Origin of the sequence: Vibrio sp. MA40-2, from assembly GCF_047302445.1 — a bacterium.
Taxonomy (GTDB): Bacteria; Pseudomonadota; Gammaproteobacteria; order Enterobacterales; family Vibrionaceae; genus Vibrio.
Window position 1 is genome coordinate 2,767,707 of the sequence record NZ_CP178628.1, and the last position, 101,897, is coordinate 2,869,603.

Genomic DNA, 101,897 nt, shown 5'->3' on the forward strand with positions numbered 1-101,897 from the left:
GCCATCGATTGGCTCGTAGTGGCAACGTCACGAATTGATGCGAAAATTAAGTCAGTTTGATTACTGGCTTCTTCCGCTTTGGCAGTTATATCAAGTAAGGCTTCAACCGCCTCATTGCTTCGTTCACGTCCAATATCCATAGATTGTTCAGATTTAGCAATGTACTGAATCACTTCTGAACTTTCTGTCTTGAGTGTATCAATAGTAGTAGAAATTTCTGCAACCGCTTGAACCGTTCTCACCGCCAAGCTTCTTACTTCATCTGCAACAACTGCAAAACCTCGCCCTTGTTCACCAGCACGTGCAGCTTCAATTGCTGCGTTTAACGCCAATAAATTAGTTTGTTCAGCAATACTATTAATGATGTCCATCACCGAGTCAATTTTATTTGATGCTTCTTCAAGTTGCTGAATATGTGACGCTGCATGAGTTAATACTGTGCCAATTTCTTCTATAGATTCAATAGCAGATGTGATTACTTTCCCTCCATCCTCTGCTGATTGAACAGATGATTTACTCACTTCAGACACTCGCTCTAAACTATTAGATACTTGTAGGGTAGTAACACTCACCTCTTCCGTGGCAGACGCTAATATCTGTGTCTGCTCCATCGCTTCCTCTTGGCTCAAAACCACCTTATCAATGCCTTGATTGAGTTTTTCCGCATGACTTGAAAGTCCTTCGCTACTGCTCTGCACTTCTTTTACTAATTCAGCCAAGTTTTCGCATGTTTGGTTGATAGCATGCGCCAACTGATTAAATTCATCTTTGCTATTGGATGTTTCATTCATCCTAATCGCCAAATTACCTTTAGACATCGAATTTAACGCCTCGTTAGTCGCCGTTAACGAACGTGTGATTGAAAGAATCAAAGTAACAAAAATGGCTATAGTGATGATAATCAAAGCTAGAAAAGCGCTTAATATTGCCCATAACGAAGAGTCGGCTTTTTCCACCGCGGTTTGCTGATAACGATCACTAATGGAGCTCAGCTCTTTCGTGATCTGTTCCACTGTAGAAAGGACCGCTTGCTGATTCGAATATAAATTATTTTCTAGAGAGGTCAATTGACCCGATAACAATGAGATGCGTTCGAAAATAGCTGTGAATTGTTGCAACTCACTCTCGTATAATTCCAACATTGCATACGTATTAGAAACATTGACAAAACCAGCCTTAGCTCGATTAAATAATTTCAGATTTTGTTCATTAGGGCTAAGAAGATAATTTTGTTGGGCTTTGATCATAACTTGAAAATCAGAGGTCAACGTAACCATGCCAGTTTCTGCTATTTTACTTTCAATTATGTTGGCTAATTCTTTTATTTTTAATAACTTACCATCATCAGCATTAAATCCAAGTTCACTCCTTAACTCCATCCATGGTTGCATGGCTTGTTTATATCGCTCGATCAAAGCCAAAAAGTTATCAGCTTGAACGCCTAGACCAACACTATCAAGATACCTTTTATTGTCCGCACCTTCTCGCTCTATATCTAATAACGCACGTTTTACATCGTCGACCTTATCCGAACTCATGGAAGATAAACCGTTGACCAGTTTCAGTAAATTGATTTCCGTCTGTTCAATGGCAGCGGAACCTTTGGTCACTTCATTACTTAATTGATATTGGGTTTCCATGTCCTTTAAATTGAACATGGTAAAACCAGCAACAGAAATGAAACCAGTAACCAGAACTCCCAAAACTAACCAAATTTTGGCTTTTTGTGATAACAAAAAAACATCCATATATTTTATTTCTCCCTAGCAGTGACGATTTTATAGTAGCTGAGATTTGGATCACAAATCCAGCAGTAGATGCAATTATTTGAAACCAGCAGCCAGCACTGAGCAGTAATGAAAATCAATCGTATTTTCGTAGAAAATTTTAACCGTTAATGTTGGCAGTGATGGTAACTTAGACTAGGTTATAAGGCATAAGTGTAATAAAATAACAGGTATAGAAACTCGTCGAGAAGAACTTATGTCAACAACAGGTCGTATCCACTCTTTCGAATCATGCGGTACCGTAGATGGTCCCGGCATCCGGTTTATTGTATTCCTACAAGGTTGTTTAATGCGCTGTATGTATTGTCACAACCGTGATACATGGGATACACATGGCGGGAAAGAAGTATCAGTTGAAGAAATAATGAATGAAGCAAAATCTTATCGTCATTTTATGAAAGCGTCCGGTGGAGGAATAACTTGTTCTGGCGGCGAAGCAATGCTGCAACCCGAGTTTGTGCGTGATTTTTTCCGTGCAGCGCAAGCGGAAGGTATGCATACCTGCTTAGATACCAATGGCTACATTCGTAAGCATACCGACGTTATTGATGAAGTATTAGCGGCATCTGATTTGGTAATGTTAGACATCAAACATATGAAAGATGAAATCCATCATGATTTTATCGGCGTATCCAATAAACGGACCTTAGATTTCGCTCGCTATCTACAAAAAATAGGACAAAAAACATGGATCCGTTACGTCATCGTTCCAGGTTACACAGATGATGATGAGTCCGCTCATATGTTAGGCGAATTTATTAAAGATATGGACAATATCGAAAAAGTTGAATTATTACCGTATCACAAATTAGGCGCGCACAAATGGGAAGCGTTGGGTTATGACTACCCATTGGAAGGTGTTAATCCACCAAGTAGAGAAACCATGGACAAAATGGTCTCTATACTTGAGCAGTATGTAGATAACGTAAAGTACTAATAAATAATACCGACTTTCGTCGGTATTTTCTTCTTTAAGAGACAGCAAAATTTACAGCAATAACATCGATAAGTTGTTGCCGATCAGCCAAATACTGGTAATCTTAATACAATAATAGTTTTCAATTTAGCCCAGAGGTTTTTACAATGGAAATGACCAACGCTCAACGTCTAATTCTTTCAAATCAATATTACCTTATGTCAAAACTTAGACCGGAAAATGAAGCAAAATATAACCGATTACAAACAATTGTAGAAAGAGGTTATGGGTTACAAATGCGTGAACTCGATAAACATTTCGGTAAAATTACCGAAGAAGAGTGCCGAGAAGTTATTAATATCATGGAGATGTATCACGCAATGCAAGAGTCCAGCAAAATGCTGAGCGAAACGGATAGAAGTAATGTTGACCAGCGTCGATTACAATTCTTAGGTTTTGACATTGCAAGTGAACATCAACTCGTCAATTATGTCCGATTCTTAGTCGACTCAGAAGGACTTTATCCGCAATTTGAAAAGAGCGAACATCATTTTAATGCTCAAATGCCTATGCTGGATAAGTATCGCCGAATGTTAACAACTTGGCGCAATTGTCCTCGTCAGTATCACCTGTCAGCCACAGAATTCACTCAAATATTCAATGCTTAAATTCCGCTTTAAGCTACGCTAAATACCATTTATTTGGCAACAAGACAGGCAATAAAAAAGGAGACGTAAAGTCTCCTTTTTTATTGGTAGCAAGGTGTAACTAAAAGCGATAAGCGATACCAATATTCGCACTGGTTGAAACGGTAGAATCTAATAGAGGACTTTCTTCGATATCGTCTTCTAAGTTGGTGTATCTTATACCACCTCGCACAAACAAATTTCGAGTTAATGAAACATAACCAGAAAGCCCAACAAAAAATTGCCCACTACCATTAATATCAAACTCGCTGATATTATTACTAGTTCTATCTGATTCCGACTGGGAAACACCATACAAGTGCTGATTAAGTTTATTATCGTTGTATGAATAACCAATAGCAGGCGTGATTCCACCAAGTTTAAACCTAATCGGCAGTTTCCAACTCAGTTCGCCATAAAAACCATTATGAACCCCTAAAATATCAACCCCGCCTCCTGCTTCGATCACACCAACTGGAGTAGTATACTGATAACTTGCCCCTGCCAATACGGTATCGCGGCGTTCGTCCAACAACTTCATATTAGCGTCATTAGAATCGTTCGGTATAAATGTCCTAGGGTCATAAATCGCTCGAATGGTAAAATTATGAACAGAACTCCTTGGCTTAAAGCGATAACCAGTACTGAACCCTCGAAAGAAAAAGTGCTCACCTTCATATCCTATAATAGGAATAACGGTTCGATTACTCGATGTACTTTTATACACTTTTGGCGAATAGGCGGCACCAACGCCAACAGACCAAGGTGAGGGAGCAGATAGCGCATTCAGACTAATAAAAACAGGCGCACTACACAGACTCACAACAGCGCATCGCCGAATTATTTTGTGGATATCATTCACAGTACACCTACTTAATTTTTGTTAGAACATTATTGTTTTTATCAACATAATATTGTATTTACCCACACAATATTATGTTCAACATTGGTGCCACAACCGATATTAACACCAAAATACGCAGTTAAAATTTAGCCACAATAGCTCTAACCTGTTCTAAATCCTCTGGTGTATCAACACCAGCAACCGGAGTCTCTTTTGCTACGGCCACATGAATTTTTTCGCCATACCAAAGAACACGGAGTTGCTCTAAGCATTCAATTTTTTCTAATGCACTCGGTTGCCAATTAATGTAAGTGTCGATAAAACCAGCTCGATAAGCGTAAATACCGACATGTCTTAATAATGGTTGAAGGATGCATTTGTTCTCTGCGGCAAAATTATCTCTGTCCCAAGGGATCGAAGCACGACTAAAATACAGAGCAAAACCATTAGCATCTATCACAACCTTAACAGCATTAGGATTAAACACTTCCGCTTCATGTTCTATTTCTACCGCCAACGTGGCCATTGGAGCAGCAACATTACTGGCTAAATTGTCCGCGACTTGCTTAATAATAGCCGGCGGAATAAGTGGTTCATCACCTTGAACATTAACGATAATATGGTCTTTATCAATATTCATTTTCTCAATGACTTCGGCCAAACGCTCTGTGCCAGACTCGTGGCTAGGGGACGTCATACATACCTGAGCACCAAATTCTCGAGCCTTAGTTTCAACACGTTCATCATCTGTTGCAATAATAACTCGCTCGGCACCAGACTTTAAAGCTTGCTCATAAACCCATTGAATCATTGGTTTTCCGCCTATATCAGCCAGTGGTTTACCAGGTAAACGACTAGATTGATAGCGAGCAGGAATGATAACAGTAAATGACATTATCTCGCCTCTTCCACTTCCATGATACGAGCCTCAGATTCCAATAAAACAGGTATCCCCTCTTTAATTGGATAGGCTAAGCGATCAAATTTGCAAATTAATTCTTGTTTTTCAGCATCAAATATAAGCTTACCTTTACAAATCGGACAAGCAACAATCTCAAGCAGACGGTGATCCATACTCTTCCCTAACTTTTAATATTTTATCAATTATATTCTTTTCTTCGTGATGGCTAAAGCTAGCAGTAACTGGAAGGTACCACCAATTATTTTTTGCATACGAAGAACATTTTACCGCATCTTTTTCCGTCATAATTAAATGACTTCCTAAATGTTCCAATTGATCCAACTCCGATTGTTTAAAATCTTGATGATCAATAAAACCTTGTTGTTTTATTACTTGCGCTCCCAATGACTCGAGCGTTCTGAAAAAACGACTTGGATTGCCGATAGCAGCAATGGCAACAAGCTTCTCCAACGAGCTAACTGAGCATTGCTCTCCCGTAACCAAGTTTATGGCTAAACCGGGCGATAAGGCCATAGATAATTCGTCTTTTTGAGCTAACCCACCGTTATTAATAATGAAATCGACATTTTTAAGTCTATCTAGACCTTCTCTTAAAGGGCCAAGTGGTATATAGCATTGATTGCCAAAACGGCGGAAACCGTCCACAACCACTATTTCAATATCTCTATCCAATGCGTAATGCTGTAAGCCATCATCCGTAATAATAAGGTCGATATTGTAATTGAGTGCTTCTTTTACCGCATTAGCACGGCTAGGGTCTACCACAACTGGTACACCGGTTCTTTGATAAATCAAATTAGCTTCGTCACCGCTTTGTTTAGTCGACACTTTTTCATTCACGAGTAATGGATATTGCTGCGCCTTGCCACCATATCCTCTTGATACAACAGCTGGTCGTAAACCTGCTTGCAATAACGTCTCGACTAACCATATAACAACAGGTGTTTTACCGTTACCACCTGCGGTGATGTTACCAACAACAACAACAGGAACTGGTGCGCGATAGCTGTTGGTTCGCTTTTGAAGATAATTATTACGTCTAGTATTGGCGACCCATCTAAATAAACAACTTAGAGGCCACAAAATTGGCCATAAGAGCACACCTAAAAAATGATTTTCAAACCAAATTTTTTCTACCATCCTCAACCACCAAACTGGATACGGTGCAATTGCGCGTACGCCCCATCATTTTCAATGAGTTCCGCGTGTGAACCTCGTTCAATTATTCTACCTTCATCGACCACCAGTATTTGATCGGCTTGTTCTATTGTCGATAAACGGTGGGCAATAACCAATACTGTTTTATCTTTCTGTAATTCTTCGAGCGCGGCTTGAATCGCTTTTTCTGACTCCGTATCTAACGCAGACGTCGCTTCATCTAAAATCAAGATAGGTGCATCGCGCAATAGAGCGCGTGCAATAGCGATACGTTGTCGTTGTCCACCGGATAAACTCGCACCGTTTTCACCAATAACCGTATCTAAACCATCCGGCATTCTATTAATAAATTCCATCGCATGTGCCAACTCCGCAGCCTTTTCTATTTGCTCTCGGCTGTAATCACTCTCGGCTGCATAAGCGATATTGTTGGCAATCGTATCATTGAATAGATGCACATTTTGCGATACGAGGGCAAATTGAGAGCGTAAATTACCAAGTGTATACTCTTGAATATTATGGTCATCGAGTAATATTACGCCGTCATCTACATCATAAAAACGAGTAAACAAATTAGCGATTGTACTTTTTCCCGAACCGGAGCGCCCAACAAGAGCAATCGTTTTTCCTTTCGGCATATCAAAGGTTACGTCATCTAATGCCGGCTTTTCTTTGCCTTGGTAAGTAAATGTCACATTTTTGATTGAAACATTACCTTCTGCACGTGTGATTTCACGAGTTCCTACATTCACTTCTGGCTCTAGGTCCATAAGAGCAAACAAAGTTTGACTCGCCGCCATACCGCGTTGAAATTGAGAGGTAACATTAGTTAAAGCTTTAAGTGGTCTCATCATGCCAAACATTGCTGAAAACACCACACCAAAAGTGCCTGGAGTGAGTTCGCTTCGAATGGAATCGATACTAGCAAGATAAAGCACAACAACAATCGCTATCGAAGCAATAAGCTGAATAATCGGATTCGCCATCGCCTGTGCTGCTACTAGCTTCATACTCTGTTGACGCATAGAATTACTGACTTTATCAAAGCGATTTTTTTCGATCTCTTGTCCACCATAACTTAATACTACTTTATGACCTTTAAGCATCTGTTCAGAGGAAGTAGAAACTACCCCCATCGCTGACTGCATGTTTTTTGATATTTTACGAAAACGCTTAGAGACGATACCAATAGCGAAAGCAACCAACGGTGCAACTGCTAACAATACGATGGACAATTGCCAACTGTTCCAAAACATCAAAAACAGCAACCCAATAATGCTTACGCCTTCTCGAACAATACTCACCAACGCTTTACTGGTTGCAGCAGAAACTTGTTCCGAGTCGTAGGTAATACGTGACAGCAAAGCGCCTGTCGATTCACGATCAAAAAAGGCGACTGGCATGTGCATAAAGTGATTAAACAATTTACGACGAATTGTCATAACAACGTTGCCAGACACCCAACTTAAGCAATAATCAGAAACAAAACCACTTAACCCTCTGATCACCATGGTGCCCAGAATTATTAAAGGCAGTATTTTAAGAAAATCAGACTCTGCCTTACCAAACCCTTCATCCAATAGTGGTTTTAGTAACGAGATCATATAAGTATCAGCTATCGCGTTTATAGCTAATGCAAAAATAGCAACGATAAGACCAGCTTTATAGTTTCGAATATACACCCACAAACGCTTAAATGTTTGTAAGGTTGTCTCATCATGATTTTCAGACATAGGAACACATTATTTTATTAAGGTAATTAGCCTATCATTCTACTCTTTTACGGAGTTTCTGCCTATACCAATGCAAGTATTGTGCTTGTCTTTCCCTTGTGGTTTCCCAGCCCGAAGCAGTAAAGTTAAGCGATATTTGACCTTCTCGCCCAGTATCTAACCACATAATATCTCTAATTTCGTACCTTTCTAGCACTTCGCGATTAGGTAAATTCCATTGATTTCCCAGAGCAATAGAAGCCATACCCTCTGTAGGTTTAATTGCATCTAAAAATAAATCAGTTGACGATGTTTTACTACCATGGTGAGGAACAAGCATAATATCCGACCGGATTTTGGCGGGATTTTGTGCCAATAGTAACTCTCCGATGGTTTCTATATCGCCAGTAAGTAAAACACTCGACACACCATCTGAAATTTTAATCACACAAGAATGCGGATTATACGCTCGCGTAACGATGCGAGGAGGCCATAACGCAGAGATAATCAACCCTTGCCAATTCCAAGTTTGTCCATCGACACAAGGCAGGTAACCATCAATGGCTTGACTACTTAATTTTAAAACAGGATTAAACACTTGCTCAATGTGTTCTTTTCCTCCTGCATGGTCAGAATCAGTATGGCTAATAATTAGCATATCTAACCGATTTATACCTCGATACCTTAATATTGGTTCGATAACCGATTCAGCAATGCTGCCATTTTCCCATTTATTTCCAGTATCATAGAGTAAATAAGACTGATTCTTTTCAATTAAAATAGCTAAGCCATGCCCTACATCAAGCATAGATAATTGCCATTCTGACTTGGATTTAAAACCTATACTTAAACTAATAAATAGTAAGCTAAATCCAAATAAAATTGATGACTTAACCGTCAACAATGGCTTAATTAAACCAAAACCAATCGCAGCTACAATCAACAATGCATTGTGATAACCAATATTTATCCAACTCATATTGGCAAATGAAATACTCCAACTCACAGGAATTAATAATAAATCAACAATCTGCCAAATATAGCCAGCACAAAATGGTACTAACAGAGAAAACCCAAGTGCAACAAAAATCAAAGGAACCACGATAAAGCTAAACCAAGGGATAAAGATCAAATTATACAAACAAGAACTCAGGCTAAATCCAGTAAAAATCAATGCACTGACTGGTAACATAATCAGAGTAAGCGAGAATTGCATTATCATCATTTTTTTGACCAAACTTACCTGATGCAATGAACGTAACGTTGATAAAACATAGATAGAAGCAACAGATAAAAACGAAAGCCAGAAACTAACTGATAGTACAGAAAAAGGATCTATCAGTAATAAAACTGCCATCGTCCACAAGAGAATACTTAGTACATTGAATTTCAGCCCAAAATAAGAAAAAAAACCAAACAAAGCACACATATATAAAGCACGCAATGTCGATAAACTAAAGCCAGCCAACCATGCATAACTGCTTGCCGTCACTAATGCAAAAACTAAAGGCGCACTAAACCAGTTGGTTAATAACAGACGTACCATACAGCCAACTTTCCAACCAAAAAGGTAAGCGATACCGATATGTAAACCAGATATCGCTACTAAGTGGATCAATCCACTATTCTTCAGTTGTTGCCAATTTTGCTTAGTCAATAAACTACGCTCACCAAAACTTAGCGCCAGCAAAATAGCTTGATTAGTCGTGCCTTTAATGTGTTGACGAACATTTTGATACAGTTTAAATCGCCACGAAGAAGATACTTGCAAGCGTATAGCCGAGCGTTCATCTATAACTTTACCTTTGGCATACAAGCCTTGACTAATAAAGTAACGTTCTTGATCAAAGCCACTTTCATTAAGACGACCGTATACTGGTTTAATTTTAACTTGAAGGCGCCACTGCTCTCCGAGCAACAGTTTTAATGATTCTGACGTTACTACCTTTACCGATGGTTGAAAAACAAATGGGATCTTATCTCCATTAATTGATTCAAATCTAAGTATGTATTCATTGCCATGGGTTATTTTTTTAAAAAAGCTGTCAACTCGGGCAACTATGGTAGTATCATTACCTTCACGGAATGTAGTATCTATCTTCATTTGAAAATAATAACTATGTACAGAGACAGAAATAAGCGCTAGCAACAGACCTCGGAGCCAATAAAGCTGCGATATTTGATAACTTGCTATAGTCAATACGAGTAGTACGACGACACTTTGGATAACTGGAGGAAACGGCCAGTATGGAAAAGTCAGTGTGGTCACAATAAAAACAACAATATTCCAGTGGTAGCCAAAGAGAGTCATTGTCGTAATGCCAAGAAAGTTCATACAGCGCTTCATGCCAAATCCCGAAGTGATCAAACGCCAAAAGGCGTTAAAAATATTCGGCAATGTGCTTTATAATCCCAACTTGTGGTGTCTAAATAGACGCTCTGCATCGGGGGCGTTTGCTCTAGGGCTATTTATTGCTTTCGTTCCTTTGCCAAGCCAAATGATTATGTCAGCAGGTATGGCAATAGTATTCGGTGTTAATCTTCCCCTTGCAGTCGCTTTAGTATGGATAAGCAACCCTATTACTATGCCTATTATGTTTTACGGCTGTTATAAAGTAGGCGCTCGTCTTATGCATGTCCCTAGGCAAGGTTTTCACTTTGAACTTTCTTGGGACTTTTTAGTCAACCAGATGAGCACCATCGGTCCCCCCTTTCTATTGGGTTGCTTAATCTGTGGCTTAATAGCCGCTACTATTGGTTATTTTGGTATCCGTGGTTTATGGCGTTATTCCGTTGTGAGAAGCTGGCAACAAAGACAAACACGATAACCTATTTTGATTTTCGATATGGCTCAATCATCCATTGCTGCGAGCGACTTTGCAGATGCATGGTGAGAACTATTTGCATGTAGACAAAAAAAGAGAAGCTGACCCAAAAGGTCAGCTTCTCTTTTTATTCCGGTCACTAATTAGTGACTATTTAGAACTCAATACGCGAGCTGGATTCATTTGACTCGCTTTTGTTGCTGGGTACCACGTGGCCAATAAACTCAAAACAATAGCCGTACCCGACACTATTAACACATCTGAACTATTAACTTGAGAAGGAAGAAAATCGACAAAATAGATATCACCCGATAAGAATTTATGTCCTATAAGCCGCTCTAATCCGGTAATTAATCCAGTTAAATTTAAGGCGACCACCACTCCAACAAGACTGCCAACAAGGCTGCCTAGCACCCCAGATAGAACACCCAACCAAATAAATATTCGCCGAATCAAACCGTCTGTTGCGCCCATGGTACGTAATATCGCGATTTCGGACGCTCTATCTTTCACCGCCATCATCAGTGTCGACACGATATTAAAACAGGCAACACCAATAACAAGCACCATAACTAAATACATAATAGTACGCACTAATTGAATATCTCGATAAAGAAAACCGTATTTTTGCTTCCAACTTTTTAGGTAAACATAGCTCTCTAGTTGATTACCGATCTGCCTAACGTATAAAGGTGCATTAAAAACATCACTTGTTTTTATTGCAACACCGGTAACAGACGAACCTAACTTAGCGTACTCTTGCGCATCTTTTAAAGGAACTAATGCTAAAGCGTGGTCAATTTGCCCGCCTAATGTCAGTAACCCTGCAACTTTAACTCGTACTCTTTTCGGCGCTTGTACTTTATTAACTGCAACATTTAAAGCAGGAATCAGCAGTGTTATCGAATCCCCTTCCGTAAGGCCTAAATTATCAGCAACTCCTTTGCCCAATATAACTTGCCTCTGGCCTGCTTGAAAATTCTGCCATATTTTTTGAGGAATAAACTCCACTAAGCTAGAAACGGTTGATTCTAACTCTGGGTCAACTCCTCTTACTTCTATCGCTTTTATGTTTTGCCCACGCTCAGCAAGAGCCGTAAAACGTACATAAGGTGCAGAACCGGTCACTTTATCATGCAACAGTGCTTGGTCCATGATTTGTTGCCATTCTGTTATCTCACCACTGACACCTTCAAACTCGCCATGAGACACAACAGACAAGACGCGATTGTTCAGTTCTTTCTCAAACCCATTCATTGCAGAAAGACCGATAATAATAACAGCAACACCAATAGCAATACCAAGCGTAGAAGAGATAGAAATAAACGACACCATTTTGTTGCGCTGTTTACCACCACTAAAACGGCGACCAATCAAGAAAGATAGGGAAGAAAACAAATCAAATCTCCGCTGCATTCATGGTCTGAGCAGTGTTGGTTAGCAAACCATCTTTCATATTAAATTGTTTATCCATTTTTCCAGCTAACTCACCATCATGAGTAACCACTAAAAAAGCAGTCCCTGATTCACGGTTTAACTGGCGCATTAAGTCATAAATTGCAAGCGCGGTGACATGATCTAAATTGCCAGTTGGTTCGTCCGCTAACACTAAATCTGGCTTATTCACTAACGCTCGAGCAATGGCTACTCGTTGCCTTTCTCCGCCAGAAAGCTCAGACGGCCTATGTTCTATTCGATGAGACAAGCCTACTTTAGCCAGTAACTCTGCAGCTTGTTCTTTAGCAAAACTTGCTGGTTGACCTGCTATTAGCAACGGCATAGCTACGTTTTCCAGAGCTGAAAAGTCAGATAGAAGATGATGAAATTGATACACAAAACCAATATGTTGATTTCTGACTTTTGCTTGTTTATTCGCACTGAAGCTAGCCAAATCTTGTCCTAAGAATTCAACCGTACCTTGAGTTGCGTCGTCAAGCGCACCTAAAATATGTAATAAAGTACTTTTTCCAGAACCGGATGTACCAATAATAGAAACAAGCTCACCCTGCTGCATTGAAAAACTGACGCCTTTTAAAACTTCAGTCTCCATCGCACCTTCTCGGTATATCTTGCTAATTGATTCGCATTTTAATAGGTAATTCACATCTAGAGCAGCCATATATGACCAAGTTAAAACAAAGTGTTATAAATAATGATAGCACGGATAGACTGACCAATTATAGATATTCTGCGAGGCGTTTTTATATATATAGACACTCGAATACACAAAACTTGCACCTATGTAAATGCTGGTATATAGACTAAAGTGTTATAAGTTAAATGGTTGAATCCAGTCTATTCTCTGCTCTCAATCATTCGTTATTGATACAAAAGGAAATGTAACATGATGGCAATTAATAAAAAGCTTCTAACGCTTGTCGCTTCAGGAATACTCTCGTTCTCTGCTTTTGCTGAAAATTATACCATTGGTACTGGCAGCCAAAGCGGCACTTACTATCCATTAGGAGGGACATTAGCAAAAGTTTGGGGCGAAACTCTTCCAGATTTCAATATGAGAGCGGAAGTTACCGCAGGTTCCGTAGAAAACAGTATAAAAGTTGCCACATCTAAACAGTTAGCAGGCATTGCGATGGGTAGCGTAGTGGAAAAAGCTCACCAAGGTATTAAACCTTTCCCTCGCAAAATGGATGTTGCTGTTATCTCTGCATTATATCCAAACGTCGTGCACTTCATGGTTCCGGCTGATTCAGACATTACCAATATTAACGATCTAAAAGGCAAAAAAGTATCACTTGGTGCGCCGGGCTCAGGTACTCGAACCAGTGCTATCGGTATTTTATCTGTATTAGGTATCGATGAAAGTGACTTAAGATCTCAAAGTTTAAACTACACCGCCACCACTTCTGCATTAGCCAATGGACAAATTGATGCGGGAGTTATTGTTGGTAGTTTAGGTGTGGGTGCGGTGACAGAATTGGCACTCACTCGTGATATTAAAATGATCTCTTTTACACCAGAACAACTTGCAGCAATAGCTAAAGAGATTCCATCTTTTCAACCGTTAGAAATCCCTGCTAATAGCTACAATAATGTCCCTAAATTTAATACTCCAGCAGTATGGAACGTATTAGTTGTAAACAAAAACACTGATGAAGATCTGATCTATAAAATGACCAAATCTATGTTCGAAAATATAGACCAAGTCCGCCAAGCTATCAAAGTAACGCAATATACAACGCTAGAAAACATGCATAAGCTCAGCGGTGTACCAATTCATGCTGGTGCGCAAAAATATTTCGACGAACAATCGAAATAAACCGATACTCGACCTATATGACTATCCACTTATTAGCATGAAATATGACTGAGTAGATACACTATAGATCTAACATCTGGTTTAAAAATAAGTATAAAAAGAGTGGAGTATTTTATGCGACAAGCTTTATCCATTCAGCAGTTTCTGGTCGAATCATCCATAAAAATAGCCGCTATCGCGGCTATCGCCTTGTCTGTATTTCAGATTTGGCAGGGAATAACTGCTGATATATCTGCACCAGTATTTCGTCCCATACACCTTAGCTGGGTGATTATTCTGGTGTTTCTTTCTCATCCAATCGTATCCAAACGACATAGCGCTTTACTATATTTAATGGGTCGAGTTATCGACCTAATCTGTTGCGTTCTCGTATTTTGGGCCACATGGCGTATTGTATCCTTTGACTACGACGACATTACCTTTTTACTAGACGGGATCGTCGGTTATGACAAATTAGCCGGATGCATCATTATCGTATTACTGTTAGAAGCCACTCGGCGTACCGTTGGGCTTGTCATGGTAGCGATTGCATTAATCTTTCTCGCCTACGCTATGTTTGGGAATTATTTGCCGGATCAAATTGCGAGCAACGGGTTTCCGTTAGAAGATATTATTCGTTTCCATATTTATTCGACCAATGGAGTCTATGGTGCACCGCTAGCTATTGCCGCCGGGGTGGTCTTTATCTTTGTGTTATTCGGCGCCTTTTTGCAAGTAACAGGCGCGGGTAAGTTCTTTATTGATAGTGCTTTTTCTATCGCCGGAAAATATAGAGGCGGCCCAGCTAAAGCAAGTGTCATTTCATCGGCAGCATTAGGCTCAATATCTGGCTCGGCTATTGCTAATACAGTCACAACTGGCTCACTCACCATTCCAATGATGAAAAAGCTAGGCTACAAACCAGAGCAAGCCGCAGGTATAGAAGCAGCAGCATCGACTGGAGGGCAAATAATGCCGCCTGTAATGGGCGCTGGTGCATTTGTTATGGCGCAGTTCACTGGGATTCCATACAGCGAAATACTGTTAGTTTCCATCATGCCAGCCATTCTTTACTTCGCTTGTACTCTGCTCTATGTGCACATTATGGCTTGTAAACTCGGCTTAAAAGGCATGGACAGTGTAGAACAGATTAAGGTCGTTCTTGAGCGTGGGTGGCACTTTCTTGTTCCATTAGTATTAATCACCGCATTATTATTAATGAGCTATTCACCAGTGCTGGTTGGTATTTCAGGCTGTGCTGCTATTTTATTAGCATCACTGTGCAGAAAACATAGCCGCATAAATTTGGCATTATTCTTTGAAGGAATGAAAGAAGGTGCTTTATTAGCATTGCCAATATCACTAGCGTGTGGAACGGCGGGTATCGTTGTGGGTGTGGTCGGGCAAACTGGTATCGGACTACAATTTACCCAATTCCTTATCGCTCTTTCTGGTGGCCATTTATTTGCTGCTTTGGCGTTAATAGCCTTAGCTGCCGTAATATTAGGCATGGGGTTACCCGTTACTGCGGCTTACATTGTATTGTCAATAATGGCAGTCCCTACTCTACTTGATTTTGGTGTTGGCTTATTGGCAGCGCATATGATTGTATTTTGGTTATCCCAAACATCTAACGTCACCCCTCCTATCGCATTAGCCGCATTCGCAGGAGCTGGGATAGCTAAGGCTTCACCAATGAAATCAGCCGTTCAAGCATTCAAACTGGCACAAGGCTTCTTCTTGATTCCATTGATGATGGCGTTTTCTGGCTTGATTTTCGATAGTAGCCAAATACCAGACTTCGCACTCGCAACCATTTACACCATAGCATTAGTCGTTGCATTTGCTGGTAGTATCGAAGGTTACTTTGCCGATTATCTGTCAAAACTAGAACGACTCATATGGCTCGCTTTGGCGGTAGGAATCACCTTTGGTACCACTATTATTTCATTTGCTTGTATTGGAGCATTATGTCTCGCCATTATGATCAACGTGCGTAAATCTAAATTGGCCGTTGCACATTAACTGTCGGCTACAGGGAAAAAAAAGCAAACAGCGTTATGAATAGGTAATGCATAACGCTGTTTTTAATTTGTTTTATTCGCTACTACTCATACCGTAACGCTTCTGCAGGCTTAACTGACGACGCCTTATAAGAAGGGTAAAGCGTTGCCAATAAACTCAATAAAATTGCCGATATAAGAACAATGGCTATTTGAATTGGTTCTATACTAATAGGTAATTGGGCACCGGTCGAAAATAACGTGACACCCGCAGTACTAAGAATAGAGTTCAAATTACTTGCCAGTAACATACCTAATCCACCACCAACTAATGCCCCTATTACACCACTACTCGCACCTTGCACCATAAACACAGTCAAAATTTGCTTGTTTGTCATACCTTGTGTTTTCAAAATGGCCACTTCAGATTGTTTTTCCATCACCACCATAATCAGAGCCGATATAATATTAAACGCAGCCACACCAATAATTAATCCAAGCATCAAGCCCATCATGTTTTTTTCCATTCTTACTGCTTGAAAAAGCTCACCTCTTTGCTCTCTCCAATCACTCCAAAACCAGCCGTCTGGAAGTGAAGTGGTCGCTAATTCTGACACAATAAACGGGTCATCAAAAAATAGTCGCCATCCAGAGATCGTCTCCGAGGTATATTTCATCAAGCGACCGATATCTTCGATATGGCCAATCATTAACTGGCTATCAACATCCGAACCCGTATTAAACATCCCTGCTACGGTAAAATTACGTTGGCTAGGAATGCGTCCTAATGGCGTGAACTGGCTAGCACTGGTCACCATCAAACGTACTTTGTCACCGATGGATACTTTCATGTTCCGTGCTAACGTATGTCCCAAAAAGATTTTGTATTCACCGGCTTGCAAATTCTCAAGCTTACCACCCATTAAATAATGTGCGATTGGATCGTTCTCTAACGGCATTATTCCAAGTAATATGCCGGCTGAAAGTTGTGCAGGGCTTTGAATAACCGCCTCACTCCGAACTAAAGGTGCCACATGTTTTACTTGTGAAATAGCCGACAAAAATTCCGGTGGAGAAGAACTATACTGGGTTTTTTCCTGATCTTGATGAATAACCGCTTGCGGAAGGACACCTAAAATACGATTTTTAAGCTGTGATTCAAATCCATTCATTACCGAAAGAACAGTAACCAGAGACATAACACCAATCGTAATACCGACAGTAGACATAATCGAGACAAAGCGACTAAAACGATCCCCCGACCGACCCCTAAGGTAACGCAAACCGATAAATACTGAGACAGGATGAAACATGGATAACACACCAAGTATTGAGAATGAGATTAATGTAACGATTATTTGTCTCAGTTTATAGCGGAAAGTGCTAGAAATAGAGTACAAAGTGATAGAAATAAACAAAAAGTAAAAAATTCTGTAAGGAATAGGACGCATTCCTTGCTATGTTGCCAGACATGACGATAATCAAAAGGTTACCCAAAAGGAATCAAGGCATGGATCAACAAGAATTTTTTACAGTCCACCATAAACTGACAGCGAATGTCGAACCACTAGATAACGGTTTTATTTTGCCTAACCAAAATGAGTTTATTTCGGAAGTTCCTGCACCGTTTATTGTCGCCAGTGAATTTAGTCAACTCGACAGCTTAACTGAAAGCGCCATGAACGAACTAAAAAATAGCGACTTCAAACATGTTGTTCAATTGCTTGATCATCAAAATGGCAAGCTAAATTTACTGCTTACGTTTATGCTTGCACAGCAAGATAAAGAGGAATTTCGCTGCTTCACTACCAGTTTTGGTGCCAGCCAGTTTAGCTATAAAAGTAATACAACCTTAGCGACAGCTTCATTGGTAAGAGTAAAACTTTTCTTAGATCATCCACCTGCTGCAATATATTGCTATGCAAAAGTTGTCGAGTGTAAAGAATTAGAACAAGGTTATGAAATCACCCTAACCTACCAACGACTTCGAGATATCGACCAAGATCTACTAATTAAAGCCGCCCTGTATCAACAACAAAAACTATTACGTCAACGTTCAATAGACCGCCAAAATAAATAATCATGTCGAATAATAAATCACTGTTTTCCATTGTCTCCCCAAGTAAACCAGGCGACAAAAAGTATCTAGGCAACCTAATAGGTGGCTCTCTACCTTTAGCTATATCAGAAATGGCTCAGCAGCATAATGGCCACACATTGCTTATTGTCCCTGATCCACAACTAGCATTAAAGTTACTGGCTGAATTAGAGCAATTTTACCCTTCACAAGTAAATCTTTTTCCAGATTGGGAAACGTTGCCTTACGATAATTTTTCGCCTCACCAAGAGATTATATCCGAACGCATAGCAAAACTTTTCCAACTGCCGACGCAGTCGAATGGCATCACAATAGTGCCTGTCAGTACATTACTTCAAAGGCAATCTCCACGAGATTTCCTAATGCAACACACATTAATGGTCAAAACTGGTGATCTTTATTCGTTAGACAAACTCCGTATTCAACTTGAAAAATCAGGTTATCGAAATGTCGACCAAGTATTCGGTCCCGGTGAATATGCTAACCGAGGCTCAATCATCGATCTTTTCCCAATGGGCAGTAACGATCCGTTTAGAATCGACTTCTTTGATGACGAAATTGATACCATTCGTACATTTGATCCTGAAAATCAGCGAACGATTGAAACCATAGATAATATTCGCTTATTACCAGCCCACGAATTTCCGACATCTAAACAAGCGATTGAAGAGTTTAGAGGGCGCTGGAGACAGAAGTTTGAAGCCAGACGCGAGCCTGAATCCATTTACATGCAAGTGACCAAAGGAACATGGCCTGCCGGAATTGAATATTGGCAACCTCTGTTTTTTGATCATACAGAAACGTTATTTGACTATATTTCTGAGCAAACATTACTTATTAATGTTGGCGATATTGAAGGGGCTATCGATACGTTTTTGGCTGACGTAGACTACCGATATGAACAAAGAAAAATAGATCCATTACGTCCGCTACTCGAACCACGAGACTTATGGTTAAAAAAAGACGAGCTTTATTCTCACTTCAAACAAAAACCAGTCGCACAACTTTCGATAGAAAAAATTCAAACTCGAGCAGGAAGAACTAACTCTGACATTGAATCATTACCAGAGCTGCACGCTAAACAACAAAATAAAGAACCTTTAGCTGCTCTGCGACAATTTAGTGAAAGCTATGATGGCCAAATCATTTTTTCTGTTGAGTCAGAAGGACGCAGAGAAGCACTTTTAGAACTATTGCAAAGAATTAAGCTAAGACCAGTTGAAATGGGGTCGCTAACTGAAGCCCTTAACAGTGATCAAAAGTACACAATGGTCATTGGTCTAACCGAACATGGTTTTGTGCATAACGCTCCCAACTTTGCTTTTATTTGCGAAAGTGACCTATTAGGTGACAGAGTCATTCAACGACGCCGTAAAGATCGCAAAGCCGTCAACAGTGATACTGTTGTACGCCACTTAGCCGAACTAAAAGAAGGGCAGCCAGTTGTGCATATCGATCATGGTATTGGTCGCTATATTGGCTTACAAACGCTAGAGGCAGGTGGATTAAAAACGGAATACGTCACGTTAGAATATCTCAATGACGCCAAATTATATGTACCTGTCGCGTCTTTAAATCTCATTAGTCGCTATTCTGGTGGCGCAGAAGATAGCGCACCAATTAGCAAACTCGGCAGTGAAACGTGGGCCAAGGCTCGTCGACGAGCGGCAGAAAAAGTTCGTGATGTAGCAGCTGAACTATTGGACGTTTATGCAAAAAGAGAACTCAAACCCGGTTATAAGTTTAAGTTAGACCGAGGGCAATATGCGACGTTCACCTCAACATTCCCATTTGAAGAGACAGAAGACCAAGCAACTGCTATTAACGCCGTAATGTCAGATATGTGCCAACCAAAAGCAATGGATAGATTAGTCTGCGGCGATGTTGGTTTTGGTAAAACAGAAGTCGCGATGCGCGCTGCTTTTGTTTGCACAGATAATGAAAAACAAGTTGCCGTGCTTGTCCCGACTACATTGTTAGCACAGCAACATTTTGAAAACTTCCGTGATAGATTTGCGAATTTGCCTATTCGAGTCGAAGTCCTTTCTCGCTTTAAGTCCGCTAAAGAACAAAAACAAATTCTTAGTGATGCTGCAGATGGAAAAGTTGATATTCTCATCGGAACACATAAACTTCTGCAAGATAGCATCACTTTTAAAGATTTAGGCTTGCTTATTGTCGATGAAGAGCATCGCTTTGGAGTTCGTCAAAAAGAAAAAGTGAAAGCAATGCGTGCCGATGTTGATATTTTAACCTTAACGGCGACTCCTATTCCTCGTACCTTAAATATGGCGATGAGCGGTATGCGAGATCTGTCGATTATTGCAACGCCACCCGCACGCCGCTTAGCGATTAAAACCTTTGTGCGACAAAGCGAAGATAGTGTTACACGCGAAGCGGTATTACGTGAAATTATGCGCGGAGGACAAGTTTACTTCTTACATAATCAAGTAGAAACAATTGATAAAGTGGCAGAAGATCTGGCTAAATTAATACCAGAGGCCAGAGTCGTCACCGCTCACGGACAAATGCGTGAACGCGAACTTGAACGCATAATGAACGACTTCTATCATCAACGCTTTAATTTGCTGGTCTGTACAACCATTATTGAAACCGGTATTGATGTACCAACGGCAAATACCATCATAATGGATAGAGCCGATAAACTTGGTCTAGCACAACTGCATCAATTACGTGGACGTGTTGGTCGGTCACACCATCAAGCTTACGCTTACTTACTCACTCCTCACCCAAAAGCCATGTCCAAAGATGCGATAAAGCGCCTTGATGCTATTGCCTCATTGGAAGATCTCGGAGCAGGCTTCACCCTTGCGACTCATGACCTTGAAATACGCGGCGCAGGCGAACTTCTAGGTGATGAACAAAGTGGCCAAATACACTCTGTTGGCTTCACTCTGTATATGGAAATGCTAGAGCAAGCGGTCGCAGCACTAAAAGAAGGAAAAGAGCCTTCATTAGATGATTTATTGAAAGAACAAACAGAAGTTGAACTACGGCTACCAGCGTTACTACCTGATGATTATATTATGGATGTAAACACTCGTTTGTCCATGTACAAACGAATTGCTAGCGTTAAGGATCATAGTCAACTGATGGAGATGAAAGTTGAGCTTATTGACCGGTTTGGTTCTTTACCAGATGCCGCTAAAAACTTACTCTCTATTAACGAAGTAAAACTTAACGCTGCCGCTATTGATGTGAAAAAAATTGAAGCACATGATAAAGGTGGCTATATAGAGTTCTATCCTAATGCGGACATTAACCCAATGTTTTTAGTTAAACTGTTACAAGGACACGCGCAAAAATATAGTATGGAAGGACCAACAAAACTTAAATTTGCGGTACCCTTAACAGATAGACGTGAAAGAATTCGCTTTATATCTGATTTGCTTGAACAATTTCAACAAAATAGAATGCCCAAAAGCGCTTGATAGTTATTGATAGCTAAAATATCAACACACGAAAAATGTGCTCAACGCAACCAAACCAATTTTGTGGAGTCAAAATGAAAAAACTGGTCACTATACTGCTCTTAATTATCTCCTTACCTGCGGCAGCACGGCAGTTTGATATAGAGCTGATTATTTTCAAACGATTAGTCGACCCAGAACAACAAAGTGAATCATGGCCAAACCATTTACCGCCTATTGATTTTTCTACTGTTGGCTCTTTTGAAGATACTGCATACAAACAAAGCAAAGGTGTCTCTATTCGCAACAGTTACCAACTGTCAAATCAAGTTAATAGGCTAAACAAACACGCAGGCTACCAAGTGCTAATGCACAAAGTATGGCGTCAAGGTGACCAAGGTAAAGCCTATGCACCCAAATTTCATATCCGAGCAGGCAAAGATTACTCTACTGCCTTCAATGCCGATGGCAGTGAAAAGGTTAACGTAGCAAATAACAACCCCAGTGAATTTAATGAACTAACTATCGATAGCCCACTGTATGAGTTAGATGGTGAACTTCAAGTTTATGTTCAACATTATCTGTTTCTAGAAACCACTTTGGACTTAAAAGCGCCTGGAACTAGGGAGATTGAAAGCCCAGGACAAAATATTAATATCGGCTCGGAAGAATCAGACGACACGGTACAGTTTGGTGAAATGAAACAGATCACGCCCATTGTTCAACAAGAAAGGTTTCTTAAAAGCTATCGAATGGTACAGAAACGCCGGATGAGAAGCAGCGAAACCCATTACTTAGATCACCCATTATTGGGTATTATTGTTCAAGTACGAAAAGTACAATAGACCTATTTATGAAAGCGCTAAAAGGCGCTTTCATATTTTCAAAGATAATTCAATAATGACGCCAGATACTGAAATATTAACGCAACGATTACATTTAAAAATACTACGGCAGCAAGATAGCTATATCTTATCCAAATGCATTTCTCACTCAACCTCTTTACATCAATGGATGGACTGGTGTCATAACCAATTTGACCAATGTGATGCTCAGGAATTTATTCGAGCCAATCGTCTAAATTGGAACAAAGGTTTGTCCTATGGCTTTGGCATATTTACTCGAAAAAACCACTTATTTATCGGTATGGTAGCAATCACAGAGATTCATCTGATATCCAATTCTGCTACCTTAGGGTATTGGATTGCTGATGACTACCAACGCAATGGCTTTGCCAAAGAGGCACTCGATGCATTAATTACTTTCAGCTTTGAAAGGCTACAACTAACCCGATTAGAGATAGTGTGTGATCCGCATAATATCGCCAGTCATAGCGTCGCGTTAAGTTGCGGAGCTTATATGGAAGGTCTGTCGAGAAACCGTTTTATTCACCATAATATGGCCAAAGATGGCTTGGTGTTTTCTGTGGTGCCTGATTAAAAACCATTCTATGTGCATAAACAAATAAGTTTACCTGATTATTCTACCTTTCTTATCAAAAAAATCTCTTTAGAAGTGTAAAAAAGCCACGCTCAAAGCGTGGCTTAATAATCATTATATCATTATTAATGGAGTTTAAGATTAGGTCTAAGTACCCTATTAATTCGTCCGACCAACATCATCAATGCTGTTTTAACCATGCCATGAAGGGCCATTTGATGCATACGATATAAAGAAATATAAACCACACGAGCAATACGTCCTTCTATCATCATCGAGCCTTTAGTTAAATTACCCATTAAGCTACCAACAGTAGAAAAACGACTTAGTGACACCAAAGAACCATGATCCTTATAAACATAAGGCTTAAGCGTTTTACCATTCAATTTAGCCATAATATTCACATACACTTGGCTAGCCATTTGATGAGCAGCCTGAGCTCTTGGCGGAACAAAAGAACCATCTGCTTGAGTACACTGTGCAAGATCCCCGATAGCAAAAATGTTGTCATCGCGCGTTGTTTGCAAAGTATCCGTTACTACAAGTTGGTTAATGCGGTTGGTTTCTAAACCTGCTATATCTTTAATAAAATCTGGTGCTTTGATTCCTGCAGCCCAAACCATAATATGGGCGTGAATTTTTTCACCATCTTTAGTGGTTAAACCATCAGCTTCTGCTTTAGTCACCATTGTTGCGGTTCTTACTGTGACACCAAGCTTAGTCAACTCTTGATGAGCAGAAGATGAAATTCTTGGTGGCAACGCTGGTAAAATGCGCTCACCGGCTTCAACTAAATTAACGTTCAACCGACTTGAATCTAAATCGCCAAACCCATACGTTCTCAGCTCTTTAATGGCATTATGTAACTCCGCAGATAACTCAACGCCTGTTGCACCTGCTCCGACTATAGCAATATCAACCGTACCTTCACCCTTTGCATGTAACCTCAAGAACTCGTTGTTCATTTGAGTGCGGAAACGGTGAGCTTGCTCAGGGCTATCTAAGAATATGCAATTCTCTCTCACTCCTGGCGTATTAAAATCATTAGAAGTGGAGCCAATAGCCATCACCAATATATCGTACTCAAGCTCTCGCTGAGGAATAAGAATTTCACCATTTTCATCTTTTAGATCCGCTAACGTAATCACTTTACGTTCACGGTCAATATTTTCCAAGCTGCCTAGACGAAAATCAAAATAATGATTTTTTGCATGAGCGCGATAACTAATCGCATCGACACCTTCATCAAGCGATCCTGTAGCTACTTCGTGCAACAATGGTTTCCACAAATGGCTACCTTTTCTATCTACTAGCATTATTTCAGCTTTATTCTTACGCCCAAGTTTGTTTCCAAGTTTGGTCGCTAACTCCAATCCGCCAGCACCACCGCCAACAACAATAATTCGAGTCATATAAGCACTCCTGTAAATTAAAAATATAAATAACCTGAATATATTCAAGTTATGGGATTCTGTATGCCTTCCACGTTGGGCTGGTTTTATTTGTATGATGAATAATCGGTAAGCTTCTATATTTTATGCTCACTCTTTTATTTAATTTATTTTTATTGATATACATCAAAAAAAATAATTACCGCATTATATATCGGTCATAGTTGACCGCAAGATTTTTTTGCATTAGATCACACTTTCACTTGTTTTAGTTAACTTAAAATACTCAATTGTAACAACAAAATTCGAGTTCTATTTAAAAGACAACCACGTTAAAAAATTAAAGAACTTACATGTTAACAGGACAGGCACCGATTCATTAACGGGACAGGCACCAAAAAGTAATGACTTTGACGTAACAACTAAAGGGACAGGCTCTCAACTAAAGGGACAGGCTCTAATAAATTGAAAATGGTAATATGCAGGAATTTAACTAATGGTTATTGAATCGAATTCATATTAAATTGTAGCTAAAATATTTAATATTATTGTACTACTTAAAAAATATGATTGTACATATAAAGATAGCCTCATATTTGAGGCTATCTTTATAATATTATTTATATAATAACGAGTATTACCTAAGATTGTTTAAAGGCTTTAATTGCTTGTAAATGTTGAGAGATTTTTTTAAATTTATGTTCTTGAGTTTCGTCCCAAATAATATCGTAATAATCTTTTAAGGCTTCAGCCGTAGCGTCACTATTGAGTAATTCATCTGATTTAGAAAGAATAACCAAACAGCGATTTTTATTTTTTATACGGTATTTTTCGACACATTTGGTCGCGATATCATCATACTCTTCAGGGCGATCGATTTTACCCATCATATTAGTGGCAGGATAAAGGTTTGGATTGAAAATAACTTGTTTGATACCACATAAAAAACCGATTCGTTCAGACCAAAATCCACCGAGCCCCACACCACAAATAATTGGATGAGGGTCATCAGCTTGCTCTATCGCTTTATGCACTTCTTTTAACAAATGTGCCATATCATGTTTAGGGTGAAGCGTACTGTAACTAATAAAGCGAACATCGTCGTCAATAAACTGGAGTTGAAGTACTTTCTCGTGATTGCCTGGGCTTGTCGAATCAAAACCGTGTAAATAAATTATCATGGTACTCCCCTTTCCTTGTCGGTTCGATGATAGATCTACTACGAATTATATTAAGTTTAGTCATTTTTCACATAAAAAACCACTAAAATCAAAGGGTAAATTAATTATCTACAACGATGCTTCAATTCGCATCGCTTGCTGTAAATAATTTACATCTTGCCACATCTGATAACCAATTAAATACCACAGCATCGCCATCATTCTGTTTCTCGGTATCCATTGATTAACGCTATCTATCCAGTGGTCGATTTTGTCAATTCTTCTTCTCTGACAATAGTTCGCGACACTAGTGGCTATGTTGTGGTCGGACAATTCAATGGTCATGGCAAGATCCATGCGCGGATCACCTACCGCAGCATACTCCCAATCAATAATTCGAAGACCTTGTTTTGTGATTACTATATTGTAACTAGCTAAATCGAAATGACATAATACTGGCTCAACAGTAGGTATTGAGGGTAACGTTCTGTACTGATTATATACTTTCTGTCGATTGGCGGTTTTAAATTCTGGGTTAAGCTTATGCCAATAGCCATCGACTTTGGCAGTAAATGAGAACAACGGCAGTGATTTATCATGGAGTGTTACGTCATGAATACTACAAAGCGCTTGAATAAGTTGTGACTCGGTCAATGTCTTTTCGCTAACGCGGCCTTCTATCCATTCAACCAGTAAACCTTGCTCACTTAGGTAAATAGGGTCAGGAGCAAAACGACACTCTTTAAGCGCTTGTAATACTTGATATTCTTTCTGTCTAGAAACAGAAAAATAAAATAATTGATTAGAAACTGAACGCCAAACATATGGAACATTGGTGTGTGAGGTGATTTTCCAACACCTATTTGTTAGTCCTCCTGCTAATATTTCGGCCATTTTGGGAGGAAAACCAAAAAAGCGCTCCAGTGAAAGCAACGACCCATCAAGCGATTTAGCTTCATTCCATGTCATTTTCACGGAGAGTCCTCTTTTTAACAAATAAGCTTCTAATCAAGTAGTTTTCAATAAGCTATTACAATAATCAGATCGTTACAGACTAAAAGAGCTTTACTAACATATTTTCAACAATAGGTTTAAAACCCGAGTAAACTCTTAGATTCATTTTTACGAATTTCAGTCTCATCAGCCCATTCAAGTAACCCTGTTTCTAAATCCATTAAACGCATGGTCATTTTATAGTAAACATCTTTGTCGCTGCCTGATTGTTTTACGATACTGGCTAAATTTCCATACAACATATATTGAGCTCCAACCATTTTACCAAACTGAATGGCACTACTTTGGTCGACTAGCTCGTCGTTATTTTGAAAATCCAATTGTGTACGTACTGACTCTACTCGCTCCATATCAACAAAGCGAAATTTACCTGAATTTAGCATTTTAGTGCTCATTGAATCAGTAATAGATTCCGTATCAATATGCTCACTGGTTTTATTTTTAATGCGTTCAACAAATACAATCGGACGATTATTTTGGGTAATCGCTGCAACCGACCCAGAGGTCAGCATGCTATCCACCATTTCTCCAGCAATTTTTTGCAAATCAGTCGATCCAAAATCAATGGTAGTGGTTTCCGCTTCTTGTGCGTCACCATAACTCACTTTATTTGAACAACCGCCTAAAATAACCAACAGTCCAAGTAGCGCTATAACACCTTTCTTCATTTTTTATCCTTACTTATTTGCTTCACGTATTTGAACACGGAATTGTTTGCCAGTTGGATTAATCGACACTTCAGAAAACGATAGCGTCTCAAAACCCCTCACAATTTTTTGCTTCCAAGCCGCTTGATTGGTATTAACTTCTAGCCCATCATTGTCATACCAGTAAAAACGATATTGAATATGTTGATCGCCAGTATATTGGCTGGTTAAAGTAACAATACCACGCGCATGACCTTGTACATCTTTGGTCGCGATATTATCGACAAGCAGTCGCCCCCCAAGAACAGCATCACCAAACATAACATTTTGTGACTGGCCATCAATGCTCAATCCCGCAGAATTTTTTGAGCAACCAATTAAGGTCATGGCCACCATTAGCATCATCGCTAATTTCTTCATTACAAACTCCCTAGTTGCTTATGCCAAAACGTAGCGTTTGTTCCTTGTCTTGAGATCCAAACCAACACAGTTTTGCCTTCATCTACATTTACTTTGTAACTATTAAGTCCAAATTCCAACTCATATTCACCCGCTTCAACTATTTCGCTACTACTATAAACTTGTGCTGGTAACGTTTGCCAACTACGTGTATCGGGTTGTTCGGTTAATACATTCCAAACATTAACTAGCAAGTTTCCTACTTCATCATTTTTTGCTACTTCTTTACGAACCTGTTCTTTAGCAACCACTCGCAATGCCTGACGCAGTAGAATAGTTGGCATTCTCTCAGTCAAATCTTGTTGCGCCATTAAGTTAACATCAACTAATTTAGACTGACGCACTGTTTTTTGATTTATCTTAAGCGTAGCAAACTGTTTTGTAACCTGCTTTGGATAATAAGGGACAGACATACTAAAATATGACCAATTGCCACTGGTATAAATAGGCAAAGATTGCTTCCAACCTTGCTTAGCCGCAACGACACCATGTTCATCAATGACAATTATTTGTCCTCTACCTTGTTTTACTATGTTGCTTTGCGTTGAGACAAGTTGACCATATTGATCAATTAATTGAAGGAGATCATCACTCATTCCAAGTTTCTTGGCTACTCGCGCTGTACCAGTAATAATTTCACGGTTATTCGGCATAACCGCCAACGCACGTTTATAGTCAACATAGGCATTATTTAGTTCCCCTGCTGTCTCATAAAGTAAACCAGAAAGGAACAATAAGTAACTATTTTGCACCGCTTGTAATTGCTCTCCAGCATCGGGATATTGAGACAAAATAGAACCAAGATTAGGGCTCAAACCATCTTTTGTTAGTTGCTGTTGCGCAGCAGCTAAATCTGCTTCTCTGGTTTTCTTCGCTTGCTCTTGCACCAGATTGGCTTTACGTATTTCAACTAATGCGCCTTCTAAAGCGTTTTCTTGTAGATAATTGAGCGCTAAATACAAATGCAAAAAGCCAACTTCATAGTCAGCTGGATAATAGGAGGTTACGTTATCATTTGCAGTCAAAGACCCGACACTTGAAGCACTTTCACTCAAAGAAACAACCGCTTGTTCTTGTTGAACCCGAACGGCATATTCACTACTCTCGAGGAAAGCTTTGCTCTGTACATAATCTTGAGCAAGCAGATTAACTCGCCCCTTTTCCATATTATCCAGAATATCACCAGCAATAGAATCAGGGAGACTATCAGCGGCTTGTTGATACTGTCCGGAAACAACAGCAGAGTAAACCGCTTGATTTTGTATACTGTAGTGGCTAAATAAATTCCCCATAGAGAGTGAAGAACATGCAGTAACAACTACCGATAATCCTACCACTCTTGCCATTTGAAACGTTTTATTCAGCACAGGTTTAATGTAGATACATGATCTCATATTAAACAATAACTTAGCCAATTAGTAGCGGCCCTAATGGATGCCCACCAAGCAAGTGCATATGAATATGATAGACCTCTTGCCCACCATGCGCATTACAGTTCATAATTAGACGGTAACCATTTTCATCAATACCTTCGTCTTTAGCTATTTTTTTCGCCACAGTAAACATCCGGCCTAAGGTAAGTTCGTCTTCGAGTTCAATATCGTTCACTGTTGGGATTAACTTATTCGGGATAATAAGAATGTGGCTAGGCGCACGAGGACTAATATCTCTAAACGCGGTAACAAGGTCATCTTGAAAAACAATATCTGCTGGGATTTCTTTACGGATAATTTTGCTAAAAATGGTTTCTTCGGCCATTCTCTACTCCATTTACACCAATTATTTTTTTTAGTATGCGTTATAGATCATTAAATCACAATATGAAAACCGCATTCAAAGCTTCATTTTTAGACCCATCTGTCGATATATCATAATGAGGTATCAATCTCGGTTTGTACCGCATGCTATACGTATTATTAGTCGAGGTTGTTACCTAATAAAGTAAAATATTGGTAATACATTACTAGCTGTAAAAGGTTAACGTTCTGTCTATGGGGGAGTAAAAATGAAAGGTTCTGTAATAAAGCGCATGTATGCTGGGTTTACTATCATAGTAGTCATGTTTATTGCGACGATCTTCATAATGCTAAATGGAATGAGTAATATTCATACTATGTTTAGCACGGTTACTGAAAAATCACTTCCCTTGGTATCTTTGTCCAACCAAACCAGCGTACAGTTACTATCGGCAGATAAAGCATTCAAAGATTTTCTTACTACACAAAGTATTGAAAGAATGGAAGCTAATAGAAACAACTTCTCTATAGCCGAAAACCACTTTAAGCAAGTATTTTCTCAACTAGAACAGGCAAGTAAAAGCTACCCAGCTCTTCAAGCCGATATAGCTCAGTTACATACATTAGAAACCACCTATTTCAATGTCGCTCAAGAAGCGATGGGCAATTACCACGATATGTTCCTAGCGCAAAACCAAGTACGGACATCGACTCGTAACTTTCAACGGCTTCATTCTGAACTCACTATTGGAATGAAAGACTTTGTTGATGATCAAAGTAGTATTTCCATTAGATTGATGGCAAAAAGCTACTTTCTAAAATTAGAAAAAGCAGAAATCGTCACATCGGACGCGTTAGCGAGTTCAGATCTAGACTTTGTTGCTAACGCCTTAGCTGAAAATAAAAAGTCAGTGGCACAACTTAACTACGCTTATGATGCACTAGTGACTCAGCTACCTGAAGTTAAGAGTTCTTTCGAAGATTCCGTCGCTCAATTTACCAAAGATATTGGTAAAAATGGCGGAGTATTAGATGAGCATGCGGCTTTCTTAGTCGCACAAAACAGCCTGTATCAAAACATCGAAAATTTGGCCGAAGAGATCGACGCAACAATGGTGTTACTTAATAGGTTTAATACGGTAGCGGCAAACGAGCTCAATCAAGCATTGACTAACGCTCAACATATCTATATTGATGGACGTATACAAGCAATTATTATCGGAATTATCGCTGTTATCCTCGCGATAACAATTGGTTACAGATTGGCCCACAGTGTCAGAGAACCGCTTACTCGAATATTCCAAACATTGCAAAGTCTCGCTGATGGCGATATGACACAACGTATCGATATTCGTTACAACAACGAATTTAGCCGTGTAAGCAACCACATCAATACCTTAGCTGATAATCTACATACTATACTTCAACGTTTAAGCTTAACTTCGCACAACTTAACCGACGCATCAAATACCAATAAATCAACATCAGGTAATGCTCAAAATCAGCTGAATACTCAGCGTGAACAAACGGCGAATGTTGCCACCGCTATGACAGAGATGGCACATTCAGTCGCGGAAGTCTCGCAGAATGCACAAATTACTTTAGAAAAAGTTCTGCAAGTGGAACATGTCTCGGAAAGTGGTCGCCAAGTAATGAGTGACAATATTACGACTATCAATCAACTCGAAAATCGGTTAACCCAGTCGGTTAATGCGGTATCTGACCTGCAAAATATGAGCAGTGAAATTGGCTCAATTTTAGATGTTATTCGTGGTATTGCGGAACAAACCAATTTACTTGCCCTAAATGCAGCAATAGAAGCAGCCAGAGCAGGCGAACAAGGACGGGGTTTTGCGGTAGTGGCAGATGAGGTGAGAGTATTAGCGCAAAAAACGACCGAGTCAACAACGGTGATTGAATCCATGATAGGTAACCTACAATCTAGTTCTAAGTCTGCAAACCAGATCATTGAAAGTTGTATGGGCGACATGGAACAGTCAGTTACTCAAGCTTCCCATGCCAATGGATCAATGGAAGAGATCCAAGCGCTCATTTTAGAGATTAGCCAAATGAGTACCCATATTTCACATGCGGCCGTAGAACAAAGTGAGACTACAACAGATATCGCCCAAAGTGTTGAAGGTATTAATCATATAGCCGAACAGAGCTATCATGCTATGTCTGAAATTGCCGAGGTTAGCAGTAACTTAACCACAATTGCTGAAGAGCAAGAAAACCTAGTTAGTCGCTTTACATTGTAAGCAATCCTAATTCACTCGTTTTTCTTTGAAGAGCGAGGAACTAATTATACCTTGAAGACCGAGAAACAAAGGCGAAATGTTGAATACTCGCCCTTGTTTTTTAATCAGTTAATCCCATATGTTATATATTAGGCCAGCGGATCTTTTCACTTTCATGTTTATGCGGGCCGTTATTTATTAAATTTGTAAGGATGTTAGATGGCCATTCATGTCGGAATAATTGACAAAGACCCTATTCGCTTAATCACTCCTCTTTTTGATAAAAGAGCGATTTGTGAACACATCATTTTCATTGGTGATAAAACTCAGAAAGTAATTTTCCAACGGCTAAAATATGTACTAGACAAGCGTGATATTAAAGCCGAATTTTTTGAGATCCCTTCAATCGTTGACACCCCACTAATTATTAAAGCAGCTCACCAACTGGAAGAAAATCTTCTTCAACGAGGATCGACCATTAAGCTCAATGCCAGTTGCGGATTAAGACATCGACTGCTAACCGTATATGAAATGTTTCGACGCAACGACTGGGAGATTTTTGTCGTAGAACCAAATAGCGACAAAATATGTTGGATTTACCCAGAAGAGTATAAAGATGCCCAACTGCAAGACCATATTACAATCTCGGATTATCTAACCGTATTTGGTGCTAGAGCAGAATTTAATGAAACAGAAATATCAGAAAATTTAGATCAACAACTGTATTTACTCGGCCAACGTTGGGCAGGCAATGCTCTGGAATTAGGACCGGGTCTTGCTACGCTAAACTACCTAGCCACCACTTGTCGAAAAGAGCAAAAATTAGAAGTTGCGTTAACAGAGAAGCAACAAGGTTACCGTGAAGTTAACATGTTGTTATCTGATCTTGTCGAGACCAACCTAGCCACTTATGAAGACGGAGTATTAACATTTGCCAGTGAAGATGCGCGACGCTTTTCAAACGGCGAATGGTTAGAAACCTTGGTGCACAGTACAGTAAAACAAATTCAAGATGAATTGCCAACCATTCAAGATCATTCCTTAAATGTTCAGGTATATCGCCAGTTGGGCGAACGTGAAGTAAGAAACGAGCTCGATGTCGCCACTGTAGTAAACAATAAGCTGCACATTATCGAATGCAAAACTAAAGGTATGCGTGATGATGGAGATGATACCTTATATAAATTAGAATCATTACGAGATTTGCTTGGTGGCATACAAGCAAGAGCAATGCTTGTCAGTTTCCGTCCTCTTCGACACAATGATATTACGCGTGCAGAAGATCTCGGTTTGGCTTTGATTGGCCCTGATGAACTGAAGGATTTAAAAACTCATTTAGCCAATTGGTTTACAGATGCAGGTGGTCACGAAGAAGTCTAGTAACGGACAAAATAGTGACAAAAAAATAGAGACCAAGCTTAACACTTGGTCTCTATTTACTGATATAGATTAATTACCCTACACAAAATTTCAAAACAAGCTGTCAAAAAATCAAAGCTACAGCATTTTACGCGCAGCAGAAATAACCACTTGAATAGAGCGAGTTTCAGTCTCTTTTAACGTTACATGATCTGGAATTTCTTTTTGAGTTCGATTAATAATGACACCAGCAACACAACCGGCTTTTAGGCCAGAACTTGCGCACATAGTGAACAACGTTGCCGATTCCATTTCAAAGTTTAGCACACCCATATCTTGCCATTCTTGCATAGAGCCTTGGAAACGCTTCACCACTCGACCTGAGAACGTATCGTAACGTTCTTGACCTGGGTAAAAAGTATCACTTGATGCGGTAACACCCATATGCACTTTTGCACCTGATTCTTCAACCGCTTGTTTCATTGCTGCCGCCACTTCAAAGTTTGCTACAGCAGGGAATTCCAACGGTGCAAAATGGGTACTTGCGCCATCTAAACGAACTGAACCCGTAGAAACAATCATATCACCAACATTAACATCAGCTTGAATTGCACCTGTTGTTCCTACACGCAAGAACGTACGCACACCACACTGAGCTAACTCTTCTACCGCAATAGATGTAGAAGGCCCACCAATACCGGTTGAGCACACGACAACTGGAGTCTCATCCAACTCAGCTAAGTACACATTGTACTCCCGGTGACTTGCCAGTTGGATTGCATTATCCATTTCAGCTGCGATTTTAGGTACACGATCAGGATCACCAGGAATAATCGCAACAGTCGCGCCTCTAAGGTCGGCAGCAGTAATACCAAGGTGAAATACAGGTTGAGACATAAATTGCTCCTTTAATTGGCGCTAGCATTTTACTAAGCCAGAATATAGTCAACGTTCACCTTTAAACTGTAGCGAACAAACAATAAAAAGTTAGTGACTAAAATCACACATACAAATAATCATGAATGTCATGTTACATATTAATGAGATGTAGATCACACTATGTTCACATAATACAAATTATATTCAATGCAACTAACTTCATCTTATTGCCTACTTAACCTTGGAAAAAACATGTTTACGATCGCAATAACCTTAATGCATTTGCTGTAACCAAAAATGTTGCGCCACTATCGGCTAACACCGCCATCCATAAACCAGTAATACCCATAAGGCTCGTAATTAAAAACACCAGCTTTAGACCTAATGCTAGCGCTATATTCTGGCGAATATTAGCCAGCGTTGCTTGAGATAAAACAATAATGTCCGCGATATCAGTCAGTCGGTTATGAGTCAACGCAGAATCTGCAGCCTCCAAAGCAACATCAGTTCCACTCCCCATAGCGACACCAATAGACGCAGCTTTCATCGCTGGCGCGTCATTTATTCCATCTCCAATCATCGCAACATGACCTTCGCTCGTTAACTTTTGAATATATGCGACTTTATCTTGTGGTAGTAAACCCGCTTTGAACTCAACGTCAACTTGGTCGGCCACTGCTTTGGCACTTCTGGCATTATCCCCGGTAAGCATCAAAGTACGAATGCCTAATTGATGTAACTTAGCAATACCTTCTTTAGCATCATCACGTAACGTATCTTGCCATGCTATACTTCCTATTATTTCGCTTACTTGCGCTAAGTCTGTTCTAACAACCAAAACCGCCGTTTTCCCTGCTTGCTCTAAAGACTCAATTTGTTGTCTAACCGTCGAAGAAAGAGACAGTGTCACTTTACTAGGAGCGACTATTTGATACAAGATACCTTCAATAACCCCACTTACCCCAACGCCAGCAATCGCACTTTTGTCCTGTGCATCTAATAAACTCAGTTTTTCAGTAGTCGCATATTTAACCAAAGAACGAGCAAGAGGGTGAGTTGAGCCAACTTCTATTGATGCTGATATTTGGATAAGATCATTACGCTTAACATCTGCATAAACCTGCACATCTGTTACGTTTGGTTCGCCTTTGGTCAGCGTACCCGTTTTATCAAAAGCAATGGTTTCTAATCGGCCTAATTGTTCGAGGGCCGCCCCTCCTTTGATTAACGCACCTCTTTTTGCCGCCACCGCTAAACCTGAGGTAATAGCTGCCGGCGTTGAAATAACCAATGCACAAGGACAGGCAATTAATAATAAGGCGAGCCCTCTATATATCCATGTTTCCCACGGTTGAGAAAAAACTAATGGAGGGGTAATAATCACTAGCAAAGCTAACAACATCATTGCTGGTGTGTACCAACGGCTGAACTTATCTAGAAATCGTTCAAGTGGTGCTTTGTGAGATTCAGCTTCCTCAATTAAATGCAGTATACGATCAATCGCATTTTCACCTTGTTTAGACGTCACACTTAAACGAACAACTTTGTCAACCACAACTGATCCTGCCATGACTTGATCGCCCGCATAATGTTCCACAGGAAGTGATTCTCCTGTTAATGCGCTTTCATCAAAACTAGCATTAAATTGAACAATGCCATCCGCAGGTAATCGAGATCCCGGCGAAACTTCAATCATATCACCAGGAATCAATGTGCTTACTGACACTTCAACCCTTTCATTATCGATAATTTTGATCGCTTGTTCAGGAACTAACGACATCAGTGACTGAACACCGCTTCGAGCTCGAGAGGAAGCATACCCTTCTAATTTCTCACCCAATAAAAAAAGCAGTAGTACCATTGCAGCTTCTGCACTTTCACCAAGATATAAGGCACCTATCGCAGCACAACTCATCAAAGTTTCAATAGAAAATGGCGTACCTGACTTGGCTAACGCTAAGGATTTCTTCGCAATAGGAGCAAGACCTAAAAGACAAATAGCTACGAACGACCAATGGCTAAATTGTGGAAAAACGTTTTGTACTGCGAAGGAAAATGCCATCGCGGTGGCAAGTGAAATTACAGTAATATTTTGTTTAATAAGAGCGTTAGATGTGAACTCTGCAGGCTTAGAATTATAGCTCGTATCACGAAGTGTAAAACCATTACTGTTTACAACCGATTCTATTTGTTCTAATAACGACGTTTTATCGTATTTTACCACTAACTTTTCTGTAGCAAAGAGTACTTTCACCTCAACTACGCCACTAAGACCGACCAAGGCGCTTTCAATTTGCCGAGCACATGCAGGACAGTCCATTCCCTCAACCTTCCAACTTTGCGTGTACAGTGATTGTGAGTTGATGAAATCTGACGTTTGTTTTGTATCTTGAGCACTACAATCGTTAGTTTTCTCACTAGAGCAACAAGAATTATTGCTACTATCGTGTTGACTATCATTGGCAAAAACAGAAGCAAGATCACTCGTATTACTACAACAGGTATCATTAATGCTAACAGAGTTAGAAACATCAATACTGTTGCAGCAAACATCACCGCTATCGGTACAACAATTGTCAGTTTCACTGGGAAGAACTTTAACGGCTGTAATTGTCGGATTAACATCCTTGTGAATTTTACTTATTATCGGAATGGTCTTAATTTGACAATTTTTATTCTTACTAACCATAGTATCTCCGTTATTCCACTTGGAACAAATGGCGTTTAATAGATACTGCAAGCATAAACCTTGGAGTAAACTCCAAGGTCAAGCTTTAATTGTTAGCATACACAAAAAATCATCTTAAACGGGCTAGAACCACATTTTGGTCAAGATCACCTTGGTATTCTGCATAATCCAGACCTTGGTCAAAAATAAACTCAGTCACTAGTGTTCTCGCTCTTTCACGCAAAACTTCTGCACTCCAAGGTTTTTCAAAATAACTTTCAATTCTGGCCAGATTAATGGCGGTAATCGTATCTTGATGCGTAGCTTGACCCGTTAACAAAATTTTCTTCGTAGCCGAAAACCGCTGGTCTTTAGATATTTCAGTTAACAACTCCACTCCTGTTTTTCCAGGCATTACATGATCAGAGATAACCAAAGCAACAAATTCTCCTTCAGAATCAAATTCATCCATCAATTCTAATGCCTCATCAGCTGATTCGCAGTCTTCAATGTTTAACCAAGTACTTAGTGGAGCAAGATCTTGTAATACCGCACTTAACACTTCTCGCTGGTCGTCTACACATATCAGGTTTAACTTGTCCATATTATTCCTCGACAGGTAATTTAATTCTAAAAATGGTTTTATCTACACTGCTCTTAACAGCAATACTTCCGCTATAACCACTAACAATTCGGCTGACGATTGAAAGCCCAAGCCCTAAGCCAAAAGACAGCCCGCCTTTTTTAGTTGTAAAATTGGGTTGAAAAATCTGCCGTCTCGTCGACTCATTCATTTCTGGCCCATTATTCGATATCGTGATTAAAATACGTTGATTAACGTAACGCGTCGCAATATCTATAACCGGCTCAGGCGTTTGTTCCATCGCATCACACGCATTTTTTATTATATTGGTCCATATTTGTACTAGTTCAGTAGAAGAACCTTTAAACTTTGGCAACTTAGCAGGGCTTAAATGGACCTTTATTCTTCGTAAATCACTTTGTAACAATGCAAGTGCTTTATTAATTGATTCATTAATATCAAGCCATTCATCAGTATCGATATCAGTTCGTCCAAGTTGCTTAACCGATTTAACAATGCCAACAGAATGTTTTGCAGCCAAACGCATGTCATGCAAATCGCGACCAATTTCCCAATAACGAATCGCTTGAGTTGGATTGTCTAACCACTCTTTTGGAACGTCTCCACGAGGTACTGCTCGTGCAATAGATTTGGCCAACGGTTTAGAAATAGCAAAGCGTGTTGTTAACTCGCGCGCTCGTTGACGTATTTCACTAGAACTAGCAATCTGTCCTTGAGCTAACCCTTGCTGCAAAAAAACATCAGCTTCTGGATGACACTCCTCTAATAGCTGAAAAATGACCGATTGCATTCTTTCTGTCTTACTATTAAGCACTCCTACCGCATTGTTCAATTCATGAGCAATACCCGCAGCCAATTGCCCTAACGTAGTCATCTGCTCAGCAGTATAGAGTTTTTGCAACGCCTCTTCTTTTGCTATCGACTCTCGCATCGCTCTCATCTGGCGTCGCGATAACTCATTAACAATCACCGGAGTAAACTGTGCCGTTAATGGGCCATAGTATTCAGGTTCGACTGCAACCGTATTGCTATCAATCCAAGCTAGCTCTACGTCAGTTTTAGCCAACACAGTCGAGGACGCAACTAAGGTTTCAGAAAAAAAACTGTGCACGCCTAAAAAACTGCCTGCGGTACCATTAAAAACTTTGATCTGATGTTCTGTTTCTTGGTCAAAAATATAACCTTCTATTTCCCCTTTCCAAACATAGTACAACCTTTCATTAGTCGAACTTTGCAATATAATTGACTCACCCGCCGCGACGGTTAACCTCCTTTCTGCTTGACTAAAGTAACATCGAACTAAACGATTGAGTTTGCTGTTATCCATAAATTACCCGATAAAACCAACAACGTTTAATATCCAAACTAAGAGAAAGCTACCTAAAACACCAATAACACCCATAATCACACCTACTTTTGCCATCTGACTACTTTCAACATTACCTGTAGCATGTGCCAGTGCATTTGGTGGTGTACTTATAGGTAACGACATACCTAAAGACGCTGCAAATGTAACCACTAAGATTAACGTCATTTCACCGCCTAAAGGAGCGAGAGATGTCATAGAAGCACCTAAAGCCGCCATAATTGGCATCAATAAGTTCGCTGTGGCGGTATGAGACATAAAATTTGCCATCGTCAAGCAAAGAAAAGCCGCACCAAATAAAACGATATAAGGAGAATAAGCATCAAACGGAATACTATGCACCATAAGCCTAGCTAGTCCTGTTTTATCTAACGCTAAGCCAAGGGCGATACCACCAGAGACCAACCACAAAACATCCCATGATATTTTCTTAAGGTCTTCCTTGTTAATAATGCCAGTAATGGAGAAAATCGCGACCGGAATTAAAGCAACAGTGTAAGAGTTCATGCCATGAATCGACCCCATCAGCCACAATAAAATCGTTAAACCAAAGGTAATATATACCGTTATCGCTTTCGGTGTTTTTAGAAATTTCCCTTTAATATTCAAGTTAATTGTTTTTTGATTGGCGCCATATAGTTTGTTGATTAGCACCCAAGCAATCGCCATCATGATGACCACAAACGGCACACCGAAGGTCATCCATTCGCCAAAAGTAATTAAATTATCACCAACCAAATATTTGAGCGCAATAGCATTAGGCGGGGTTCCTATAGGAGTACCAATACCACCAATGTTGGCTGCAACTGGAATACAAAGTGCAAAAGCAATACGCCCAGGGTCACCTCTTCCAAATACCGCAAGTACTGGTGTCAGAATAGACAACATCATCGCAGTTGTTGCAGTATTCGACATGAACATAGAGAAAATACCAGTAATCAGCATTAAACCAAGCATGACAAACTTAGGATCAGAACCAAATGGTTTGAGTAATACCCGAGCAAGGTTTACATCTAAACGATATTTGGTAGCAGCCATGGCCAGAAAAAAACCGCCTAAAAACAACATAATAATTGGACTAGCAAAAGTTGCCATTATATCTTTGTAGCTAAGCAATTCTCCAAACTCGGGCGTTCCTTCCGCCAACCGGAAAAAAATAATACCTTTATCAGATAACATCAACAGCTCTAAAACAATAATCACAACTGATGTAGCATAGATAGGAATTGGCTCGAATACCCAACATAGAGCAGCGAGTAAAAATATGGCAATAACACGCTGTTGAATGAGAGTCATACCTTCGAATGGGAAAGCAGACAAAGGCAATATTAGAACAAATAGAGGAATGGCCAAAGGAATGAGATATTTCAAATACTGTCGCATAATGTGGTTATCTTTCCATCTTAGAGGTGACAAAATTAAGATCGGTAATTACCAATCAATCTACCTTCATTATGTGATAATTCGACTACTGTTTTTGTAGTGATAGATCAAACTTCCTTTAACTCAAGTATAAAAACCATTAAAAAAGTAGTGTTCCATGATACACATCAGTTTAGTTACCTATTCATCCTTTCCCCGAACGAGGACACACACCAAAAGGAACAGCCCCAAAACAAGACAGGCACTAATTTCAAGCGCACATTGGTTAATGGATACCATAGATACAAGTAGATACTAGGACACACACCAAATAGTATGAGAAAGCGACTGAGTTTCTGTCAAGCTTGTTCAATTTCTACACACTCAATTTCCCTTAAATACTCAGCTTGTTATCGTGGTACAAAACACATAAGGACCACCATGACCACAGCACGAAAACAACTCATTTCTTTGGAAGCTACGCCTTATTACCATTGCGTCTCTCGGTGTGTTAGGCACAGCTTCTTATGCGGTTTTGATACCGTCTCCAATATCAACTATGAGCATCGGCGAGAGTGGGTTGAGCATAAAATACAAGCGCTGACTTATACTTATTGCGTTGATATTTGTGCTTATGCCGTGATGCATAATCACTATCATTTAGTCGCGCATATTAATCAAGACAAAGCGAAAGCGTTGTCTCAGCGAGACATTGTTCAACGATGGCAGCATCAACATAAAGTGCCCGTGTTAATTCAACGTTGGTTGAAAAATCAGTTAACCTGCCAAGCGGAGCAGAAAAAATGTGACCAAATAATTGAAGTATGGCGTGAACGATTATGGTCCTTAAGTTGGTTCATGAAAGAGCTCAACTACCATATCGCCTGTAAAGCGAATCAAGAAGACCAATGCACCGGTCACTTTTGGGAAAGTCGGTTCAAAAGCCAAGCTTTGCTGGATGAAAAAGCCCTCGCAGCTGCAATGGCGTATGTCGACTTAAATCCAATTCGTTCTGGCTTAGCAAAAACAGTTGAAACATCGGAATACACTTCCATCAAATGTCGGTTAGAGGCATTGAGTAAGAACCGCTATACCGCACCGTGTTTGCATCCTTTTATTGGCAATACTAACAACAAAATGATGAGTGGTCTGCCTTTCCGGCTCATCGATTACCTCGAATTAGTTGACTGGACAGCGAGGCAATTCCGAGAGAAAAAAGCATCAATGGATAGGACGTTACCATCTATTTTACAAAGGTTGAGTTTTAACCAGAAAAGCTGGTTGCATGCTTGCACTCGACTGGAACAAAAACGCTCAACAGCCATTGGCTCTGCGAGCAGCCTTATTCGAGCAAAGGCTGTATTTGATAGAAAAAAGATCCATGTATATAAACTAGAGTAACGCCTTAATACAAATAGCATCTCACTTCTTCATGCCAGTATAAAACTGGTCAATTTTGTTCCTCATTCTTGTTTAATTAGCTGGAATTTTTCGCTTCTTCACCGATTTATTCATTTTCATACAAATATGTAAACGTCATAGTAACCAAACTAAACTATACACTGTATACACCTGTACAATAAGTGTCCTTTTCTGCCTATTAGTGCGTGTCCCTTATAATTGGTGTATGTCCCTTATAGTTCTTTATAATTAGTGTGTGTCCCTAACCAAAGCCTAAAAAACCGCCGACGCACCATTTAGGCTTTACAACGTTACAATTACAATTGATTTTTAAAGCTAGTTTGTAGTGCTTTGCCTATTGCTTTCAAGACATCTCGTCGAGTAATAATGCCTAACAACTTACCATTATTAACCACTGGATATACCTTTGGCTTCCCTACTTTCATCATATCTGCTAGTTCGAATATACCCAATTCTGGGCTAACGGAAAGTACTTCTTTATACATGCAGTCACCGACAATATGCGTTTCTTGGCTGGTATAGGCAACTTTCATCAAATTACTCAATAAATCTTGTTCCGACAGAAAACCAATAACATTGCCATCTGAATCCACAACAGGTCCGCCGAGATGCTGCGACTTCATAACTTTATCTAAGGCAGCCGAAAGAGACATCTCTGGGCTGAATTTAACCGCTTGATGAACCATATAATCTTTAACTTTTAATGTTTCCATGGTGAAACTCCTTAAACCTATTATGTGGCTAACTATTCATTAACGTTTATCTTACCCACCAATAAATAGTATTTCTTTTATCTATATTGTTGTCTAATTTGCTGATATTACAAATAGATACCACCAATTTGTTTAATTACAACTAACTATTAATAGGTAGAAAACTGATTATCAGCCTCCTGAAAGCCTTTAAAACTCAGTACTTACACAAATAATCACAACAATAGAAGCATCGCATGTAATTATAAATCAAAAGCTCGCGTTAACCTTGATTGCTGTTCTGCCATATTTTCTAATTTTTCACTCAACAAAACCAAATTTTGTGCACTCTTTGTCGTAACCTGGGCCAAGCTATGTATGTACTCCACGTTTTCAGTAACCTCACTTGCAGCTAGCTTATGTTGATTAGTTGCAGCCGCAATCTGATGGCTACTTTCCTCTATCTGACCAAGAAACTGATGTACTTCAAATAGAGCCGAGTTCACCCCTTGTGCATGGCTACTATATTTGGACATATAATCCGTGCATTCTGTGATTTGACAAACCGTGGTTACAGCACTTTGCTTTAACGACTCTATTTTGTCTTTAATTTCAACTGTCGAATGTGTCGTTCTTGAAGCAAGTACACGTACTTCATCAGCAACAACAGCAAATCCTCTTCCGTATTCTCCTGCTCTAGCTGCCTCAATTGCAGCATTCAATGCCAACAAATTAGTTTGATCAGAAATAGTAGAAATGACATCCAAAATTGACCCTATATTTGAAGTCTCACGCTGTAACTGCTGGATACTTTCAGTTGCTTTAAGTAATTGTTGTGACAATTGTTCAACTAAATAAGCGTTTTCCTCCATAAGATTTTGCCCTTCAACAGAACGCTGCACGGCATTGGTTACGAGACTAAATGAATCATTAGACGCGTTTGCAATCTCTACTACTGCATGCTCGATTTGCTCCATTGCCGACGCTACTTGTAAAATTTGCGCCGTTTGTTTTTCTATCGCTGAACTTAACTCATCACTGGTGGTTTGATTTTCTACAGATGCGCCATTAAGGCTTTGAGAAGAAATACTTAATTGGTTTATTACCTCGGACAATTGGTAGATCATTGCATTAATTTTATTGGCAACCTGTCCGAGTTCATTTGTTTTTTGATAGTTTACTTTAACGGCCAAATTCTTATTTGAAACGCTATCAAGCACTCCATTAATCAGACGGCTTGGAACCTTTATTGACCTTGCCAGAATCCAACTAATCAAAGCAGCAGAAAATATGGCTAGCAATACAACGGAGATAATTGAAATATAAGATTGGTTTAACGCACTATTTGATTGCGCAAATAAATGCCCAGTGTTGGTGGTAGCAAATTCAGACATCGATTCTATGGATTGCAATTGCAGATTAAGTTCTTGTTCAAGTTCCGCTCTTAAAGCCTGCGACTTAGCGTTTAATTTGATAGATTCAATATACATGTTCACAGCACCATCACTTGAAAAAACCGATGTTTGAATTAAGCTAAGTCCTTCTTGTATAGCCGAATAAATCTCAGGATGTGTATTTTTAATCTGGCTGATTAATTCCAAATAAGTTTGTTTTCGATGAGAAAAGCTTTTCATTTCTGGCTTTAGCTCACTCAAATTTTTTAATGAAAAAATAATGTCAGACTGAGATTCTATTAATCCTATTTGACTCAACAACTGTTCGATCACAATTTTATCCACTCCAGGCGCTGCCGACTGTGCCCGCAATTGATTTGTTACCTTCTGGAGTAACATTGCCATATCAGATTTAAAATATAGAACCCTATCATTTAAATCTAAGTAATGAGCATAGGTAGTCATAACCTCGTCAAGCAGATCAACGATCAATGTACTTGATGAATTTATTACCTCAACATAGTGGACTAATTCATGATCTAACTGAGCTTGCTTGCGTAACCACTCGAGCTCATTGTAATAATTATGTACCGCTGATTTTATCACTACAGATGATTCATCGAGCTCGTCAATATATGAAGAAAATAGATAAGGAGTAAGACTTCTATTAATATTAAGTAAGGATATGGTTAATTGATTAGAGTGTACAACCAAAGGTATCGATTCATTATTTATTCGACCCATTCGATTCGCGGACTCTTTGATAACACCTAAACTAAACCATGATATAAAAATCATTATTGATATTAATAGAACAAATCCAATGTGGATTTTTGATACAAGAGAAAATTGTTTCACACTTATCACTCAATTATAAATAGTAGTACTATTTATTCATGAATAAAATATATAATCCGCATTACGTATCACAAAGATATCGATCTAAAAAAAGCTGAAACAGAACCAGTCAAACAAAATCAACACTGCAGAAGAAAGTTAAATTAAAACAAACAAAACAGTTAGATACACTAAATAATTCACACTGAAAAAGATATAGAAAATTAAATTTCATACATTTATACTAAAAATAAGACCTTGCTCACTTATGACTAAATGTGATGTAAAACATATAAATATAAACCTTAAATTACAGTGTTAATAGCTAATAAAAATAGCAATAAATTATTGTTATTAAAAAATTAATGACTTGTGATAAAATAACAATACGCGACTGTCCTTTTAACTACTAGTCCATCTAACGACTATTCAGGCTATTAAATTATGCGAAAGAAAAAAGAAACCGCTACGGTATATGATGTAGCTAAACTAGCGGGAGTTTCTCCAGCAACGGTTTCTCGTTTTTTAAATAGAACAACTTACGTTTCTGATGATAAAAGTCAAAAAATTGAAAATGCAATTAATACTCTAGATTACAAACCAGTTTACCAACAAGCTCAAACTGGAAATCGTCGCACAATGACGATCGGGGCTTTAGTCCAACATCCGGACAGTCCCTTTACCAGTCAAATACTGAATGATATGGAGAAAGTTCTTATCGCTCAGGGGTATCAGTTGACTATCGCCTCTGGTCACTGGGATAAAAAAATAGAGACTCATGCCTTAACCAGTTTAGCGCAACAAAACATTGATGGACTTATAGTCGTAACCGGTAACTTAACTAACAAGCAATTAATTGATTTTTCAGAGAAAATACCGGTAATTGCGGTTGGTTATGAAGTAAAGGCAAACAGAATCCGTTGCATTAATATCGACAACGAATTAGCGGGGTATATGGCTACTTTACACCTACTTCAGTTGGGGCATACAAATATTGGTCACATTAAAGGGCTCGCTAGCCAACCTGACTCATTACATAGGTTCGAAGGTTATAAAAGAGCCTTAAAAGAAGCAGGGTTAAGACCAAACCAAAGGTTAATAAAGCAAGGCGATTTTAGTTCAGCTGTCGCTTATCAACAAACAGTACAACTATTGAATGATGAAAAAGCCAAAGTCACCGCTATTTTTGCCGCCAATGATCTCAGTGCCTACGGCGTGATTAAAGCCATTCATGATAATGGTCTAAGAGTGCCTGATGATATATCCGTTATCGGTTTTGACGATTTACCAACGTCTGAATATTTTACGCCTGGATTAACCACATTACGCCAACCAATAGAGGCAATTGGTACCGTTTCAGCGCACTCAATATTAAACTTTTTAAGTGGTGAAAGACATTCTAGTCGCTTGCCCCCGATCAATTTAATCGTGCGGCAATCTACTCAGAAACTAAACAAATAATCGACAAAAAGACCACCTTCATCGGTGGTCTTTTTATTAACATGAGTGCAAAGTCATCCGCTTTAAAATAATAATTACAGTGCTTCAGGCAAATAAGAAAATATCATTCCAGGTCTAAAATAACGGCCTGCGGTATATTTCAAACCAGTGTTTTGTAACCACACATGAAGTTTAGCAATAAACTTACCATCGATGACCGTTTCTACTTGATTAGAAAACACACTAATATCATCAGAAATATATGGATTCACTCTACAGTCGTTTAGCAAACACTCGGTTTCGATTAATCTAGCATGCCATTTTTTAGCCATGTCTTCATCAATATCAAATTGATCACGCAATGCTTGAACGGAAACAATAACTGAACAGTTAAACCCTTCTGGAGCTGCAAAAGGGATTTTTGACTGGTGATAAAGAGCGTCATATACCGTGTCCATCAATTCTATCGCTTGGTCATTTTTCCCTGCAAGCCGTAACGCTGAAGCGACACTAAACTGAACGCCAATCCATACATCTTGAGCTTGAAATGCTTCATGCGGCAAACCATTTGCCAATGTCATATTCGCCACGCCAAGTTTTGGACTATTCACTTTAAAGTTAGTCTGGTAGACATAATCTAGCGCACGACTTACTTTTTTCTCACTAAATAGGCCGTTCATGCCTAATAATTTAAGATAACTATCAGCTAACAACGCATCGCCAAAACTGTTATCAGAATCCATATCAATAATCGCACCGTAAGCATCCGTAAATGCTTTTGGTGCAAGTTGTAAAAGCTGTTTTTTCGCAGCACGACGAGCCTCGACTTTACTCTGGCCATCTGTTTGCGGAACTTGATCTAAATAGTCATTTACAATCTCTTTGTCAACAATCGTATTACCTGTTAACAATAAGCCAATTGATGTAAGAGGTTGATAATTTTGTCCAGTCAAATGTTTCGCCTGCACTGGCGTTACATAGAAATGGAAATAACCTTTTTCTTCATCCCATAAGCCTCGTTCGAGAACCATAAGTGAAGCATTAGCCCGTTCACTATAGCCGTCGGCTAAATTAGTCTCATCCATCAACTTTGCTAATTCACTTGCTGCATGCAAACCTGCGACCCACAAGCTGGCACAATAAACAGAGATACCATGCGATGCTAAGTTATCAAAGGTGTCATCAGTGCCTCGGGTCAGTGGTAACGCGTCCCCTTCTTCAATAAGATCCACTAGATAATCGACGCTTTCTTTTACTGCTTGCCAGCATGATTCCACTACTGAGAGGTCACCAGTTTGCTTATAGTGACGATAAACCATCAACACATATTTTGGTGCAAGATCTTTCCATTCCTTTACATTGTGCCAAGTATAAGCGTCTGGCTTAATGTCAAAAGGACTACCAAGGTCATGAATAACCGCCCCTCGAATTGCTCTTACCCCTTGATATTTACTATCAATTAATTCTGCATTCGGTTTATCTTCGTATTCCCAAAAACGACGTTTAGTTGGATCTTGCGCCAGTATTGCCTCTGAAAACGCTTTCATCACACAACCATCTAATTCAGGCAGTAAATACAATAATGAAAATGAACCATAAAAATAGACGTCAAGTGAGTTAAAGAAAGGATAGTCAACACACTCTTTAACTAGAAATTTATCTTCAATATCCCAAACGGTTGATTCAGCTAAGAAAGACAACGTATTCATTGCCATGGTTGAAAAATTGACAGCAGACCTGTTGTCGCCGATTGCTTGTTTAGCCTGCTCAAAATAGCGCTGTTGCTGAGCGATAATTTGTTGCTCTATTGAGTCTAAATCAGCCAGGTTGTCTTGCAAGATAGTCACTGCACGATTGTCTTGAGAGTAAAATTGCGCGTAAGCTTTTTCACTTTGCCAGTCTTGCAGCAAAATTTTGCTGTGGTCCATAACTTGGACAAATCTAACGTTTAAACTTTGATTAGGTTGAAGTTCTAACTGCACCACCACCAAAGCAGACATTGCTTCTCTGCCGCTATAAATTCCGGTATCAAATGCACTGTTAACACGACCACTGTTAAGTGCATCGATCACTGCATCTTGCTCATTAACGCTGTAAACGGTTGGTTTAGTTGAAACGGTAATATTTTGCGAACTTACCAACGAAGAGTCGACTTGAACGCCAAACAAGACTTCTCCCTCAATATCCGATTGATAAGGAGATTCGGTAGCGAGCAATACACCAGAAAAGAAATCATCATCGGTAAGTTGAGCGGTATAATTGCTATGCGACTGTTTAATTGGGTTTTGTGTCAATACGCAAGCAGAATCTTGAACGCCGGGGCGCTGTTTTGCATACGTCGACCCTATCAAATTTTTTAAGGATTGAACTATAGTGACGGTTTTAACTTGCTTGGTTAAATTCGTTACTTCAAATTCGTTCCAATGCATAGGTAATGAACATAGTTTTTTGTCACCACGTACTATGGGTGAAACTACTTTTCTTTGAATGCTGATCTCTTCAAATGCAGAATATCGATATTCTGCTATCGGATAAAGTGCTTGGTACTCAATATCTGTAGCGGAAATTGCCTCGATACTTTGCTGATTTGAGTCAGCCGTTAGCGATTTACTTTTAGCCGTTTTATTTACTACATGGCCATTAAAGAAATCTAGCATAACCAAGAGTTGTGTATGAATTGAACGGCTATCTTGTTTAATTGCAGCTTGAGTCTTGGTAGTAAATTCTATTCTCCATTTCGTGAAATATTCAGCGTTATCTGCATAAAAATCACCCGAATTAGCTGCATTTTTAATGGCTGTTAGCGCCGTATCCGAACTGGTTAAATCCAGTGTTCTACCTTGGAACAAAGCAGGGTAAAAATGGATAAACTGACTCAACTTAGCAAAATCCGCTATCACTAAATGCTCTGTACTGATTTCATCGGCAACAGATACAAAAAAATCATTAAGATTGAATTGGTTATCATTGTTATCGATGTAAATACCTGGAATAAAAGAAAAACTTGGTGTATTACCCAAAGGCGTTAACGTAAATGTACTACCAATACCACCAATCGCCATTCCGGTATTACTCGGCGTAGTTGAAATAGGAGAGTACCAAGGTTGAATAAATTCAACCGCATTACCTTGTGCGCATATCTGTTCTGAGACTCCAGAAAAACTCGTATACGGAATTGTATTTCTCATCATCAAAACCTAATGTAAATTCTATTTAGACAGAGCACCGGTTATCTTCTATGTATGTATAAATCAACCTTGCAAACTCAGTGCTCTATCGGATTTAGCCCAGTACTACTTCAACTTTATGCTCACCAGTAGTAAAGATAGGCGCCTTATTACCTTCTATCGACTCACCATTAACCAACATGCTTTTTACTCCCTTACAAACTGAATTAGGGTTAGCAACATGAATATGATAAATCGCACCGCGGAATTTACGTTTTACGCTAAATTCAGGCCAATTAGCAGGAATGCAAGGATCAACAACTAAGCCGTCAATTTCTGGTCTAACACCCAAAATCCATTGTGTGCCAGCAACATACGTCCAAGCCGAAGTACCAGATAACCATGCATTTCTACCCAGACCAAATTGTTTATGTTCGTCGCCCAATATATTTTGTGGGTAACAATATGGTTCCGACTCAAAGGTATCAAGCTGATCGTTTTTCGACGCTGGATTAATCTGGCGGTAATATTGATAAGCACGCTCACCGTTACCCATTTTTGCTTCTGCTATCATCACCCATGGGTTTGAATGCAAAAATATACCGCCGTTCTCTTTCGCTCCAGGCGGGTAAGTGGATACTCCACCCAATCGAGGTTCGAAGCCGTTATAACCAGGTGTAGATAATTTAATGCCATTGTCAGTATTCAGTTTATTATTCACTGAATCCAATGCTTGTGTTGCTCGTTGCTTGGTTGCAAAACCTGATATAACCGGCCAACTCTGGCCATTAGTATAAATTTTACCTTGTTCATTTTGCTCTGAACCAATGGGATGACCACTTTCATCATAATAACGAACATACCATTCCCCGTCCCAACCATGTTGGTTGACAATAGCTTGCATATGTTTGTATTGAGCGGAAAACTGTTCAGTTAATTGACTGTCTTGACGTAACTTACATAGATCCAGCATATCCAGTAGCGCTTTACCGTACATGTTTGCCACCATCAAGGATTCAGCGCCGGTTGGCAAATTAACCGTATCATTCCAATCAGCAAAACCAAGTAATGGTAATCCGTGTGGTCCGGTATTGCTGCGAGTAAACTCAATTGAACGGCATAGATGCTGCCAAACACTGGCGTGTTCTAATGGTAGCTCATCGCTGCCTTTTTCATAAAACGGAATGATTTTATCTAAAAACTGATGATTGCCCGTCTCTTTCACATATTGCGTGACAGCAAAAATGATCCACAAATGATCATCGCCGTAATAGTTAGGACGATCTTCTTCTTCCCTAGAATCACCTTCATTGGCTTCCATTGTTGATGGGAAAAACTGGTGCATAGCAGAACCATCACGCTTTTGCACAGATAAAAGGCGTTCCATTAGTTCTCGTGCTTCTTCTGGCATATGTGCAATCACACCTAAAGTATCTTGTGAAGAATCACGAAAGCCGATACCGCGTGCGCCATAACCAAGCTGATACAAAGACAAATAACGAGACCAATTCTTAGTGGTGTGACATTGACGTGGATTATGCACATTAAGCATTGAGTTCATCGAATCATCTGGCGTGTCGACTTGCAGTGTGTCCAAATAATTGTCCCAATCTTGCCCAAGTTCAGTGAAAGCTTGATCGACATTATTATGATCGCGATATTTGGCCATTAATGACCGCGCTTGAGCAAGGCTCTCATGTTGGGTCAGCTGAACGACGGTTCTCTCGGTTGCCCCTTTATCTAACCAACCTAAGCGTAAGTTCAACGCACCAATATTATCTCCGCGCATACATTCAGAATTGCCTAGTTCTGAATTGCTCAGCGCCATCGGAGCAACCCAACTTCCATAACCAAAGTCACCTAAAAATTGTTGACGATCACCATCAAACGAAGTAGCAATTCTATCGGCTGTCATAAGGTTGACCGCATAATCGCGTTTCATAAACGCATATTGTTCTAACACAATGTGCCCTGACTGCTCAGTATGCGCATTTAATGTCATTGTTTGTGGAACCCAGTCAGCATTGAGTAACTGTTTTAAAGCATCAAAATGGGTAAATTCATACACAGGAACAACATCAACATGTAATTCTTGGTCTGATATATTGGTGATTTTAATATCTTGTAAAAGCACCTGATCATGTTTCGGCACAAAAAACGTAACTTCGCTACGCACACCAAACGCTTCAGCAACAAATTTGCTGTATGAAAGTCCAGTATGGTTTTCAAACTTATCTAATGGCTTAAGAGTCGGCGTAAAAAATGGTGAAAATATCTCTATATCTCCAGCTTTGTTACGCACTTTTAAATATAGGGTTGAGCCTTTGAAATCCGAATTGGGCATTTGCGCTATATATTTTGTGATACGATTTAATGCAGGGTCTCCCTTGCATAACAGTACTCCACCATTACTATCAACGATTCCACCAAAATCAAGTGTACCGACATAGTTACTCCACTTAATTGGAGTGACTGGAGTGGTTGCAACATACTCTTTTTGCTTATCATCAAAAAAGCCAAATTTCATCTTAAATCCTTAGGTGCTGCCCTAAACAACAGCACAAATAAACCTTAATCTAAATTCTATCTATCTGTTAAACCGCTAGCGACTTACCACTCAAAGCATCAAACAAATGTATGGCATCGAGGTCGATATACAAAGTAGCGCTTGATACATCCACTTCTGCCGCTTGCGTTTCAACCATCATTTGTTGATTCGCCACAACGGTTTTCAACAAAATACTGGCACCCAATAGCTCTTTGTCTTTAATTGCTACCGGCACAGGTAATACTCTGTCATGGTCTACTTGTTCGCTGCGTAAATGCAGATCAGTTGGACGAATACCTAAATGTAAAGCTAAATTTTTGCTAGCGTGAGCTTTAAAACGTTCAGGTAATGGAATAGAAATATCACCCAATTCAATCGCCCAATCGCCATTAGTATCAACCAGTTTTGCATCAAGCATATTCATTGATGGGTTACCGATAAATTGAGCAACGAACTTGTTAGCAGGTCGTTTGAATACATCCGTAGGCGTCCCTACTTGCTCAACATAACCGTCTTTTAAAATGACAATGCGATCCGCTAATGTCATGGCTTCGATTTGATCATGAGTAACATAGATAGTGGTGGTTTTTAATTCACGGTGAAGCTGTTTTATCTCTTCACGCATAGTGCCACGTAATTTGGCATCTAGGTTGGATAAAGGCTCATCGAACAGGAACACTTTCGGCGTTCTTACCATCGCTCGACCCATTGCCACCCTTTGACGTTGTCCACCAGACAACTCTTTGGGTTTACGATCAAGTAATGGATCAAGCTCTAGCATTTTGGTGGCTTTTCGAACTTCAACATCAATATCCGCTTTTGCCATGCCTTTTAACTTCAGAGCAAATGCGATATTTTCATATACCGTCATATGAGGGTAAAGCGCATAGCTTTGGAAAACCATCGCTAAGTCTCGGTCTTTTGCATCAATTTTGTTCATTAGTTTGCCACCAACGTAAATCTCACCTGCGGTAATACTCTCTAAACCCGCGAGCATACGCAGAGTGGTAGACTTACCACATCCTGATGGCCCAAGAAACACCACAAACTCGCCATCTTGAACTTCAAAATCAAACTGCTTCACTACTTCGACATCACCGAAGGATTTTTTAACATTTTTAAATACTACATTCGCCATAATTTTGTCTCCGCCTCGTAAATGTTAAGTAGCACTACTCATTCCATTTACGCCGCATTAAATAATCGTCACTTTTCGTTTATTAATAAGGGCTTATCTAATTGTTTAAATCTCACCACTTATAAACCGTTTTAGCCTTTCACCGCACCTGAAGTTAACCCACTTATCATCTGCTTAGAGGCAAATAAATAGGCGGTAATCAATGGTAATATAGAAATTGTTGTCCCAAGCATTACCGCACCCCATGGCGTATTCGGTATGCCTTGAACACTTCTAAGCGCCTGAGTGATCACGTAGTTTTCTGGAGTGGTTAGAACAACTAAAGGCTGCATAAATGAGTTCCAGAAAAACACGAACTGAACAATGGCTAAAGTAGCTAATGCCGATTTCATCAATGGCAACACCACGCTCCAATAGGTTCTAAATTCACCCGCTCCATCCAACTTAGACGCTTCTAAAAGCTCTTTAGGAATCGATGCAATAACGTGTTGGCGCATCAAGAAGATACCAAATGGTGTCGTTGTAAACGGTAGCCATACCGCCATATGATTGTCCATTAAACCTAAGAATTTAACGATCATGAAGTAAGGTATCAGGCTCAACACTGGCGGTATCATCATTGACCCCACTAACATACCAAACAGCACATTTTTGCCCTTAAATTTAAATACAGCGAATGCGTAACCGCCCATACTACAAAACAGTAACGAGATAGTGGTCCCTAAAAAGGCCACATAAATACTGTTAAACATCGCTTGCCAGAAAGGCATAATTTCTAGTAGTTTTTCATAGTTAACCGTTAAGCTATCACCCATCATCAAACTGATGCCGGTTCCGAATATTTCTGACCGATCTCTTGTTGAGAGTAATGCTGACCATAAAAATGGGAACACGGTTATCAACGCTGATACGATTAGAATTGCGGCTAAAGCAGCCAATAAAATTTTTGTAATCAGTTCTGACACATCAGAACTTGGCTTTAGTGCAGATAAATTCATCTTATTGTTCCCCCAAGCCTTTTTTACCAAAGAATACAAATTGAATCGTTGTAAAGAATGCAATAAGTGCGAATAACAACCATGAAATAGCAGACGCTGTCCCCATTTCTAGCCACTCCCAACCCACTTTATACAGATACATAGATATGGTTAAACCCGCCTGTCCCGTACCACCAAGACCTTTGGTTAATACAAATGGTTCTTCAAATAGTTGTAAGTTACCAATAATGGTCATAGTGACAGCAAAAAACACGAATGGACGAATCATTGGTAAGGAAACATGCCAGAAACGATGTAGTGCATTGGCACCATCCATTCTCGCTGCTTCTAAAATATCTTTCGGAATAGTCATCAGGCCGGTGGTATATAGCACAATGTTAAAACCGGTGTATTTCCAAAAGACCACAATAGCAATCGAAGGCTTGATAAATGACGCATCATCCAACCATCGAATAGGTTGATAGTCATTAATCCAAGCAAACGCCCAACCAAATAATGAGCTGTCAGCCAACCCCATTAACGCTTGGTTAATCACCCCAGAATTAGGTGAGTACATATTGAAAAAGATAAGTGAGGCAGCAACGGTAGAGGTAATGTACGGCAAGAAATACGCCGAAGTTAACCAATGACGAAGTCTGTCACCAAGCGACACCAAAATATAAGCAACAGGAATAGCCACAAAGTGTTGAGCAACGCCAGAAGTAATCGCTAACCAGAAAGTATTCTTTAGCGAACGCCAAAGCCAAGGGTCTGTTAATGCAATGCTGTAGTTTTCAAAACCTACAAAATCCATTGCAGCTAAACCTTCTACTGGGTTCCAAGTATGGAAAGACAAGTAGACTGAAAAAAGTAGCGGAAAAATGCCAAAAACAGAAAAAATAACTAAAAAAGGTAGAAGGAATCCATACGGTGTAAGCGCTTTCATATTTAACCATGAAAGAAACCCTTTCTTTTCAGAAAGTTCCTCCTGATTCGACAATTTTGTATCTTTCATTGCCTGACTCATAATAACGACCTCACTAGAATGAGGCGCTGCCCTAATGGGACAGGCACCTCGATAGTTTACTTAAATATATTACTTAAGGTTACGTGTACGACGTAAAATTAGACGCTCGGCTTCGCTAAGCGCTGTTTTGATATCTTTGCCTTCATCTAATACTTCCATCAACGCATTTTCCATGATGATAGACTTGGCTACGTGGTCACCTCGACCTGGTTGAACTGGTTTGATATTTCTTGCCACTTCAGCAAATAGTTGACGTGCTTTTTGGCCACCTAAGAATTCAACTTCTTGGTCAAACAATGCATCATCATAAGTTGTGGTGTTGGCAGGAAATGCTGAAATAGTTTCAAAGTGCTTAAGCTGAACGTCGCGATTCGTTGTCATATATTCGATCAACTTCCATGCTTCATCTTGCTTAGTCGATTGTTTAGGAATTGAAAGGAAAGAACCACCCCAGCTGCCATAAATACCATCAGGAAGGTTTGATACACCCCATTTACCAGCGGTTTCAGGAGCAATCCAGTTTTGTAGGTGGCCTAATAACCAAGCACCAGAAAGTTGAGTGGCAAAAGTACCGTTACGGAACCCTTCGTACCATTCGTTAGACCATGCGGTTATACGTGCATCTAAGCCCGCATCGCGAATCTGCTTAGCAACTTCGAATGCGTGAACAAAACGCTCTGACGTTACAACTGGCTTGCCATCTTTATCAAAATACAGCCCTTCACCTTCAGGTACCGTAGTAAAAATGATCGCTTGAGCAACATCAGCGGCAGAAGCTATAAGATAAACACCGTCTTGTTTTAGTTGTTTACCATACTCAATATAAGAATCCCAATCTTTGATTACTGAAGCTTGTTTAACGCCTTCTTTATCCAGAATATCCGTGCGGTAATACATTACACCTGGACCCAAATCGACTGGAATACCATAGACATTACCGTCACTACCTTTACCTTGAGTCCATGCATACGGTGCAAATCGCTCCGCATATTTATCTGCTCCATACTGTTCAGACAAATTAACGAGACCACCAGAAGCAACAAAAGGGCCAATTTTTTCGACATCAACCACAATAACGTCACCAGCACCAGAACCCGTTGCCAAGTTGGTGGTTAGCTTAGTATGGTGGTCACCATGATTATTCATCAAATAGTCAACTTTAATGCCAGATTCTTTTTCGAAGTCAGGCAAAATTACTTTTAAGCTACTATCAAAATCTGGAAAGCCATCAAATCGAATTGACGTATCAGCCGCGTTTGCAGTAGCAGCAAGACCTAGCGCTACGGCACTGGATAAGGTAAGAGTCTTCAGGTTCATCTTATAGTCCTTCATTATTATAAATGAGTTGCGAGTTTTTTCACCGAGTCTCGGATAACAAGAGCAGGCGAAAGTTTAAAATCTACTTTAGTTTTCTTCTTAATAAGTTTCTGAAGGATAAGTTGCACCGCTTCAGTACTCATTTGTTCAATAGGAAAATCTATGGTGGTCAACCCCGGAGTAAGGTATCGAGCAAATAAAATATTGTCGAAACCAACCAGTGATACATCTTGTGGAACCAATAAATTGGCTTTTTTCATTTCTTCAAATGCGCCAAAGGCCATATGGTCATTAGCTGCAAAAACCGCACTAAAGCGACAGTCACGGTTAAGAAGTTTGTACATAGCATTTGCACCAGTTTCTTCAGTGAAACCGGCTTCTACTACGCGTGATTCACAATATTCCAACCCAGCATTTTCCAATGCATCACGGTAGCCTTGCAGACGAGCTCTAGCATCAGATTTTGAGAGAGGCCCAGTAATACAAGCAATTTCTGTATGCCCCATATCAATCAAATACTTGGTTGCGATATTGGCACCTAACTCGTTATCTAACTCAATACAACTGGTAGCAAGCTCAGGGATAAAGCGGTTCATTAGAGCCAGCTTGACCCCTTCATTATCTAAATTGATCAAATAATCATCGGAAACATGCTGAGTATGTAAAATGACCGCATCGACCCGACGACTTAATAAAAAATCTATCGCCTCCAATTGGCCTTGCTCTTCATTTGAACCAGAGGTCACCACCAAGTGATATCCAAAACGGCGAAGTTGATCTTCTATGGCTTGTAACATTCTTGAATAAAATGCGGATAGTTCCGGTACAACCACACCAATGCTACCTGTTCGACTTGATGCTAATGCTTTGGCAATAGAGTTAGGCCGATAACCCAATTTTTTAATCGCTTTTTCTACCAAAAGCTTTTTGTCGTGACTCACTCTACAAGAACCATTCACAACTCGGGACACTGTCGCTTGTGAGACGCCAGCATGTTCTGATACATCTTTAATCGTTGTCATGACTTTCGCCTCCTTTGTGTTACTAGCTAATGTGTAACCGATTGGTTCATGTTGGAAACCGCTTTCATGCAGCGAATAATAGAGTAATCAAAATAGTAATTCGTGAACTTGCTCACATTGAAATTAAGGTCAAGAGGCTAAGTTCTAAAAACTTGAAAACACCAACAGGAAATATTGACGCGGTGAAACTGTTTCATGGAACTGTGTTTCATTTGTTCAATTACCGTCTTACTATTAAAAAATTCACTGTTTTTTCTAAAGAACATCCTTCAACACACAAACTTGGGCAAATTAATAAATAAAACAAAAACAAAAAGGGTGCCGAAGCACCCTTGAAAATAAAAATCAGCTTATTAAGCCCAAAAACATCAATTAAAAATAAAACATAGGATTACTACTATCACGTTCCAATGAAAAACAAAACCTAACCATACTATAAAAAACAAACATTAAATAACCACTTAAATTTTTAACATTAATTTTAATACAATATAAAGCCAAACATTACCGGACACTGGAGAAACAATCATAAGTCGAATATAAATCAGAAAAAACGATTCAAGTCACGAACAGTGATTTTTTATTTTTCATGAAATAAAAACCCATTATAAATTAAAAATAAAAACCAACTAACTATCTGTTTTTTATTAAATTAAAATCAATTCTCCACTGTATAAACCGTTAAAATAACGATCTATTGTTTCATGAAAAATGCAAGCAAACAGACAATAAAAAACCAAGACCAACCTAAAAAACAGATAGAAACCCTTCAATAAAAACAGAAATCAAAAGGAACAAAAGAAAAAATTAAATAAAAATAGCAACAAATACCTAAAAAGTACTTAGTAAAGTAAACACATTTAATAAAACCAAACACAACGCTCTAAATAACAAATATTAAGAAAGATAATTTTTGTATTATTAAATAACATAACAACATATAAAAATAACATTCAACCTTTTAAAAGGTCCTATAAAAATAAACCAACCTATTTTTATTCTAACTTTAAACTTTCATAATTATGAAAACAGTTATTAATTTTCATCATTATGAAAAATTTCACCAAAGTTAATCTTAAAAAATAAAATGTTTACATTTTTTGTGTGACAGGAACTGATATATCTTATGAAATGAAAGCGATTACAAGTCAACTGCGTCGACAGTGCCTACCATCTAACTAGCTGATACTTAATACTTAACCCTTAAATTTAGTCTACTCGCAAAACGGTATTTTGTTTCATACCTAACACTGCAACAAAGTGTGTGAGCTAACAAGAGCTTTTCACATGTTTCATTCCATAAACTCGTTGCTGAAATAACAAAAAAACCTACAAATTTTAAGGACTGATAATGAAAAACTTTAAGGTTTTATCTCTTGCCCTAGCAGTGGCATCTTCGCTTAGTGCTTTTAACGCTACAGCAGCCGACGAAACAATCAACATGCAAGCTCAAATCGACGATCTACAAGCTCTGATGGCAGACAAAGCCAACGACTTGAGGTTCTTTGGTTATGCTCGATATGGAGCTCAATTCCAAAACGGCGACTCTCGTTATGTCAATGGTTTAGGTAGCACTGGACAAACTGTTGGTCGTTTGGGTAACGAAGCCAATGGCGGCGAGTTTGGTATTGCTAAAAAATACACAGCAGAAAATGGTGCTATCTGGGATCTTGCGGTTATGTTAGAACATTGGTCGAATGACGAATGGGGCTCTGCTGGTGGTGTTAACATGAAGCGATTTTATGCTGGAGCTTCTAACATCTTTGAATCTCAACCTGATATGTATGTTTGGGCTGGTCGAGATTTCCATGCTCGTCTACAACAAGGCTTAAATGACTACTATGTAACAATTGAAGATGGCCAAGGGGGTGGTTTCAAAGATTTTAACCTCGGCCCGGCAAAATTTGACTTAGCTGTCGTTGGTGGAGTGGATGATAATGAAGGCTCGCTTGGTAACGACAATGGCCGATACGCGCTTACCACAAAACTAAAAGACATCGACATGGGTTTTGCCAAACTCGATGCCTACGCTCACTTCGGCTTTACCTCTGAAGATGCCGATATTCAAAGTAGCGGTATGGACGGAGAAAATGCATGGTTAGTTGGTACACACGTTAAATTAGGTTCTGACAGTTTGCACTTACGATACGGTGATGGTGCGAACAATTCGGTTATGGGCCTTAAAGGTGATTTCCAGAGTTTATTTGTCAGTTATGAGGGTGGATTTGAAGCCGGAGATAATTGGAATATTAACTACCTAGGCGCGTATTACACTCAATCTGGCGACGATGCAAATGACCAAAATGAATACAGCTTAATTGTTCGCCCGCAATACCGCTGGAATGACATCCATTCTACTTGGATTGAAACCGGTTATGCATTAGTTGATGAAGATAATGGCAACAAATCAGATGGCTGGAAAGTTACACTTTCGCAAAACTTATCCATTGGAGGCCTTCCTTGGAGCCGCCCAATGTTGCGTTTCTATGCAACTGTTGGAGAAAAAGATGTCACACCACAAGGCGCAGCGACCGCTACAACAGACACAATGAGCTTTGGTGCTATGTTCGAAGCTTGGTGGTAATAAGATTAGCGGTTAGCTGATTCGTTATAAGTTGATTCGTTGTAAGTAAATGAAACCAAAAAGAGTACATTTTGTACTCTTTTTGGTTTTTTCAATCATCAAGTACTCACCGCAATAGAGCTCGTTACCACAAAAAAAGCCCTCTTTCGAGGGCAAAAGATGACAGGAATTCTATTCACATTAAGCGGTTTTTGCTTCTAGCTGTTTTTTATTGGCTGACGCCGATGACGTTGGTAGAGGCTCCACTTTAACTTGCTTTTCATATAAGAAACGAAGTACCGACTGACGATATTTTTGATAGGTTGGATTATCCGCTAACTCAACGCGATTACGGGGTCGCGCAAGTTCAATATCTAACACTTCACCTATAGTTGCAGCGGGGCCATTAGTCATCATTACAATCTTATCTGACAATAAAACCGCTTCATCCACATCATGGGTGATCATAATTACGGTATTGTTTAACTCAGCTTGAATTTTCATCAACGAGTCTTGTAGATGAGCACGGGTCAATGCATCAAGTGCGCCAAAGGGTTCATCCATTAACAGCACTTTAGGTTTAAGCGCTAAAGCCCTTGCGATTCCCACACGCTGTTTCATACCACCGGAAATTTCAGAAGGCTTCTTATCAGAAGCATGCTGCATTTGAATCAATTCTAAGTAATGTTCTACTTGTTGTTTAATCCACGCTTTTGATTTTCCTTTTGCCACTTGTTTTACCGCTAATTCAACGTTTTGATACACGGTTAACCATGGCAATAATGAATGATGTTGGAATACCACCGCCCTTTCTGGACCAGGCCCATCAACTTCTCGACCATCTAAAATTACACCACCATCAGTTGCATCGAGCAAGCCGGCAACCAAGTTTAGTACCGTCGATTTACCACAACCAGAATGGCCAATTAACGAGATAAATTCACCTTGCTTAATATCTAAATTGACATCTTTTAAGGCTACAAACTCACCTTTGGGCGTTGGAAACCTCATTCCTAACTGGGTTAATTCTAAAAATACATTCGACATAATTACATTCCTTTTCCCAGTTATCTGAGTTCTTGGGTTTTATCCCATGAAAGTTTTTTCTGTATAGTTAGCATGCCTCTATCTAACAGCAAACCAATAAAACCAATGGTTATTACCGCAACCATAATTCTTCCTAATGATGCAGAACTACCGTTTTGAAACTCATCCCAAACGAATTTCCCAAGTCCAGGGTTTTGCGCCAACATTTCTGCCGCAATAAGCACCATCCATGCAATTCCTAGTGAAAGACGTAAACCGGTAAAAATCATTGGAATAGCAGAAGGTAGAACAATAGTACGAATATGTTGCCACCAAGATAACCTGAGTACTTTGCTTACGTTAATTAAGTCTTTATCAACACTAGTTACCCCTACTGCAGTATTAATAAGCGTTGGCCATAAACTACATAATGCAACCGTTAATAACGAAGTAACAAAAGATTTAGGAACCATAGGGTCCGCGCTCACATAAGTAGCACTAACCACCATGGTCACAATAGGGAGCCATGCTAAAGGAGAAACAGGCTTTAATAGCTGAATCACTGGATTAAAGGCTTGGTAAAGCCCTTGGTTTAACCCAAGCACAATACCAAGTGGAATCGCTATGACAGAAGCTAATATGAATCCTGCCGATACCGTAATTAAGCTAGTTACTATCTGGTCAAAAAAGGTCGGTTTACCTGTATATGGTCTAATTTTTACTTTAGCATCAGGGTTTTTTGCCAGTTTAGCGGCGTTACGAACCTCTTGTCGCTCAATAAACGCTACGCCTTTTTCTCGTTCAGCAAAATGTTCATCAATAAGGTTTACAAACTGCGTGTACGTTTGAACAGGACCAGGAAGCGCACCTAGTGACGTTTGAACCTGTTTTGCCGACATATGCCAAACTAGCAGGAACAAAATAAAGCCCATAATAGGGTACATAACCAGTTTTGAATGGTTTGCCATTAACTTTTTACTGGGCAAGATAGAAATAACATTGCTAGACATAACGACTCCTTAGTCTATAAATTCATCTAAATTTAAATGCAATTAAAGTTAGACTTTATCTGCGCCTTTAAGACCAATTGAGAACTTCTGTAGATATTCATTTGGTTTACTTCCGTCGTACACTACATCGTCAATAAAGTGAGTTTGTGGTGCTCTAAATCCATCTTCAGAATCAAATTTTGGAAAGTCTTTCGCTTCTAAAACACCTTCTTCAATAAGCGCTTCTGCCGCATCTTGATAAACATCTGGACGATAAACTTCTTTAGCGATGTCCATGTACCATTGGTCTGATTTTTCTTCAGGAATTTGTCCCCAACGGCGCATTTGAGTTAAATACCAAATCGCATCACTGTAATAAGGGAAAGTCGCGTTATAACGGAAAAATACATTGAAATCGGGCACGGCACGTTTGTCGCCTTTCTCGTATTCGAATGTGCCCGTCATACTATTCGCAATCACTTCTGCGTCAGCCCCAACATAATCACTTTTCGCCAGCATTTTTACTGCTTCTTCACGGTTAGCGTTATCATTTTCATCTAACCAAGCTGCAGCACGAATAAGCGCTTTTACCACACGGATGTGAGTATTAGGGTACTTCTCCGCCCATGTTTTTGATACGCCAAACACTTTCTCAGGGTTGTTTTTCCAAATTTCATAATCGGTAACAACCGGAACGCCGATGTTTTTGAAAACAGCTTGTTGGTTCCATGGTTCGCCTACGCAGTAACCTTGAATCGTGCCAGCCTCCATCGTTGCCGGCATTTGCGGTGGTGGTGTCACAGATAACATCACATCGGCATCTAATTGGCCGCTATTATCACCCGACTGTGGCGAATAAAAACCAGGATGAATTCCTCCGGCAGCTAACCAATAACGCAACTCATAGTTATGAGTAGAAACTGGGAACACCATCCCCATATTAAAAGGTTTTCCTTCATCTTGATAACTGGTTACTACCGGTTTTAGCGCATCAGCTTTAATAGGATGTACTGGTTTTCCATCGGGTTGCATTTCTAAATAAGGCTTCATCTGCTCCCAAGTATCATTCGATACTGTTATCGCATTACCATTCAAATCCATACTAAATGCGGTAATGACTTCAGCTTGAGTACCTATACCAATGGTTGCTCCTAACGGTTGACCTGCCAACATATGTGCGCCATCCAGTTCACCATCAATAACTCGGTCTAACAGCACTTTCCAGTTTGCTTGAGCTTCAAGCGTGACATACAACCCTTCATCTTCGAAAAAACCTTTTTCATAAGCAACCGCTAAAGGAGCCATATCGGTAAGCTTAATAAAACCAAATTTAAGCTCATCAATTTCAGGTTCTCCTACTTCTGCCCAGGCGCTGCTCACCATACAAGATGCCGACAATGCTATCCCTGTTGCAATACCGACTGCTTTTCTAATTGCTGATTTGTTGTACATTTGAAATCTCCATTTCACTACTTGCTTATATTGGGTTCGGAAAACACTGTGTAATTTTTACTTGGTCATCCATCCGAATATCATGATTTTGTTTACCGATTTATCTTGGTGAAAACCTTGCTAAATTTTGTTGCTTCTAATTTAGATATATCAAGTAGTGTGCCAAGAGCATTTTTATGTTTAATATCAAACAATTAACCCAACTTTCCATAGGGCTGGTTTTTTTAAGCGCATGTTATTAGTGCACCACGCACCAATGTTATCAAAATGTTATAATCCTAAAGTGGTAGTTGGATAGGTAGAATATTTCAATAAAAAAAGGCCAAACCAGCGGCTAAAGTCTGCTACTTTTTAGCGCAAAAAATAGAGGCATTAAATCGATATTTTGAGTGATTTTCGAACAACCATTGAACGGAATGAGTGTTTAATACTGACCAATTAATGAAACAAGAGCGAGTCCTGGTAAAACACAACGTCAACATTCTACTCAAGCGTCAAATAAATATCTTTATGTGATTAGAATCTCTTTACTTATGTAACCTTGTTGATAATATCTTATGAAACGTGACTTGACGTACCTTCAAATAAATCAGTTCCACTATAATTAACACGAGGGAAGTTATGATTAGAAAAACACGCAAAGCACAGTTGAAACGCTGTCGTGGTCGTTTTTGGAAAGCGGCAACTAAGAAAAACTAATCTTAAACGTAGGGCTAGCTCAGTTAGCCCTTTTTAGTGTCTGCTTATTAATTCACATCTAGCCCAGTTTCCTGTTCACATATCACCCACTTACAGCACTAAAGAGAATACGTATGCCTACATCTACAAAAGACAGATCAAATTGCCACAACGAGCAACTTATTCATCTATTTACTCAGCAAAAAACCGATTTTAACCAATCCCCTTTGCTTTCTCTGCAACAAAGGTTACAACAATTAAAAGCGTTGAAATCCGCTGTCTTGAAACATAAAGCTGAGTTAGTCCAAGCAATGAGTGAAGATTTTGGTCATCGTTCTAAGACTGACAGCTTAATTGGGGATATTTTCCCGGTGATCAGCCAGATAAATTACACAATAAAAAACCTCAAAAAATGGATGAAGCCAAGCAAACGTAAAGCAGGTTTGCTACTTACTCCAGCAAAAATCATTGTTGAATATCAGCCCAAAGGTGTTGTTGGTATTGTTGCGCCATGGAATTTTCCGATCATGTTATCGTTAAGCCCACTGGTCACTTCAATCGCGGCGGGCAATCGCGCCATGATCAAGGTTTCTGAGTTTACGCCAGCCACTAATACGATATTGAGTTCATTAATTGGATCTGTATTTTCAACCAATCAAGTTGCGATTGTTGAAGGCGACGTTGATGTGGCAACTTCATTTACCGCGCTTAATTTTGATCACCTATTTTTTACTGGTTCAACGACGGTAGGCAAGCACGTCATGCGAGCAGCTGCGAATAATCTCACCCCAGTCACCTTAGAATTGGGCGGTAAATCACCCGTTATTGTTGCCGATGATATATCGATAGAAACCGCAGTCGAAAGGATCATTTATGGTAAGTGTTTAAATGCCGGACAAATTTGTGTATCGCCAGATTACGTACTTTGTCCATTGGATAAAATGGAGCAATTTATCCAAGCTTACCAAAATAAATTTCAAATTCTGTATCCAGATTTCGCCAATAATGATGACTACAGCCAGATAATCAATACGAAACAAGCACAACGACTAAGCACGTTGTTACAAGATGCAATGAATAAAGGAGCAAAAGTATATTCAGCAGATACAATGGGTGAATGCGATACAGGTGAAATTCTAACTACTTTGGACAACAAGGACAGTACAGATATCACCAGTCACTCCCAAAGCTACCTTAATAAAAAGTGGCCTACTCAAATACTAGTCAATGTAAATGATGATATGCATATTATGCAACAGGAAGTGTTTGGACCATTATTACCCATCATTGGCTATCAATCATTAGCAGAGGCTATTGACTACGTGAATAGTCACCCAAGGCCATTAGCACTCTATTTGATGAGCTACGATAAAAATACCCAGGCTCAAGTACTACAGAAAACTCATTCCGGTGGAGTATGTATCAATGACACCGTCTTTCACGTTGCTGCGGAAGATGCTCCGTTTGGAGGAATAGGTGATTCAGGAATGGGACATTATCATGGTGTCGAGGGTTTTAAGACCATGAGTCACGCTAAGACAGTCTTACAAAGAGGGCAGTTTAATAGTGGCAAATTCATTCAACCGCCCTACAACAAGCTAATACAGAAATTAATCCTAGCCTTTTTTATTCGCTAACTTTTACCTACTTGTATTTTGGTTAGCAACTTTAAATTAAATCTAACTATGGCTTAAGCTCTAATAACAACAAGAAGCTAACTAACAGCAGTAATAGCAACAAACACCCAAGCCATTGTAAGATTTACTTTATTTCAGCCCAAGCTGACCACATGTTGTACGCCTTGTCATAAGCTTCATCTCTTACATTGATTTCAGCAAACAAAACAGCGGACAAGGTCGCTACCACAGTATTAGCGAGCAAGTTGCTCTCACTATGTGGTGTATCGAGCAAGGGATGATCCGTAACCGGGATATCAGACAACATACTTTCTGGCCAGTAATGCGAACTCACACCATCACTATCGCTCTTCCAGACCGTTTGACTCACTTTAGGGTTGTATTCAGATTCACCAGACTGTCCTTTAAAAGAAATAACAGCGTGTTTACTTAACCCGACACTTTGTTCTACTTCTGCGTGTAATTGTTGGTACCCCGGGTGAAAACTTCCACGGATACCGTATTTCGCCTTGCCTGGGTTCAGTGCTCTTACCACTGTATTCATTGGCGTTCTTAAGCCATATCGGTTTTTCCAATTAAGCATAACTACCGCTTGTGGCGCAAAATTCTCTAAAGAAAGGTAAGCAATATTATGTTGTGCAAGTAACATTTTTGCGTGTTCTGCATCTTTAGCCTGAGGAATATCAAGTTGATGCAAATACGTTTTGGCATGCTCTCGAGTTGAACTTTCTTCTAAATATCCGTGTAGCAACACTTTATAACCATTATCAGCCAATATTTTTGCCGCTATAATGTGCCAAGGCTTGCCAGCACTGGCTCTTTTACCTGCGTAGCAAGGCCAATCAATATCGGCACCCACATCTGGCATCTTAGTTTGAAAAGCTTTTACGAAACCAGCAATTTCATCATGGGTTTCATTCTGGACTCTAATTAGCATCATCAACATTGCCATCTGGTCATCACCAATTTGGCCATCTAAATATTCATCCATCACCTGATATGCTTGGTCGAAAGTCAGCGGTTTTCTACCTCTCTCCCCTCTACCAACGGTGCGAATACACTCAAGAATCGTACTCATGTTGTTCCTTGCTTTAGTTTATCGAAACTGATTTTTTAACATTTAATCCATAAACAAATAAGCCGTCAATACACTATTTAATTGGTATTGACGGCTTATTTAATCAATCAACGGGCTAATATAACTATTTTTTATTACGATATTTACGATGGCAACCTTTGCAGGTACTGGTTGCATCTTTAAATCCTGCCACCAACATGGCTTGATCTTGTGCTTTAGCTCCAGCATAAAAATCTTGGAAGCCTTGGTCGAGTTTATTTAGTCGCTCAGTAAAATCATCCATACTGGTCCAAACGGCTTTCTTAGCATTACTGCCTTCTTGACTACCTTCTGGAAATAATGTTTTTAGGCTAGATGAGTGCATGGATAATGTTTCACCCAGCATTTCCAATTTTGTATAATCAAATTCACCGCTTTTTAACATACCACCAGCGGCTTTTACGTTGTCTTGAATTCCATTATAAGCATCTTGACGAGCAGCAATTTCAGTATCAAAATTTGCAGCACTCGCTGAGACAGAAACGAGCATGATAAGGCTTAATAATTGTTTCTTCACATTGACTTCCTCCATGTTGCTCACTGGTCCATTATCACTTGTATCTGCAAACTAGCAAACTAACCTCTCAGCAAAAGTGCAATACTGAGATGAAAGAGTGCCAACCAACACTGCTGCGCTTCAAGTAAAAACAGGAACAATAAGCTGTTTATTATTTATACATAGTGACACAATTCTGCGGTTTGTGTAAATATGTGTAAGGAAACTGTACGTTTTACCTTTATGTTAATAACATTAGACAATTTTCAAGCTAATGTATAGTTTTCAAACCATTAGATAGCATTTAAAATGTTATACAATTGTCAAAGCATAAGACAGCTTTCCAAGTATAATTTACTTAAATTTACCTATATAAGGAATATAAGATGAAAGTGTGGGATTTACCAACAAGGCTCTATCACTGGATCCAAGCGCTACTCTTTTCTGGACTCGCTTATACTGGTATCACGGGAGAAGGCCCTCATGTTTACTTCGGTTTATCTCTGTTTACTCTATTAATTTGGCGACTATGTTGGGGAGCAGTTGGCAGCGACACCAGCCGTTTTTCCACTTTTATACGTTCTCCATTGGCTGTAATAGAGTACTTTAAAGGGAATTATGTAGAGAAACCTGGTCACAATCCAGCTGGCGGCTACATGGCTCTGGTTATGATCTTAGCATTATTACTTCAGTGCTTAACCGGACTGGCTTTAGCGGGCTATCTCGACCCTCTTCCGGGTTCAACCGTTTGGCTTAATGATGACATCTTCGATGTCTGCGTTTTTATCCACGAAAATTTGATTGACGGCCTGTTTATTCTTGTTGGCTTACATATTTTTGCCATTATTGTTTATAAATTACGTAACAAGCCACTAGTGAAAGCAATGATTACTGGCTATCAAGCAGAAAACAATATTACGGTAACATTAAAATCAAACCGTCGAGCTATTATTGTGTTAATTATCGCGATAGGCATAACGGCGGGAATATATACATATTCCATGGAATAACTCCTTCTATTCCATGGTGCGTACTACTTTCTACCAAGATAAATTTTATCTACCAACATAAGTTTTCTACCAACATACGATTTTTCTACAAACGAAGAATATTTTTATCAACAACAAATACGACCAAGATACAAGGAAGTAATATTGGTCGTAATTGGTCTTATAATCCAGCCGATGCGGAACGATTCGCGAACACAAATAACCTTATCTGTATTAGTAGTCTTTACTTGACTGATTGTTTTCCTTGGTTACCCACCAACACATAAAAGAACCAATTGTCACCAAAATAACGCCTTGCCAAAAAGTAGCAGTGATAGCGATCCCTAAAATAATGATTGAAAAGACGGTTGATAAAATTGGCGTGAAGTAAGACAGCGTAGCTAAAAACAGCATGTTGCCGCCGATAATAGCTATATTCCACAGCGCATACCCGCTCCCCATCACAATAGCGGTAACAAGTAGGTTAAGTGAGGATTCAAGAGTAAAAATCAATGGTGGTTGATCTGAAGAAAAATAATGAACCCAAAGCACGATGCTAGTAAAGATAAAAAACAAAGTAATACCGTTGTAGCCATTCGATAGCTTCTTGGTCACATTGCAATATATTGCCCAGATAAAAGCCCCTGCCAATGCCAATGTATAGGCAAGCGGATTGGTTGCTACATTGGCGCTAAATTGGCTAATAGAAAGCCCTTCGTCTCCCGTTAAGCTCCAAACCACACCAACAAAAGAGAGTAAAATACTTGGATAAATTAACCAACTTACTTTTTTGTTACTAACAAAAACCGCCAATAGGACAGTTAATGAAGGCCAAAGATAATTGATTACTGCCATTTCAATGGTTTGATGTCGGTCATTGGCAAAACCTAATGCCAAGGAAAAACACACCTCATAAGCAGCAAATAGCCCACCAGCAATAACAATGTTTTTCCATCCCAACAAACGAAACTTGGGAATACCAATGGTAAAATAAAGCAATACTGAAGCCACAGTGTAAATTAAAGCCGCACCACCAACAGCACCGAACTGTTCAGCAACACTTCGGGTTAAACCAACCAAACATGCCCATAGTAAAATGGCAATAATTCCTAACAAGGTATGTTTATACTTAACTAGCAAACTGAGTCCTTCCTAAACTAACCAATTTTTTGGTTACGACCAAAATTGGCGACAAGAAACCTATTACAGTAAGACTCGCATAAAGTTATCAAAATCACTAGCTTAAATAACCAAACACCCTGCTAGATGGACCATTTATTTATTCACTGTACTTTTATTATTGTTCCGGAGTATTTTTACCCTGGATGGCCGTCAACACGAGGTGTCATTAACATTACAGCAAAATAGTAAACAAACATTGAAAAGGCAAACGTCCATAAAACGGCAGTAATATTAACCAATAATAATAAATGTTCTGGTGATAGTGCTACGCCAAAGCTTCGTAGTAAAGCGGCAACGAATAACGCTAAAAACGCTGGCCACATTCTAGGTCCTTGATATATTGCTCGACCAGTGTGTCCCATACTCACTCGACAAATCATTGCCAATATCAAACCTGCAAGCGCACCAATTGCAAACAAATGAATCATGCTATGCTCGAAAAAGCCATCGCTTAGCCCACTGGCCAGTAGACCAATAGGAATACAGATATAAGCAGCATGCAAAGACCAGACAAGCGGCTCACTTAGCGTTCTCCATGGCTTCCAACGAGCAAATCGAATAGTTTGAAACAAGGCACCAATAAGCATGAATGCTTGTGAAAGTTGTTGATTTACCATTGGAAAAAAACTAAGAACAAATAACATCACCAATGGAAAGTTAGCGCCAATATCTAACCACAATTTTGGCTGTGCTTTTTCAAAACCAAATTTGCGCGCGGTAAAAAAGGGAATCACTCGCCCGCCCATTACCGATAAAAGCAATATAAACCACCATAACATGGCTTGCCACACGGCTAAGGCAGTAAACGGTGGTAAGCCTTTAATGGTGGCATAACTAGCAAAGTTGGCAATAAGTGCCAAAACAAACAACGGAACAAAAAATAAGTTCTTCCATCCTTTCGATTTTACTACTCTAAAACCAACTTCATACGCCACGGTGGCAAGAAAAATCGCTTCTATTATCGAAATAACCCACAACGGTGTCGCAGTCCAAAATAACACTCGGGGTAACGCCCAAAGGGTAACCACTATGCCTAAACGAGTACTTTTCGTGCCGTTTACTCCAGTCCAAGTTTGCACTGCTGTTAATACGAAACCCGCCACTATTGCCATGGCAAAACCGAACAACATTTCATGCACATGCCACCATAGAGCGGGAACATTAAGTGCTTCTGGTTGGCCATGTTGAAAGGCACTAACCCAAATGATGATGGAGAAGATGGCGTAAATGGACCCAAAAAGGAAAAATGGACGAAAACCCAGTCTCAATAATGGCGTGATTTTCTGTTCTTTACTGTTATCGGTAATATTTAACAAGCTACAACCTTACTATTTAAAACATCTAAGCTGTAACAGCAGTATATGTGCCAATAAAAACAACTCAATAGAAATATAATTTAATACATAAAATTCAATTGCTTATAATAAAATCTAATTGGGTTACTTATAGTATAAAATGTCTAATTGACAATCATGAAGTGTCAATTGGACTACAATTGTTGTCTATTTGACAATTTAACTTCATATGACGGGATGATTTTCAATAACAATCAAGCAGTTACTGTATGGCACGAATACTGCTTTTATAGATCATTACATCGTTAGCAAGGTAGCGTAATGAACCCTAATTTATCGGCTCTGTTAAAATCAGTTCTCATCATTTTCACTTTATATTGGTTGGCAGTTTATGCCGCGATCTTACCTGAACTGATTTACGTTTTTGCACTTAAAATTGGCATCTTTTAATGACTTTGAGAGCAACACGCCAAAACACAACCAATCGACTTTAAAGCATCATTGCAATCCACAGGTTATTAAAAAAGGGCCTTACGGCCCTAGTAATAGTTTAGCTCTATATAAATCGCGGATCATTTATGCGCGGCGAGCTCTACGTGCGGTGCTACGCTACCTGAGCGTCGAGTAGCAAGCTCCTCATATAATTGCCACTTCCTTTGCGCCACTTCCTGAGCTTGTTCAGTGATTCTATCTGCCATTTCAGGGTCACTTCGCTGCAATACTTGGTATCTTGCTTCATTCATTCGGTATTCTTTGAGCGACCGTGTAGGTCGTAAAGAATCTAATGAAAATGGATTGATATCCACGTCTCTCAATGCTGGGTTATAACGGAATAAAGGCCAGTGTCCAGATTGCACCGCAAGTTGTTGCTGACGTAATCCATCTTCCATATTAATACCATGAGCGATACAGTGACTGTAAGCGATCACAATGGATGGACCACGATACGACTCTGCTTCACGCATTGCTAACAAAGTTTGTTGCGGATCACCACCAAGTGCGACACGCGCCACGTACACATTATTATAAGCTATCGCTTGCATTGCGATATCTTTCTTGGTGGATTGTTTTCCGGCGGCAGCAAATTTTGCCACGGCCCCTAGAGGGGTCGATTTCGACATCTGTCCACCCGTATTGGAATATACTTCGGTATCCATAACCAGTACATTGACGTCCGTACCGCTTGCCAATACATGGTCAAGCCCCCCAGAACCAATATCGTAAGCCCAACCATCTCCGCCCACAATCCAAATGGATCGACGCACTAACTGCTCGGCGACAGAAATAAGATTGCGCGCCGATTCTGAATTAACTTGTTGCAGCTCACTTTTGAGAGTATTAACTCGCTTGATTTGCGCTTGAATATCAGACTCGGTCAGCTGAGTAGCGTTAAGTAATTGGTCCACTAACAGTGGGTCCAAGTGTTGTCGGTTTTCAATCAACAGTTGTTCAGCCAATTCATACTGCTTAACGGCTGCCAATCTAAAACCAAAGCCAAATTCTGCATTATCTTCAAATAATGAATTAGACCAAGCAGGACCTCGACCATTGTCGTTAACCGACCAAGGTGTCGTCGGCAAGTTACCACCATAAATGGAGGAACACCCTGTTGCATTCGCTACCATTAAGCGGTCACCAAACAGTTGAGACATTAACTTAAGATAAGGCGTTTCGCCACAACCAGAACAAGCACCGGAGAACTCAAATAAAGGTTGCAAGAATTGCACCCCTCGAACATGCGAGAAATCCACTCTGGAACGATCGTTGTAAGCAATTTTCTCAAAGAAGGACAAACTTGCCACTTCCTGCTCCATGTAAGGTGCTTTTAGTTCCATATTAATCGCTTTGCGTGGTTGCAATTCTGCTTCTACTTCGCTCTCTTTATGTTGCTCGGTAATAGCAGGACAAGCATCAACACATAATCCACATCCGGTGCAATCTTCGGCATATACTTGCAAGGTATAGCGAATTTCAGGGAAACCTCTTGCGCTAATATGAGCAGATTTAAACCCTTCTGGTGCTTGCTCAAGCATCGATTTATCATAAAATTTGGCGCGAATAGCGGCATGTGGGCAGACTATGCTGCAGTTACCACATTGAATACACTGATCGGCTTGCCAAATTGGAATTTTTTGCGCGATATTCCGTTTCTCCCACTGAGTGGTACCAGAAGGGTACGTCCCGTCATTTGGCAATTGTGATACAGGAATTAAATCCCCTTCTCCTGCCATCATTTTCGCCGTTACTTGTTTCACAAAATCAGGAGCTTTATCAGAGACAAATGTAATTTCAGATTCTGTTGCGCTGACTTTGTCGGGAACATCTATTTGGTGCAAATTAGCCAACGCCTGATCAACCGCTAAGAAGTTTTTCTTAACTAATTCTGGCCCTTTCTTAGCATATGTTTTCTCAATCGCTTTCTTGATTTTTTCAATCGCTTGCTGTTTTTCCAAAACACCAGATAAAGCAAAAAAGCAGGTTTGCATGATGGTATTAGTTCGGTTGCCCATTCCGGTTTGCCGCGCAACTTTATACCCATCAATGACATAGAATTTCATCTTATTATTAATAAGTTGTTGTTGCATTCTAGCGGGCAACGAATCCCATACCTTTTCTTTGTCAACAGATGAGTTTAGTAAGAAAGTCGAATTTTCTGCTGCCTTAGCCAACATATCGGTTTTTTCAACAAAGGTTTGTTGATGGCAAGCAATAAAGTTGGCTGATTGAATCAAATATGGGCTGTTAATTTCATGGTGACCAAACCTCAAATGAGATTCAGTTTGTGATCCTGATTTTTTAGAATCATAGACAAAATATCCTTGCGCAAAATAATCTGGATCATCACCAATAATCTTAATGGTATTCTTATTCGCGCCTACGGTTCCGTCCGATCCTAATCCATAAAACATGGCTCGGACCACTTCACTCGGCTCTATGTCAAAGCTGTGGTCGACTTGAAGATTAGAAAAACCAACATCGTCAACAATACCGACCGTAAAGTGATTTTTTTGTTCACGTTGAGGATTATCGAATACCGCTTTTGCCATTGCAGGAGTAAATTCCTTACTAGATAAGCCATATCGACCCGCTAATACCTTAGGCATTCCCGCTAAGTTGTCTACTTGTTCCATTAAGGCAGTGATAATATCTTGATACAGTGGATCCGCCGTTGCGCTTGGCTCTTTGGTTCGATCCAGCACAGTAATAACCTTCACTGAGTCAGGCAACTCTGCTAATAGGTGTTGAGTTGATAAAGGACGATACAGTCGCACTTGCAATACCGCGACCTTTTGGCCTCTTGCTACTAGATAATCGACGGTTTCTTTGAGTGTTTCTACTCCAGACCCCATAGCAATAACCACGTGTTCGGCATCTTGCGAACCATATAGCTCCAATAATTTATAGTGACGTCCAGTTAATTCGCCAAACTTATCCATGCATTGTTGTACGATAGCAGGCGTTGCGGCATAAAATGGATTAACGGTTTCTCGTGCTTGAAAATACACATCGGGGTTTTGTGCCGTACCACGAATAAAAGGTGTATCAGGACTTAACCCTCTATTTCGATGCGCACGAACTAGTTCATCCGAAATCATTTCCCTCACGACTTTATCAGCAATCAGGTTGATTTTATTGACTTCATGTGAGGTACGAAATCCATCAAAGAAATGGATAAAAGGCACTCTCGCCGACAACGTAGCAGTGTGAGCGATAAGTGCCATATCATGTGCTTCTTGTACCGATGATGCCGCAAGTAAAGCAAACCCTGTTCCTCTGGCAGCCATAATATCTTGATGATCGCCAAATATTGATAGCCCTTGCGCGGCTAATGAACGAGCAGCGACATGGAATACACAGGCGGTTAACTCTCCTGCGATTTTGTACATATTAGGCAACATCAACATTAACCCTTGGGACGCGGTAAACGTTGTGGTTAAGGCGCCACTTTGAAGCGCACCATGTACCGTACCTGCCGCACCACCTTCACTTTGCATTTCTGCAATGAGAGGAATATTACCCCAAATATTTCGCCTATCCTCTGCCGCCCACTGATCGGCAAATTCTGCCATTGTCGATGATGGAGTGATGGGATAAATAGCACAAACTTCACTAACACGGTATGCAACATGTGCAGCGGCTTCGTTACCATCGCAAGTATGCATTACTAAATTTTTATCATTCATACGGTTACTCCCTACTTCACTTCAGCCGCGACCATTTCAATCGCATGACATGGACATTGTGTGTAGCAGGCTTCGCAACCCGTGCACTTATTGTAATCAATCGAATAGCCTTTTCCCTGACCATTGGAGCTTATTGCTCCATAAGGGCAAGCACCTAAACAGCCATCACATTCAAAACAGTTACCACAGGAGTAACAACGCTGTGACTCAAATAATGCTTCGGCTTCTGTCAGTCCGCCTACTACCTCGTTAAATGAACGAGTTCGAATATCCGGTGCTACCGCAGGTTGTTCTTTTTGATCTGCATCGGTTTTATACCAAAGATGCAATTGGTCAAATTTGATCAATGGACTGGTTGATGCCTTAGAAAACGCTCTTCCAGTTAAGAAGCCGTTAATATGTGCAGCGGCTTTTTTACCATGGCCAACCGCAATGGTGACCGTTCTGTCACTCGGCACCATATCGCCACCAGCAAATAACCCAGGATAGCCGGTCATCATTTGATCATTCACCATCAATGTTCCATCTGCTTTATGTTCTACACCCGGAATATTGCGCGTAATTTTTGTATCTATATTTTGCCCTAACGCCAGAATTAGAGAATCGGCTTCAATCGTTTCATATTGCCCTGTTGGACTCGGACGTCCATCGACTATTTGCATTTTTTCTAAGGTAAATTTACAACCATCTATATTGTTAATGGTTCTCAACCAGTGGAATTTAATCCCTTCTTCCATCGCTTCCACACATTCAAAATCGTGTGCAGGCATTAGTTCTCTATTGCGACGATAAATAATCATTACTTCTGCACCTAAACGCTTGGCGGTTCGAGCCGCGTCCATTGCAGTATTGCCTCCACCATACACTGCTACCCGCCGTCCTAACTGAGGTGGTTCGCCCATTTCTATATTGCGTAAATAGGTAACAGCATCAATTGCGATGCCTGGATCATCACTTGGTATATCAATTCCCCTACCAACATGCGCACCAATCGCAAGAAAAACCGCATCAAACTGACCTTTCACCTTGGCTGCTAACAAATCGTCCACTTTACTGTTCAGAGCAATGTTAATTCCCATCGCTTGGATTCGATTAATTTCCTGATTCAATATTTCTCTAGGTAATCGATAGGCTGGAATACCAAAATGCATCATACCGCCCGCCATCGGCCCCGCTTCTTGGATTTCTACATCATGGCCAAATCGCTTTAAATGGTATGCGGTCGCTAACCCACTGGGCCCAGCACCCACTACCAATACTCTTTTTCCGGTTGGTTTTGCCTCAAATCGAATCGGCCATTTTTGCTCAATGGCTACATCCCCAAGATAACGCTCTACCGCGTGAATACTCACAGATTGATCGACATACGTCCTGTTACAGGCGGTTTCACATGGGTGATAACAGACTCGACCATGAATCGCTGGAAGCGGATTATTTAACACTAACTCCTGAAACGCTTCTTCATAACGCTCTTCTTGAGCCAGTGATAACCATTTTTGAATGTTACTACCCGTTGGACAGGCATGATTGCAAGGGGGTAAAGAGTTAGAATAGATGGGAAACTTAGTGCGAACCGGACCCGATCCTTTTTTAACCGTAAGATCAGGTGGTAGAGTCATATCCTTTAATGAGTTGCTCATTCTGTACTACCTTATTGAGTTGGGTAAAAACGCTATCTTAATCAGTTGAATAAAAGTGCTATTTTTATCTATCAAGTAAAAATGCTATCTATTTCAGTCGAGTAAAATGATAGAGGTGTCACTACTTTTTTAGTTAAGGTGTTGTCGCGTACAATTAAAAACGAAAACCATCAAGAATACTTCTCATTCCCATATTAGTCTTTGTTTTTATTGACTTTAATTCCAGGTTTTTTACCTGTTAGCAGTAGTCACTATAGACCCGATGACAAAAAATTTTTGTGGAGATGGTCAATTACTGAGCGTATTAATAGAGGTGAGTTTTCAAAAAAGAGAGGTTGGTTTACCTGTGAAAATCATTGAATAACTCGTCATATTGGAAGTGCCGCTATAACTAGAAATATAACCGTTATGAAAAGTATCGCTATATTAGAAAGGAGTAACAACATTGGTCAAATGCAGCCATAAACAGTACGTAATACCGACTGCATATATCTAAATCATATATATTGGAACACCTTAAACTAGATAGACATCTCAAAACACGTAGTATTGCGTTACTTCCTATTTATAAAGTACTCAACGTGACAACCATTATTTATACCATAATCGCAATGTGTGCCTTTGCGGCAAATTCTATCTTATGTCGTATCGCACTACTTGAAGGGCACATTGATGCAGGTTCATTTACTATTATACGTATAGTTTCGGGTGCCATTACTTTAATAGCTATTTGGCTGATCGCTAAAAAACCCAGTGAAACAAAACTGATCAGCGATAAAAAATCATTCCTGACCTCATCAATATCTCTCTTTATTTATGCGCTGTTGTTTTCATATGCTTATATCAAACTAGGCACGGGCACGGGCGCACTTATCTTATTCGGTATTGTGCAATTAAGTATGCTCACTTTCCATATTGTCAAAGGCAATCGCTTAACCTTTTTTGAATGGGTAGGAATCGCCGTTGCTGTCACTGGATTTCTTATTTTACTGCTACCATCAGCTACTCGACCTGATTTATTTTCAGCATTATTGATGGGAATCTCTGGTCTAAGTTGGGCAATATTTACCTTGCAAGGTAAACGTTCTGGCGAACCTTTACGCTCCACCACTCAAGGTTTTATGGGCAGTGCAGTACTGTCTGTTATTTGTTTACCTTGGTTAATTGATCTTGAATCCATCAACCAAACCGGCATGTGGTTAGCCGTCATATCGGGTGCAGTGACTTCAGCTTTAGGTTATGTCATTTGGTACAGTGCTCTACGAGGATTAACGGTATTGTCTGCGTCTATTGTGCAATTATCGGTACCTGCAATCGCTTTAGTTGGAGGGTTGTTTATCGTATCAGAACCGTTATCTATGAATATTATTCTATCAACGGCTTGTATTCTAGGTGGTATCGCCCTGGTATTTCTTTCGCAAAAGCAGATGTCGCGTAAATAATTCCCACGTAAACATTTGCTACACAGATAAGTGCCATACAGATAATAGCCATGAAAACAACTATCGAAAAATAGCGGTTAATTAGCAGATAAAAAAGAGGATGCTAACTAAGCATCCTCAAAGGGGACCAACCCTTAAATAAAATCTAAAGAGCCAAAAACAACAGTATTAATGGAATAATAAGCAAATAAGCCTCTAAACCACGCTCAACCAACCTTGCATATATCCCTTTGGTTAACATTGCCAACTTAATTCCAAATTCAACCAACATTCGATCGCGATTCAGTATCAATTGTGGATTGATATGTTTTTTGGTCAATTTGATATGCTTATTGGTAAAACTCTCGCTTACTCTATTCGAACAATTTTTTGCATACGTTCGGTTTACCGAACACACGTTATTATTAGTATGCAAGCTACTTTCAATAGACAGTCTTGGCTTAATTGATTGGCTCATTATTCTTGCTCCTTAACCTCAATATAAAGCCAATTATATTGGGACAGTCACAAAACTAAATACCAGTTCTGGTATATATAATATGCTAAATGGAAATGATACATTTTATTTGGATAGAATAATGATTGAGAAAAACCAGCATAAATTTCAGGCAAAAGAAAATTTATTTGCAAGCGAACAACTAGCAAAACAGTGTTCCGGCGTTAACGCTCCACTCAATTACTCTCGTACATTAGGGGTATCTCAAAACTGGATTGGTTGCGGATACATCCATAAACCAGGAATAGAAACAGAACACATCAACGTCGAATTTCCATTCTATTCTCTGGTTTATGTCATTAAAGGTGAAGGAAGTTATACCGATGAAAAAGGCAAACACTTCCCGCTCAGTGCAGGATGTGTTTTTCAACGTAGACCTAAAATGAAACACACCACGGTGGTCAAACCCGCAAGTGATTGGCAAGAGTATTATTTGGACTGTAATAGTGAGTTATATGAACATTTATGTAATATGGGCTTAATCAATAAACATATCGCCGTTTACGACAATGTCTCTTATCCCGATGCCCAACAACATATTGAATCTTTAATGGATCGATTACAAAACGCCAATCAAGAGGAGGTCTTTGATGCTTATTTGATTTTCCTTAACATCATTAGACATTTACTTACATTCCAAGATGAGAGTGCTGTTCCAAATGATATGATCGCGGAAAGTATCGCTGATTTTGATCGGCTCTATGCCATTCGATTCGACTTAAAACAGTACTGTGCAGATAAAGGTTGGGGATATGAAAAATTTAGGAAAGCCTTCAAAAAACAGCTTGGTGTATCTCCGAAAGACTACCTTATCCGAAAAAGAATGGACCAAGCTTGTCGATTGTTAAGATCCACAAAAAAACGTATCTCAGTTATTTCAATCGAACTTGGCTATGCATCCCAATACGAATTTTCTAATCAATTCCATAAAACATTTAATCTCGCACCCAAACATTATAGAGAAGGAATATAACAAAAGGAAAATCGGAAAAACAAAAATAAAAGGGAAATGATAAACAAACTCGTTTATTCTAGCCTCCTATTCAATGGTTAAATAGTGGAGTTAATAATGATTACGGCTTTGTATGCATCACTTCTTATGTTGTTAATAATATGGTTAACATTTGAAGTAATCAAACAACGTAGAAGTGGCCAAGTTGCCTATGCAGATGGCGGAGTAAAAGCCCTCCAAATTGCCCGTTCAGCACATGGTAATGCAATAGAAACCATCCCTATTTCACTTATTTTAATGATGTTGCTAGAGTTCAATGACGGTTCAATCTATCTAATCCATATAGCAGGATTATTACTTCTTGCCGGACGTATTTTACACGGCACAGGCATTTTAAAAGAGAACATGGCAAAAAGAAAATTCGGTATGATCATTACCCTACTGAGTCAAGTGATGCTTGTAATATGTAATCTTATTTATCTTCCTTATGGCCAACTTGTTGGTTAAATCATCACCCCTACTGATAACACTCTGTACCCGCAGTTGCATTGTCCAACTGCGGATCCTTTCACCAATAACGATTTAATCACCTCCTTGCGCGACAACATTGCCATTCACTGCTACCGTTTGGTTTTTACCAGTACACCAATTAAGTTCGTTCGAACAAAAACAGGCAAGCAGAAACACAAAATTAACAATTTATGCTTATTACTGCACCAAATTTGGCTTTTTATAACCCTTTAACCTTGTATTTTGCATGGATAAAGGGTTAGTAAAAGTGTTAACTATGACAAAAATTAACATAATTTTATCATTTAATGGTCGATTTTATTGCGATTTTATGTTCTTATACGAACATAATTGCTCGTTCGAACATTTTGGAGTCTAGGTAATGTTGAAAATTGAAAAAACTCATGATCTAATCGTTATTGGTGGTGGTATCAATGGAGCCGCTGTAGCAAGTGATGCAGCCGGTAGAGGTTTAAATGTTGCGTTGTATGAAATGAACGACCTCGCCTCTGCTACCTCTTCAGCCAGCAGTAAGTTGATCCACGGTGGTTTACGATATTTAGAACATTACGAATTTCGTCTTGTCAGTGAAGCCTTAGCCGAACGAGAAGTCTTACTAAAAAACGCTCCTCATTTAGTTTCTCCTTTGCGTTTTCAGCTCCCTCATCGTCCTCATCTTCGTCCTGCATGGATGATTCGTATTGGTCTTTTTCTGTATGATAACATTGGTAAAAGAGTGTCATTACCTGCGAGCCATGGCTTAAAGTTCTCTGCTAAAGGACCGTTAAAGCCAGAAATGAAAAAAGGCTTTGAATACTCAGATTGCGCAGTTGACGATGCTCGTTTAGTGGTGATTAATGCCAAATTAGCCGAACAAAAAGGTGCAGAAATTCATACTCGCTCTAAATGTATTGGTGCTCAACGCCAAGCGGATGGTTGGATCGTCGACATAGAAAACACCTTAACTGGTGAAGTAAGTCAAGTTAAAACCAAAGCCTTGGTTAACGCAGCAGGCCCTTGGGTAGATAAATTCTTCGATAAGCAATTAAAAATGGCTTCACCTCGTGGCATCCGTTTAGTAAAAGGAAGCCATGTTATCGTGCCAAAAATGTACCCAGAACACCACGCGTTTATATTGCAAAACCAAGATAATCGCATTGTGTTTGTCCTGCCTTATCTTGATGATTATTCTGTCATCGGTACCACAGATGTCGAATATACTGGCGACCCATCTAAAGTCGAAATTGATCAAGATGAAATCAATTATCTATGCGATATTGTTAACCAACATTTTGTTAAACAAGTTTCTCCTGATGATGTTATTTCAACTTGGTCTGGTGTTCGTCCTCTATGTGAAGATGAATCATCTGATGCTCAAGCTGTAACGAGAGATTATACAATTGAGCTTGATGAGACTCTGCCAAATGCCCCGCTACTGTCTATTTTTGGAGGCAAGCTCACCACTTATAGAAAATTAGGCCAAGCGGCAGTTGATAAACTTGAACCATTTTTCCCAGACATGGACCCGGCATGGACCAAAAACGCCACGTTACCTGGCGGAGATTTTACCAGTAGAGAGAAACTGACCTCTATTTTACGTGCTCAATACCCTTGGTTAGAAGACAAAGTTGCACAACGCTATGTAAAAGCCTACGGTACTATTGCGTTAACAATATTAGCCGAGAAGAGCGATATAACGTCACTCGGACGTCATTTCGGACATGGCTTATATCAGGCTGAAGTGGATTACTTGGTTGAACATGAATGGGCGGTGTCAGTCGAAGACATCTTATGGCGTAGAAGTAAACTGGGCCTTGAGTTTAGCCAAGAAGAAAGTGCAATATTAGAAAGCTATTTGTCATCTAATGCTGCTTCTTCTGTTACAGCGTAAACAGACTTTTCCTGCTGATTTTTCAGATAAGAACCGTAAAATAGCGCCTTATTCCCCCCTATTTCTACTCGTTTCACTAACCAAGTAAACGAGTAGAAATTCTCCACTTATTTTGACTCCCTTCGTTACAAGCTTTATTCAGTTCTGCATCTCAGCGATCTAGCATAGATTTCAACCACGAATAAATGGCATGTCTTTTTCGCTAGCTTTTTTCGAGCTCTTTTTGCAAAGAAAAAATTTGTTACATAGCATTTCGTGATCAATGCCAAACGTTTGCGTTTTTCTTTACATACATCTAAAACTAGCGCTATTATACAAACTTAAGTTTGCATGACGGACATATGTTTATGACAAAAAGAGAACAACAAATACTCGATATTTTACGCAATGAACCTATGATCGCTCAGCAAGATCTTGCGACCAAATTAGGGCTAAGCCGAAGTGCCGTCGCTGGGCATATAATGAATTTAACCAAAAAAGGGGTTATTCAGGGCAAGGGATATATTATTAGCCCAGATCAGTATGCCGTTGTGATAGGCGGCGCCAATATGGACTTATGCGGTCGCTCAACATCCAACTTAATTCAAGGCGATTCTAATCCTGGTCAATTAATTAGTAGTGCAGGTGGCGTTGCTCGTAATATTGCTGATAACCTTGGTCGCTTAGGTAGCTCTGTCCAATTTATTGGTGTGATGGGCGATGATGTCTGGGGAGAGCAGTTAAAAAGCGCTTGCAGAGAAGCAGGCGTCAATGTTGATAACTGCCTAACCATTGCCGGAGCGACGTCTAGCAGTTATTTATCCATTCATGATAGCGATGGAGAAATGCAACTCGCTCTCAATGATATGAAGTTAATTGACAACCTGAGTTCCGATCAACTTCGCCAGAGAGAAGGGGTTATCAACCGTGCTTCAACCATTGTTCTTGATGCAAATATAAGCCCAGATGCGCTAGATTACTTATTTGATATACATAGCGACACTGCCATTTTTGTCGATCCCGTGTCATCAGTAAAAGCCCCTAAATTACTGCCTTTTTTAGATAGAGTGCACACTCTTAAACCTAATTTGATAGAAGCTGAATTACTTTCTGGAGTCACGATGCAACAACCATCTGATTTAGAAAAGATCGCCGATATATTACATAACAAAGGAATAAAGCAGCTTTTAATTAGCCTTGGCAGTAAAGGCGCGTATTCAAGTAATCATCAGGGCGCGAACTTTATCTCTCCAGCACAAACACAAGTTAACAATGTTACCGGCGCAGGAGATGCCTTAATGGCAGGACTAGCGCACGGTCACTTAAAACAATGGCAGTGGTCCGACACTGTCGAATTTGCTCTAGGTGCCGCACGATTAGCACTTACTGCCGATAATACGATTAATTCAACCATGTCTGAAAAAGCGGTTAAACGCTTATTAAAGGAAACCATCACATGTTAGAGAAATACCTAGATATTCAACCAGAAGTTGCCCAAGCATTAGCAAACAATCAACCTGTTGTTGCTCTCGAATCCACCATTATTTCTCACGGTATGCCTTTCCCTAGAAATGTTGAAACGGCACTGTTAGTAGAAAATACCATCCGTGAGCAAGGCGCGGTTCCGGCTACTATTGCGATTATTGAAGGACGTTTAAAAGTAGGCTTAACTGAAGAACAAATCAATTACTTAGGTAAAGCAGGATCAGAGGTTGCTAAAGTAAGTCGCCGAGATATCCCATTTATCGTCGCTAGCCAAAAAGATGGAGCGACTACTGTTGCGGCCACAATGATTCTTGCTGCGATGGCTGGCATAAAAATCTTTGCTACGGGTGGAATTGGTGGCGTACACCGTGGCGCACAAGAAACTATGGATATCTCTGCTGATCTACAAGAGTTGGCTAATACTGACGTTGCTGTTGTCTGTGCCGGGGCAAAATCAATACTTGATTTATCTCTAACTCGTGAATATTTAGAGACTCAAGGTGTTCCTATTATCGGCTATCAAACCGACAGTTTACCTGCTTTCTATACTCGCGAAAGTGAACACGGGATTGATTATCGTCTCGATACCGCTAACCAAATTGCGGCAGCGTTAAAAGCAAAATGGGAGATGGACTTAAATGGTGGTGCAGTTATTGCGAATCCAATCCCTGTTGAATACGCCATGCCTACCGACACTATTAATCAAGCGATTGAAACCGCACTTAAAGAAGCCGATCAACAAGGTATTTTTGGTAAAGAGTCTACTCCATTTTTATTGGCTCGTGTATGCGAGTTAACCGGTGGAAACAGCTTAGATTCTAATATTCAATTGGTATTAAATAACGCCCGTTTAGGCGCTCAAATTGCCATCGAATATAGCAAGCTGTAATTCAATCGAGCCATCTCTGTTTTAATAGGGATGGCTGTCCTTCTATGTTCTATTTGACTAAAAAAAACCATCGTCATCAACTAACAAAGTCCTTAGCAATAAATCACAACCAAGCGTGACCAGTATGTAACCATATCCTCTATTTACTTATCGCTATGACGTATTATCTCTGCACATACCTCTATTTAAAAAAAATTGAAAGTTTTTTACTGTTGTTCCTGTCTATATAACTACACAAATTTATTAACCTTTTAAAGGGAAAGACATGAAGCGATTATCGAAATGGTTACTCTCTTTTGCCGTGCTATTACCAGTATTGGTATTGAGTATCATGCCAGAACATTCTGCTAAGGCAGAAAATACCCATACTATGCCAAAAAATAGCCAAGTCGCCACACTCGCAGGCGGTTGCTTCTGGTGTACTGAATCTGATTTTGAAAAACTGGATGGCGTAGTCGACGTTGTTTCTGGTTATGCTGGTGGTGAACTTGATAATCCAACTTATCAACAAGTCTCATCTGGCACATCAGGTCATATTGAAGTCGTTCAAGTGACTTATGACGGCGATGTTCTGAGCTATGAACAAATAATTGATTATCTATTTAGGCACATGGATCCAACCGATAATAAAGGCTCATTCGTTGATAGAGGCCCTCAATATCGTCCTGCTATTTTCTTCCATACTCAAGAACAGAAAGCAATAGCCGAGCAGTTTATTCAAGAGGTGGATGAAGCCAACATTTACCCACAACCAATCGCAACTGAGCTAATTGAATATACTAAGTTCTTCCCAGCAGAAGAGTATCACCAGGATTATTACAAAAAGAGCAACATTCGTTATGGCTATTACCGTCATGCGTCGGGTCGTGATCAATACTTAGATGCACTATTTGGCGAAGATCGAACCAAAAACCCAGTGACTTTACGCCAAATGATCGATGCTAAGGCGCAAAAAGTTGGCATTAAGCAATACAGCAAGCCGAGCGATAGTGAAATTCGTAAAAACCTAACGTCTTTACAATATGCAGTCACTCAAAATGACGAAACTGAGCGTCCTTTTCACAATGAATATTGGGACAATAAAGCGGAAGGTATTTATGTTGATATAGTGACAGGTGAACCGCTATTTTCCTCTACTGATAAATATAAATCTGGTACTGGGTGGCCAAGTTTTACCAAGCCATTGTCTGAAGATTACGTTGTCACAACGACAGATTACAAACTCTTTTACCCACGAACAGAAGTGCGCAGTCGATTTGGTGATTCGCACCTTGGCCACGTATTTGAGGATGGTCCAGCGCCTACAGGATTACGCTACTGTATGAATTCAGCCTCTCTTCGTTTTGTTCCTGCAGAACAATTAGCGCAACAAGGATACGCAGACTATTCCTACTTATTTGAAGGATAAGCAGTCTTTTAAATTTAAGGCTCTGGTTAGATATTAACCAGAGCCTTATAACGTTTATTTAAACAAAAACATTGATTTAAATAATAGGTAAATCGTGACGAGCCCCCCACTCTGCCCACGAGCCGTCATAAACAGCAAGATTGCTTTTTCCACATTGAGTCGCCGCCAATGCCAAAATACACGCCGTGACACCAGAACCACATGAAAAACTTAACGATTGTTCTGACGTACAAACTTGATCAAATTTCGTTTTCAATTGTGCGGCAGGTTTCAGGTATCCATCTTCAACTAGTTCAACGAACGGTAAATTTTTCGAATTAGGTATACGCCCTCTTCTTACATTTGGCCTTGGTTCTATCTGTTGCCCATTAAAACGCTCAGGCGCTCGAGCATCTAAGATAGCAATATTTGAATCTTCTATTTGCCCAAGTAAAGTTTCACTATCAACTATCCAATTTGAGCATAATCTCGCTTGATAGGTACTCGGTAAGCGTGTTTTAGCTGGTGTATTTTCTACAGCACCAGAATTTGCTAACCATGCCGGTAGACCACCATTTAAAACAGCAACATGTTCATGGCCCATCACTTTAAACATCCACCAAACACGCGGTGCAGAAAATAGGCCATGTGAGTCATAAACAACAACCCTATGCTTGTTATTGATGCCCATTTTAGCGACTTGTTGAGAAAAATGATCTTCAGAAGGCAACATATGTGGTAAATCAGAATCTAAATCACATATCAGAGTATCAAAATCAAAAAACAACGCATTTGGGATACGCAATGTCTGCCATTCGGCTTTCGCATCACGCTGTATGCCAGGCATAAACCAACTTGCATCCAACACGACTAAATCTGGGTGATCTATATGTGTTTTGAGCCACTCAACCTCCACCACGGAGTTGTCTAACGGTAATGAATCCATCAATTTTCCTTTAAATGACCTCGTATGAGGTATATCCATGAGTAATGCCATACCATAACAAAATTAGGCATAAAACAAAGCAACTTGCTGTTGTTATTAACTGGTCGAGTTATAGATTACTTGGGTTATGAATTGCTATAAGTATTAGTTACTATCATTACTAATTGTTATGATAGTAACGGTATTGAGTCTCTTATTTGGACGATATCATCATTAACGCTGATATTTTTACTTGTACGGCAGCATGTAATTACTATGCACACTTGTTTAATTTCAGATCTAAGGCGAATAGAATGAACTATACACCAATCACATTTTTAACTTTCTGCCTTATGGGTTGCCAAAATATTTCAAGTAAAAATAGTGTCGAGCAAAGTAGCACGATCGCGGCACCGACTACGTCTTCACTTCAGGAAAAAACGCAGTGTTCGGTTTATGCTACTAGAGACTGGAGTGCCATAATTACTCCATCTACTAACGTAAACAATCGTTATCAATTAAGCATCACGGGGGAAGTTGATCTTCCTTCTCCTGCCTATCAAGTCAACTGGACTGAGGGGATTACCGACAGAGCCATGCCACCGAACTTGCGCCTGAGCCTGACGACAGAACGTTCTCACAACCAAGCCTCAATACAAGTTATTTCACCGACTAAGGTGCATTATCAATTAGAAACGCCTTTGGCTAACTTTAAAAGCATCACCATATTATGTGCCGATGAAGTACTGGCGACCATAGCTGTGACTCTGAGCTCCTCTTATCCGTCAGATTAAGTCTTTCTTCTATCTCTCAATCGTCGATAGTTTGATAACAACCAATACGCTTAGCAAAAGGCCAGTGGGAATTTTCTCCAAATTTACTTCACAATTCCATTCTATGATGAAGAGTCATAATTTTATTCAGTTGAGTTAATCAAATTATATGCGCACATTGTCTATTGTAACTACTGCCCTGCTTGTTTGGTGTAATGTAAATCAAGTAGCTTTAGCATCCTCTAATGTTTCTTCTTTAATATACAATGGCGAAACCACCAGTACTGGTAGCAATGGAGAGTGGCCATCAATCGCGACACTCTATTACGACGCTGTGGATTACTCTGGTATTTATTCACTGTATTGTGGCGCGTCGATTGTTGATAGTCAGCATGTTCTTACCGCTGCTCATTGCTTATATGATGGTGAAGGTAATTTGAATGAAGATTATCTTATTTACACGTCTGTCGTTCCTCAAATGGAAGATGAAAGTGAATTTCTAGATGGCACTGTTGACGTAATTAGAGCATCTGAATTCTATGTGCACAGTGGTTACGTTGACTCGTCATCTGACGATAGTACCTCTTGGCCCAACGATATCGCGATAATAAAACTAGCAGAAGAAATGAACATTAACTCAAGCGATTATGCCACGCGTGCATCGCAAACTAATGCAATAGACTATCGTGTTGATGGAACAGAATTTATTGCAGTTGGACACGGGTTAACCGAAACCGGTGACGAAGAAACACTATTGCAAACGACACTAGAATATCAATCTGAAGACTACTGCGATTTTGATAACCTAAATGATTCTCAGCTTTGTATGTCTGGACGCTACGACAGCACCACCAATGTAAGAAACTCGACCTGTTCAGGTGATTCTGGAGGGCCTTTATATTGGGATGCTAACTCAACAACAAGCGATTCAGATTCAAACAGCAATTACGTTCAAGTGGGGATAACCAGCTATGGGTGGACGGGATGTTATAACGCATCAAGTGATGACACCTCGGTTTTTACTGAAGTCGCCGATTATGAAAGTTGGATAACCAGTGTTTTACAAGGAAATGAAACCCCAGATTACACAGTAACAAGCGAGGATAGAGATCAATATTATGATAATAGCGTAAGCAATAACAATAGCGATAATATCAGTACTACTGATTCATCATCTTCAAGTGGTGGCAGTCTCTCTTTCTACAGCATAATTTTACTCGCCGTTTTAATCTTCTTTCGAAAAAAAGTTGTTCACAATGCTCAACTGTTGCAATAAGACTGCTACAATACAAACATCAAACCTAGCCAGAAAATGTTAGCTCTAATACACTTAGTATAAAGTATGCAGCAATAGCACAGGCAATATCAGCAAAAATCAACAAGGACACGAAATGACATATAAAACAACAACAATGGAAGTACCAGTCGCTATAGCAGAACGAGTCCAAGCCTTAATCAATAGCTATGAAGCCAGTGAAAAATTTAAAGCAGAACGAAAAATAGTCGTCGATAACCTTCTTGCGATGGACAAATTAGAGTGCGAAATGGCAGTTTACAGCTTATCCCAAACAGAATTGCTCGATACACTTCGATTTGTTTATGAGCTATCTGGGACTAATAGCAAATTCATCAAAAATATTCTTACTCAATGCAGAGAAAATCCAAATAAAGTACTGTCTGATGCACAAAGAGCCTCGGCCAAGAGCATGCTATTTAATCTAATTAACGACCCTTCTGTAGTGTCTGCGATGAAAGAAATATAATCGCGACGTACTCAAAAATGAAAAAAAATTTCACACTGACGGCCATGGTCATGCTATTTAGCCTGTCAAATTTACAAGCTGAAACCACTGAAAGCAACGTTACCGAGTTTTCCAACCACGATTTATCACATTGGCAATCGAAGTCTTTCAGTGGAAACACAGATTATCAACTCGTCCAAGAGCAAACTCGTACCGTACTTAAAGCAACCAGTATCGATAGTGCTTCTGGATTAGCGTTAGAAAAGCGAATAGATCTTTTTCAAACGCCTTATATTAACTGGTCTTGGCGTATTGAAAATAAATTAACCGGTCTAGATGAGCAAACAAAGCAAGGCGATGATTACGCTGCAAGAATTTACCTAATTATAGATGGTGGCTGGACAGTATGGAAAACTCAAGCCTTAAACTACGTCTGGTCTTCCAATCAAACACAGCAAACCCAATGGGACAATGCTTACGTAGATAATGCAAAGATGCTTGCTGTACGAGGTAAAAACGCCACACCGAAGCATTGGTATACTGAAAAGCGCAACGTATATCAGGATCTAATAACTAATTTCGGTGACAAAGGCAGCGCCGAAAAGAATGAAAAAGCCTACCGTTATATCGACGTAACCGCCATTATGACAGATACGGATAATAGCCATCAAACCGTCACCGCCTATTACGGCGACATCACCTTTACCGCCAATTAGTTCTTTATTTTAAAAGAGGTACCTTATAAGACAGGCTCCTTTTGTGCTTTACCTTATAAGGACAGGCATCTTAATAAAGTACAAATTGTCTGCAATAATATGTTGGCGTTGAATTAATACCTTCCATAAAGTGCCTGTCCCAATAAGAACATGTCCCAATAGAGCACAGCAAAATAAGCAAATAAATTCTGGTTTTAATAGACTTTCTATTTTAACGAGAATGTATTTGCTTTGGCTATTTCAGGTTTAGTTGAGATTAAATCTTAAAGTAAGATACTTCTTGTTTTAAATGACTGGACAATCGGTCTAATTCTTTTGCTGCAAGTTCGTTATTCTCACTCAATTGAATCGATTCATCTGACATGTCTGATATGGAATTCATTGCCGTAACAACTTCACTCACCACCGTAACTTGCTCATGCGTTGCCGCCACAATATCTCTAACCCCATTTAATGTATCTTGCGCTTGTTGCTCAATACCAACAAGAATATCGCTTGCGTCTGAGGTGTTTTGTTTACATTGCGCGACCTTTGGCTGAGTATTTTCCATTGCAGAAACACTTACAACTGTTTGAGTTTGCACTTCTTTCAACAAAGTTTCAATTTGGGTTGTTGCTGCTCCAGTTCTTTGGGCTAAATTACGAACTTCATCGGCTACAACAGCAAAACCACGACCAGTTTCACCAGCACGAGCCGCTTCAATTGCGGCATTTAAAGCGAGTAAGTTAGTCTGATCTGAGATTTCACTGATCATATTGACGATGCCACCAATATCAGCAGTTTTCGCTTCGAGCTCCTTAACCTGAGATACCGTTCCATTTACCGCTGCGGTCACATCTTCCATCTGTTCGACTACAGACATAATTAACTCTCGTCCTCTTACAGAGTGCTCAGAAGTGGCTACAGAATTCTGTTCCGATAAATTAACAATATGATCAATCTCAGCAATACTCGCCTTCATCCCTTCTAATTTAACCACCATTTCTTGTGTTAACGAAGCTTGATGCTGCGCAGTGTTTAGCACTTGGCTAGAGCCAGATGACACTTTTTCCACTTGTTGCGCTAAATGATTCGAAGCCCCACAAATATTATTAACGATATTAATCAGCTTACTGGACATTACCGATAAAGAATCTAAGATACTGCCTGTTGAGCGATCAGAATATTGGCGAGTTAAATCTCCATTAGCCATAATTTGAATTGCTTGCTGCGCTTCATGAGGTTCACCTCCAAGTGTTCGACGGAAGCTCTTTTCTATTACAACGCCAACAATAACGGAAATAACTAATGCTATCCCACTCAGCACTAGCATCAAGTTTTGGAACCCTCCAGCCATCGCTCTAGCTTCCGGAGTCAACTGTTGATTTAATGTTTCTTGATAATCAATAAATTCATTGATGTTATTAAGCCACGATATAAAGGCAGGACGAGCTTGATCGAGTACGGTCTCAACCATTACATGTTGTTGTTTTTTCTGCTCTATAATCTTTTCAATCAATGGTTGAGTAGATTGTTTTACTTGATTAATTTTGTTGAGAATTGTCAATTCTTGCTGTGTAAAATAAACATTACTACTGAGCATCTTTTGCATTAACTGCTCTGACTGAATATAGAACTGCTCTAAGCGATGAATTTCTCTCTCTAATTCATTTATCTCTTGTGGGTTGCGAGCAATAGCTATATCACGAATGGCAATCGCTCGGTCATGTACACTACCTCTGTAATTAATTGCATATCGTTGTTTTACTGAATTGACATCGGTAACTTCTGACAATGTAGCATCGATAAAATTAACTTTTTGAATACCCAATATAGTTAGCAGCATCATTAAGAAAACTAATATGCCAAAGCCAATAGCCAAACGGGTCTTTACTTTCAATTGTGATAAAAAATTCATGCGCTACTCCCAGTCGCAAGGCATTCGGCAATATGACACCGAGTTAATTCCTACTTTAAACATTACCAATAATGTTAAGCATCACTATATAGCGGCCAACATTGGTCTTTTATTAGTTTTTATTTTGTAATTTATACTAATAATACGCTCAATAGAGACGAGGGCATCAATATACTGTTTTATTTGTTTACCTTCCACTAAGATACCAACTCATTCACAGAATAAATAAAATGACATATTGGATTGCATACTGGTCATATTATGCAATTACAACCTGTACACCATAGATAGGAAAAGGCTTGCGAGTAGTTCCTCAATAAAAAAGTGTGCTAGTCTTCTCATACTCACTCAACCACAAGATATTAATGACAATGAAAATTTTCAGCAACTTCGAAAGCGGCAACATTCACGTGGTTTCAGCAGATTCACCACAAAATATTCAACTGACTATTCCTGCAGATAACCAAACCGACATTTCACAATGGTTTCATTTTCGCCTAGAAACCGAAGCTAACAAACCACATCACTTCACAATTAGTGACTTAGCAACTTCGGCTTATCCTGAAGGCTGGGAGGGTTACGATATAGTTGTTTCTTATGATCGTGAAGAGTGGATCCGTATTCCAGCTACATTTGATGGTAACTCACTGACATTTGAACTCATTCCGGAGCAAGATTCCGTGTATTTTGCTTATTTTGCACCTTATTCATACGATAGGCATCAAGACCTTTTGCACAGTGCGCAAATACATCCTTCGTGCAAGTTAGAAACATTGGGACAGACACTAGATAACAATGATATTAGCTTGCTAACCATCGGTGAACCCAGCCCTGAAAAGAAAAACATTTGGGTAATTGGTCGCCAGCACCCAGGTGAAACAATGGCCGAATGGTTTATCGAAGGACTTTTACAGCGACTACTTGATGAAACAGATACAGTTGGTCGTTCATTACTCGATAAGGTAATGATTTATGTTGTACCTAATATGAATCCAGACGGTAGTATTCGAGGGCATTTACGAACCAATGGCATTGGCGTAAACCTAAATAGGGAATGGCAGACTCCTTCCATGGAGCGCAGCCCCGAAGTTTACCTTGTCAGAGAGCGCATGCTGGAAACAGGTGTTGATATGTTCCTTGATATCCACGGAGATGAAGCTATCCCGTACAATTTTGTTGCAGGTAGTGAAGGTATTCCATCTTACAACACGCGAATTGCACAGTTAGAAAATCACTTTAAGCAATCCTTACTAACCATAACACCTGAATTCCAAGATTCTGTCGGTTACGACAAAGATAAACCAGGCAAAGCGAACCTAACCGTAGGTTCAAACTGGGTTGCAGAACAATTTAAATGTTTATCTTACACTGTCGAAATGCCATTTAAGGATCACATCAGTCATGCCGATGAACTTTACGGTTGGTCACCAGAGCGTAGTGCAGCATTTGGCCATGATATGTTAGCGGCTGTTTGGGCTACGGTAGGTAAATTGTAAACAAAATAATCTAGTTTTATTAAAAAGTCTTAGCCTTTACAGAACAAACCCACAGTATTTCGCTGTGGGTTTTTATTTATCTTTAGAACATCTTATTTCTTTAAAGATACGTATTTTGACGCTTTCGCTTAAATTTACTATCGAGTAATTATAATCTTAACTCAAGTCGATATCTTTGGTACCAAAGACTAAAGTTGCAAAGAAACCTACAATGTAAGAAATGATCAATCCACAAATGAAGACAGCCATACCTAAGAAAATCCCCTCATTAGAGGTCATTAAAGGGATAGCCACTACTCCTGAAGGACCAAACACGGTATTTAAACCAACGGGAAAACCAAGTAAAGAAATCAGACCAATAAAGAAACCACCCGCTGCCCCGCCAATACAAGCGGTAACAAATGGTTTCACACGGGGTAAGGTTACTCCGTAAATCAAAGGCTCACCTATACCAAGAATCCCAGGAATAATAGCACCGCGAATTTGTGTACGTAGTACCGATGATTTTTCTGATTTCCAATAAAGTGCTAATGATGCGCCAACCTGCCCTGCACCCGCCATTGCTAAGATAGGAAACAAAGAATTAAACCCTTGTGTTTCCATCAAAGCGAAATACACAGGAACAAAGCCTTGATGAATACCAAATACAACGGAAATAAGAAATAACCCAGCTAACACTGCTGCCCCTAAAGGATTATCATTTAAGTTTAAGAATAACCAAGACATGCCTTTGAATAACACACCACCAACAGGCATGATAACAATGAAAGTGACGGCTCCCATAATGAGCAGTGTGACCACTGAAGTCAGTATCATATCGAGATCATCAGGCATATATTTACGTACCAGACGCTCGACTTTCGCTCCAATTATTGCCGCAAGTAATACCCCAATGATATTACCGCGAGGATCAATAGCAAAACCGAAGAAATCACTCATACCTGAATAGATGCCAGAAGTAGCATCAGCATCGTAACCCAGCACAAATAGCGATGCGAGTATCGCCCCATTCACTCCAGACCCACCAAAGGCTTGTTGAGCGTTATAGCCAATTAAGATACTTAAAAATGCAAACAGCCCTTTACCAAATATTTTCATATAGGCAACTAAGCTAACCATAAATTCGCTTGGCTCTTGCCCTACAACCATAGTTTGCTCTATCAAAGTAGCCAATCCAAGTAGTAGGCCTGCAGCGATAAAGCCAGGAATAAGCGGCGTAAAAATAGTCGCAAATTTACTTAGGAAACGCTGTACCCCACTGGTTTGTTTACTCTTAACTTGAGACTTTTTCTGTTTAGCAATAACGTCTAAGTCTTGTTCTGAAGTAGAGGCTTCATGAGAACTTCCGCTCAATAACTCATTCATCAGTTCAGAAGCTTGTTGAGCTTTACCCGGTCCCACCACAATTTGTAGTTGTTGATCCGACTCCACAATACCCATTACCGCAGGTATTGCATTCAACTTTGCTTTATCAACTAGACTGAAATCGGTGAGAGTTAAGCGTAATCGCGTCATGCAATTACCTGCTTTCACAACATTTGCTCTTCCACCAACGGCAGCAAGAATGTCGCTAATTATATTTGTATTAATTTTCGCCATAGTAATGTCCTTAATAACTATTTTTTGCTGCATCGCTATTTAATGCAGCACGAATAAATCCATGTTTTTCAATCAAAAGTGTTGATGCTTGATCCGCTGTTAAATTAGCCAGCAACATTAAAATGGCCGTCTTACAATGTCGTCCACATGCTTGCAGGGCCGCCTCAGCCTCATCTTCAGTACATTCGGTTGCGTCTACCACAATATTCACTTGACGCTGAACCAACTTTGCATTGGTAGCTTCAACATCAACCATCAAATTGCCAAACACTTTCCCTGAGCGAATCATTGCTCCTGTGGTTAGCATATTCAGTACCATTTTCTGTGCGGTTCCCGCTTTCATTCTGGATGAACCTGTAACAACTTCTGGGCCAACAACCGGAACAATCGCCACGTCTGCTGCGTCGATCATTGGACATTGAGGGTTACACACAATAGATGCAACAAATGCCCCCTGAGTTTTTGCATACTCCATCCCTCCTAAAACATAAGGCGTGCGTCCACTTGATGCGATTCCCACCACAACATCATTTTGATTAACACTGAGGTTTTTTAAATCATCTACCGCAAGAATTGGCGAATCTTCAGCATTTTCTACCGCTCGAAAAATGGCGGTATGCCCTCCGGCAATCAGACCAACCACTTGTTCAGCAGGTGTGCCAAAGGTTGGCGGGCACTCACTAGCATCTAGAATACCCAATCGACCTGATGTGCCCGCACCTAAATAGATTAAACGGCCATTCTTGTCAAAAGCGGCTTTAATAGCATCAACCACTGTAGCAACCTCACTCAAGGTTTCTTCAACTGCATGTGCTATTGTTTTATCTTCATTATTTATCACCTTCAGCATATCTATAGTCGAGAGAGTATCGATTTTCTCACTGGATGAGTTGCGCATTTCGGTAACTAAATGGTCAATATTTAGCTTCATTTTTCTTCCTTAAAAAATATTTGTTGGTAATCCTATGGAATTAAATCAACTGAAATAGTGACGATTGTCACAGTATAAATTATTCCAAATTATGTAATTAGTGGAATAATTTGGGTTAATGTATTATTTGTATGATAATTATCTCTCACTCAATTGCGTTACTGGGATAAATGGGTTGAATAAAAATTCAATCAAACGGAATACATAAAGCTACCTCACCGGGAGAAATGTGATGTCGGTCACACATAAAGTTTTACTTAGTCGAGAAAAATTGTCTGCCAATGGCAAAAAAATAGCAGATTGGATCATCACTGAACCGAGCCGAGTCATCCCATTAACCAGTCAAGAACTCGCCAAACAAATTAACGTTAGCCAATCGAGCATCATTAAATTTAGCCAAAAACTTGGTTTTGCAGGATTTAGTCAATTCAAACGAAGCTTGATTGAAGAATTGAGCAGAAAAAGTGCCATACAACATGCTCCTCTGCATACTAATATTGCCAACAATGACTCCACTTCCACTATCATCCAAAAACTCATTAAAGCAAAATCAGAAGCGATTTTTCAAACGAGTAATGCTATAGCTAACGCAGAGTTTGATCGTGTGGTGGACTTAATAGATAAAGCGAAACGCGTTCATATTGTTGGAATGGGTGGTTCAGCTTTAACTGGAAAAGACCTCGCCTATAAATTATTAAAACTGGGTATAGCAGTAACGGCAGAGTTTGACAGCCATGTCCAAATCGGAATTGCACGGACTCTTTCTCCAGAAGATGTACAGATTGTCATTTCTTTTATGGGAGAAACTAAAGAGATCAATGCAGCAGTGGAAGCAGCAAAAGAAAAGGGCGTACTAGTTATTGCTTTAACATCGCCCATTCCTAGTGAATTACGTAACCTTGCCGACATTTGTTTAGACACCATTGCCGATGAACTGCAACACAGAGCGTCATCAATGATTGCACGTACAGCACAAAACGTAATAACTGATGCTCTGTTCATTAGCTTAGTCAAACATCGAGGAGATTCGGGACAAGAGATGATCCAAGATATTGCGTCTCATATCAAGCTCTTAAGCTGACATCTAATCATTTTCAGGCTCACGTAAATATTCATAGGTTCCCTCAAAACAGGAGATAATCCATTCACCAGCAGTAATCGATGGGTAACCACCTTCACCTGGTTTCTGCTCTATACAAGAAGTTAACGTTTCAACTGGCGTATCAAAGTCCGGTTCAACAAAAAATGGCATAGAAAACCTTGATTTTCCGGATATAGGATTTGAAACTCGATGTTGAGTCGACCGATAGATGTCGTTGGTCCAACGTTGCATTAGATCTCCAATATTTACGACAAAACTGCCGGGTACAGGTGGCGCATCAATCCACTGGTTTTGTTTATTTAGTAGCTGTAATCCACCACTATTATCTTGGTAAAGTAATGTAATACATCCATAGTCAGTATGTGCCCCAGCTCCATTTGTGACTTGACTCTGACTCGGGTAGTGCAAGAGCCGCAATACCGAAACTGAAAGTCGAAAGTACTTCGTAAAGAAGTCTTCTGGTTCGTTAAGTGCTAAGGCCATTGCTTTAAGTACTCTCATGCCCACATCTAACGTCAAGGTATAATGCTGATTAACAGATTGGACAAAACCTGAAAGTTCAGGGTATTGATTTGGACCATACAGCTTAGGACAACGTTCTACCTGAGAATGAAAGGGTGAAAGATCAAGCGCCATATCAAACGTTTCTTTGCAATCTGCTTGTCCATTTGGATCTAGCTTTTCAGCAGCAAGTCTCCCCCACCCTCTATGATTTTTACTATTTTCGATAGATATTTTTTGTTTTTCTTTTACTGGCAATCCAAAAAATTGGTCAGCGGTATATTCAATATGATCAAATTGCTCTTGAGGAATACCATGCCCTACCACATAAAAGAAACCAAGATCTCGACACGCGGCATCTATTTGCGTAATAACGGGTTTCCAATCTTCACGATCGTCGGACTGTAAGGGAGAAATATCTATGATAGGTAGGGTCATGCACGTTCCTTTGCAACGATGAACTTCACCTCCTTATTGTGGTGAGCCCATTATCTAATTGTTAAGACAAAGTTAAGCAAAAACCTGACCAAAAAGACAGTTACTTTAAAGTCATTATAATTCAATTAGATAGAATTAATTCTCAAGAGTGGGATTTTAAATCTGTAATGTTTAAGTTCATTAGTCTCAAAATTTTCACCATATTGGACACTGCCAATTTAGTTATCCTCAAGCGTAACCCCGTCTTACCTTTAGCATTATCAGACGTTACAATGCCTTTGTCGCTGAAACCATAAAGTGTCATTTAGAACCCGCAGGCATTATATCGCTCCGTCGACACACTTGTGGACAAATGTGTGTTTGCCGTGATCGGCTTCAGCCCCCCCTCCTTTGGACATTTTTTTGTCAGTTTAGGCTCTATATTGATAGTGAATAAATCGCGACAGGCCGTCTAGATCGCTTAACTTAGCGTCTAGTTTTGATGGTACAGAACAGGCATGCTTTACCTTTAGGTTTTTACACTTATAAAGACATATAGGAGCACCTTGGGGTGGTACTATTTGGTGACAACTCCTATACTCTGCTACTCATCTATAACAAGGTAATAAAATGAAAATATGTGGTGTTGAACTTAGTGGTAATGATGCGATTCTCAGTCTACTAACCCTGTCTGATGGTGTATTTAATATCCCTGACTGTCGCGTGGCAAAAGTTTCCATTGGCGATGCTAATGACACCGATAAGATGAAGCACTTTCAATTCTCATTTGCAAAGCTGATGCAAGATTATCAGGTTGAGCGTGTTGTGATCCGTCAGCGCCAAACCAAAGGTAAGTTTGCTGGTGGTGCAGTGGGTTTCAAGTTGGAAGCGGCTATTCAGCTTATTGATGGACTTAAGGTAGATGTTATCTCTGCGGCAGAAATCAAAGAGGGTCTAAAGCACACCCCACTCCCAGTGCCTTTTCAAGAGACAGGTTTAAAGCAGTATCAAGAGCCTGCATTTATGGTGGCCTACGCCTGTATCATGAAGTAGCACAACGCTCCAATATGAACGTGTCTAAAAAACCGATAAAGCGTCTATCGGTTTTTTTTTGCGCACTATTTACTGACTTTTAAAGCACTACTACTTTGGAATATAAAACACTAGCAGTTTGGCCTCATAGGTTCATAGGGCGGTTACGTTAACGCGGCACTTTCATGTTTCACGCCTCAGTCATTACATGGCTACTGGCATTATATCGCTCCGTCAACATGTAATGATCCACTAATACTGGAGAGTTCTTAAGCCACTTTTTTCATATGAATATAATGTTCGTACCGAGTAATATTGTCTCGCCCTGAAATTTTCACACATTCTGCTTGTATCGATTTTATTCAACCGAAACTGGATCTGTAAATCGTTCCAAGAGAGGTATTGAACTCGCAAACCAAGCATAAGTAACCTAAATTGTACTTATAGATAATTTCTTATACAGCCCCTACAAAAGTGAGTTATAGTGAACTTATATATTAAGACGACACCAATATTGATAAAGTACATTAAAAGGCACTTATGAAAAAAGGTAAGAGGGTAAAGGTACAACCTATGCCTGATTTGAATACCGAGTTCAGTATGGAAACCCTGGGGAGTGCCATTCGCTCAAAGCGCACCGATAGAGGCTGTCGTTACGCCTTATCGACTTAAACCTATTGGTTCGTCCACATAACCAAATAACCTCCCAAGCTGAAAACAGCGTGAGAAGCAATGAGGACGGTTGGTATGAATAAGTTACAACAGTTAGATGTATTTATCGGTACGAATACCAAAATTGGTCGTTTGATTCTTCCTGTCGGAGCAGAAACTGAGTGGACTTACCAAAGCTCAAGGAATCGATGATGGGGAACGTGAACATATAGAACTATGTGTCTCACTCACCGAAACAGAGTGCGAATACTTGTTAGCGCAAACCGACAGTGTGCCAGAAATGAGTGAGCTTCTTTAATGGCAAATGCAGAGGCGATCTTTAGCAATTTATAAACCATTTTTGGACAAAACCTTGTTACGACTTCCTTACTCCTGTGAGATCTCGGATAAATATTTCTAAAGAAAACCGTTCAAGTGACCTACATAGTAGTGACCACTTTTACTCACCCAATATACTATGTATAACTTCCCTGCTAGTCCTCCCTGTGCTATTCATCGCGTAAGTGTCGTGCCTTTGATAAGGCTGATGAAAATATACTTGTGTGCACAGAAATCATTATTTCAACTTAACACACATTTCATCATCTAGGGCAGGAGGATAAGGGGCAAACTGGGAACAAGGGACAACCTTTATTTTTCTAACTTCGTTGCGTGAGTCGTAATTGTCTTTCATAAGAAATGTTAGGCTTGCCGCCAAGGACAAAACCGCGACTAATGACATTAAACTTTGAGTTAAATTGAACCACCCAATCAACATCAATGACCTTTCACTTAACTTTGAAGGGTCGTACGCAACATTCTTCTTTCTAACTTTGGCAGCTTCGGCTGCAATTGCATATTTATTGGCATCAAGAATGGGGGTGTAGTTGACTAGCATAGAACAGAAAAACGCCATTATTGAACAAGCTATAGCAACAAAGTAAAAAACAAGCACATATAGATTGACTGAAGTGAGTACAGTCTCTGAAACGAATGCAAATATTGCAAAAACTGTAATCATTGAGTGTTTGGAAAAGTCTACAATCTGTTTATGCATAACGAAAGTCTCACGAACTAATCGGTTTAAAAACTTCGCGTGCTTTAGGCTTTCTTAAATGCTTTCTGTACGGGCGAAATAGGAGGCCGAAAGAACCCTCAAGGGATTGCCTAAGCACCTTATCATTGAGTATCTTTACTGTATCGTACAATGGTGCCAAGGATGAAAGGTCGTAATTTGTGACTGAATTGCTTTCAACATTTTTGATGAACTGAACAAGTAGTTCTTCATCATCCTTTGATTTGTCTCTTCTGGTGTGGGCTTTGAATTTAGGTAGGGTTTGCTCTCGCATTCTCGATACTATCTGGGGTTTCGATAGTGTTCGTTTATAGAAGTTATCTCGTGCAGGGCAAACCTTGCTTATGCCGCTTATTGTTAACTGACCGCTTGACTTGCCTGCTGCATATTCTGCTACGCTGTAGATTGAATTCAAGATAAAGCCGCGAGCAACCTCTCTGCCAAGTTCGAAGTTTTTGTTAGCCTCGTATACATTTATCCAAAGGTTAATAACCCAGTATTCTTCATTAAATATTTCAAAGACTTTATGGTAAAACTCTCGTGACAGACGAACAACTTTCAAATTGCCGCTGCCATTGTTTTTTGAAATTTTAATATCTGGCTGAATTAAAGTAACCGACTCCCCCTGCTCACCTGCCACAATCCTACTTGGGGTATATTTGCCATTGTCAATAAGGTTTATGCTGGAGACTTTATCGAGATCTTCTTGTGTGAAATAAGTCGTAAACATGTATTCAAAAAAATCAACCTGAGTCGATGCTGGGTTCATCCTAGAGAACAGATTTGTTTGAATTTCGTTAAACATTTCAGTTCCTTTAGTATCGTCAATCATGAGTACCTCCCTGTATAATGATTAACCAAACTTAGCACTTTATTCACCCAGCTTGAAACCTACAGTTGTCACAAATATGCAATTAAAATGATATCTAGTGAGGTGAGCATTTCGAGAGAAACAAGCACTAGGTCACAGCATAACTTGTTTCTCTCTTTTTAACAGGAACCTCTAAAGCACAATGGGGGTAGCTATGTTTCAGCCCGAGATAGCTGAAGCGAACCCTAGGTGCTCGTGCTGAGAAGCCTCTGGACAAAGGCGTGTCAGTGGTTCTTCTAATTTAGTCAGCCCTGAATAACTTCTCGTATCTCAAAACGCAATCAGGCACCGCTGAACGCAGTGCCTGAGATAGAAGGAAATGGACAGAAGTTGTCACTCTCTATTCTCGTACCAAAATTACTCTATGCAAAAATTTATATTAAACATGCAGCTTCTTGCGTATTCCTCATGACTTTTCCTTTCTAACAAGCTACTGAGTAGCGACAGTGTTGTGTGATTTTCTTCAGTAAATCAAGATTGAAGTAATATATGAAGTGTATATAATACGTATACGTTATATATATTATGTGTGTCTATGGGTATCGTAAAAATTTCAGAGAGTCTTCACGAGGAGATTCGAAAAGCTAGTGGTGCCATGCATCGTTCTATCAACTCTCAAGCAGAGTTTTGGATAAAGGTTGGAATGATGGCAGAGTTGCATCCGAACTTTACATATAACCAGTTAATTTCAGAGTTAATGTCATCAGCTTCAGTATCGGCAGAAAATATCAAAAACAATGAGGCGGCTACTAATGACTAGTCTAGTTTCCATCAAAAGTCGTGAAGAAATCGAGCTAATGAGAGAATCTGGAAGGTTGTTAGCAAAGGTATTTACAGCTTTGGACTTTTACATGAAGCCAGGTCTATCCACGATGGATATCAACGACTTTGTTGAAAAATATATCGTTGATGACCTCAAAGCTCGACCAGCAAGCAAGGGGCAGTA

General features: G+C 39.7%; 79 protein-coding genes and 3 pseudogenes (1 of these 82 only partly in view). 34 read left to right on the forward strand and 48 right to left on the reverse strand.

The features are described 5' to 3' along the window. Positions 1–1,748, reverse strand: partial view of a methyl-accepting chemotaxis protein gene (locus ACLKML_RS19975; RefSeq protein ID WP_413284704.1) — the 5' portion only. 133 nt of this gene lie to the left of the window's left edge; the window shows 1,748 of its 1,881 coding nt (coding positions 1–1,748); the start codon lies at positions 1,746–1,748; its stop codon lies off the left edge, out of view. 235 nt (positions 1,749–1,983) lie between these two features. Here ACLKML_RS19975 and pflA point away from each other — a divergent pair, with 235 nt between their 5' ends. Both pflA and ACLKML_RS19985 read left to right on the forward strand, forming a co-directional pair. Next, entirely contained in the window at positions 1,984–2,724 is a 741-nt protein-coding gene (pflA, locus tag ACLKML_RS19980) for a pyruvate formate lyase 1-activating protein (RefSeq protein ID WP_413284705.1), read from the forward strand. A 146-nt stretch (positions 2,725–2,870) separates the two neighbouring features. Continuing rightward, positions 2,871–3,371, forward strand: coding sequence for a YfbU family protein (locus ACLKML_RS19985; protein ID WP_413284706.1), 501 nt, complete (start codon positions 2,871–2,873; stop codon positions 3,369–3,371). A 100-nt stretch (positions 3,372–3,471) separates the two neighbouring features. On the opposite strand, the gene ACLKML_RS19990 is transcribed toward ACLKML_RS19985, so the two are convergent. The 6 genes from ACLKML_RS19990 to ACLKML_RS20015 form a co-directional block, all read right to left on the reverse strand. Further along, positions 3,472–4,251 carry a MipA/OmpV family protein gene (locus ACLKML_RS19990; protein WP_413284707.1) on the reverse strand — a complete coding sequence of 260 codons (780 nt, stop codon included), beginning with the start codon at positions 4,249–4,251 and terminating at the stop codon, positions 3,472–3,474. A gap of 121 nt (positions 4,252–4,372) precedes the next feature. Further along, positions 4,373–5,128, reverse strand: coding sequence for a 3-deoxy-manno-octulosonate cytidylyltransferase (kdsB, locus tag ACLKML_RS19995; protein ID WP_413284708.1), 756 nt, complete (start codon positions 5,126–5,128; stop codon positions 4,373–4,375). After that, complete coding sequence (locus ACLKML_RS20000; RefSeq protein WP_317715298.1) at positions 5,128–5,307, reverse strand: Trm112 family protein; 180 nt, start codon at positions 5,305–5,307, stop codon at positions 5,128–5,130. Before ACLKML_RS20000 ends, kdsB begins: the two co-directional genes overlap by 1 nt. Further along, positions 5,288–6,295 (reverse strand): tetraacyldisaccharide 4'-kinase, encoded by a 1,008-nt coding sequence (lpxK, locus tag ACLKML_RS20005; RefSeq protein ID WP_413284709.1) that lies wholly within the window; start codon positions 6,293–6,295, stop codon positions 5,288–5,290. Before lpxK ends, ACLKML_RS20000 begins: the two co-directional genes overlap by 20 nt. A gap of 2 nt (positions 6,296–6,297) precedes the next feature. Further along, on the reverse strand, positions 6,298–8,046 hold the full coding sequence (msbA, locus tag ACLKML_RS20010) for a lipid A ABC transporter ATP-binding protein/permease MsbA (protein WP_413284710.1): 1,749 nt from the start codon (positions 8,044–8,046) through the stop codon (positions 6,298–6,300). Positions 8,047–8,080: 34 nt separating this feature from the next. Further along, positions 8,081–10,360 carry a DNA internalization-related competence protein ComEC/Rec2 gene (locus ACLKML_RS20015; RefSeq protein WP_413284711.1) on the reverse strand — a complete coding sequence of 760 codons (2,280 nt, stop codon included), beginning with the start codon at positions 10,358–10,360 and terminating at the stop codon, positions 8,081–8,083. On the opposite strand from ACLKML_RS20015, the gene ACLKML_RS20020 reads away from it, so the two are divergent. Beyond that, entirely contained in the window at positions 10,344–10,853 is a 510-nt protein-coding gene (locus ACLKML_RS20020; RefSeq protein WP_413284712.1) for a DUF2062 domain-containing protein, read from the forward strand. The two genes, ACLKML_RS20015 and ACLKML_RS20020, sit on opposite strands and share 17 nt — an antisense overlap. Positions 10,854–11,000: 147 nt before the next feature. Here the strand turns inward: ACLKML_RS20020 and lolE are convergent, their stop codons facing one another. Together lolE and lolD are read right to left on the reverse strand one after the other, a co-directional pair. Continuing rightward, positions 11,001–12,248: a lipoprotein-releasing ABC transporter permease subunit LolE gene (gene lolE, locus ACLKML_RS20025; RefSeq protein ID WP_413284713.1), complete on the reverse strand. Its 1,248-nt coding sequence runs from the start codon at positions 12,246–12,248 to the stop codon at positions 11,001–11,003. Between the two features lies 1 nt (position 12,249). Next, positions 12,250–12,954, reverse strand: a complete 705-nt coding sequence (lolD, locus tag ACLKML_RS20030; protein ID WP_413285941.1) for a lipoprotein-releasing ABC transporter ATP-binding protein LolD — start codon at positions 12,952–12,954, stop codon at positions 12,250–12,252. 243 nt (positions 12,955–13,197) lie between these two features. Here lolD and ACLKML_RS20035 point away from each other — a divergent pair, with 243 nt between their 5' ends. Further along, complete coding sequence (locus ACLKML_RS20035) at positions 13,198–14,127, forward strand: TAXI family TRAP transporter solute-binding subunit (RefSeq protein ID WP_413285942.1); 930 nt, start codon at positions 13,198–13,200, stop codon at positions 14,125–14,127. A 114-nt stretch (positions 14,128–14,241) separates the two neighbouring features. Then, on the forward strand, positions 14,242–16,131 hold the full coding sequence (locus ACLKML_RS20040; protein ID WP_413284714.1) for a TRAP transporter permease: 1,890 nt from the start codon (positions 14,242–14,244) through the stop codon (positions 16,129–16,131). A gap of 82 nt (positions 16,132–16,213) precedes the next feature. Here ACLKML_RS20040 and lolC read toward each other — a convergent pair whose 3' ends face one another. Next, the gene (gene lolC / locus ACLKML_RS20045) at positions 16,214–17,422 is read right to left on the reverse strand and encodes a lipoprotein-releasing ABC transporter permease subunit LolC (protein WP_413284715.1); all 1,209 of its coding nucleotides are present in this window, start codon (positions 17,420–17,422) and stop codon (positions 16,214–16,216) included. Positions 17,423–17,619: 197 nt separating this feature from the next. On the opposite strand from lolC, the gene ACLKML_RS20050 reads away from it, so the two are divergent. The 4 genes from ACLKML_RS20050 to ACLKML_RS20065 all read left to right on the forward strand — a co-directional run bounded on the left by ACLKML_RS20050 (position 17,620) and on the right by ACLKML_RS20065 (position 23,078). Then, positions 17,620–18,189, forward strand: a complete 570-nt coding sequence (locus ACLKML_RS20050) for a PilZ domain-containing protein (protein ID WP_413284716.1) — start codon at positions 17,620–17,622, stop codon at positions 18,187–18,189. A gap of 2 nt (positions 18,190–18,191) precedes the next feature. Further along, a complete protein-coding gene (gene mfd / locus ACLKML_RS20055; protein ID WP_413284717.1) occupies positions 18,192–21,659 on the forward strand; it encodes a transcription-repair coupling factor in 3,468 nt (1,155 codons plus the stop codon). A gap of 74 nt (positions 21,660–21,733) precedes the next feature. Then, positions 21,734–22,483: a peptidoglycan binding protein CsiV gene (locus ACLKML_RS20060; protein ID WP_413284718.1), complete on the forward strand. Its 750-nt coding sequence runs from the start codon at positions 21,734–21,736 to the stop codon at positions 22,481–22,483. 55 nt (positions 22,484–22,538) lie between these two features. Continuing rightward, complete coding sequence (locus ACLKML_RS20065; protein ID WP_413284719.1) at positions 22,539–23,078, forward strand: GNAT family N-acetyltransferase; 540 nt, start codon at positions 22,539–22,541, stop codon at positions 23,076–23,078. Between the two features lie 125 nt (positions 23,079–23,203). Here ACLKML_RS20065 and ACLKML_RS20070 read toward each other — a convergent pair whose 3' ends face one another. From ACLKML_RS20070 to hinT, 7 genes are all read right to left on the reverse strand, one after another. Continuing rightward, positions 23,204–24,490: an NAD(P)/FAD-dependent oxidoreductase gene (locus tag ACLKML_RS20070; RefSeq protein ID WP_413284720.1), complete on the reverse strand. Its 1,287-nt coding sequence runs from the start codon at positions 24,488–24,490 to the stop codon at positions 23,204–23,206. A gap of 620 nt (positions 24,491–25,110) precedes the next feature. Beyond that, on the reverse strand, positions 25,111–25,650 hold the full coding sequence (gene ycfP, locus ACLKML_RS20075; protein ID WP_413284721.1) for an alpha/beta hydrolase YcfP: 540 nt from the start codon (positions 25,648–25,650) through the stop codon (positions 25,111–25,113). A 108-nt stretch (positions 25,651–25,758) separates the two neighbouring features. Beyond that, positions 25,759–26,598: a phosphotransferase gene (locus ACLKML_RS20080; protein ID WP_413285943.1), complete on the reverse strand. Its 840-nt coding sequence runs from the start codon at positions 26,596–26,598 to the stop codon at positions 25,759–25,761. A gap of 122 nt (positions 26,599–26,720) precedes the next feature. Then, positions 26,721–27,311 (reverse strand): penicillin-binding protein activator LpoB, encoded by a 591-nt coding sequence (gene lpoB / locus ACLKML_RS20085; protein WP_413284722.1) that lies wholly within the window; start codon positions 27,309–27,311, stop codon positions 26,721–26,723. Between the two features lie 9 nt (positions 27,312–27,320). Further along, positions 27,321–27,710, reverse strand: a complete 390-nt coding sequence (locus ACLKML_RS20090) for a YcfL family protein (protein WP_413284723.1) — start codon at positions 27,708–27,710, stop codon at positions 27,321–27,323. Further along, positions 27,710–29,095 carry a COG3014 family protein gene (locus ACLKML_RS20095; RefSeq protein ID WP_413284724.1) on the reverse strand — a complete coding sequence of 462 codons (1,386 nt, stop codon included), beginning with the start codon at positions 29,093–29,095 and terminating at the stop codon, positions 27,710–27,712. The genes ACLKML_RS20090 and ACLKML_RS20095 overlap by 1 nt, the downstream gene beginning before the upstream one ends. Positions 29,096–29,156: 61 nt before the next feature. Then, positions 29,157–29,507, reverse strand: a complete 351-nt coding sequence (hinT, locus tag ACLKML_RS20100; protein ID WP_413284725.1) for a purine nucleoside phosphoramidase — start codon at positions 29,505–29,507, stop codon at positions 29,157–29,159. Between the two features lie 247 nt (positions 29,508–29,754). On the opposite strand from hinT, the gene ACLKML_RS20105 reads away from it, so the two are divergent. Together ACLKML_RS20105 and ACLKML_RS20110 are read left to right on the forward strand one after the other, a co-directional pair. Then, positions 29,755–31,746, forward strand: a complete 1,992-nt coding sequence (locus tag ACLKML_RS20105) for a methyl-accepting chemotaxis protein (protein ID WP_413284726.1) — start codon at positions 29,755–29,757, stop codon at positions 31,744–31,746. A 198-nt stretch (positions 31,747–31,944) separates the two neighbouring features. Next, positions 31,945–33,105, forward strand: a complete 1,161-nt coding sequence (locus ACLKML_RS20110) for a DUF1887 family protein (protein ID WP_413284727.1) — start codon at positions 31,945–31,947, stop codon at positions 33,103–33,105. Positions 33,106–33,222: 117 nt separating this feature from the next. Here ACLKML_RS20110 and udp read toward each other — a convergent pair whose 3' ends face one another. From udp to ACLKML_RS20135, 5 genes are all read right to left on the reverse strand, one after another. Next, positions 33,223–33,981 (reverse strand): uridine phosphorylase, encoded by a 759-nt coding sequence (udp, locus tag ACLKML_RS20115; protein WP_413284728.1) that lies wholly within the window; start codon positions 33,979–33,981, stop codon positions 33,223–33,225. A gap of 238 nt (positions 33,982–34,219) precedes the next feature. Further along, the gene (locus ACLKML_RS20120; protein ID WP_413284729.1) at positions 34,220–36,652 is read right to left on the reverse strand and encodes a zinc/cadmium/mercury/lead-transporting ATPase; all 2,433 of its coding nucleotides are present in this window, start codon (positions 36,650–36,652) and stop codon (positions 34,220–34,222) included. 109 nt (positions 36,653–36,761) lie between these two features. Continuing rightward, positions 36,762–37,235: a response regulator gene (locus tag ACLKML_RS20125; protein ID WP_413284730.1), complete on the reverse strand. Its 474-nt coding sequence runs from the start codon at positions 37,233–37,235 to the stop codon at positions 36,762–36,764. Position 37,236: 1 nt separating this feature from the next. After that, positions 37,237–38,562, reverse strand: a complete 1,326-nt coding sequence (locus tag ACLKML_RS20130; RefSeq protein WP_413284731.1) for an ATP-binding protein — start codon at positions 38,560–38,562, stop codon at positions 37,237–37,239. 3 nt (positions 38,563–38,565) lie between these two features. Then, positions 38,566–39,984: an SLC13 family permease gene (locus ACLKML_RS20135; RefSeq protein ID WP_413284732.1), complete on the reverse strand. Its 1,419-nt coding sequence runs from the start codon at positions 39,982–39,984 to the stop codon at positions 38,566–38,568. 420 nt (positions 39,985–40,404) lie between these two features. Between ACLKML_RS20135 and ACLKML_RS20140 the strand changes: the two genes are divergently transcribed. Continuing rightward, entirely contained in the window at positions 40,405–41,364 is a 960-nt protein-coding gene (locus ACLKML_RS20140) for a transposase (protein ID WP_413284733.1), read from the forward strand. Positions 41,365–41,681: 317 nt separating this feature from the next. Here the strand turns inward: ACLKML_RS20140 and ACLKML_RS20145 are convergent, their stop codons facing one another. Further along, a complete protein-coding gene (locus tag ACLKML_RS20145) occupies positions 41,682–42,098 on the reverse strand; it encodes a CBS domain-containing protein (protein WP_413284734.1) in 417 nt (138 codons plus the stop codon). A gap of 242 nt (positions 42,099–42,340) precedes the next feature. Further along, positions 42,341–44,215 (reverse strand): methyl-accepting chemotaxis protein, encoded by a 1,875-nt coding sequence (locus tag ACLKML_RS20150; RefSeq protein ID WP_413284735.1) that lies wholly within the window; start codon positions 44,213–44,215, stop codon positions 42,341–42,343. 537 nt (positions 44,216–44,752) lie between these two features. Here ACLKML_RS20150 and ACLKML_RS20155 point away from each other — a divergent pair. After that, positions 44,753–45,769: a LacI family DNA-binding transcriptional regulator gene (locus tag ACLKML_RS20155; protein ID WP_317715324.1), complete on the forward strand. Its 1,017-nt coding sequence runs from the start codon at positions 44,753–44,755 to the stop codon at positions 45,767–45,769. A 74-nt stretch (positions 45,770–45,843) separates the two neighbouring features. Here ACLKML_RS20155 and ACLKML_RS20160 read toward each other — a convergent pair whose 3' ends face one another. The 7 genes from ACLKML_RS20160 to ACLKML_RS20190 all read right to left on the reverse strand — a co-directional run bounded on the left by ACLKML_RS20160 (position 45,844) and on the right by ACLKML_RS20190 (position 56,944). Continuing rightward, complete coding sequence (locus ACLKML_RS20160) at positions 45,844–48,936, reverse strand: GH116 family glycosyl hydrolase (RefSeq protein ID WP_413285944.1); 3,093 nt, start codon at positions 48,934–48,936, stop codon at positions 45,844–45,846. A 94-nt stretch (positions 48,937–49,030) separates the two neighbouring features. Further along, positions 49,031–51,442 carry a GH36-type glycosyl hydrolase domain-containing protein gene (locus ACLKML_RS20165; RefSeq protein ID WP_413284736.1) on the reverse strand — a complete coding sequence of 804 codons (2,412 nt, stop codon included), beginning with the start codon at positions 51,440–51,442 and terminating at the stop codon, positions 49,031–49,033. Between the two features lie 67 nt (positions 51,443–51,509). After that, complete coding sequence (locus ACLKML_RS20170; RefSeq protein ID WP_317715326.1) at positions 51,510–52,601, reverse strand: sn-glycerol-3-phosphate ABC transporter ATP-binding protein UgpC; 1,092 nt, start codon at positions 52,599–52,601, stop codon at positions 51,510–51,512. Positions 52,602–52,732: 131 nt separating this feature from the next. After that, positions 52,733–53,599 (reverse strand): carbohydrate ABC transporter permease, encoded by an 867-nt coding sequence (locus ACLKML_RS20175; protein WP_317715327.1) that lies wholly within the window; start codon positions 53,597–53,599, stop codon positions 52,733–52,735. A gap of 1 nt (position 53,600) precedes the next feature. Next, positions 53,601–54,524, reverse strand: coding sequence for a carbohydrate ABC transporter permease (locus ACLKML_RS20180; RefSeq protein WP_413285945.1), 924 nt, complete (start codon positions 54,522–54,524; stop codon positions 53,601–53,603). A 150-nt stretch (positions 54,525–54,674) separates the two neighbouring features. Next, on the reverse strand, positions 54,675–55,922 hold the full coding sequence (locus ACLKML_RS20185) for an ABC transporter substrate-binding protein (protein WP_413284737.1): 1,248 nt from the start codon (positions 55,920–55,922) through the stop codon (positions 54,675–54,677). A 17-nt stretch (positions 55,923–55,939) separates the two neighbouring features. After that, the gene (locus ACLKML_RS20190; RefSeq protein WP_413284738.1) at positions 55,940–56,944 is read right to left on the reverse strand and encodes a LacI family DNA-binding transcriptional regulator; all 1,005 of its coding nucleotides are present in this window, start codon (positions 56,942–56,944) and stop codon (positions 55,940–55,942) included. A 1,351-nt stretch (positions 56,945–58,295) separates the two neighbouring features. Here ACLKML_RS20190 and ACLKML_RS20195 point away from each other — a divergent pair. Then, entirely contained in the window at positions 58,296–59,528 is a 1,233-nt protein-coding gene (locus ACLKML_RS20195; protein ID WP_413284739.1) for a carbohydrate porin, read from the forward strand. Between the two features lie 180 nt (positions 59,529–59,708). Here ACLKML_RS20195 and ACLKML_RS20200 read toward each other — a convergent pair whose 3' ends face one another. Genes ACLKML_RS20200 through ACLKML_RS20210 form a run of 3 tightly spaced genes read right to left on the reverse strand, consistent with a single transcriptional unit; the run spans position 59,709 to position 62,905 of the window. After that, positions 59,709–60,554 (reverse strand): ABC transporter ATP-binding protein, encoded by an 846-nt coding sequence (locus ACLKML_RS20200; RefSeq protein ID WP_413284740.1) that lies wholly within the window; start codon positions 60,552–60,554, stop codon positions 59,709–59,711. Positions 60,555–60,574: 20 nt separating this feature from the next. After that, positions 60,575–61,543, reverse strand: a complete 969-nt coding sequence (locus tag ACLKML_RS20205; RefSeq protein ID WP_413284741.1) for an ABC transporter permease — start codon at positions 61,541–61,543, stop codon at positions 60,575–60,577. A gap of 48 nt (positions 61,544–61,591) precedes the next feature. Beyond that, positions 61,592–62,905, reverse strand: coding sequence for a CmpA/NrtA family ABC transporter substrate-binding protein (locus tag ACLKML_RS20210; protein ID WP_413285946.1), 1,314 nt, complete (start codon positions 62,903–62,905; stop codon positions 61,592–61,594). Between the two features lie 881 nt (positions 62,906–63,786). On the opposite strand from ACLKML_RS20210, the gene ACLKML_RS20215 reads away from it, so the two are divergent. Continuing rightward, on the forward strand, positions 63,787–65,289 hold the full coding sequence (locus ACLKML_RS20215) for a coniferyl aldehyde dehydrogenase (protein ID WP_413284742.1): 1,503 nt from the start codon (positions 63,787–63,789) through the stop codon (positions 65,287–65,289). A 124-nt stretch (positions 65,290–65,413) separates the two neighbouring features. On the opposite strand, the gene ACLKML_RS20220 is transcribed toward ACLKML_RS20215, so the two are convergent. Together ACLKML_RS20220 and ACLKML_RS20225 are read right to left on the reverse strand one after the other, a co-directional pair. Beyond that, positions 65,414–66,367, reverse strand: coding sequence for a glycosyl transferase family protein (locus tag ACLKML_RS20220; RefSeq protein WP_317715335.1), 954 nt, complete (start codon positions 66,365–66,367; stop codon positions 65,414–65,416). Positions 66,368–66,491: 124 nt separating this feature from the next. Beyond that, on the reverse strand, positions 66,492–66,923 hold the full coding sequence (locus ACLKML_RS20225; protein WP_413284743.1) for a c-type cytochrome: 432 nt from the start codon (positions 66,921–66,923) through the stop codon (positions 66,492–66,494). A 365-nt stretch (positions 66,924–67,288) separates the two neighbouring features. Here ACLKML_RS20225 and ACLKML_RS20230 point away from each other — a divergent pair, with 365 nt between their 5' ends. Then, entirely contained in the window at positions 67,289–67,912 is a 624-nt protein-coding gene (locus ACLKML_RS20230; RefSeq protein ID WP_413284744.1) for a cytochrome b/b6 domain-containing protein, read from the forward strand. Positions 67,913–68,125: 213 nt separating this feature from the next. Here ACLKML_RS20230 and yddG read toward each other — a convergent pair whose 3' ends face one another. From yddG to ACLKML_RS20250, 4 genes are all read right to left on the reverse strand, one after another. After that, on the reverse strand, positions 68,126–69,031 hold the full coding sequence (yddG, locus tag ACLKML_RS20235; RefSeq protein WP_413284745.1) for an aromatic amino acid DMT transporter YddG: 906 nt from the start codon (positions 69,029–69,031) through the stop codon (positions 68,126–68,128). A 176-nt stretch (positions 69,032–69,207) separates the two neighbouring features. After that, on the reverse strand, positions 69,208–70,389 hold the full coding sequence (locus tag ACLKML_RS20240) for an NnrS family protein (protein WP_413284746.1): 1,182 nt from the start codon (positions 70,387–70,389) through the stop codon (positions 69,208–69,210). Between the two features lie 551 nt (positions 70,390–70,940). Continuing rightward, positions 70,941–74,552: a pyruvate:ferredoxin (flavodoxin) oxidoreductase gene (gene nifJ / locus ACLKML_RS20245; RefSeq protein ID WP_413284747.1), complete on the reverse strand. Its 3,612-nt coding sequence runs from the start codon at positions 74,550–74,552 to the stop codon at positions 70,941–70,943. Positions 74,553–74,563: 11 nt separating this feature from the next. Continuing rightward, complete coding sequence (locus ACLKML_RS20250) at positions 74,564–76,192, reverse strand: NAD(P)-binding protein (RefSeq protein WP_413284748.1); 1,629 nt, start codon at positions 76,190–76,192, stop codon at positions 74,564–74,566. A gap of 581 nt (positions 76,193–76,773) precedes the next feature. On the opposite strand from ACLKML_RS20250, the gene ACLKML_RS20255 reads away from it, so the two are divergent. Next, positions 76,774–77,634 carry a DMT family transporter gene (locus tag ACLKML_RS20255; protein ID WP_413284749.1) on the forward strand — a complete coding sequence of 287 codons (861 nt, stop codon included), beginning with the start codon at positions 76,774–76,776 and terminating at the stop codon, positions 77,632–77,634. A gap of 145 nt (positions 77,635–77,779) precedes the next feature. Here the strand turns inward: ACLKML_RS20255 and ACLKML_RS20260 are convergent, their stop codons facing one another. Then, positions 77,780–78,091 (reverse strand): hypothetical protein, encoded by a 312-nt coding sequence (locus ACLKML_RS20260; RefSeq protein WP_413284750.1) that lies wholly within the window; start codon positions 78,089–78,091, stop codon positions 77,780–77,782. Positions 78,092–78,212: 121 nt separating this feature from the next. Here ACLKML_RS20260 and ACLKML_RS20265 point away from each other — a divergent pair, with 121 nt between their 5' ends. The 6 genes from ACLKML_RS20265 (at position 78,213) to msrB (ending at position 85,244) form a co-directional block, all read left to right on the forward strand. Beyond that, positions 78,213–79,103 carry an AraC family transcriptional regulator gene (locus ACLKML_RS20265; protein WP_413284751.1) on the forward strand — a complete coding sequence of 297 codons (891 nt, stop codon included), beginning with the start codon at positions 78,213–78,215 and terminating at the stop codon, positions 79,101–79,103. Positions 79,104–79,199: 96 nt separating this feature from the next. Continuing rightward, entirely contained in the window at positions 79,200–79,589 is a 390-nt protein-coding gene (locus ACLKML_RS20270) for an MAPEG family protein (RefSeq protein ID WP_413284752.1), read from the forward strand. A gap of 385 nt (positions 79,590–79,974) precedes the next feature. Next, complete coding sequence (gene glpD / locus ACLKML_RS20275) at positions 79,975–81,483, forward strand: glycerol-3-phosphate dehydrogenase (RefSeq protein ID WP_413284753.1); 1,509 nt, start codon at positions 79,975–79,977, stop codon at positions 81,481–81,483. A gap of 347 nt (positions 81,484–81,830) precedes the next feature. After that, positions 81,831–82,925: a PfkB family carbohydrate kinase gene (locus tag ACLKML_RS20280; protein ID WP_413284754.1), complete on the forward strand. Its 1,095-nt coding sequence runs from the start codon at positions 81,831–81,833 to the stop codon at positions 82,923–82,925. Further along, the gene (locus ACLKML_RS20285; RefSeq protein ID WP_317715349.1) at positions 82,919–83,836 is read left to right on the forward strand and encodes a pseudouridine-5'-phosphate glycosidase; all 918 of its coding nucleotides are present in this window, start codon (positions 82,919–82,921) and stop codon (positions 83,834–83,836) included. The genes ACLKML_RS20280 and ACLKML_RS20285 overlap by 7 nt, the downstream gene beginning before the upstream one ends. 265 nt (positions 83,837–84,101) lie before the next feature. Continuing rightward, positions 84,102–85,244, forward strand: a complete 1,143-nt coding sequence (gene msrB, locus ACLKML_RS20290; protein ID WP_413284755.1) for a peptide-methionine (R)-S-oxide reductase MsrB — start codon at positions 84,102–84,104, stop codon at positions 85,242–85,244. Positions 85,245–85,320: 76 nt separating this feature from the next. Here the strand turns inward: msrB and sseA are convergent, their stop codons facing one another. Further along, entirely contained in the window at positions 85,321–86,169 is an 849-nt protein-coding gene (sseA, locus tag ACLKML_RS20295) for a 3-mercaptopyruvate sulfurtransferase (RefSeq protein WP_413284756.1), read from the reverse strand. Between the two features lie 293 nt (positions 86,170–86,462). Between sseA and ACLKML_RS20300 the strand changes: the two genes are divergently transcribed. From ACLKML_RS20300 to ACLKML_RS20315, 4 genes are all read left to right on the forward strand, one after another. After that, the gene (locus ACLKML_RS20300) at positions 86,463–86,942 is read left to right on the forward strand and encodes a hypothetical protein (RefSeq protein ID WP_413284757.1); all 480 of its coding nucleotides are present in this window, start codon (positions 86,463–86,465) and stop codon (positions 86,940–86,942) included. 148 nt (positions 86,943–87,090) lie between these two features. Beyond that, positions 87,091–88,197 (forward strand): S1 family peptidase, encoded by a 1,107-nt coding sequence (locus ACLKML_RS20305; RefSeq protein ID WP_413284758.1) that lies wholly within the window; start codon positions 87,091–87,093, stop codon positions 88,195–88,197. 115 nt (positions 88,198–88,312) lie between these two features. Beyond that, positions 88,313–88,684: a hypothetical protein gene (locus tag ACLKML_RS20310; protein WP_317715354.1), complete on the forward strand. Its 372-nt coding sequence runs from the start codon at positions 88,313–88,315 to the stop codon at positions 88,682–88,684. Positions 88,685–88,701: 17 nt separating this feature from the next. Next, positions 88,702–89,379, forward strand: coding sequence for a DUF3047 domain-containing protein (locus tag ACLKML_RS20315; protein WP_413284759.1), 678 nt, complete (start codon positions 88,702–88,704; stop codon positions 89,377–89,379). A 256-nt stretch (positions 89,380–89,635) separates the two neighbouring features. On the opposite strand, the gene ACLKML_RS20320 is transcribed toward ACLKML_RS20315, so the two are convergent. Then, a complete protein-coding gene (locus ACLKML_RS20320; protein WP_413284760.1) occupies positions 89,636–91,276 on the reverse strand; it encodes a methyl-accepting chemotaxis protein in 1,641 nt (546 codons plus the stop codon). Between the two features lie 371 nt (positions 91,277–91,647). Between ACLKML_RS20320 and ACLKML_RS20325 the strand changes: the two genes are divergently transcribed. Next, a complete protein-coding gene (locus tag ACLKML_RS20325; protein WP_413285947.1) occupies positions 91,648–92,772 on the forward strand; it encodes a M14-type cytosolic carboxypeptidase in 1,125 nt (374 codons plus the stop codon). A 156-nt stretch (positions 92,773–92,928) separates the two neighbouring features. Here the strand turns inward: ACLKML_RS20325 and murP are convergent, their stop codons facing one another. After that, positions 92,929–94,371, reverse strand: coding sequence for a PTS N-acetylmuramic acid transporter subunit IIBC (gene murP, locus ACLKML_RS20330; protein WP_413284761.1), 1,443 nt, complete (start codon positions 94,369–94,371; stop codon positions 92,929–92,931). 10 nt (positions 94,372–94,381) lie between these two features. Then, positions 94,382–95,302 (reverse strand): N-acetylmuramic acid 6-phosphate etherase, encoded by a 921-nt coding sequence (murQ, locus tag ACLKML_RS20335; protein WP_413284762.1) that lies wholly within the window; start codon positions 95,300–95,302, stop codon positions 94,382–94,384. Positions 95,303–95,534: 232 nt separating this feature from the next. Between murQ and ACLKML_RS20340 the strand changes: the two genes are divergently transcribed. Beyond that, complete coding sequence (locus tag ACLKML_RS20340) at positions 95,535–96,383, forward strand: MurR/RpiR family transcriptional regulator (protein ID WP_413284763.1); 849 nt, start codon at positions 95,535–95,537, stop codon at positions 96,381–96,383. Between the two features lie 3 nt (positions 96,384–96,386). Here ACLKML_RS20340 and ACLKML_RS20345 read toward each other — a convergent pair whose 3' ends face one another. Next, complete coding sequence (locus ACLKML_RS20345) at positions 96,387–97,343, reverse strand: isopenicillin N synthase family dioxygenase (RefSeq protein WP_413284764.1); 957 nt, start codon at positions 97,341–97,343, stop codon at positions 96,387–96,389. Positions 97,344–97,952: 609 nt separating this feature from the next. Here ACLKML_RS20345 and ACLKML_RS20350 point away from each other — a divergent pair. The 3 genes and pseudogenes from ACLKML_RS20350 to ACLKML_RS20360 form a co-directional block, all read left to right on the forward strand. Continuing rightward, positions 97,953–98,375, forward strand: coding sequence for a DUF3010 family protein (locus ACLKML_RS20350; protein WP_413284765.1), 423 nt, complete (start codon positions 97,953–97,955; stop codon positions 98,373–98,375). 519 nt (positions 98,376–98,894) lie between these two features. Beyond that, a pseudogene (locus tag ACLKML_RS20355) lies at positions 98,895–99,109 on the forward strand (hypothetical protein). A gap of 68 nt (positions 99,110–99,177) precedes the next feature. Then, positions 99,178–99,324: pseudogene (locus ACLKML_RS20360) on the forward strand (type II toxin-antitoxin system HipA family toxin); the annotation flags it as partial. 258 nt (positions 99,325–99,582) lie between these two features. On the opposite strand, the gene ACLKML_RS20365 reads toward ACLKML_RS20360, so the two are convergent. After that, entirely contained in the window at positions 99,583–100,062 is a 480-nt protein-coding gene (locus ACLKML_RS20365; protein WP_413284766.1) for a hypothetical protein, read from the reverse strand. Between the two features lie 10 nt (positions 100,063–100,072). Beyond that, positions 100,073–100,912 (reverse strand): hypothetical protein, encoded by an 840-nt coding sequence (locus tag ACLKML_RS20370; RefSeq protein ID WP_413284767.1) that lies wholly within the window; start codon positions 100,910–100,912, stop codon positions 100,073–100,075. 574 nt (positions 100,913–101,486) lie between these two features. Here ACLKML_RS20370 and ACLKML_RS20375 point away from each other — a divergent pair. Together ACLKML_RS20375 and ACLKML_RS20380 are read left to right on the forward strand one after the other, a co-directional pair. Further along, complete coding sequence (locus ACLKML_RS20375; RefSeq protein ID WP_413284275.1) at positions 101,487–101,711, forward strand: ParD-like family protein; 225 nt, start codon at positions 101,487–101,489, stop codon at positions 101,709–101,711. Continuing rightward, positions 101,704–101,895 (forward strand): annotated as a pseudogene (locus tag ACLKML_RS20380) (type I methionyl aminopeptidase); the annotation flags it as partial. The gene ACLKML_RS20375 and the pseudogene ACLKML_RS20380, both read left to right, overlap by 8 nt. Between the last annotated feature and the right edge of the window lie 2 nt (positions 101,896–101,897).

Bases quoted from the DNA above. Each gene is read 5' to 3' on its own strand.
- ACLKML_RS20130 (WP_413284731.1), bottom strand. From the start codon at position 38,562: ATGGATAACAGCAAACTCAATCGTTTAGTTCGATGTTACTTTAGTCAA.
- ACLKML_RS20370 (WP_413284767.1), bottom strand. From the start codon at position 100,912: ATGATTGACGATACTAAAGGAACTGAAATGTTTAACGAAATTCAAACA.
- ACLKML_RS20175 (WP_317715327.1), bottom strand. From the start codon at position 53,599: ATGAATTTATCTGCACTAAAGCCAAGTTCTGATGTGTCAGAACTGATT.
- ACLKML_RS20195 (WP_413284739.1), top strand. From the start codon at position 58,296: ATGAAAAACTTTAAGGTTTTATCTCTTGCCCTAGCAGTGGCATCTTCG.
- sseA (WP_413284756.1), bottom strand. From the start codon at position 86,169: ATGGATTCATTACCGTTAGACAACTCCGTGGTGGAGGTTGAGTGGCTC.
- ACLKML_RS20160 (WP_413285944.1), bottom strand. From the start codon at position 48,936: ATGAGAAATACAATTCCGTATACGAGTTTTTCTGGAGTCTCAGAACAG.
- ACLKML_RS20180 (WP_413285945.1), bottom strand. From the start codon at position 54,524: ATGAAAGCGCTTACACCGTATGGATTCCTTCTACCTTTTTTAGTTATT.
- ACLKML_RS20310 (WP_317715354.1), top strand. From the start codon at position 88,313: ATGACATATAAAACAACAACAATGGAAGTACCAGTCGCTATAGCAGAA.
- ACLKML_RS20230 (WP_413284744.1), top strand. From the start codon at position 67,289: ATGAAAGTGTGGGATTTACCAACAAGGCTCTATCACTGGATCCAAGCG.
- ACLKML_RS20270 (WP_413284752.1), top strand. From the start codon at position 79,200: ATGATTACGGCTTTGTATGCATCACTTCTTATGTTGTTAATAATATGG.
- ACLKML_RS20220 (WP_317715335.1), bottom strand. From the start codon at position 66,367: ATGAGTACGATTCTTGAGTGTATTCGCACCGTTGGTAGAGGGGAGAGA.
- nifJ (WP_413284747.1), bottom strand. From the start codon at position 74,552: ATGAATGATAAAAATTTAGTAATGCATACTTGCGATGGTAACGAAGCC.
- ACLKML_RS20020 (WP_413284712.1), top strand. From the start codon at position 10,344: ATGCCAAGAAAGTTCATACAGCGCTTCATGCCAAATCCCGAAGTGATC.
- ACLKML_RS20050 (WP_413284716.1), top strand. From the start codon at position 17,620: ATGGATCAACAAGAATTTTTTACAGTCCACCATAAACTGACAGCGAAT.
- ACLKML_RS20000 (WP_317715298.1), bottom strand. From the start codon at position 5,307: ATGGATCACCGTCTGCTTGAGATTGTTGCTTGTCCGATTTGTAAAGGT.
- ycfP (WP_413284721.1), bottom strand. From the start codon at position 25,650: ATGATAATTTATTTACACGGTTTTGATTCGACAAGCCCAGGCAATCAC.
- ACLKML_RS20340 (WP_413284763.1), top strand. From the start codon at position 95,535: ATGTCGGTCACACATAAAGTTTTACTTAGTCGAGAAAAATTGTCTGCC.
- glpD (WP_413284753.1), top strand. From the start codon at position 79,975: ATGTTGAAAATTGAAAAAACTCATGATCTAATCGTTATTGGTGGTGGT.
- hinT (WP_413284725.1), bottom strand. From the start codon at position 29,507: ATGGCCGAAGAAACCATTTTTAGCAAAATTATCCGTAAAGAAATCCCA.
- ACLKML_RS20280 (WP_413284754.1), top strand. From the start codon at position 81,831: ATGACAAAAAGAGAACAACAAATACTCGATATTTTACGCAATGAACCT.
- pflA (WP_413284705.1), top strand. From the start codon at position 1,984: ATGTCAACAACAGGTCGTATCCACTCTTTCGAATCATGCGGTACCGTA.
- ACLKML_RS20105 (WP_413284726.1), top strand. From the start codon at position 29,755: ATGAAAGGTTCTGTAATAAAGCGCATGTATGCTGGGTTTACTATCATA.
- ACLKML_RS20095 (WP_413284724.1), bottom strand. From the start codon at position 29,095: ATGGCAAGAGTGGTAGGATTATCGGTAGTTGTTACTGCATGTTCTTCA.
- ACLKML_RS20365 (WP_413284766.1), bottom strand. From the start codon at position 100,062: ATGCATAAACAGATTGTAGACTTTTCCAAACACTCAATGATTACAGTT.
- ACLKML_RS20205 (WP_413284741.1), bottom strand. From the start codon at position 61,543: ATGTCTAGCAATGTTATTTCTATCTTGCCCAGTAAAAAGTTAATGGCA.
- msbA (WP_413284710.1), bottom strand. From the start codon at position 8,046: ATGTCTGAAAATCATGATGAGACAACCTTACAAACATTTAAGCGTTTG.
- ACLKML_RS20315 (WP_413284759.1), top strand. From the start codon at position 88,702: ATGAAAAAAAATTTCACACTGACGGCCATGGTCATGCTATTTAGCCTG.
- ACLKML_RS20065 (WP_413284719.1), top strand. From the start codon at position 22,539: ATGACGCCAGATACTGAAATATTAACGCAACGATTACATTTAAAAATA.
- ACLKML_RS20140 (WP_413284733.1), top strand. From the start codon at position 40,405: ATGACCACAGCACGAAAACAACTCATTTCTTTGGAAGCTACGCCTTAT.
- ACLKML_RS20155 (WP_317715324.1), top strand. From the start codon at position 44,753: ATGCGAAAGAAAAAAGAAACCGCTACGGTATATGATGTAGCTAAACTA.
- ACLKML_RS20350 (WP_413284765.1), top strand. From the start codon at position 97,953: ATGAAAATATGTGGTGTTGAACTTAGTGGTAATGATGCGATTCTCAGT.
- ACLKML_RS20265 (WP_413284751.1), top strand. From the start codon at position 78,213: ATGATTGAGAAAAACCAGCATAAATTTCAGGCAAAAGAAAATTTATTT.
- ACLKML_RS20260 (WP_413284750.1), bottom strand. From the start codon at position 78,091: ATGAGCCAATCAATTAAGCCAAGACTGTCTATTGAAAGTAGCTTGCAT.
- msrB (WP_413284755.1), top strand. From the start codon at position 84,102: ATGAAGCGATTATCGAAATGGTTACTCTCTTTTGCCGTGCTATTACCA.
- ACLKML_RS20300 (WP_413284757.1), top strand. From the start codon at position 86,463: ATGAACTATACACCAATCACATTTTTAACTTTCTGCCTTATGGGTTGC.
- ACLKML_RS20375 (WP_413284275.1), top strand. From the start codon at position 101,487: ATGGGTATCGTAAAAATTTCAGAGAGTCTTCACGAGGAGATTCGAAAA.
- lpoB (WP_413284722.1), bottom strand. From the start codon at position 27,311: ATGAAGAAAGGTGTTATAGCGCTACTTGGACTGTTGGTTATTTTAGGC.
- ACLKML_RS20190 (WP_413284738.1), bottom strand. From the start codon at position 56,944: ATGACAACGATTAAAGATGTATCAGAACATGCTGGCGTCTCACAAGCG.
- ACLKML_RS20040 (WP_413284714.1), top strand. From the start codon at position 14,242: ATGCGACAAGCTTTATCCATTCAGCAGTTTCTGGTCGAATCATCCATA.
- ACLKML_RS20210 (WP_413285946.1), bottom strand. From the start codon at position 62,905: ATGGTGAGCAGCGCCTGGGCAGAAGTAGGAGAACCTGAAATTGATGAG.
- ACLKML_RS19985 (WP_413284706.1), top strand. From the start codon at position 2,871: ATGGAAATGACCAACGCTCAACGTCTAATTCTTTCAAATCAATATTAC.
- ACLKML_RS20325 (WP_413285947.1), top strand. From the start codon at position 91,648: ATGAAAATTTTCAGCAACTTCGAAAGCGGCAACATTCACGTGGTTTCA.
- ACLKML_RS20110 (WP_413284727.1), top strand. From the start codon at position 31,945: ATGGCCATTCATGTCGGAATAATTGACAAAGACCCTATTCGCTTAATC.
- ACLKML_RS20250 (WP_413284748.1), bottom strand. From the start codon at position 76,192: ATGAGCAACTCATTAAAGGATATGACTCTACCACCTGATCTTACGGTT.
- ACLKML_RS20215 (WP_413284742.1), top strand. From the start codon at position 63,787: ATGCCTACATCTACAAAAGACAGATCAAATTGCCACAACGAGCAACTT.
- ACLKML_RS20090 (WP_413284723.1), bottom strand. From the start codon at position 27,710: ATGAAGAAATTAGCGATGATGCTAATGGTGGCCATGACCTTAATTGGT.
- ACLKML_RS20070 (WP_413284720.1), bottom strand. From the start codon at position 24,490: ATGACTCGAATTATTGTTGTTGGCGGTGGTGCTGGCGGATTGGAGTTA.
- kdsB (WP_413284708.1), bottom strand. From the start codon at position 5,128: ATGTCATTTACTGTTATCATTCCTGCTCGCTATCAATCTAGTCGTTTA.
- ACLKML_RS20015 (WP_413284711.1), bottom strand. From the start codon at position 10,360: ATGAACTTTCTTGGCATTACGACAATGACTCTCTTTGGCTACCACTGG.
- ACLKML_RS20320 (WP_413284760.1), bottom strand. From the start codon at position 91,276: ATGAATTTTTTATCACAATTGAAAGTAAAGACCCGTTTGGCTATTGGC.
- udp (WP_413284728.1), bottom strand. From the start codon at position 33,981: ATGTCTCAACCTGTATTTCACCTTGGTATTACTGCTGCCGACCTTAGA.
- ACLKML_RS20150 (WP_413284735.1), bottom strand. From the start codon at position 44,215: ATGGGTCGAATAAATAATGAATCGATACCTTTGGTTGTACACTCTAAT.
- ACLKML_RS20345 (WP_413284764.1), bottom strand. From the start codon at position 97,343: ATGACCCTACCTATCATAGATATTTCTCCCTTACAGTCCGACGATCGT.
- mfd (WP_413284717.1), top strand. From the start codon at position 18,192: ATGTCGAATAATAAATCACTGTTTTCCATTGTCTCCCCAAGTAAACCA.
- ACLKML_RS20125 (WP_413284730.1), bottom strand. From the start codon at position 37,235: ATGGACAAGTTAAACCTGATATGTGTAGACGACCAGCGAGAAGTGTTA.
- ACLKML_RS20165 (WP_413284736.1), bottom strand. From the start codon at position 51,442: ATGAAATTTGGCTTTTTTGATGATAAGCAAAAAGAGTATGTTGCAACC.
- ACLKML_RS20120 (WP_413284729.1), bottom strand. From the start codon at position 36,652: ATGGTTAGTAAGAATAAAAATTGTCAAATTAAGACCATTCCGATAATA.
- ACLKML_RS20170 (WP_317715326.1), bottom strand. From the start codon at position 52,601: ATGGCGAATGTAGTATTTAAAAATGTTAAAAAATCCTTCGGTGATGTC.
- ACLKML_RS20060 (WP_413284718.1), top strand. From the start codon at position 21,734: ATGAAAAAACTGGTCACTATACTGCTCTTAATTATCTCCTTACCTGCG.
- lpxK (WP_413284709.1), bottom strand. From the start codon at position 6,295: ATGGTAGAAAAAATTTGGTTTGAAAATCATTTTTTAGGTGTGCTCTTA.
- ACLKML_RS20080 (WP_413285943.1), bottom strand. From the start codon at position 26,598: ATGACATGGAATGAAGCTAAATCGCTTGATGGGTCGTTGCTTTCACTG.
- murP (WP_413284761.1), bottom strand. From the start codon at position 94,371: ATGGCGAAAATTAATACAAATATAATTAGCGACATTCTTGCTGCCGTT.
- ACLKML_RS20200 (WP_413284740.1), bottom strand. From the start codon at position 60,554: ATGTCGAATGTATTTTTAGAATTAACCCAGTTAGGAATGAGGTTTCCA.
- lolC (WP_413284715.1), bottom strand. From the start codon at position 17,422: ATGTTTCATCCTGTCTCAGTATTTATCGGTTTGCGTTACCTTAGGGGT.
- ACLKML_RS20145 (WP_413284734.1), bottom strand. From the start codon at position 42,098: ATGGAAACATTAAAAGTTAAAGATTATATGGTTCATCAAGCGGTTAAA.
- ACLKML_RS20185 (WP_413284737.1), bottom strand. From the start codon at position 55,922: ATGAACCTGAAGACTCTTACCTTATCCAGTGCCGTAGCGCTAGGTCTT.
- ACLKML_RS20305 (WP_413284758.1), top strand. From the start codon at position 87,091: ATGCGCACATTGTCTATTGTAACTACTGCCCTGCTTGTTTGGTGTAAT.
- ACLKML_RS20035 (WP_413285942.1), top strand. From the start codon at position 13,198: ATGGCAATTAATAAAAAGCTTCTAACGCTTGTCGCTTCAGGAATACTC.
- ACLKML_RS20285 (WP_317715349.1), top strand. From the start codon at position 82,919: ATGTTAGAGAAATACCTAGATATTCAACCAGAAGTTGCCCAAGCATTA.
- murQ (WP_413284762.1), bottom strand. From the start codon at position 95,302: ATGAAGCTAAATATTGACCATTTAGTTACCGAAATGCGCAACTCATCC.
- ACLKML_RS20135 (WP_413284732.1), bottom strand. From the start codon at position 39,984: ATGCGACAGTATTTGAAATATCTCATTCCTTTGGCCATTCCTCTATTT.